The sequence below is a fragment of the Pseudescherichia sp. AS216 genome (assembly GCF_037152055.1).
In the GTDB taxonomy this organism is placed as follows: Bacteria; Pseudomonadota; Gammaproteobacteria; order Enterobacterales; family Enterobacteriaceae; genus Pseudescherichia.
Genome location: NZ_JBBCMV010000005.1, coordinates 57,672 through 173,014 on the forward strand (window position 1 = coordinate 57,672; position 115,343 = coordinate 173,014).

Sequence of the window (115,343 nt, forward strand, 5' to 3'; positions counted from 1 at the left end):
CTGCTCGCTCAGGGGCAGCGCGCCGTAGAGCGGACAGAGCAGCACGTCGCTGCCGACGCGCTGGGCCAGCTGATCCTGTACCCGCTGGATCTCACCGACGCCGGGCAGGAACAGCAGCAGCGAGCCGCGCTCGGCCCGTAACAGCTCGGCGGTCGCCGTGGCAACGGCCTCGTCAAAGCGGACGTGGCTGGGCAGCGGCTGGTAACGACGATCCACAGGGTACGCGCGCCCTTCCGAGGCGACAACCGGCGCGTCCGGCAGCAGTCGCTGGAGACGGTCGTTATCCAGCGTCGCCGACATAATAAGGAGCTTGAGATCGTCTCGCAGCCCCTGCTGCACGTCTAGCAGCAGGGCCAGAGCCAGATCGGCCTCCAGGCTGCGCTCGTGGAACTCATCGAGGATCACCAGGCCAACCCCGGTTAGCTCGGGATCGCGCTGGATCATGCGGGTCAGGATCCCCTCGGTCACGACCTCCAGACGCGTCGCTGCACCCACGCAGGTTTCACCGCGCATCCGGTAGCCTACCGTCTCGCCGGGCTTCTCCCCCAGCAGCTCCGCCAGCCGCTGGGCAACGTTGCGTGCCGCCAAACGACGCGGCTCCAGCAGCAAAATGCGCCCGGCGATATTACCCTCGGCAAGAATTTGCAGCGGCAGCCAGGTTGATTTACCCGCGCCGGTGGGGGCGTTGAGCAGGACCTGTGGCGCGTGGGCAAGCGCAGAGAGCAGTTCGGGCAGTACGGCAGCGACGGGCAGAGAAGACACGCATGGCTCCAGGGGGTTAACTTTCATTTCAACGGCGAGCATTGTAGCATCGCCGTAATTCATTACCGAGTATCGCTTATGTCTGAGCCAAAAAGGCTGTTTTTCGCCGTTGCGCTGCCCGACGAGATCCAGCAGCAGATTATTCACTGGCGGGCGGCCCACTTTGCCCCGGAGGCCGGACGTCCTGTTGAGGCGGCGAATCTTCACGTGACGCTGGCGTTTCTCGGTGAGGTAGGCGCAGAGAAGCAGCGTGCACTGAGCCAGCTTGCCGGACGCATCCGCCAGCCTGGCTTTACCCTGACCCTGGACGATGCCGGACAGTGGCTGCGCTCGCGGGTGGTCTGGCTCGGCACGCGCCAGCCGCCGCGCGGCCTGCTGCAGCTGGCCAACCTGCTGCGCGCCCAGGCTGCCCGCAGCGGCTGCTACCAAAGCCCACAGCCGTTTCATCCTCACGTTACGCTGCTGCGCAACGCCAGCCACGCGGTGGCTATTCCGCCGCCGGGGTTTAGCTGGTCCTTTCCCGTTAACGAATTTGTGCTGTATGAGTCGCAGTTTTCCCGAGGGCGCACCCGCTATACGCCGCTGGAACGCTGGCAGCTTGCTAAATAAGAGGTTCTGATGCAGTTCTCCCCCCCGTTGCAGCCTGCTACCCTGGTGCAGCGCTATAAGCGTTTTCTGGCGGATGTGATTACCCCGGACGGTACGGCCCTGACGCTGCACTGCCCTAATACCGGGGCGATGACCGGCTGCGCCACGCCCGGCGACACCGTCTGGTACTCTACCTCCGACAGTGCTAAGCGTAAGTATCCGCACACCTGGGAGATCACGCAGACGCAAAACGGCACGTTTATTTGTATCAACACATTACGGGCCAACACGCTGGCTAAAGAGGCAATTCTTTCCGGCGTCATTCCTGAGCTGCAGGGCTATAGCGTGCTGAAAAGTGAAGTAAAATACGGCTCCGAAAATAGCAGAATAGACTTTATGTTGCAGGCGGAGGCTCGCCGCAACTGCTATATTGAAGTGAAATCGGTCACGCTTGCCGACAAGGGATACGGCTATTTTCCCGATGCAGTGACTCTTCGCGGCCAGAAGCATCTGCGGGAGTTAATGAGCGTGGCGGCCAGTGGAGATCGGGCGGTGATGCTGTTTACCGTATTGCACTCCGCCATTGAACGTTTCTCGCCGGCGCGCCATATTGATGCAAAATACGCCCAGCTTTTAGAAGAAGCGCAGCGGCAGGGGGTAGAAATTCTGGTTTACAAAGCGGAACTTTCTGCCGAAGAGATAAGTCTTAGATCGCCCTTACCTTATGAAAGCTAAGGATCGGCGACCAGCCAGATAGCATTCTGGTCTACGTGCGCAAATACGCTTTTCCTCACAGGGTTGTCAAGTGTTACGTTTAGATAATTGCTATCCGGAAAAGCATCTGCTATTTATAGCGGCCTGATTTTTCCCCCGAACACGGGGATCGATAGTGCGTGTTAAGGAGAAGCAACATGCAAGAAGGGCAAAACCGTAAAACATCGTCCCTGAGTATTCTCGCCATTGCTGGCGTGGAGCCGTATCAGGAGAAGCCGGGCGAAGAGTATATGAACGAAGCCCAGCTGGCGCACTTCAAGCGTATTCTTGAAGCGTGGCGTAATCAACTCAGGGATGAAGTCGATCGCACCGTCACCCATATGCAGGATGAAGCTGCTAACTTCCCGGATCCGGTTGACAGAGCCGCCCAGGAAGAGGAGTTCAGCCTCGAACTGCGTAACCGTGACCGCGAGCGTAAACTGATTAAAAAGATCGAGAAGACGCTGAAGAAAGTAGAAGACGAAGATTTTGGCTTCTGCGAATCCTGCGGTGTTGAGATTGGCATTCGTCGTCTGGAAGCACGTCCGACAGCCGACCTGTGCATTGACTGCAAAACACTGGCTGAAATCCGCGAAAAACAGATGGCGGGCTAAGCCCGGCGTTTTCGCACCGTTCCCTGTGGCGGGAGTCTCTCCCGCCCTGTTATCTCTCGCCTGCCGACATGCCAGAATCACACTATATTGGGCGCTTTGCGCCATCGCCTTCCGGTGAACTCCATTTTGGTTCGCTGATAGCCGCCCTTGGCAGCTATTTACAGGCCCGCGCCCAGCGTGGCACGTGGCGGGTACGCATTGAGGATATCGATCCGCCCCGGGAGGTGCCCGGCGCGGCCGATACTATCCTGCGCCAGCTCGACCGCTACGGCCTGCACTGGGATGGCGAGGTGCTCTGGCAGTCCCAGCGGCATGACGCCTACCGCGAGGCGCTGAATGATTTACGCCAGCGCGGGCTGAGCTACTACTGCACCTGCACGCGGGCGCGGATTCAGAGCATTGGCGGGGTATATGACGGCCACTGTCGCCTGCGCGGTAACGGCCCGGAGAACGCCGCGCTGCGCCTGTGGCAGCATCAGCCGGTGCTGCACTTTCACGACCGCCTGCGGGGCGACCTCTACGCCGATGAAGCACTGGCGCGAGAGGATTTTATTATCCACCGTCGGGATGGCCTGTTTGCCTATAACCTGGCCGTGGTGGTGGACGATCATTTTCAGGGCGTCACCGAGATCGTGCGCGGCGCGGATCTGATCGCGCCCACGGTGCGGCAGATTTCGCTCTACCAGCAGCTTGGCTGGCAGCCGCCTGGCTACGTTCACCTGCCGCTGGCGATGAACAGCGACGGCAACAAGCTCTCCAAGCAGAATCATGCCCCGTCGCTGCCGGAAGGCGATCCGCGTCCGGTGCTGATCCGCGCTTTACAATTTCTCAATCAGGATGTAACAAGTAACTGGCAGGATTTGCCCACCGGGGCCCTGCTGGCGCGTGCGGTAGAGAAGTGGGATCTGTCACGGGTTCCTGAGACAGCGCAGATCAATCCGGCATTCCTAAATGCCCCACTCTGAGCTATGATTAGCCGCAATTTTTTTGTCGTAAAGACTGATACAACCGAGGTGCACTATTTTTACCCGAGTCGCTAATTTTTGCCGCAAGGTGTTAAGCCGCGAGGAAAGCATGGCCGAGGAGGTCATCGCTGAGCCGCGTATGACGGTTATTCCGCGCGAGCAGCACACAATTTCCCGCAAAGATATCAGTGAAAATGCCCTCAAGGTGCTGTACCGTCTGAACAAAGCGGGCTATGAAGCCTACCTTGTAGGCGGCGGCGTCCGCGATCTGCTGTTAGGCAAAAAACCGAAAGATTTTGACGTCACGACCAACGCCACGCCGGATCAGGTGCGCAAGCTGTTCCGCAACTGCCGCCTGGTGGGCCGTCGTTTCCGTCTCGCACACGTGATGTTTGGTCCAGAGATCATTGAGGTGGCCACCTTCCGTGGTCATCACGAAGATCAGCCTGCCGACCGCACCACCTCCCAGCGCGGCCAGAACGGCATGCTGCTGCGTGACAACATCTTCGGTTCGATTGAAGACGACGCCCAGCGCCGCGACTTCACCATCAACAGCCTCTACTACAGCGTCGCCGATTTTTCCGTGCGCGACTACGTCGGCGGAATGCAGGATCTTGAAGAGGGTGTTATTCGCCTGATCGGTAACCCGGAGACCCGCTATCGGGAAGATCCGGTGCGGATGCTGCGCGCGGTGCGCTTTGCCGCCAAGCTGCATATGCGCATCAGCCCGGAGACCGCCGAGCCGATCGCCCGTCTCGCGACGCTGATCAACGACGTGCCGCCGGCGCGCCTGTTTGAAGAGTCGCTGAAGCTGCTGCAGGCTGGCCACGGTTTTGACACCTATCAGCTGCTGCGCGAGTACAGCCTGTTCCAGCCCCTGTTCCCAACCATCACGCGCTTCTTCACCGAGAAGGGCGATTCGTCGATGGAGCGGATCATCAACCTGGTGCTGAAGAACACCGATACCCGCATTCAGAACGATATGCGCGTCAATCCGGCGTTCCTGTTTGCCGCTATGCTCTGGTATCCACAGCTGGAGACCGCGCAGAAGATCGCCCAGGAGAGCGGCCTGACCTATCATGACGCCTTCGCGTTGGCGATGAACGACGTGCTGGACGAAGCCTGCCGTACGCTGGCGATCCCGAAACGGATCACCACCCTGGTACGCGATATCTGGCAGCTGCAGCTGCGCATGTCCCGTCGCCAGGGCAAACGCGCCTGGAAACTGATGGAGCATCCGAAATTCCGCGCCGCCTACGATCTGCTCGCCCTGCGGGCCGAGATCGAGGGCAACCACGAGCTGCAACGTCTGGTGCAGTGGTGGGGCGAGTTTCAGGTGGCTGCGCCGCCCGCGCAGAAAGGTATGCTTGACGTGCTGGACGATGAGCCAGAGACCCGCCGTCGTCATCGCCGCCCGCGTAAACGCGCCCCGCGTCGCGAAGGCAGTGCATGACACGGGTCTATATCGCCCTTGGCAGTAACCTGGCGTCACCTCTGAGCCAGGTTACTGCAGCAATCGACGCGCTGGGCGCGATCCCCGCTAGCCAGATTGTTGCCGTCTCCGGCTTCTACCGCACGCCGCCGCTGGGTCCGCAGGATCAGCCCGACTACCTTAACGCCGCCGTGGCGCTGGAAACCTCGCTGGCTCCTGAAGCGCTGCTGGATCACACCCAGCGTATCGAGCTGGACCAGGGCCGGGTGCGTAAAGCAGAGCGCTGGGGGCCGCGCACGCTGGATCTCGACATCATGCTGTTCGGCGATGAGACTATCGCCACCCCGCGCCTCACCGTGCCCCACTACGATATGAAAAACCGTGGCTTTATGCTCTGGCCGCTGTTTGAAATCGCGCCCGAACTGCACTTCCCCGACGGCGAGACGCTTGCCAGCGTGCTTGCGCGTCTCGGCGCAGCAAAACCGGCGAGCTGGTAATACCACTCCGCCTCTTAAACCTGCTGAAAATCATTGTCCGCCCTGACGTTACTGATAAAATGCCGGAAAGTTGAAGGCTCCATCAGGAAACGCTATGAAACCAACCACCCTCTCCTGGCTGCAAAAGTGCAAACAGGAACAGAAACGCTTTGCCACCATCACCGCGTATGACTACAGCTTCGCCAGGCTTTTTGCCGAAGAGGGCATTAACGTCATGCTGGTCGGCGACTCGTTAGGGATGACGGTACAAGGTCATGACTCTACCCTGCCGGTAACGGTCGCGGATATCGCCTACCACACCCAGAGCGTACGCCGCGGCGCACCGAACTGCCTGCTGCTCGCCGACCTGCCCTTTATGGCCTACGCTACCCCGGAGCAGGCCTTTGCCAACGCCGCCACGGTGATGCGCGCCGGAGCCAACATGGTCAAAATCGAGGGCGGCCGCTGGCTGGCGGAGACGGTCAACATGCTGACCGAGCGCGCCGTGCCGGTGTGCGGCCACCTGGGGTTAACCCCGCAGTCGGTGAACATCTTCGGCGGCTACAAGGTGCAGGGACGCGGCGACGCGGCCCAGACGCTGTTTGATGACGCCCTGGCGTTAGAGGCGGCTGGCGCACAGCTGCTGGTTCTGGAGTGCGTGCCGGTCGCGCTGGCGAAGCGTATTACCGAGGCGCTGACTATTCCGGTGATTGGCATCGGCGCGGGCAACGTCACCGACGGCCAGATCCTGGTAATGCACGATGCGTTTGGCATCACCGGCGGCCATATCCCTAAATTTGCCAAGAATTTCCTGGCCGGCACGGGCGACATGCGCGCCGCGGTGCGCCAGTACGTGAGCGAAGTCGAAGCGGGGACCTACCCCGGCGAAGAGCACAGTTTTCACTAAGGAGCGTACGCGTGTTGATTATTGAAACCCTGCCGCTGCTGCGCCAGCACATCCGCAGGCTGCGCCGTGAGGGCCAGCGCATTGCGCTGGTGCCGACCATGGGCAACCTGCACGATGGCCATATGCAGCTGGTTGATGAAGCGAAAACCCATGCTGATGTGGTGGTGGTGAGCATCTTTGTTAATCCCATGCAGTTTGATCGCCCTGACGATCTGCAGCGCTACCCGCGCACCCTGCAGGAAGATTGCGAGAAGCTGAACAAGCGTAAGGTGGATTTTGTCTTCGCCCCTGCCGCCGATCAGGTTTACCCCCAGGGCACCGGCGAGCAGACCTACGTTGACGTTCCTGGCCTCTCTACCATGCTTGAGGGCGCAAGCCGTCCGGGTCATTTCCGCGGCGTGGCGACCATCGTCAGCAAGCTGTTTAACCTGGTCCAGCCGGACGTCGCCTGCTTTGGTGAGAAAGACTTCCAGCAGCTGGCGGTGATCCGCAAGATGGTGGCCGACATGGGCTACGACATCGACATCGTTGGCGTGCCGACGGTGCGTGCTAAAGACGGTCTGGCCCTCAGCTCGCGCAACGGCTACCTCACGGCAGAGCAGCGTAAAATCGCTCCGGCCCTGAGCAAAGAGATGAACGCCCTTGCCGCGAAGCTGCGGGCGGGCAATCGCCAGCTGGAAGAGATGATTGCCGAGGCCGGACAGGCGCTGGATGCAGCCGGTTTTCGTACCGATGAGATCCAGATCCGCGATGCCGACACGCTGCTGGCGCTTACCGATGCCAGCCAGCGGGCGGTGATCCTGATGGCGGCATGGCTTGGCCAGGCGCGTCTCATCGACAACGTGACGGTAGCGCTGACACCGCCGCCAGCGGGCTGATGCTTCACCATATTTTACTCCCGGCGGCGCAGGCGGCCGGGCCAACATAAGCACAAAGGTAGACGTTATGATCCGCACTATGCTGCAAGGCAAGCTCCACCGTGTCAAAGTGACTCAGGCAGATCTGCACTATGAAGGTTCCTGCGCTATTGACCAGGATTTCCTTGAGGCGGCTGGTATCCTGGAATACGAAGCCATCGATATTTACAACGTGACCAACGGCAAGCGCTTCTCCACCTATGCGATTGCCGGCGAGCGCGGCTCAAAAATCATCTCGGTCAACGGCGCGGCGGCCCACTGTGCCGACGTAGGTGACATCCTGATCATCGCCACCTACGTGACGATGCCGGACGAGCAGGCCCGCAGCTGGCAGCCGAAGGTCGCCTACTTTGACGGCGACAACGAGATGAGCCGCAAAGCGAAAGCAGTGCCGGTGCAGGTTGCCTGATCCCTACGGCTGGTTGCCGACCAGCCGTGCCATCTCCTCTAACGAATCCGTTCTTAAGATATAGAGTCGTTTCAGTAAGAACGGATTATCCCCCGGCTTCACCTTCCCCTTCACCGTAGTCACCGCCATATGAAAACCGGCATCCTGCGCGGCCTCGATCGCTTTCTCGTTATAGCCCCCAAAGGGATAGGAGAGATAGTTAACGTGCGGGTTAAACTGCGACAGCGCCCGACGCGAGTGGGCAAAATCGAACTCAATGATATGGTAGCTACGGCTGAGCAGAATTGGATGGCGAGCGGCATCAACCCGATGCAGAAAGTGGGTGTGCGACTGGATGTCAAACACGTCCTGAATGCCGCGCAGCTCCGAGATACTCATAAACTGTAATGATGTCGGGTCCCAGCGCTGCGGGTAAGCTTTAATGCGCGATGAGATGGTAAACGACGTCGCCTTAAAGCCGTACTGCTTGAGGATCGGATAGGCATAGCGGCTAATTGACTTCAGGCCATCGTCAAAGGTGATGACCACTGAGCGGGCCGGCAGGTTGAGCCGGTTCTTGAGGTAGCCCTCCAGCTGATACATGGTCAGGGTGGTATAGCCCCGCTCCCGCAGCCAGGTCATCTGGTTGCTGAAGGCTCGCACCGACGTCGTGGTTGAGGTGTGGCGGAAGCGAGTGTTCTCTTCATCGCGCAGAATGTGGTGGTAGGTGAGCACCGGGATACCGTGATCCTCCTGCGCATCCAGGCTGCTGATATAGGCCAGCCGGTCGCCGATGCGGATCTGGAACCAGGTCTGGTTCAGCCCGTCGCGCAGCTTACCGACGATGGGGTAGCGCAGGTTCTCCGCCAGCATGCCGAAAGGCGCGCTTCTGACGTTAGGCCCGCTGTAGAGCGGGGTCGCTTTCCAGGTGATCAGGTTCTGGTTACTGAGAGGCTTATTGAGATCCCCCAGCCGGTCCTGCACCCGTTTTTTACCGCGCACCGGCTCCAGATGGCCTTTGTCGATAAAGGCCTGGCCAAAGCCGAAGCGAAAGGCGCTGTAGTCCCCTTCTCCATTCGTCACCGCAATAATCTGCCCCGCCTGCAAATAGCCGACGTTGATCACCCGGTCGCCAATCTGCGCCCAGACGGCAGCGGCCTCGGTGGTCTGCATATAGCGAGCCGGGGAGTCCTGATCCAACAGGCGGGCGGAGGCGGCGCTGCTCCATACCAGGAGCAGCGCCAGGAGTAGACGCATGAGCATTGGGATTAGCTACGCAGGCCACGTCCACGCTGGATCAGATACCAGCAGAGCAGGTAGAACCCGACGATAAACACCGCCAGCACGCCGACGGTCATCACCAGCGGCACGTCGCTAATACCCAGGAAACCGAAGCGGAAGCCGCTGATCATATAGACAATCGGGTTAAGGTGCGACAGCCCCTGCCAGAACGGCGGCAGCAGAGTCAGGGAGTAGAATACCCCGCCGAGATAGGTGAGCGGCGTCAGCACAAAGGTCGGGATCAGGCTGATATCATCAAAGGTTTTCGCAAAGACCGCATTCAGCAGGCCCGCCAGCGAGAAGAGCACCGCCGTTAGCAGCAGCGTCAAACCGACAAACAGCCATGAATGCACCTGGAACGGCACGAAGAAGAGCGACACCGCCGTGACCAGCACGCCGACGCACAGCCCGCGCGCCACGCCGCCGCCGACGTAGCCAGCAATGATCACGTGGGTAGGCACCGGGGCCACCAGCAGCTCCTCAATGTTACGCTGGAACTTGGCGCTGAAGAACGACGAGGCGACGTTGGCATAGGCGTTGGTGATCACTGCCATCATGATCAGGCCAGGAACGATAAACTGCATGTAGGTGAAGCCATGCATCTCTCCAATCCGCGATCCGATCAGGTTGCCGAAGATGATGAAATAGAGGGTCATGGTGATCACTGGCGGCACCAGGGTCTGGATCCAGATGCGCATAAAGCGCTGGATCTCTTTGTGCCAGATACTTTTTAGCGCGACCCAGTAGAGCTGCATCATGCGTGGTCTCCTTTTTTATTGTGTACCAGCGTGACAAACAGCTCTTCTAAGCGGTTGGCTTTGTTACGCATGCTTAATACCTGAACGCCCTGGGCGCTGAGCTGGCTAAAGACGCTGTTGATCCCCTGCTCGCGCAGCACCTCAACCTCCAGGGTTGAGGTGTCCACCAGCCGGTACTGGTAACCCTCCAGCTTCGGCAGCGGGCTTTTCGCGGCCAGATCGAGGATAAAGGTCTCTGATTTCAGCTTGGCCAGCAGCGACTTCATGGAGGTGTTCTCCACCAGCTCGCCGTGCTGGATAATGCCGATGTTGCGGCAGAGCATCTCCGCCTCTTCCAGGTAGTGGGTAGTGAGGATAATGGTCGTGCCCTGGGCGTTCAAATCTTTCAGGAAGCCCCACATGGAGCGGCGCAGCTCAATGTCCACCCCGGCGGTAGGTTCGTCGAGGATCAGCAGCTTTGGCTCATGCATCAGCGCCCGGGCGATCATCAGGCGGCGTTTCATCCCGCCGGAGAGCATCCGCGCCTTTTCGTTGCGTTTTTCCCACAGATCGAGCTGCTTAAGGTACTTTTCGCTACGGATCAGCGCTTCGGAGCGCTCAACGCCGTAGTAGCCCGCCTGGTTGACAACGATCTGCTGCACGCTTTCAAACGGGTTGAAGTTGAACTCCTGCGGCACCAGGCCAAGCTGGCGCTTGGCGTTCACCACGTCTTTTTGCAGGTCGTAGCCAAAGACGCTCACCCGCCCAGAGGTTTTATTTACCAGCGAACTGACGATGCCGATAGTGGTCGATTTACCCGCACCGTTGGGTCCCAGAAGCGCGTAGAAGTCACCCGCTTCTACTTTTAAATCAATGCCGCGCAGCGCCTGCACGCCGCCCGGATAGGTTTTTTTAAGCTGCTCAAGCTCCAGTGCAATGGTCATGTCGTTTCGCTTACCTTTTTTCTGACACTCTATGTGTGGTTTAAAATTAAATGGAGTTGACCTATATTAGCTCAACGCTATTACTTGGTTACAGGTCGTTAACCGCCATGAAAGATATAGATACACTCATCAGTAACAATGCACTATGGTCAAAAATGCTGGTGGAAGAGGATCCCGGATTTTTCGAGACCCTGTCAAAAGCCCAGAAGCCGCGTTTCCTGTGGATTGGCTGCTCTGACAGCCGCGTTCCCGCCGAACGTTTGACCGGCCTTGAGCCGGGCGAGCTGTTCGTTCACCGTAACGTAGCCAACCTGGTTATCCACACCGATCTGAACTGCCTGTCGGTGGTGCAGTACGCAGTAGACGTGCTGGAAGTTGAGCACATCATCATCTGCGGCCACTACGGCTGCGGCGGCGTACAGGCGGCGGTTGAGAACCCTGAGCTGGGGCTGATCAACAACTGGCTGCTGCACATCCGTGACATCTGGCTCAAGCACAACGCGCTGCTGAGCGAAATGCCGGAAGAGCGTCGCCTCGACACCCTGTGCGAGCTGAACGTGATGGAGCAGGTCTATAACCTGGGCCACTCAACGATCATGCAGTCGGCGTGGAAGCGCGGGCAGAATGTCACTATCCACGGCTGGGCCTACGGTATCCACGACGGCCTGCTGCGCGATCTTGACGTCACTGCCACCAGCCGCGACACCCTTGAACAGGGCTATCGCAAGGGCGTGTCCAATATCGGCCAGAAGCACATTAACCACAAATAAGCGTGCCATAGCGGCACGCGTTTGTCAGGCCCGGTAAGGCGGAATCGCCTCCGGGCTTTTTTATGCCTGCTCTTCCAGCGGCACCACTTTGCCCACGTAGGGCAGATGGCGATAGCGCTGGGCATAGTCGATGCCGTAACCCACGACAAACTCGTCCGGGATCGAGAAGCCAACAAACTCTACCGGCACTTCAACTTCCCGGCGCGACGGTTTATCCAGCAGGGTGCAGATCGCCAGCGACTTCGGCTCGCGCAGGCTGAGGATCTCACGCACTTTAGAAAGCGTGTTTCCGGAATCGATAATATCTTCGACGATCAGCACGTCCTTACCGCGAATGTCTTCGTCCAGATCCTTGAGGATTTTTACATCACGGGTGGTGGACATACCGCTGCCGTAGCTGGAGGCGGTCATGAAATCGACCTCGTGCGGCACCTGTACTTCACGACACAGGTCGGCCATAAACATAAACGAGCCGCGCAGCAGGCCCACCAGCACCATTTCGCTGCCGCTCTCCTGATAGCGTTCGGTGATTTGACGACCCAGTTCACTAATACGCGCTTTGATCTCCGCTTCCGGGATCATCACTTCAACAGTATGTTTCATATGCTAACCGTTTGATTTTGTAACCACTCACTCGATGCGGATAGCGTCTATTCCGACATCAATTCATTAGCGCGCCAGTATACCAGCAAATGCTTTTATTAGGGGCGTGAGTTAAGAAAAGCCAAATATGTGATGACGGTCACACTTGTTAAATCCTATAATTAATTGCTATCAAAATATTAAACATTAAGAAGAGTGTCTTTCTATGGCAGAAACAAAAGCTCGGACGTCGCGCGTGCTCGTGACGTTAACAGCCCTGTTCGCAGCACTATGCGGGCTATTTCTCCTGATCGGTGGGGTCTGGCTGGTCGCCGTTGGCGGCTCCTGGTACTACCCTGTCGCCGGTCTCGTTATGCTCGGCGTCGCCTGGCTGCTGTGGCGCAGCAAGCGTGCAGCGCTCTGGCTCTACGCTGCGCTCCTGCTCGGCACCATGATCTGGGGCGTCTGGGAAGTCGGCTTCGACTTCTGGGCGCTCACCCCGCGCAGCGACATCCTTGTCTTCTTTGGGATCTGGCTGGTGCTGCCGTTTGTCTGGCGTCGCCTGCTCGTACCTGCGAATGGTGCCGTTGCCGCCCTGCTGGTGGCGCTGGTGATCAGCGGCGGGATGCTGACCTGGGCGGGCTTTAACGATCCGCAGGAGATCAACGGCACGCTGAGCGCTGATGCGACGCCTGCTGCACCGATTTCTCAGGTGGCAGACGCCGACTGGCCGGCCTATGGCCGTAACCAGGAGGGGCAGCGCTACTCCCCGCTGAAGCAGATCAACGCCGACAACGTGCATAAGCTGAAAGAGGCCTGGGTATTCCGTACCGGCGATCTGAAGCTGCCAACCGATCCGGGTGAGATCACTAACGAAGTGACGCCAATTAAGGTTGGCGACACCCTGTTCCTCTGCACCGCGCACCAGCGTCTGTTTGCCCTCGACGCCGCGACCGGTAAAGAGAAGTGGCACTTCGATCCGCAGCTGAACACCAATCCTTCGTTCCAGCACGTGACCTGCCGTGGCGTCTCGTATCATGAGGCGAACGCTAACAATGCCAGCCCGGACGTGGTCGCTAACTGCCCGCGCCGCATCATTCTGCCGGTAAACGATGGTCGTCTGTTCGCCGTCAACGCCGACAACGGCAAGCTGTGTGAATCCTTTGCTAACAAAGGTATTCTGAACCTGCAAACCAACATGCCAGTCACTACCCCAGGCATGTACGAGCCGACCTCACCGCCGATCGTTACCGATAAGGTAATTGTTATTGCCGGTGCGGTAACCGATAACTACTCTACCCGTGAACCGTCTGGCGTTATTCGCGGCTTCGACATCAATACCGGGGCGCTGCTGTGGGCCTTCGATCCGGGTGCGAAAGATCCGAACGCCATTCCGGCGGACGAACATCACTTCACGCCGAACTCACCGAACTCCTGGGCACCTGCGGCCTATGATGCCAAGCTGGATATGGTCTACCTGCCGATGGGCGTGACCACGCCAGACATCTGGGGCGGTAACCGTACGCCGGAGCAGGAGCGTTACGCCAGCTCTATCGTGGCGCTGAACGCCACAACCGGTAAGCTGGTATGGAGCTATCAGACCGTACACCACGACCTGTGGGATATGGATATGCCATCCCAGCCGACGCTGGCGGATATTACCGTGAAGGGTCAGACCGTACCGGTGATCTACGCGCCGGCGAAAACCGGTAACATCTTCGTGCTGGATCGCCGTAACGGTCAGCTGGTTGTTCCAGCGCCAGAGAAGCCGGTTCCGCAGGGTGCGGCCAAAGGCGACTACGTTACCAAAACCCAGCCGTTCTCCGACCTGAGCTTCCGTCCGAAGAAAGATCTGAGCGGGGCAGACATGTGGGGCGCCACTATGTTTGACCAGCTGGTGTGCCGCGTGATCTTCCAGAACCTGCGCTACGAAGGCATTTTCACGCCGCCGTCTGAGCAGGGTACGCTGGTGTTCCCGGGTAACCTGGGGATGTTCGAGTGGGGCGGTATCTCTGTCGATCCGCACCGTCAGGTGGCGATTGCCAACCCGATGGCGCTGCCGTTTGTCTCTAAGCTGATGCCGCGTGGTCCGGGTAACCCGATGGAAGAGCCTGAAAATGGCCAGGGTACCGGCTCTGAGTCAGGTATTCAGCCGCAGTACGGCGTGCCGTACGGTGTCACCCTGAACCCGTTCCTGTCGCCGATTGGTCTGCCGTGTAAACAGCCTGCCTGGGGTTACATCTCTGCGCTGGATCTGAAAACCAATGAAGTGGTGTGGAAAAAACGTATTGGTACCCCGCAGGATAGCCTGCCGTTCCCGATGCCGATCCCACTGCCGTTCACTACCGGTATGCCAATGCTGGGCGGCCCAATCTCTACCGCCGGTAACGTGCTGTTCATCGCGGCGACCGCAGACAACTACCTGCGCGCCTACAACATGAGCAATGGTGAGAAGCTGTGGCAGGGCCGTCTGCCAGCGGGTGGCCAGGCGACGCCGATGACCTATGAAGTGAATGGCAAGCAGTACGTTGTCATCTCTGCGGGCGGTCATGGTTCGTTCGGTACCAAGATGGGCGACTATATCGTTGCCTACGCGCTGCCTGACGACGCGAAGTAATAGAGTTAACGCCCGGTGGCGCTATGCTTACCGGGCCTACCGAGGCCGGACCGACGTTTAACGTTATCCGGCCTTTTTTATACCGTGAATCCCATCATCATTCCCGTATCCTCATGCTCCAGCAGATGACAGTGCGCCATATAGGCATGCTCCTTCGGTGCATCATGATCGAACTTCACCAGCACCTCGCTGCGCGCCCCGTAGACGTTTACCGTATCCTTCCAGCCTGACCGATGCGCCGCTGGCGGCTTGCCGTTTTCAGACAGAATGCGGAACTGCGTGCCGTGAATATGGAACGGATGCTGCATCATGTCCCCCTCCCCTGAAATCACCCAGCGCTCATACTGCCCTTTGCTCGCGGCAAACAGCGGGTTATGCATATCAAAGGCTTTACCGTTGATGCGGTTGGCGCTGTGGAAATCAAACTCGCCGCCATGACCGCCGTGGTCCATGTTCATATTCATGTGACCCATCATGTCGCCGTGGTGCATCCCGGTCATGGCCTTGTCGCCGAACTTATCCTTCAGCGCCTGCATGCCCATCATATCGAGCATCGGATCCATCGACAGGTGGAAGGTGCGCTGGGTTAAACCGGTAAGTTCCGGCAGCGCTGGCACGTTAACCAGGGTATCGGGCAGCGTGCCGGAAGCGGTAACCCGCAGCGGCTGAATGCGCAGGACCGGATGCGGCTGGTCAAACGGTGGAAGGGCCATCCCCATCTGGCTGACGGGCAGCGTAACCAGATCGACTGGCTTGCCGTCGCTGATATCCACCAGCACCTCAAAACGCTCCCCGGTAAGCACCGGCAGCGCCGTTACCGCAACCGGCTCGGCGAGATGACCGCCGTCGCTGGCGATAACATACATCCGACGTCCGTCGCTGAGAGCAAAGTTAAGGGTACGCGCATTGCAGCCGTTCAGCAGGCGCAGACGCAGCCAGCCGCGCGGAGCCGCGTGCTGAGGATAGACCGCCCCGTTTGCCAGTAGGGTATCGCCGAACCAGCCCACCGCCGCGCTCATCACGTCGAGCTGGTAATCGATCTGGCCGTCGGCAGCCAGACGTTTGTCCTGCACGATCACCGGCACGTCGTCGATGCCCCACTGCTTCGGCAGACGCAGCATGCGGCTCTCGTTGTCCTCGATCAGTACCAGTCCCGCCAGCCCCATCGCGACCTGATGGCCCGTTTTGCCATGCTGATGGGGATGAAACCAGCAGGTGGCCGCCCGCTGATCGGGCGTGAAGGTCACTTCCCGCGCCCCGCCCGCCGGGATGATCCCCTGCGGCCCGCCGTCTACCTCCCCCGGCACCTCCAGCCCGTGCCAGTGAACGGTGGTCTCCTCCCGCAGTTGGTTACGGATCTCCACCGTCACTGCTTTACCCTGGCGCAGCTGAAGCGCAGGCCCCAGCAGGTTGCCGTTGTAGCCCCAGGTTGTGGCGGTTTTCTCGCCAAAGGTAGAGGAACCCACCTGCACGGTAAGCCTGATGCGGCTTTGAGCGTCGGGAGTGAGCAGATCGGGAATGGGCAGCGTCGTTTGCTCCCCTGTTGCGGCGGCCCGCGCCCACGTCGGCAGTGCACCGATAACGCCAAGCGCGGCGGAATATTTGAGAAAATCACGGCGTTGCATAGTCGAATCCTTATCGTCGGCAAACGGTCTCCTGAGCTTAAACCCTGCCCCTGCGGCAAGGTCAAGCGAAAGGCGAATAATAAAGATCGTCGCCTTACCCCCAAGTATGCTAACGTTTAATTTCCGTGATGTTTTGGTAAGAAGAATGAAGATGTTTTTCAGAACCGTTGTGTTCACCAGCCTGCTGGCGATGTCAGCAAATAGTTATGCGCTCAGCGAATCTGAAGCGGAGGACATGGCCGATCTGACGGCAGTGTTCGTGTTTCTGAAAAACGACTGTGGTTACCAGAATCTACCGAATGGCCAGATCCGCCGGGCGCTGGTGTTTTTTGCCCAGCAGAACCAGTGGGACCTGAGCAACTACGACACCTTTGATATGAAATCCCTCGGCGAAGATAGCTATCGCGATCTCAGCGGCATTGGCATTCCGGTTGCCAAAAAATGCAAAGCGCTGGCCCGGGACTCCCTCAGCCTGCTGGCCTACGTCAAGTAACATAAACCCTCCTCCCCTGCTAAAGTTATAGCCGTGCATCAGCGGCTGTAGTTAGCTATGATGTTGCGCCCATTTTGTGTGGATGTTAACGAAGGAGGATGCATGGCTGATACCCGCCAGTGGCATGAAACGCTGCATGACCAGTTTGGTCAGTACTTTGCCGTTGATAATGTGCTCTACCACGAGAAGACCGACCACCAGGATCTGATCATCTTTGAGAACGCCGCCTTTGGCCGCGTGATGGCGCTGGACGGCGTTGTCCAGACCACCGAGCGTGACGAATTTATCTATCACGAAATGATGACCCACGTTCCGCTGCTGGCCCACGGCCAGGCGAAGCATGTGCTGATCATCGGCGGCGGCGACGGCGCGATGCTGCGCGAAGTGAGTCGGCATAAAAACGTTGAGACCATCACCATGGTCGAGATCGACGAAGGGGTTGTATCATTCTGCCGCCAGTATCTGCCGAACCACAACGCAGGCAGCTACGACGATCCGCGCTTTACGCTGGTGATTGACGACGGCGTCAATTTCGTCAACCAGACCGCGCAAACCTTTGACGTCATTATCTCTGACTGTACCGATCCGGTGGGGCCGGGCGAGAGCCTGTTTACCTCCGACTTCTATGCGGGCTGCAAGCGCTGCCTGAATCCAGGCGGGATCTTCGTTGCCCAGAACGGCGTAAGCTTCCTGCAGCAGGATGAAGCCGTGGGCAGTCACAAAAAGCTGAGCCACTACTTTAGCGATGTGAGTTTCTATCAGGCGGCGGTGCCCACCTACTACGGCGGCATCATGACCTTCGCCTGGGCGACGGACAACGAGATCCTGCGTAACCTCTCTACGGAGATTATCCAGGCGCGCTTCCACAACGCTGCCCTGACCTGCCGCTACTACAATCCGGCTGTCCATACGGCGTCCTTCGCCCTGCCGCAATACCTGCTAGATGCGCTCTCCTCAGGAGGTGATGAAAATTGAAAAAACTGAAACTGCATGGCTTTAACAACCTGACCAAAAGCCTGAGTTTTTGTATCTACGATATCTGTTATGCCAAAACCGCCGAAGAGCGTGACGGCTATATCGCCTATATCGACGAACTCTATAACGCAAACCGTCTGACGGAGATCCTCACCGAAACCTGCTCAATCATCGGCGCGAACATCCTCAACGTTGCCCGCCAGGACTATGAGCCGCAGGGGGCGAGCGTGACGATTCTGGTGAGCGAAGAGCCGGTCGATCCGACCCTGATTGATAAAACCGCGCACCCCGGCCCGCTGCCGGAGACGGTGGTAGCCCACCTCGATAAGAGCCACATCTGCGTGCATACCTATCCAGAGAGCCACCCGGAAGGGGGCCTGTGCACCTTCCGCGCCGACATTGAGGTCTCAACCTGCGGCGTCATCTCCCCGCTGAAGGCGCTGAACTACCTGATCCATCAGCTGGAGTCGGACATCGTCACCGTTGACTACCGCGTGCGCGGTTTTACCCGCGACATCAACGGCATGAAGCACTTCATTGACCATGAGATCAACTCGATTCAGAACTTCCTCTCTGAGGATATGAAGTCGCTGTATGACATGGTGGACGTGAACGTCTATCAGGAGAACATCTTCCATACCAAGATGATGCTGAAAGAGTTCGACCTGAAGCACTATATGTTCCACACCCGTCCCGAAGATCTTACTGCCGAAGAGCGGGAAGCCATTACCGAATCGCTGTGGAAAGAGATGCGCGAGATCTACTACGCGCGCAATATTCCCGCCGTGTAATCTCTTCTGAAGCCGGAGCAGGGACGCTCCGACAATCTTTTTAAATCACGTTACTTCTGCTGAATAAACGTGCGGTACGCGGTGACGACCTGGAGAAAATCCTCAACGCCACACAGCGACAGGCTCTCTTCGTCGTAGTAGCTCATCCCCTCTTCAATCTCATCCCCGGAGAACTCCAGCTGGTTAGCGCGGATGATGACCTCTTCTCCGTCCATCCAGAGCGTGTATTCGTGACCAATTCGCTGCCACTGGCGCTCGCTGCCTTTGACGGTTTTCGCCGCCTGCTCCACTTCATCCAGCAGGGCCAGATTCTCTTTCACCTCTTCGTTAAACCAGTGTCCGACCACTTCGTGGCCCATCGACATGCGCACTTTCACCTGGCCCGTGATGTCGCGTAAAAATTCGTAATCCATGTTTTTTTCCTCACATCCGCAATAGAGTAATTATCGCAGCCGCGGAGAAGAAAAACAGCGTAACGGAGAGAAGGAGAGGAAATAAAAAAACCCCTTCGGGAGACGAAGGGGTTTTATGCTGGCCTAAGGTCTGGCCTGACTTACACGGCGGTCTGGAAGATCACGCCGTCGGCTTTTTCGGTGTACTGACCGAGCTGGTCAAAGTTCAGATAGCGATAGGTATCCACCGCTGTCTTATCGACCTGCGCCATAAAGATCTGGTACTCGTCCGGCGTCGGCAGTTTACCCAGCAGCGACGACACCGCCGCCAGCTCCGCTGATGCCAGGAAGACGTTCGCCCCGGTACCCAGACGGTTCGGGAAGTTACGCGTCGAGGTCGACACCACCGTTGAACCATCGGCTACGCGCGCCTGGTTACCCATGCACAGCGAGCAGCCTGGGATCTCAATACGCGCCCCGCTCTTACCGAAGACGCTGTAGTAGCCCTCTTCCGTCAGCTGAGCGGCATCCATACGGGTTGGCGGCGCGACCCACAGACGGGTCGGCAGCTGGCCCTGATGGCTGTCCAGCAGCTTACCGGCAGCGCGGAAGTGACCGATGTTGGTCATGCACGAGCCGATAAACACTTCGTCAATCTTCTCACCGGCTACGTCAGAGAGCAGACGTGCATCATCCGGATCGTTCGGCGCGCAGAGGATCGGCTCTTTGATATCGGCCAGATCGATCTCGATGACTGCAGCGTACTCGGCATCGGCATCGGCTTCCAGCAGTTGCGGATCTGCCAGCCACTTCTCCATGCCCTGAATGCGGCGCTCGATGGTACGGCGATCGCCGTAGCCTTCCGCAATCATCCACTTCAGCAGCACGATGTTAGAGGTCAGGTACTCGGTGATCGGTGCCTTATCCAGCTTGATGGTACAGCCTGCAGCGGAACGCTCGGCAGAGGCATCAGCCAGTTCAAAGGCCTGCTCTACTTTCAGCTCCGGCAGGCCTTCGATCTCAAGGATGCGGCCAGAGAAGATGTTTTTCTTCCCTTTCTTCTCAACGGTCAGCAGCCCCTGACGGATCGCGTACAGCGGAATAGCATGCACCAGATCGCGCAGGGTAATGCCCGGCTGCATGGTGCCTTTGAAGCGCACCAGCACCGACTCCGGCATATCCAGCGGCATCACGCCGGTCGCGGCGGCAAACGCCACCAGACCAGAGCCTGCCGGGAAGGAGATCCCTACCGGGAAGCGGGTGTGGGAGTCACCGCCGGTGCCGACGGTATCCGGCAGCAGCATACGGTTCAGCCAGGAGTGGATGATGCCATCCCCCGGACGCAGAGAGACGCCGCCACGGTTCATGATGAAGTCTGGCAGCGTATGGTGCGTAGTGACGTCCACCGGCTTCGGATAGGCCGCAGTATGGCAGAAGGACTGCATCACCAGGTCGGCGGAGAAGCCGAGGCAAGCCAGATCTTTCAGTTCATCACGGGTCATTGGACCGGTGGTGTCCTGCGAGCCAACCGAGGTCATTTTCGGTTCGCAGTATTCGCCAGGGCGAACACCGGTCACGCCACAGGCGCGGCCCACCATTTTTTGCGCCAGCGAGAAGCCCTTGTTGCTGGCTTCGACCGGCTTCGCGCTGCGGAAGACGTCGCTGTGCGGCATGCCCAGCGCTTCGCGCGCCTTGGTGGTCAGGCCACGGCCGATAATCAGCGGAATACGGCCCCCGGCGCGTACTTCGTCGATCAGCACGTCGGTTTTCAGCTCAAAGCTGGCCAGCAGTTCGCCGGTCTCGTGGTTGCGCACTTCGCCTTTAAACGGGTAGACGTCAATCACGTCACCCATGTTCAGGTTGTTCACGTCCACTTCGACAGGCAGCGCACCGGCATCTTCCATGGTGTTGAAGAAGATAGGTGCGATTTTGCCGCCCAGCACCAGACCACCGCCGCGCTTGTTCGGCACGAACGGAATGTCGTCGCCCATAAACCACAGCACCGAGTTGGTAGCGGATTTACGCGAGGAGCCGGTACCGACCACGTCACCAACGTAGGCCAGCGGGAAACCTTTTTTGTTCAGCTCTTCAATCTGCTTGATTGGGCCAACGGCACCGGCAACGTCCGGCACAATGCCTTCACGGGCGTTTTTCAGCATCGCCAGCGCGTGCAGCGGGATATCCGGGCGTGACCATGCATCCGGTGCCGGAGAGAGGTCATCGGTGTTGGTTTCACCGGTCACTTTAAAGACGGTAACGGTAATTTTTTCAGCCAGCGGCGGGCGGCTCAGGAACCACTCGGCGTTAGCCCAGGAGAGCATTACCTGCTGCGCGTGGGCGTTGCCCGCTTTTGCTTTCTCTTCTACGTCGTAGAAGTTGTCGAACATCAGCAGCGTATGGGAGAGCGCTTTTGCAGCAATGGGGGCCAGCGCGTCGTTGTCCAGCGCATCAATCAGCGGATGGATGTTGTAACCACCCTGCATGGTGCCCAGCAGCTCAACGGCTTTTTCCGCTGTAATCAGCGGCGAGGTGGCTTCACCTTTTACGATAGCGGCCAGGAAGCCGGCTTTTACATAGGCGGCTTCATCAACGCCCGGCGGAACACGGTTGGACAGCAGATCTAACAGGAACTCTTCTTCACCCGCTGGCGGGGATTTCAGCAGCTCGACCAGTGCGGCCATTTGGGTTGCATCGATAGGCTTGGGTACAATTCCCTGGGCAGCACGTTCGGCTACGTGCTTACGGTATTCTTCTAGCACGACGGTATTTCTCCTCGCTCTCATTGTCATAGTGCGGCGGGCGATCTCTTCATGCTTCTGTAAACAGTAGTTTGTAGGGTAATGCCCGATACCGCATTGGGCAGCATATCAGGATTTAGGGGGGGTGTTAATCTGTTTACAAAAAAGCAACATTAAATATTAGCTGAATCGTTAAGGTTCAACTAATGCCCTTTGTCCTTGCAAGATAAAGGGATTTTTAGCTACCTTTTTTGCTGGCTCTCAGCACCCGCAACATTAATCAAAAAATAAATTCGCTTCTCTCTCATACTCACCTTAAACCTGACCCTGCGATTTCTATGGAAATCGGGAGAGAGAAAATGACCCTGCCCTTCAAATACGCTGCGCTTGCCCTTGTATGCAGCGCCGGGCTCTTTGCCGCCTCGGGCGTACTGTACGTTAAGAGCCGTCCCCCTGAAACGCCTGTCCAGACAGTGCCTGTGACTCCCCAACCCCAGCCGCCGGTAGCGAAGCCCGCGTTTACCTCAGCGCAGATCGATCAGTGGGTCGCGCCGGTGGCGCTCTACCCCGATCCGCTGCTCTCCCAGGTTTTAATGGCGGCTACCTACCCGGCCAACGTCGTGCAGGCCGTGCAGTGGTCGCGGGATAATCCGACTCTAAAAGGCGATGCGGCCATTCAGGCGGTATCAGGTCAGCCCTGGGACCCGAGCGTGAAGTCGCTGGTCGCCATTCCGCAGCTGATGGCATTGATGGGCGAGAACCCAGAGTGGGTGCAAAATCTTGGCGATGCGTTTCTGGCCCAGCCGCAGGATGTCATGGACTCCGTACAGCGCCTACGGCAGCTGGCCCAGCAGACCGGGACGCTAAAATCGACGCCACAGCAGACGGTAAGCAGCACGCCAAAGAGAGCATCCGCACCTGCAACGGTGCAAAGCAGCAATGCGCCCGCGCCAGCCCCAACGGTAATCAAAATTGAACCTGCCGATCCACAGGTGGTTTACGTCCCTAACTACAACCCCGCCACGGTCTACGGCAGTTGGCCAAACACGGCCTACCCGCCGGTCTATCTGCCCCCGCCTCCCGGCCAGCAGTTTGCAGACAGCTTCGTCAAAGGCTTTGGCTATAGCCTGGGCGTGGCCACCACCTATGCCCTGTTCAGCAACATCGACTGGGATGATGACGATCACCACCACGATGACGATCATCACCATGACGACGACTATCACGGCAACGGCTATCAGCATAACGGGGACAACATCAACATCAACGTTAATAACTTTAACCGTATCTCAGGGCAGCATCTGCACGGGCAGAATATGACCTGGCAGCATAACCCGGCGTATCGCGACGGCGTCCCCTACCAGAACGGCGCGGTTGCCCAGCGTTTTCACCCCACTGAGGTGAGCGGCGGACTGAGCGCCACGCAGCAACCGGCTGCCTCACGAGATAACCAGCGCCAGGCAGCCATGGCGCAGTTTGAACAGCGCAGCCACACGCCCACCAGCAGCGTGGCGGGGGTGTCGTCCCGTGAGGCCCAGCGTAAGGCCGCCTCGCAGCAGCTAAACAAGGTTGCCCAGCGGAATAACTATCGCGGCTACGATAGCGATACGCCGCGTCCTACCCAGCAGGCGAAACAGCGGCACGAGACGCGACAGCAGCGACCAACCTCTACGAATCTGCAGCGCGAACAGCGTCTGGCCAGTACCCGCGCCAACGCCTTTAGCGGCAACGACAGCCGCTCGCCCTCGTGGCAGTCGCAGCAGCTGCGGGGCCAGCAGAGCCGCCGCATCAACAGCGGCAACCTTGAACAGCGTGGCGCGGGGCGTGAAGGCCTCTCTGAACAGCGCGAGTTTCGCCGTCGTTAACCGGAGCCAACAATGAAAAAAATCCTGTTAAGTACCCTGCTGCTCTCACTGCCCTTTATGAGCGATGCCCAGCAGCTATTTTCCACTCCTGACGAGGCGGCTAACGCCTTTGCGGCGGCGGTGGCCGATCAAAATGAGGCCCGGCTCGCTGCCGTGCTGGGTGATGACTGGCGACAGTTTTTGCCGCAGGAAGAGGTCGATCCCGAAGCCATTGCCCGCTTTAACCGCGACTGGGCGGTGAAGCATGAGGTCGTCGAGCAGGCGGATGTTGCCCATCTTAACGTTGGGGATGATGGCTGGCAGCTGCCGATCCCCATCGTCAAAATCGCCGCAGGGTGGCATTTCGATATGTCTGCCGCTCAGGAGGAGATCCTCACCCGCGCTATTGGCCGCAACGAGCTGTCGGCGATTGAAGCCATGCATGCCTACGTTAATGCTCAGTATGATTACCGCCAGCGTAAGCAAGTCTATGCCACCAGGCTTATCAGCAGTGAAGGTCAGCAGGACGGTCTCTACTGGCCGGTACAGCCAGGCGAAACGCCCAGCCCGCTGGGTCCGGCATTTAGCCCTGGCGAGCCGGGCGTAGGTTACCACGGCTACCATTTCCGCATTATTCAGAGCGACAGTGCTCAGGGGTTTGCCCTGCTGGCGTGGCCGGTAGAGTGGCAAAAAACCGGGGTAATGAGCTTTATGGTAAATCAGGACGATCGGATCTATCAGGCGGATTTAGGCAAGGAGACGGGTAAGAAAGCGCAGGCGATCAATACGTTTGCCGCCGCTGAGCCCTGGCAGCCTGTGGAACCTTAAGCAGAGTAGGCCCGGTAAGCGTAGCGCCACCGGGCATTGATCGGTTAATGCCTTCATGCCGGGCGGCACTGCGTTTGCCCGGCCTACGATGCTCAGCCCTGATGGGGCATCAGACCAGGGTCGCCTTTCACCGGCGGCTTGCCGCTGTTGAGCACCGCCTCATCGGCCTGAATGCTGCCGGAGTTCTTCGCCCACTCCCCTTCCCCCGTCTGGGTAACCTGCTGATGCTGAGCGTTCAGGTTTTCCCCCATTGCCGCAATATGCGTGCTTTGCGTGCCGCCGCTGTTATCAGCCCAGGGAATAGTGGCATCGTCAGCCATCGCCATACCGGAAACCAGCGCCGTCGCTAATGCGGCAGTTGTCCAAAATAATTTCACCATGCACTCCTTGTATTCGTTGTGAGAGGCCAGCGTAGAACAAATTAGATTTCCGGCCGGTATCAAAATACGAAGGGATATTTCTTTCAAAACAAGGGAGTTTCGGCTTTCATGCGGTTTCTGTAACGCGGAAGAGGGATTAGGCGTAATAAAATCTGTCTTTTCGTGCACTTAGTACATCTTTTGCAATTTACTGACATAAAAAAAGCGGCTCCGTGAGCCGCTTTAATCATACTGCGTCGAAGATTACTTCTTCTTCGCTTTCGCGTTCGGCAGGTCGGTGATGCTACCTTCGAACACTTCTGCCGCCAGACCCACGGATTCGTGCAGGGTCGGGTGCGCATGGATGGTGAGCGCGATATCTTCAGCGTCACAGCCCATTTCGATAGCCAGACCGATCTCACCCAGCAGCTCGCCGCCGTTGGTGCCGACAATCGCACCACCGATCACACGGTGAGTTTCTTTGTCGAAGATCAGTTTGGTCACGCCGTCTGCGCAGTCGGAAGCGATAGCACGGCCAGAAGCAGCCCACGGGAAGGTGGCGGTTTCGTAGCTGATGCCTTTCTCTTTCGCTTCTTTCTCGGTCAGGCCAACCCAGGCAACTTCTGGCTCGGTGTAGGCGATAGACGGGATCACTTTCGGATCGAAGTAGTGTTTCATGCCGGCGATAACTTCAGCGGCAACGTGACCTTCGTGAACCCCTTTGTGCGCCAGCATCGGCTGACCGACGATATCGCCGATAGCAAAGATGTGCGGTACGTTGGTACGCAGCTGCTTGTCAACGCGGATGAAGCCACGGTCGTCCACTTCGACGCCCGCTTTGCCTGCGTCGAGGTTTTTACCGTTCGGCACGCGGCCGATAGCCACCAGCACCGCGTCGTAACGCTGCGCTTCAGCCGGGGCTTTTTTGCCTTCCATGGAAACGTAGATGCCGTCTTCTTTCGCTTCAACGGCGGTCACTTTGGTTTCCAGCATCAGGTTGAACTTCTTGCTGATGCGCTTGGTGAAGACTTTAACGATATCTTTGTCAGCGGCCGGGATAACCTGGTCGAACATCTCAACCACGTCGATCTCTGAACCCAGCGCATGGTAAACGGTACCCATTTCCAGACCGATGATGCCACCGCCCATAACCAGCAGACGCTTCGGCACTTCTTTCAGCTCCAGCGCATCGGTGGAGTCCCACACGCGCGGATCTTCATGCGGAATGAACGGCAGTTCAATCGGACGGGAGCCTGCCGCGATGATCGCGTTGTCGAAGTTGATCACGGTTTTGCCGTTTTCGCCTTCCACTTCCAGGGTGTTCGCGCCGGTGAATTTGCCCAGGCCGTTAACCACTTTCACTTTACGGCCTTTTGCCATGCCCGCCAGACCGCCGGTCAGCTGGTTGATGACTTTTTCTTTCCAGGTACGAATTTTGTCGATGTCGGTTTGCGGCTCGCCAAAAACGATACCGTGCTCGGCCAGCGCTTTCGCTTCTTCGATCACTTTCGCTACGTGCAGCAGCGCTTTCGAAGGGATACAGCCGACGTTCAGGCAAACACCACCGAGGGTGCTGTAACGCTCAACAATGACGGTTTCCAGACCTAAATCCGCTGCGCGAAACGCTGCAGAATAACCTGCCGGGCCTGCCCCAAGTACCACGACCTGAGTTTTGATTTCAGTACTCATCATGACCTCTTAATTATTTCCGGCCGTACAAAGTGCTTGTGCTTTGCATCCGCCGGGACGTTCTATCCGCCCGCAGTTTACAAAATTGTTAACATTTTTGAAACAACAAACGGCAAACGAAGTGTCCTTTGTCCCAGTAACCTCAACAACATAATGAGATTACCAGAAAAAAGCCGACCGTCAGGCCGGCTTTTACGATTACATCACCAGACGGCGGATGTCAGACAGCATGTTGTTGATGATGGTAATGAAACGCGCACCATCAGCACCGTCGATCACGCGGTGGTCGAAGGAGAGAGAGATCGGCATCATCAGACGCGGTACGAACTCTTTCCCGTTCCAGACCGGCTCCATCGCGGACTTAGAGACGCCCAGGATGGCCACTTCCGGCGCGTTAACGATCGGCGCGAAGTGGGTAGTACCCAGGCCGCCGATGCTGGAGATGGTGAAGCAACCGCCCTGCATTTCGCCAGCGGTCAGCTTGCCATCACGCGCTTTCTTGGAGATCACGGTCAGCTCACGAGACAGCTCGGTGATGCTCTTCTTATTCACATCTTTAAAGACCGGAACAACCAGACCGTTCGGAGTATCAACCGCAACGCCGATGTTGATGTATTTCTTCAGCGTCAGGCGCTGTGCATCTTCGGACAGCGAGCTGTTGAAGCGCGGCATCTGCTCCAGGGCAGCGGCAACGGCTTTCATGATGAAGACAACCGGGGTGAATTTCACGTCCAGTTTGCGCTTCTCAGCTTCGGCGTTCTGCTGTTTACGGAACGCTTCCAGATCGGTGATGTCGGTTTTGTCGAAGTGAGTAACGTGTGGGATCATCACCCAGTTACGGCTCAGGTTGGCACCGGAGATTTTCTGGATACGGCCCAGCTCAACTTCTTCAACTTCACCAAACTTGCTGAAGTCCACTTTCGGCCACGGCAGCATGCCTGGCAGACCACCACCGGTTGCGGCAGCAGCAGGTGCAGATTCAGCGCGCTTAACGGCGTCTTTCACGTAAGCCTGAACGTCTTCGCGCAGGATACGGCCTTTACGACCGGTGCCTTTCACTTTCGCCAGGTTCACACCGAACTCGCGCGCCAGGCGGCGGATCAGCGGGGTCGCGTGGACGTAAGCGTCGTTTTCAGCGAACTCAGATTTACCTTCTGCTTTCGCAGCCGGAGCCGCAGCAGGTTTAGCAGCCTGAGCCGGTGCAGCAGCTGGCGCCGGAGCGGCAGCGGCCGGGGCAGCAGCAGGCGCAGCGCCTTCTACTTCGAAGACCATGATCAGGGAGCCGGTTGAGACTTTGTCGCCGGTGCTGATTTTGATCTCTTTAACGGTACCGGCGAACGGTGCCGGAACTTCCATAGAGGCTTTGTCACCTTCAACGGTGATCAGTGACTGCTCAGCGGTGACTTTGTCGCCCACTTTCACCATCACTTCAGTGACTTCAACTTCGTCACCGCCGATGTCCGGCACGTGAACTTCTTTCGCGCCAGCGGCAGCAGCTGGCGCAACAGCAGCCTGCTCTTTCACTTCCGGCTTGGCAGCGGCGGCAGCCGGGGCAGCGCCCGCGACCTCGAAGATCATGATCAGGGAGCCGGTAGAGACTTTGTCACCGGTGTTGATCTTGATCTCTTTAACGGTACCTTCGAACGGTGCCGGGACTTCCATAGAGGCTTTATCACCCTCTACGACAATCAGGGACTGCTCAGCGGTAACGGTATCGCCCACTTTTACCAGGATCTCGGTCACTTCAACTTCGTCACCGCCGATGTCCGGTACGTTCACTTCTTTCGCTGCCGCGGCAGCTGCTGGAGCAGCGGCCGGAGCGGCTTCTTTCTTCTCTTCCTGCGCAGGTGCAGCAGCTGCTGCACCGTCGGCGGAATCGAAAATCATGATCAGTTTACCGGTCTCGGTTTTGTCGCCAACAGAGACTTTGATCTCTTTAACAACGCCAGCCTGAGGAGACGGAACTTCCATAGAGGCTTTATCGCCCTCTACGACGATCAGCGACTGTTCAGCTTCAACTTTGTCGCCCACGTTGACCAGAATCTCGGTGATCTCTACTTCGTCCGACCCGATGTCCGGTACATTGATTTCGATAGCCATTCTCTCTTTACCTCTTATGCCAGACGCGGGTTAACTTTATCTGCATCGATATTGAACTTGGTGATAGCTTCCGCTACCACTTTCTTATCGATGTCGCCACGTTTAGCCAGTTCGCCCAGCGCTGCTACCACCACGTAAGATGCATCCACTTCGAAGTGGTGACGCAGGTTTTCACGGCTGTCAGAGCGACCGAAACCGTCGGTACCCAGTACGCGGTAATCATCAGCCGGTACATAAGTACGAACCTGCTCGGCGAACAGTTTCATATAGTCAGTGGACGCCACTGCCGGTGCATCGTTCATCACCTGAGCGATGTACGGCACGCGCGGGGTTTCCATCGGGTGCAGCATGTTCCAACGCTCACAGTCCTGACCGTCACGAGCAAGCTCGGTGAAGGAGGTAACGCTGTAAACATCAGAGCCAATACCGTAGTCGTTCGCCAGGATCTGCGCTGCTTCACGGACGTGACGCAGGATAGAACCGGAGCCCAGCAGCTGAACTTTACCTTTCGCGCCTTCAACGGTTTCGAGTTTGTAGATACCTTTACGGATACCTTCCTCTGCACCCTGCGGCATAGCCGGCATGTGGTAGTTTTCGTTCAGCGTGGTGATGTAGTAGTAAATGTTCTCTTGCGCTTCGCCGTACATACGCTGCAGACCGTCATGCATGATGACTGCCACTTCGTAAGCATAGGACGGATCGTAGGAGATACAGTTCGGGATAGTCAGCGACTGAATGTGGCTGTGACCATCTTCGTGCTGCAGACCTTCACCGTTCAGCGTCGTACGACCGGAAGTACCACCGATCAGGAAGCCGCGCGCCTGCTGGTCACCTGCTGCCCAGCACAGGTCGCCGATACGCTGGAAACCGAACATGGAGTAGTAGATGTAGAACGGGATCATCGGCAGATCGTTGGTGCTGTAGGAGGTCGCCGCAGCCAGCCAGGAAGAACCTGCGCCCAGCTCGTTGATGCCTTCCTGCAGGATCTGGCCTTTCTCGTCTTCTTTGTAGTAGGCAACCTGCTCACGGTCCTGCGGGGTGTACTGCTGGCCGTTCGGGCTGTAGATACCGATCTGACGGAACAGACCTTCCATACCGAAGGTACGCGCTTCGTCAGCGATGATCGGAACCAGACGATCTTTGATCGACTTGTTCTTCAGCATCACGTTCAGGGCACGAACGAAAGCGATAGTGGTAGAGATCTCTTTGTTCTGCTCTTCCAGCAGCGATTTGAAGTCTTCCAGCGCAGGCAACTCCAGCTTCTCGCTGAATTTAGGCTGGCGGGACGGCAGGTAGCCGTTCAGCTTCTGACGCTGGGCGTGCAGGTAGGTGTGCTCTTCAGACCCTTCCGGGAAGGTGATGTAAGAGAGGTTTTCCACCTGCTCGTCGGTGACTGGAACGCTGAAACGGTCGCGGATATAGCGCACGCCGTCCATGTTCATCTTCTTAACCTGGTGAGCGATGTTTTTACCTTCTGCGGTATCACCCATGCCGTAACCTTTAACGGTGTGGGCCAGGATTACAGTCGCTTTACCTTTGGTTTCCTGCGCTTTTTTCAGTGCAGCGTAGACTTTCTTCGGATCGTGACCACCGCGGTTCAGGGCCCAGATCTGCTCGTCAGTCCAGTCGGCAACCAGCGCTGCGGTCTCCGGGTATTTACCGAAGAAGTGTTCGCGCACGTAAGCGCCATCGCGGGATTTGAAGGTCTGGTAGTCACCGTCAACGGTTTCGTTCATCAGCTGGATCAGTTTACCGCTGGTATCTTTACGCAGCAGCTCATCCCAACGACCGCCCCACATCACTTTGATCACGTTCCAGCCAGCACCTGCGAAGATGCCTTCCAGTTCGTTGATGATCTTGCCGTTGCCGGTTACCGGACCATCCAGACGCTGCAGGTTACAGTTGATGATGAAGCACAGGTTGTCCAGCTTCTCACGGGTCGCGATGGTGATCGCGCCTTTGGATTCTGGCTCATCCATCTCGCCGTCGCCCAGGAAGGCGTAAACGGTCTGCTGAGAGGTATCTTTCAGGCCACGGTGTTCCAGATATTTCAGGAATTTAGCCTGGTAGATGGCACCGATCGGGCCCAGACCCATAGATACGGTCGGGAACTGCCAGAATTCCGGCATCAGTTTCGGGTGCGGGTAAGAGGAGAGGCCGTTGCCATGCACTTCCTGACGGAAGTTGTTCATCTGCTCTTCAGTCAGACGACCTTCCAGGAACGCACGTGCGTAAACGCCCGGAGAGATGTGGCCCTGGAAGTACACCAGGTCGCCGCCGTCTTTCTCGGTGCGCGCGCGGAAGAAGTGGTTAAAGCACACTTCATAAACGGTTGCAGAAGACTGGAAGGAAGCCATGTGGCCGCCCAGCTCCAGATCTTTTTTGGACGCGCGCAGCACGGTCATGATGGCGTTCCAGCGGATTGCAGAACGAATGCGGCGTTCCAGATCCAGATTGCCCGGGTATTCCGGTTCGTCTTCAACGGCAATCGTGTTTACGTAGTTGTTAGCCCCTGCACCTGCAGCTACTTTCACGCCGCCTTTGCGGGCTTCAGAAAGCATCTGTTCAATTAGATACTGAGCGCGCTCAACACCTTCTTCACGGATGACCGATTCGATCGCCTGTTGCCAGTCGCGAGTTTCGATCGGATCCACGTCATTTTGGAGACGTTCTGACATGGGGGTATTCCTTATCTATCTGATTACGTTAATTGTCTGGAACCTGTCCCATTGCACTTTTTGCCCTTCATTCTTCAGGCCGTATCTTTGTTGGCTACGCTCCTCACCCCAGTCACATAGTTCACTATGCTCCTGGGGATTCGATTGCTTGCCGCCGCGATACAACCTGAATTATTTTGGGCAACCAAAAATGCAATAAGACAGGTTCTGCGTGAGTTGCCGCGCGTTTAAAGAACCACGCTTAGTCCTTTCGTTGCTGAAGCCTGCGCATTGAGCGTTCCCGACGGCTCTGCTCACGGCTGCGATCCAGCAATATCTCCTCAATAAATGCCAGGTGGCGGTGCGACGCTTCACGCGCCTGCTCCGGTTCCCTGGCAATAATCGCCTCAAAAACACTGGTGCGATGTTTGCTTACCAGCGGGAGCATCTCCCGGCGGGCATAGAGCAATTCAAAATTCTGGCGAACGTTCTGGGCTAGCATCGGCTCCATGCAGCGTAGCAGATGCAGCAGCACGACATTGTGTGCCGCTTCGGTGACAGCAATTTGATACTGGACCACCGCGCTGGACTCGGCATCAAGATCCCCTGACGTCTGCGCCAGCTCGATGGCGTGGTGCAGCTCGCGGATACGCACCCGATCTTCATCGGTGCCGCGTAGCGCCGCGTAATAGGCGGCAATCCCTTCCAGCGCATGGCGCGTCTCGAGCAGGTCAAATTGGGATTCAGGATGATCGGAGAGCAGTTCGACCAGCGGGTCGCTAAAGCTCTGCCACAGGCTGTTCTGGACAAACGTACCGCCGCCCTGGCGACGAAGCAGCAGGCCCTTGGCTTCAAGACGTTGGATCGCCTCACGGAGCGAAGGACGGGAAACGTCGAACTGTTTAGCCAGCTCGCGTTCAGGTGGAAGTTTTTCACCGGGGCGCAGTGTCCCCTCAAGGATCAAGAACTCCAGTTGCTGCTCAATCACATCGGATAGTTTTGGTTGGCGGATTTTGCTGTAGGCCATTATTCCCTGTCTCTGCCATTAGCCCGGAGTAAATTGGTCTTACCAATTTCATGTTCTTAGCGCTAAAGTAACAAAGTATTCACCTTCTGTCCATACAGGTTTTGATTGAAATCAGGGAACCCTGCACATTTTAACAACATTACAGAAATGACGTTTCAGGAATGTAACTTTGCACAAAAGATACCGTTACCCCTTAAGAGGCAGATTTAACCTCATTGAAACCTTAAAATTACTAATTGAACCGATTCAGTTGCCATTATTTTGCATATTAAATCAAATAAAGCGCTTAATTATTTTAAATAATCGATAGGGTAGTAGCTGGGGGTAGTCGGCGCGAATTTACAAATGTTTGCTTTTCATCCAACCCGCTTCTGGCCCTGCATAAAGCAGGTGCATTCCCGCGCGCTTATCATTATTCTGAGCCTTACGAAAGAGATGGGCCGATATTTCAGATCCTGCTTACGTAAATAAAAAAATACAAAAATGGAATTTTATACGTACACGCACACAACGGCGTACAAAAAATAACCACATATGAGGTTTCATGATGGAAGATCAACAGCACGGTGAAACGCTGAAGCGCGGTCTTAAAAACCGCCATATTCAGCTAATTGCGCTGGGTGGTGCTATCGGGACGGGTCTGTTTCTGGGCAGCGCATCCGTTATTCAGTCCGCAGGGCCGGGGATTATCCTCGGCTATGCCATCGCCGGTTTTATCGCGTTCTTAATTATGCGTCAGCTGGGTGAAATGGTGGTTGAAGAGCCGGTCGCCGGTTCGTTCAGCCACTTTGCCTACAAATACTGGGGCGGGTTTGCTGGCTTTGCCTCCGGCTGGAACTACTGGGTGCTCTACGTGCTGGTCGCGATGGCTGAGCTGACCGCCGTGGGGAAATACATTCAGTTCTGGTGGCCGGAGATCCCCACCTGGGTATCAGCGGCGGCCTTCTTTGTGATCATCAACGCCATTAACCTGACCAACGTCAAAGTGTTCGGGGAGATGGAGTTCTGGTTCGCCATTATTAAAGTTATTGCTGTGGTCGCCATGATCCTCTTCGGCGGCTGGCTGCTGTTTAGCGATAGCGCGGGCCCGCAGGCCACCGTGCGTAACCTCTGGGAACAGGGCGGCTTCCTGCCCCACGGCTTTACCGGGCTGGTGATGATGATGGCGATCATCATGTTCTCCTTCGGTGGCCTGGAGCTGGTGGGGATTACCGCCGCCGAAGCGGATAACCCGGAAGTGAGCATTCCAAAAGCCACTAACCAGGTTATCTACCGGATCCTGATCTTCTACATCGGCTCGCTGGCGGTGCTGCTCTCGCTGCTGCCGTGGACGCGCGTAACCGCCGACACCAGCCCGTTTGTGCTGATCTTCCACGAGCTGGGAGATACCTTTGTTGCTAACGCCCTCAACATCGTGGTCTTAACCGCCGCGCTGTCGGTCTATAACAGCTGCGTCTACTGCAACAGCCGGATGCTGTTTGGCCTGGCGAAGCAGGGCAACGCCCCGAAAGCGCTGGCGAAAGTCGATAAGCGTGGCGTACCGGTGGCGACCATTCTCACCTCTGCCATCTTTACCGCGCTGTGCGTGCTGATTAACTACCTGGCGCCTGGCGAAGCCTTTGGCCTGCTGATGGCGCTGGTGGTCTCCGCGCTGGTAATCAACTGGGCGATGATCAGCCTGGCGCACATGAAGTTCCGCCGCGCCAAAGACAAGCAGGGGGTGAAGACGCGCTTCCCGGCGCTCTTCTACCCGCTGGGGAACTGGATCTGCCTGCTGTTTATGGCGGCGGTACTGGTGATCATGGCGATCACGCCTGGCATGGCGATCTCCGTCTGGCTGATCCCAGTCTGGGTGGCCATCCTTGCCGTAGGTTACTTCATCAAGCAGCAAAAAGCAGGAAAGCCGGTTAAGGCACACTAACCGCACGCTCTGCCCTGCCCCCTAAATCCAGGGAGGCAGGGCAGATGTGAAATGTAAGACGCTTCACAAATTCACTTTCGTAGCCGTTTTGTCCATCTCTGCGCCCCTATCCTGTAACGCAAAAATTCCGTAGCGAGCAAATAATCTCTTCCTATATCAACGGGAGATTTCGCGATGGACAATAACAAGCTGTCAGTGAAAGAGAAGATCGGCTACGGCATGGGCGACGCCGGGTGCAATATCATTTTCGGCGCTATCATGCTGTTCGTTAACTACTTCTATACCGACATATTTGGTCTGGCACCGGCGCTGGTAGGGGTACTTCTGCTCTCTATCCGCGTTATTGATGCGGTAACGGACCCGATTATGGGGGCGCTGGCCGACCGTACCCGCAGTAAATATGGCCGTTTCCGCCCCTGGCTGCTGTGGATCGCCCTGCCCTACGCGCTGTTCAGCATCCTGATGTTTACCACGCCAGAGTGGAGCTACAGTAGCAAGGTTATCTATGCCTTCGTCACCTACTCCCTGCTCTCTCTGACCTATACGGCGATCAATATTCCCTACTGCTCGCTGGGTGGCGTCATCACCAACGATCCGAAAGAGCGCGTGGCGTGTCAGTCCTACCGCTTCGTGATGGTCGGTGTGGCGACCCTGCTGCTGTCGCTCACGCTGCTGCCGATGGCCGACTGGTTTGGTGGGGATAACAAAGCCAAAGGCTACCAGATGGCAATGACCGTGCTGGCGCTGATTGGCACCTGCATGTTCCTGTTCTGCTTCGCAACGGTGCGGGAACGCGTTCGCCCGGCGGTACAAACCAACGATGAGTTGAAAAACGATCTGAAAGATGTCTGGAAAAACGACCAGTGGGTGCGCATTTTGCTGCTGACCCTGTGCAACGTCTGTCCGGGCTTTATCCGCATGGCGGCAACCATGTACTACGTCACCTGGGTGATGAGTCAGAGCACCCACTTTGCCACCCTGTTTATCAGCCTGGGCGTGGTGGGTATGATGCTGGGCAGCATGCTCGCAAAAGTGCTGACCGACCGCTGGTGCAAGCTGAAAGTATTTTTCTGGACCAACATCGCGCTGGCTATCTTCTCCTGCGCGTTCTACTTCTTCGATCCAAAGGCGACTACCACTATCGTGGTGCTCTACTTCCTGCTTAATATCTTGCACCAGATCCCCTCCCCGCTGCACTGGTCCCTGATGGCCGACGTAGACGACTACGGCGAGTGGAAAACCGGTAAGCGCATTACCGGTATTAGCTTCTCTGGCAACATCTTCTTCCTCAAGCTGGGGCTGGCCATTGCCGGCGCGATGGTCGGCTTCCTGCTCTCCTGGTATGGTTATAACGCCAGTGCGAAGGCACAAAGCCCTGATGCTATTAACGGTATCGTCCTGCTGTTCACCGTGATCCCGGGGGTAGGTTATCTGATTACGGCGGGCGTCGTCCGGCTGCTGAAGGTCGATCGCGAAACGATGGCACGGATCCAGGAGGACCTGGAGAAGCGTCGCACTAACTACCGTGAACTGAGCGACTATCAGGAACTGAAAGCCGTAGAGAATAAATAAGGAGCGTCCTATGCAAAACTGGCCAAACCCCTTTATTGAGCAGCGTGCCGACCCGTTTATTCTGCGTCACGGCGATGGGTACTACTTTATCGCCTCCGTGCCGGAGTATGATCGGCTGGAGATCCGCCGCGCCGCTACCCTGGAGGGGCTACGCGACGCCGAGCCGGTGGTGGTATGGCGTAAACCGCAGACCGGCCCGATGAGCCAGCTGATCTGGGCCCCGGAGCTGCATCAGATTGACGGAAAGTGGTACATCTACTTTGCCGCAACCCATACGCACGATCTCGACGCGCTGAATATGTTCCAGCACCGCATGTTTGCGCTGGAGTGTGCCGATGCCGATCCCTTAACCGGGCGCTGGACAGAAAAAGGGCAGGTGCAGACGCCGTTTGATACCTTTGCGCTGGATGCCACGACGTTCAACCACCAGGGCAAACAGTGGTATCTGTGGGCGCAAAAAGCCCCCGATATTGCAGGCAACTCAAACATCTACCTGGCGGAGCTGGAGAACCCGTGGACGCTGAAAGGCGACCCGGTGATGCTAAGCAAGCCGGAGTTTGAGTGGGAGTGCCGGGGGTTTCTGGTCAACGAGGGGCCGGCAGTGATTACTCACGGTGACAGGCTGTTTGTCACCTACTCCGCCAGCGCCACCGATGAGAACTACTGTCTGGGCCTGCTGTGGATCGATATTGCTGCCGATCCAGGCCAGCCGGAAAACTGGCATAAATCACCGCAGCCGGTGTTTACCACCAGCTACGACAACCGGCAGTACGGGCCGGGCCACAACAGCTTTACCAGTACAGCGGACGGTGAAGACGTGCTGGTTTACCATGCGCGTAACTACACCGAGATTGAAGGCGACCCGCTCTACGATCCGAACCGCCATACGCGGCTGAAGCTAATTGAGTGGGATAAAGACGGCATGCCGATTTTTGGCGTTCCGCCTGCGGATACCTTATAGCTAATAGTGCTACGTTGCTTTGTAGGCCCGGCAAGCGAGCGCCGCCGGGCGTTAAAAGCTAGACCAGGGTCCCGTAAATAGTCAGCAGCGCCACCACTACCACCACGGCGAAGGAGGTCTTCTTCGCCATCGATACCGCAGCTTTTGGCGTTTCGACTTTATCGAGATGTGGCTCGCGCGCCAGTGAAAACTGGGCCAGCCGGGTCAGGACATGATACTGCGAGGTGCGCCAGTCGGTGAGCGAGGCAAACCAGGCGGGCAGCGCTTTTTCACCATGGCCAATGAGCGCGTAGACCACGCCCACCAGCCGCACCGGGATCCAGTCCAGCAGGTGCAGAATAGCGTCGATACCGGACTGTAACCGCGCGTGCGGGGTCATGTATCGCGCCAGCCACGACTGCCAGGCGCGCAGAAAGGCGTAGCCCACCAGCAGCACCGGCCCCCATACACCGCCAACAACAAACCAGAACAGCGGTGCCAGGTAGAAGCGGAAGTTAATCCACAGCAGGGCATTTTGCAGCTCGCGCAGGTACTCACGCTCGTCGCACTCCGGCGGCACGCCGTGAATTAGCGTCAGCTCGCTGGCCATAGTATCCCGCGCGTGGCTATCATCTCGCGAGGCCGCCTTCAGATAGGCGTGATAGTGCAGGCGCACCTTACCCGCGCCAATACAGAGCAGGCCGAGCATAATCCACACCACCAGCAGCGGCACGTTGAAAAAGAGTCCGTAGAGCGCACGCAGCAGCAGAAAGGTCACCAGCATCGCCACGGCGGTCAACAGCAGCGTGCGCAGCATCGAGAAGCGCTTTATTCGACGGAACAGCACCTCAAGGCGGTGATCCAGATGCCAGTGCTCACCCAGCTTAAAAAGGCGCTCGGCGATCAACACCAGCAGCATCGTGAATAGCGTCATGTCATCTCCTTATCTGACGAGAGGGCAACCAGAGCGTGAAACTTCGCCCAGTCAAAGGCCGGGCCGGGGTCGGTTTTACGCTCGGGCGCAATGTTGCTGTGTCCGGTCATATTGTCAGCAATGGCGGGGTAAAGCGCAACCAGCGCCTGGGTAATCGCCGCCAGCTGTTGATACTGCGTTTCGGTATAGGGCAGCGTATCCGTCCCTTCCAGCTCAATACCGATGGAAAAATCGTTACAGCGCTCGCGCCCACAATAGCGGGAGACGCCCGCATGCCAGGCGCGCTTATCAAAAGGCACATACTGGACAATTTCGCCGTCGCGGCGGATCAGGCAGTGCGCAGAGACGCGCAGATGGGCAATCTCGGCAAAGAAGGGATGCGCGGTGGCATCCAGCGTGCCCGTAAACAGGGCGTCGATCCACGGCCCACCAAACTCACCGGGGGGCAGGCTAATGTTATGCACAACCAGCAGGGAGGGACACTCATCATCCGGGCGACAGTCATAATGCGGGGAGCGGACCTGCCGCACACCGACCAGCCAGCCCTCGTTTAACTGCATACGGGATCTCCTCAAGTATGGCTCTAATACTCGCTTCAGAGTAGCATGTTTCAATCTTTTGATTCGTTACCCTTTTTGGAGTTTTATCATGCCGCCTCGCCGTTACAACCCCGATAGCCGTCGTGAAGCGCTGCTGGAACGTATAAATCTGGATATCCCCGCCGCCGTGGCGCAGGCCCTGCGTGAAGACCTGGGCGGCGAGGTGGATGCGAACAACGATATTACCGCCCAGTTGCTGGCGGAAGATACGCGCTCGCACGCGGTGGTGATCACCCGTGAAGATGGCATCTTCTGCGGTAAGCGCTGGGTCGAAGAGGTCTTTATTCAGCTGGCAGGCGACGATGTGCAGATCCAATGGCACGTTGCCGACGGGGAGAGCGTTACCGCTAACCAGCCGCTGTTCGAACTGGACGGCACATCTCGCGTGCTGCTGACCGGCGAACGCACGGCGCTGAACTTTGTACAGACGCTCTCCGGCGTGGCGAGCGAGGTCCGCCGCTACGTCGATCTGCTCGCGGGCACCAAAACCCAGCTGCTGGATACCCGCAAAACTTTGCCAGGCCTGCGTACCGCCCTGAAGTATGCGGTGCTGTGCGGAGGCGGGGCTAACCACCGCCTCGGCCTCTCCGATGCATTCCTGATCAAAGAGAACCATATTATCGCCTCCGGCTCGGTGCGTCAGGCGGTAGAGAAAGCCTTCTGGCTGCACCCGGACGTGCCGGTCGAGGTCGAGGTCGAAACGCTCACGGAGCTGGAAGAGGCGCTGAAGGCCGGGGCCGATATCATCATGCTGGATAACTTCACCACCGAGCAGATGCGCGAGGCGGTGCGGATCGTCGACGGGCAGGCACGGCTGGAGGTCTCCGGCAACGTCACCTTTGATACGATCCGCGAGTTTGCTGAAACCGGCGTGGACTATATCTCAGTGGGCGCGCTGACCAAGCACGTACGCGCCCTCGATCTCTCGATGCGTTTCCGTTAGTCCCGGTAATGCCCCGGTGGCGCTGCGCTAACCGGGGCGACGGATTGCGGCCTTGCGCGCAAAAACGTTGTTTACCTCTGCAACGGCGTAAAAAACTCGGGAAGCTGACTTCCTGAACGCCGCTTTGCTCCCTCGTCACACTCTCCCTGGACTGACACACTCCCCACACCAACCAGGGAGCAGATCATGAAACAGTCATTGGAAAAACAGCGGGGGTTTACCTTAATCGAGCTGATGGTGGTTATCGGCATTATTGCCATCCTCAGCGCCATCGGCATTCCCGCCTATCAGAACTACCTGCGCAAAGCGGCCCTCACCGACATGCTGCAAACCTTTATCCCCTACCGTACCGCCATTGAGCTGTGCGCGCTCGATCGCGGCGGTACGGAGAGCTGCGACGGCGGCAGCAACGGTATCCCCTCTCCTGGCACCACGCGCTACGTTTCCGAGATGAGCGTCGAGAACGGCACGGTCACGCTGACCGGGCAGGAGAGCCTGACCGGGCTGAGCGTGACGCTGGTGCCCCAGTGGAGCAGCAGCAGCGGAGTGAGCGGCTGGCAGCGGACTTGCGACGTGCAAAACGACGCGACGTTCCAGCAGGCCTGCGAAGACGTTTTCCGCTTTGACTATCAGTAAGGGGGAAATATGGCTATACCCGCATCGTTCGCTGCACAAAGCCATTTGCCTGCCGTCAGCGAGGGCAGCACCTCCGTGGTTGAACTGCTTAACCAGACGCTTCAGCAGGCACTGGCGCAGCGGGCGTCCGACATCCATTTTGAGCCGGGGGAAGAGCACTACCGCATTCGGTTACGCATTGACGGCGTGCTCCACACGCTTCCCTCTCTGGCACGGGAGAGTGCAAAGACGCTGACGGCACGCCTGAAGGTACTGGGCAGCCTGGATATCGCCGAGCGGCGTCTGCCGCAGGACGGACAGTTCACGGTTACGATCTCCGGCAGGGCGATCTCGTTTCGTATCGCCACGCTGCCCTGCCGCCACGGGGAGAAGATCGTCCTGCGCCTCCTGCACCAGGTGAATCAGCCGCTGGATCTCGCTGCGCTGGGCATGGAGCCGCAGCAGCTGGCTCAGTTTCAGACGGCGCTGGCCAGACCGCAGGGGCTGATGCTGGTCACCGGGCCCACGGGCAGCGGCAAAACCGTGACGCTCTACAGCGCGCTGGCGGCGCGTAACCTGCCCGAGGTCAATATTTGCAGCGTGGAGGATCCGGTAGAGATCCCGTTGGAAGGGCTAAACCAGACGCAGATTAACCCCCGGGCGGGGCTGCACTTCCACAGCGTACTGCGGGCGCTGCTGCGCCAGGATCCAGACATCATCATGGTGGGCGAGATCCGCGATGGCGAAACGGCGGAGATCGCTATTAAAGCCTCCCAGACCGGCCATCTGGTGCTCTCTACCCTGCACACCAGTTCGACCAGCGAAGCGATGGTGAGGATCGCCCAGATGGGCGTCGCGCGCTGGATGATCGCTTCCGCACTCTCGCTGGTGGTGGCGCAGCGGCTGGTGCGTAAGCTCTGCCCGCACTGTCGTCGCCAACATTCGGATGAGGTTATCCTGCCGCCAGGCCTGTGGCCCCGTGCCCTGCCCCACTGGCAGGCCATCGGCTGCGAAGCGTGCTACCACGGCTTCTGCGGGAGGGTAGCCCTCTTTGAGGTGCTGAGCGTCAACCGCGCCCTGCGTCAGGCCATTGCCAGCGGCGAGCTTGCTGAGCGCATTGAGCAGCAGGCGCGCCAGGAGGGTATGCTCACCCTGTTTGAACACGGCTGCCTTGCCGTCGAGCAGGGATTAACCACCCTGGAGGAGCTGCTACGGGTGCTGGGGATGCCCCATGCAGGCTAAACAGCTCTGGCACTGGCGGGGCCTTGATGAGGGCGGTCAGCGCTGCCAGGGGGCCCGCTGGGCGGCAGATCGTCTGGCCGTCGCCGACGCGCTGCAGGCTGAGCAGATCTTTATTCTTGCCCTCAGGCGCAGCGCGGTTCGAACGGCAGCCTGGCGCGGGACGCACCGCTGCGAGGTTGTGCATCAGCTGGCAACGCTGCTCAAGGCGGGCCTGCCTCTGCCCGATGCGCTGCTGATGCTCTCCCGCCAGCACCCGGTACGTCAGTGGCAGGCGCTGCTGCAAACCCTGGCGGAGGATCTGGCCCAGGGCACCGCACTCTCTGCGGCCATGCGCCGCTGGCCGGATGCCTTTCCACCGATCTATATCGCCATGATCCATACCGGTGAGCTGACCGGCGCGCTGGATGAGTGCTGCTTCCAGCTTGCCTCCCAGCAGAAAACTCAGCTAACGCTGGCCGGTAAGGTAAAAAAAGCGCTGCGCTACCCGCTGATCGTTCTGCTCCTGGCCGTAGCGGTAACGCTGGCGATGATTCTGCTGGTGCTGCCCGAATTCGCCGCCATCTACCAAACCTTTAATACGCCGCTGCCAGCACTCACCCGCGGCGTCATGGCGCTCTCAGGGCTAATTACCCGCGCTGGCCCCTGGACGCTGGGGGTGGCCCTGCTGCTTGCCGCCAGCGGATTTGCCGTGCGTAAGCACCTGCCGTGGCTCCGCTATCGGCAGCGGCTGTTACTAGGCATCCCGGTTGTCGGTGGGCTGGTGCGAGGCCAGAAACTTAGCCAGATATTTACCGTGCTGGCCCTCACCCAGCGGGCGGGTATTACTTTCCTACAGGGACTGGAGAGCGTCGAGGCAACCTTAACCTGCCCCCACTGGCGCGAAGCGATCCATCATATCCATCAGGAGATCGCTCTGGGAACGCCCATCTGGGCAGCGCTAAAAAACAGCGGGCAGTTTAGCGCTCTGTGCATTCAGCTGGTGCAAACCGGGGAGGCGTCGGGAGCGCTCGATACCATGCTCGACAACCTTGCTCGTCACCATAGCGAGCTGACGCAGCAGCAGGCGGATAGCCTGGCCACGCTGCTGGAGCCGCTGATGCTGGTGGTGACCGGGGTTATCATCGGAACGCTGATCGTCGCAATGTATTTGCCGATTTTTCATCTGGGGGATGCGATGAGTGGAGTGGGATAACGACAGGAGAGAAGCTGGCGCAGCGAACCGCGCCAGCACAGGCATCAGAGGCTATTGAAAACGCGGTTTTCCTGCTCGGCGACGCGAATAAAGGTAGTGCGCTTGGTCAGTTCTTTCAGGCGGGAAGCCCCGACATAGGTGCAGGCTGAACGCAGGCCGCCAAGGATATCACGCGCGGTATTCTCAACCGGGCCGCGCAGGGCCAGCTTAACGGTTTTCCCTTCCGCAGCGCGGTAGCCCGCAACGCCGCCAACGTGACGGTTCATCGCTGACTCGGAGCTCATGCCGTAGAAGAGCATGAATTTCTCGCCGTTCTCGTCAACGACGGTACCACCGCTCTCTTCATGACCGGCCAGCATGCCGCCCAGCATCACGAAGTCTGCGCCGCCGCCAAAGGCTTTTGCCACGTCGCCCGGCACGGTACAGCCGCCGTCGCTGACGATCTGGCCGCCGAGACCGTGGGCTGCATCGGCACACTCAATCACCGCAGAGAGCTGCGGATAGCCGACGCCGGTTTTCACACGGGTGGTGCAGACGGAGCCTGGGCCGATGCCGACCTTGACGATGTCTGCCCCGGCGAGGATCAGCTCTTCACACATTTCGCCTGTCACTACGTTACCGGCGCAGATGGTTTTATTCGGCCATGCCGCACGCGCTTTAGTCACGAACTGCACGAAGTGCTCGGAGTAACCATTAGCCACGTCAATACAGATAAAGCCCAGCGCCGGGCTGGCGTCGAGGATCTGTTTAGTCTTTTCAAAATCAGCGTCGGAGGTACCGGTTGATACCATCACATGTTTCAGCACGTCGGCGGACTCTGCATTAACAAAGGCTTTCCACTCTTCAACGGAGTAGTGTTTGTGCACGGCTGTCAGGATGTCGAACGACGCCAGCGCTTTCGCCATCGCGAAGGTTCCCACAGTATCCATGTTCGCGGCCATAACAGGAACGCCAGACCAGGTCATGCCAGAGTGCTTAAAGGTATATTCACGTTCTAGCTGGACATCAGAACGACTTTTGAGGGTAGAGCGCTTAGGGCGGATAAGAACGTCTTTAAAGCCTAATTTCAGATCTTCTTCAATACGCATGAACGGATTCCTGGGGTTAATGGCGACTAACGCATACGAGCTAACACACAACTCCAGTGACGCTATCATACGCACTAAATAGGAGTCCGCAAGACTGCGAAATTCTCTTTTTTTACGCTACAATCCTATAAATTTACCTGCCGAATGGGCAGAGTCCGGATTATTGAACGTTTCGTTTTCCGTACAAATTATAACCTTTTGATTTGTGAAAAAATAAATCAAGAGCTCGTGAGCTGGCAGAGCAGTCTGGGATTTTGCGTTATGGGGTATACGGTCGCCTTAACCGGGGGAATAGGCAGCGGGAAAAGTACGATTGCCAACGAATTCCTGAAAAATGGAGTTAGCGTCGTTGATGCTGATGTCATCGCCCGCCAGGTGGTAGAGCCTGGCGCTCCTGCCCTACGCGCAATCGCGGCCCATTTTGGGCCAGAGACGATCCAGCCGGACGGCACGCTCAACCGCCGCCTGCTGCGTGAACGCATCTTCGCCTCGCCAGACGACAAACGCTGGCTTAATGCCCTCCTCCACCCCCTGATCCACGCAGAAACCCAGCGGCAGATTGCTGAGGCGACATCGCCCTACGTGCTCTGGGTGGTACCGCTGCTGGTAGAGAACCAGCTGCACACCAAAGCCGATCGGGTTCTGGTGGTCGACGTCTCCCCGGAGACACAAATTTCCCGCACGATGGCGCGCGATGGCGTTACGCGTGAGCATGCCGAGCATATTCTTGCCGCTCAGGCCACGCGAGAAGCCCGTATTGCCGTCGCGGATGACGTTATTGACAATAATGGCGCACCAGATGCCGTTGCATCGGATGTTGCCCGCCTGCATGAGGCGTACCTACGCTACGCTTCCCAGGTCGTATCACAGGAAAAACCGTAATGCACACCCACGTCCTTTTTGAACACCCGCTCAATGAAAAGATGCGCACCTGGCTGCGCATTGAGTTTTTGCTCCAGCAGCTCAAAGCCCGGCTCCCTGTCAGCGATCACGCTGACGCTTTACACTTTTTTCGTAACGCCGGAGACCTGCTTGATGTGTTCGAACGCGGCGATATCCGCACCGAGCTGCTGAAAGAGCTTGAGCGCCAGCAGCGTAAGCTGAAAGCGTGGGTAGAAGTGCCTGGCGTCGATCAGAGCCGCATTGATGCGGTACGCGACCAGCTTAAGCAGAGCAGCAGCACGCTGATGGCCGCTCCGCGCGTTGGGCAACTGCTGCGTGAAGAGCGGCTGATTGGCCTGGTGCGCCAGCGTCTCTCTATTCCCGGCGGCTGCTGCAGTTTCGATCTGCCGACGCTGCACCTGTGGCTCTATGCGCCTCAGTCCCAGCGTGATGAGCAGGTTGCCGTCTGGCTGGACAGCCTCCAGCCGCTGACCCAGACGCTGACGCTGATCCTCGACCTGATCCGCAACTCTGCCCCCTTCCGTAAGCAGACCAGCCTGAACGGCTTTTACCAGGATAACGGGGACGATGCCGATCTGCTGCGTCTGGAGCTAACGCTTGCTGACCAGCTCTATCCGCAAATCTCCGGGCATAAGAGCCGCTTTGCTATCCGTTTTATGCCGCTGGACAGCGAAAATGGCCACGTGCCCGAGCGTCTCGATTTTGGTCTGGCCTGCTGCTAAGGAGCAATGATGTCTGAAGAAACCGTTGTAAACTGCCCCACCTGCGGCCGGAAAGTGGTCTGGAACGAGACCAGCCCGTTTCGCCCGTTCTGCTCTAAGCGCTGCCAGCTTATTGATTTAGGTGAGTGGGCCGCAGAAGAGAAGCGTATCCCCAGCGAGGGCGATCTCTCCGACAGCGATGGCTGGAGCGAAGAGAAACAGTAACCGCTACCCATCCGCCGAAATAACGCCTGCTGGCGCTTCGCTTAGCAGGCCTACAAACTGGACTAAAACTTACTCGCCGCGTAAGCGGGCGACAATCGGCTGGTTCGCGGGTGGAAAATCGTCCGCGTTCAGCGCCTGCGGCGTTAGCCACTCTCCCGGCTGACCCTCTTTGCCCCACGGCTCCCCTTCCCAGCCCTCGACCAGGTAGAACCATAGGGTGATGTGCAGCTCTGGATACTGATAATCCAGCTTCTCAAACAGCTGCGCGGAGGTGACGGTTATGCCCACCTCCTCGTCCAGCTCGCGCGCCAGCGCCTGCTCCGGGGTTTCGCCAGCCTCAATCTTGCCGCCGGGAAACTCTCTCTTATTGGCCATGTGCGCGTCGGCGGCACGCTGGGTAATAAAGATTTCGCCCTGCGGATTGCGAATGATCCCGGCGGCGATATTCAATACTTTCATCAGGTAGACTCCATAAAAAAGGCGCAGAATCTGCGCCTTTGTTTTTTATTGTGTTGCGTTTAGCTCAGACGGCCGTGGCACTGTTTGTACTTTTTGCCGGAGCCGCATGGGCATGGGTCGTTACGGCCCACTTTACGCTCGCCGGATTGCTCGGCCAGATCGGCGGCGGCCTGCGCGTCGTCGGACTGATGGCTAAGCTGCTGCATCTGGGCCAGGCGCTCTGACTCCTCACGACGCTGCTGCTCCATCTCCTCTACCTCTTCCGGCATCCGCACCTGTACTTTCGACAGGGTGCTGATCACTTCATATTTCAGCGACTCAAGCATAGCGGCGAACATCGCGAAGGACTCGCGCTTGTACTCCTGCTTCGGATCTTTCTGCGCATAGCCACGCAGGTGGATACCCTGACGCAGGTAGTCCATCGCCGCCAGGTGCTCTTTCCACAGGGAGTCGAGCGTTTGCAGCATGACGCCTTTTTCGAAGTGGCGCATCATCTCGACACCCACCACCTCTTCTTTACGCTGATAGACCTCTACGGCGCTCTGCATAATACGTTCGCGCAGCGTCTCTTCATGCAGATCCGGCTCTTTGTCCAGCCACTCGGCAATCGGCAGGTCGAGATCGAAATCGTTCTTCAGACGCTCCTGCAGGCCAGGGATGTCCCACATCTCCTCCAGCGACTGCGGCGGAATGTGCCCGTCGATGGTCGCCTTGAAGACGTCTTCGCGGATGCTGGCGATGGTTTCGCTCACGTCGCTCACGTCCAGCAGTTCGTTACGTTGGGTGTAGATCGCGCGGCGCTGGTCGTTGGCCACGTCATCATATTCCAGCAGCTGTTTACGAATGTCGAAGTTGCGGCTCTCAACCTTACGCTGGGCGTTGGCGATGGCCTTGGTCACCCACGGGTGCTCGATCGCTTCGCCCGGCTTCATCCCCAGCTTACGCATCATGTTGGAGACGCGGTCGGAGGCGAAGATACGCATCAGGGCATCTTCCATTGACAGGTAGAAGCGAGAGGAGCCCGCATCACCCTGACGACCGGAACGGCCGCGCAGCTGGTTATCGATACGGCGGGATTCATGGCGCTCGGTACCGATGATGTGCAGACCGCCAGACGCCAGCACTGCATCATGACGCACCTGCCAGTCTGCTTTGATCTGCGCGATCTGCTCTGCGGTTGGCTCCGGCAGGGCGGCAACCTCTGCCTGCCAGCTGCCGCCGAGCATAATATCGGTACCACGACCAGCCATGTTGGTGGCGATGGTCACCGCTGCCGGGTAGCCCGCCTGGGCGACGATTGCCGCTTCGTTGGCGTGGAACTTGGCGTTCAGAACGTTGTGCTTGATACCTGCTTTGGTCAGCTCGTTAGAGACCACCTCGGATTTCTCGATGGAGATGGTCCCCACCAGCACCGGCTGGCCGTTAGCGGTACGCTCTTTGATATCTTCGATAATAGCCTGAATTTTTTCCGCTTCGGTCATGTAGACCAGGTCCGGCAGATCTTTACGGATCATCGGACGGTTAGTCGGCACCACCACGGTGTCCAGCTTGTAGATAGAGCTGAACTCAAACGCTTCGGTATCAGCGGTACCGGTCATACCTGCCAGCTTCTCATACAGACGGAAGTAGTTCTGGAAGGTGATGGAGGCCAGCGTCTGGTTTTCGTTCTGGATCTCCACGCCCTCTTTGGCCTCAACGGCCTGGTGCAGACCATCGGACCAGCGGCGACCCTGCATAGTACGGCCGGTGTGCTCATCAACGATGATCACCTCGCCGTCCTTGACGATGTAGTCCACGTCACGGGTGAAGAGTACGTGGGCGCGCAGCGCAGCGGTGACGTGGTGCATCAGCATGATATTGTTTGGGGAGTAGAGCGACTCACCCTCGTCCATGATGCCTTCTCGCACCAGCAGCTCTTCAATCAGCACCAGCCCACGCTCGGTCAGGTTCACCTGACGCGCTTTCTCATCCACGGAGAAGTGGCCTTCACCCTGGAAGGTGTCAGAGTCCTCTTTCTCCTGACGGATCAGGTTAGGGATGATTTTGTTGACGCGCTTGTACATGTCGGAGCTGTCTTCCGCCGGGCCGGAGATGATCAGCGGCGTACGCGCTTCGTCGATCAGAATGGAGTCGACCTCATCCACCAGCGCATAGTGCAGCTTACGCTGAACGCGCTCTTCCGGGCTGAACGCCATGTTGTCACGCAGGTAGTCAAAGCCATATTCGTTGTTGGTGCCGTAGGTGATATCGGCAGCATAGGCTTCACGTTTGGCTGGCGCAGGCAGGCCGGACATATTGATACCTACGCTCATGCCAAGGAACTCGAACAGCGGACGGTTGTTTTCGGCGTCGCGCTGGGCAAGGTAGTCGTTGACGGTGACCACGTGCACGCCTTTACCGCTAAGGGCGTTCAGGTAGGCCGGCAGGGTTGCGGTCAGGGTTTTACCTTCACCGGTACGCATCTCGGCGATGCAGCGATCGTTAAGCACCATCCCGCCCAGCAGCTGGACGTCAAAGTGACGCATGCCGAACACGCGCTTGCTCGCTTCACGCACTACGGCGAACGCTTCCGGGATCAGGCTCTCGACGGTCTCGCCTTTTTCCAGACGGGCGCGGAACTCGGCGGTTTTGGCTTTCAGCTCATCATCGCTGAGCTTCTCCATGGCCGGTTCCATGCTGTTGATGAGAGTGACAGCTTTGCGCATCCGGCGCAGGGTACGATCGTTACGGCTACCAAATACTTTTGTTAACAGTTTAATAAGCATAATAAATTCTCAAACGCCCCAAAATGGGCAGATAAATTAAGGTGTTAAAGCGGTTAATTTAGCTGAGGCGTTGAGGTCCGGCGCGGATCCCCTGCACCTGCGCGAGCCAGCTGGCGACGGTAAACGCAGCGTGCGGTTCAGGAGTAGAGACAGCCTTGTGCCGGACAATAACCGGCGGTTTGCCCTCCTGGGTCAGCAGGGCATTAAGCGTATCCAGCAGCGCTAAATGGTGTGCCTGGACGGGCAGCGGCTCTTCGGCAACCGACAGCGCCTGGGGCGCCATTGCAAAGGAGAGGTGACGAATAACGGTGCGAATAGCATGCTGATGCCAGTAGTCGACGGTAAAGGTCGGACGGCGGCTGGCTTCGAGCAGCGCGAGGCTGGTGAAATTGACCGGGCTGGTACGGTTATGGTTGCTGGCGGTTGCCTTCTCAGGCTGGGTGGGGCGCTCCTGCGTACCGGGCGCGGGCAGGCCAAGACTCGCCGCGACCATCCCTAAAAAGAGATGCGGCCAGAAGTAGCGTCTGCCAAATTGTCGCCAGCGCGTCAGTAATCCGCTCACTTGCTCCACCATTAATGGGTTAAACCGACCCGGTTCACATCAACATCCGTTATTTTGCGACCAAATATTACCATTAAAGGCGCTACACGGCAGTAACAATGAGGGGCATAGCCGGGTGAAAATGCTTAAGAAAACAGCGAACGCACCGCTTTTGGCGCTATTTTAAGTCTGTGTTTATGCGTCAGAAGAAAAGAAGAGAAGTGCGAAACCTGGAAACAAAAACGACTGGCGCTCCTGACCGGAGAGAGTGCCAGGTTAACCAGTCGAATTTTTACTAAACGGTCTGGAGGATTATGCCAGTACCGTTGACGGTGCTTTGAATGCCAGAGGCAGTTCAGCGTCGTCCTGGAACGTCGCGTACTCCCAGGCTTCCTGTTTAGCCAGAACCGCCTGCAGCAGCTTATTATTCAGCGCATGACCGGATTTATAAGCGGTAAATGCCCCGATAATGTTGTGACCACACATGAACAGGTCACCAATCGCATCCAGCATTTTGTGACGCACAAACTCGTCTTCAAAACGCAGGCCGTCTTCGTTCAGCACGCGATAGTCATCGACTACGATGGCACAATCGAAGCTGCCACCCAGGCACAGGCCACGGGACTGCAGGTACTCGATATCACGCATAAAGCCGAAGGTACGCGCGCGGCTAATCTGGCGCATAAATGCGTCGGCAGAGAAGTTCATCGCGTAGCGCTGGTTGCTGGCATCAATCGCCGGATGGTTAAAATCGATGGTAAAGTCCAACGAAAAACCATTGTACGGCTTGAATTCAGCCCATTTATCGCCGTCTTCGACACGCACGGTCTCTTTGATGCGAACAAATTTCTTCGCACAGTTCAGCTCTTCGATACCGGCATCAAGCAGCAGGTAAACGAACGGGGCTGCACTACCGTCCATGATTGGGATCTCGGGGGCGTCAACTTCAATCATGATGTTGTCGATACCCAGACCCGCCAGCGCGGCGTTAAGGTGCTCTACGGTAGAAATCCGCACGTCATGCTCGTTGACCAGACAGGTACAGAGCATGGTATCACGCACAGATTTGGCATCTGCCGGAAAATCTACCGGTGGATTCAAGTCAGTGCGACGATAGATGACCCCGGTGTTGGCCGACGCAGGTCGCAGCGTCAGGGTGACTTTCTTGCCGGTATGTAAACCGACGCCAGTCGCCTGAACGATACGTTTAAGTGTCCTTTGTTTGATCATCGTATAATCTCGCCTAGTTACTAATCCAACCGAATTGTACTATACAACCGGCGGGCCAGTTTAGCACAAAGAGCGACAATGCCCAACTTCCAGCTAATTCTTAGTCAGCCTGCTTACGCAAGAACGCCGGAATATCGAGATAATCTGGCTCTTTTGCGGTCTGCGGCGTCGGGTCATTGACGACTTTAGCGGCCGGTTTCTGCTCCTGGCTCAGCGGAGCCATACCGTGCTGCTGATAGCGATCCATCACCGGCTGCTGCTGCTGTTTGTTGGTCACCAGGGTAATTTCAGGACGCTTGTCCATACCGATACCGGTGGCAACAACGGTCACGCGCAGCTCGTCGTTCATCTCTGGATCCAGAGAGGTACCGATAACCACGGTAGCGTTATCCGATGCAAAGGCACGGATGGTGTTACCCACGGTTTCAAACTCATCCAGACGCAGGTCGAAGCCCGCCGTAATGTTGACCAGTACGCCACGCGCGCCGGAGAGGTCGATATCTTCCAGCAGCGGGCTGGAGATAGCCATCTCGGCCGCCTCTTCCGCACGGTCTTCCCCTTTCGCCACGCCGGAGCCCATCATCGCGTAGCCCATTTCGGACATAACGGTGCGCACGTCGGCGAAGTCGACGTTCATCAGGCCCGGACGGGTGATCAGCTCGGCGATGCCCTGGACCGCGCCTTTCAGCACGTCGTTGGCTGCGCCAAAGGCGTCCAGCAGAGAGATACCGCGACCCAGCACCTTCAGCAGCTTGTCGTTCGGGATGGTGATCAGGGAGTCAACGTGCTTAGAGAGCTCGGTGATCCCCTGCTCAGCAAAGGCCATACGCTTCTTGCCTTCAAAGTTGAAAGGCTTGGTCACGACGGCAACGGTCAGAATACCTAAATCTTTGGCCACTTCGGCAACGACCGGAGCAGCACCTGTGCCAGTACCCCCGCCCATACCTGCGGCGATGAATACCATGTCTGCGCCGTCAAGCGCTGCGCGCAGTGCTTCACGGTCCTCTTCGGCGGCATTGCGGCCGACTTCCGGGTTAGCGCCTGCTCCCAGACCTTTGGTGATGCCGCCGCCGATCTGGATGGTCTGCCCCACCGCGGTCTTACGCAACGCCTGGGCGTCGGTATTCACTGCAAAGAATTCAACGCCTTCGATGCGCTCGCGCACCATGTGCTCAACGGCGTTACCGCCGCCGCCACCGACGCCGATGACTTTAATCACCGCGTCGTTGGTCAGTTCCATAGGTTCAAACATAATTTTCTCTCCGATTTTACACATCATCCTTCAAACTGCGTTACGGCTGCAAGAGGGATTCAATGTAAGTACCTGTCGCCTGAGTCCGCTAATTTTGTGCGGTCTCTGAAAATATTAAAACTCTTTTCGCAGCCAGCTGTTCAGACGTTTGATCCACGAGCCGACTGACGCACGTTTTTCCACCTCTGCTTCACCACTTAAATGGGACTCCTTCCCGTAGTGCAGCAGACCTACCGCCGTTGAATAGTACGGCTCCTGGGCATAGTCCGTCAGGCCAGTGATATTCAGCGGCGCACCTATGCGCACCTGTGTATGAAACACGCGTTGCGCACAGGCTGCAAGCCCTTCGATCTGCGCTGCGCCGCCGGTTAATACAATTCCTGCTGCAAGATGGTGCTTAACGCCTTGTTGCCGGAGCTGTTCTTGCAGCTGCAAAATTTCTTCGTTCACCAGATTGAGCAGCTCGGCATAGCGCGGCTCAATCACCTCCGCCAGCGTTTGACGCTGCAGGCTGCGCGGCGGACGTCCGCCCACGCTCGGCACCTCTACGCTTTCGTCTTTACCGACGATAGCGCCCAGGGCACAGCCGTGGCGAACCTTAATGGCTTCGGCATCGCTTGGCGGCGTACCGAAGGCATAGGCGATGTCGCTGGTCACCACGTTCCCCGCATAGGGGATCACTTTGGTATGGCGCAGCGCACCGCCGGTATACACGGCGATGTCCATTGTACCACCACCGATATCGACCACGCAGACACCCAGCTCACGTTCGTCTTCCGTCAACACGGAATAGCTTGACGCCAGTCCGGCAAAAATGAGTTGGTCAACTTTCAGACCACATCGTTCAACGGCTTTGACAATGTTTTTCGCCATATCGTTGTGACATGTGATCAAGTGCACTTTTGCCTGCATCCGCACGCCGGATAACCCTACCGGATTTTTGATCCCTTCCTGGTAGTCAATGGCATACTCCTGCGGGATGACATGCAGAACCCGATGCTCATCGCGCACGCGCACCGACTTGGCGGTGTGCACAACGTTTTCAACATCTTCCTGGGTCACTTCCTCTTCGGAAATGGGCACCATGCCGATCTCATTCTGACAGCTAATATGCTTGCCGGAGAGCGCCAGGTAAACCGACGAAATCTGGCAGTCCGCCATCAGCTCGGCCTGATCGATGGCGCGCTGCACGCACTTCACCACCGACTCTAAATCGTTGACCCCGCCTTTATCCATACCCCGCGACGGGCAACTGCCCACGCCAATGATATTGATCATACCGTCGGGCAGAACTTCCCCTACCAAAGCGGCAACCTTCGCGGTGCCAATCTCCAGTCCTACTACCAGTTTTCTGTCCGTCGCCTTGATCATTATTGCTCTGCCTGTGCCTGATTCTGTTGCTGATTAGGATCCACAATAGGTGCCGGTTTCCAACCGACTGCCGCGCCTGAGTCATAGCGCAGATCGACATAGCTGATCTCTTTGCCGTCGGTTTGCGCCTGCTGCTGCAGAACAGGATAGAGTTCTACAAAGCGTGACAGACGTTTCATCGTCTCCCCCCGGCCCAGGTTGAGCTTGATTCCATTGTTAAGCGTCAACTGCCAGGAGCGACGGGCGGTCATCGCCGCCTCTTTCAATGTAAATTTATCCTTTGCCAGCACCTGCCCCATGTCGCGATAGCCCTGCAACACTTCGCTTTCGCTTCCTTCCGGGCCAAAGAGCAGCGGAAGATTCTGTTCTTTAGCCCGGTCGGTGGGCACGCTGAACGAATTTCCGTCTACGTCCATCATGTGCTGATCATTCCACCGCGCAATCGGGACATATTCAACCAGATGAATCTTCAATTCGTCCGGCCACTGCTTTCTTACGCTGGCCTGCTTGATCCACGGCAGGCGTTCGATCTGGCTCTGGATGATGTTCACATCCTGGGTCATAAAGGTGCCAGGAGCGCCCAGCGCCAGAATCGACTGGCGAATATCATCGTTGCGCGTGTAGTGGCGCTCACCGGTGACCACAAGCTTCGACAGCGGCAAGCGCTGCGCATCGTCCATCCAGCCCAGAATCATCCAGCCGCTCACCAACACGGTGCACAGCACCGCCAGCAGGAAAACAATTCCTGCAAGACGCGTTCCATTATTCCGCCGGGAGGCAATAACCTCCTCCTCTTCGCGGTTTCGCGTGTTTAGCGCAGCCTGCGACATATCAGTCCGCCAACTCCAGAATTCGTACAACTAATTGCGAGAAACTTAATCCAGCCTGGCGAGCCGCCATCGGGACCAGACTGTGGCTGGTCATCCCCGGCGAGGTGTTCGCTTCCAGCAGATAGAAGTGACCATCGCGATCCTGCATGGCATCGATTCGACCCCATCCACGGCAGCCTAATACGGTCCAGGCCTTTAGTACCAGATCGCGTAACTGCGCTTCGCGCTCCGCTTCTATTCCGCTGGGGCAGAAATACTGAGTCTCATCAGAGAGATACTTTGCCTCATAATCATAGAAGGTTCCTGCGGGTTGGATGCGAATTGAGGGTAAAATTTCTTCCCCTAATACTGCAACGGTAAATTCGGGCCCGCTCAGCCACTTCTCAACTAAGACTTCGTCATCGTGCTGAAACGCTAAAGCTAACGCCGCATGCAGCGCACCGGCCTCGTCAACTTTCGACATGCCGACGCTGGAACCTTCGCGGCTGGGCTTAACGATCAGCGGCAGGCCCAGGCTGGCAATGTGCTGGGTTACGCTCTCGTCCAGCCCCTGCTCAAACTCTTTGCGCGTCAGTGCCGCCCACGGGGCGACAGGCAAGCCCGCGCCCTGCCACAGCAGCTTGCTGCGCAGCTTATCCATGGAGATAGCGGACGCCATCACGCCGCTGCCGGTATAGGGCAAGCCGGTCAACTCAAGCAGCCCCTGCAGCGTACCGTCTTCGCCGCCGCGACCGTGCAGGGCAATAAAGACCTTATCGAAGCCCATGCTCTTAAGCTGGGTCACATCGGTGTCACGCGGATCCACCGGATGCGCATCCACGCCGCCTTCGCGCAGGCCAGCCAGCACCGCCGCGCCGGAGTTCAGCGACACGTCGCGCTCGGCGGAGGTGCCGCCCAGCAGGACTGCAACTTTATTAGCCATGGCGCTCTTCCTCCTGCGACTGCTGCGGCTTCAGTTTACCCTCGGCCAGGCTGCGGGCGACTTTACCAATATTGCCTGCACCCTGAACCAGAATGAGATCGTTCCCGGTTAATACCGGAGCCAGCATCGCCGCCACCTGGGTCGCATCGGGAACCAGAATCGGGTCGATTTTCCCCCGGCCACGGATAGTGCGGCACAGGGAGCGGCTATCCGCGCCAGGGATCGGGGTCTCGCCTGCGGCGTAAACGTCCAGCATCAGCAGGGCATCCACCTGGGTCAACACGTTGGCAAAATCATCGTACAGGTCACGGGTACGGGTGAAACGGTGCGGCTGGAAAATCATCACCAGATTTTTATCTGGCCAGCCTGCACGCGCAGCTTTAATGGTGGCATCCACCTCGGTGGGGTGGTGACCGTAGTCATCAACCAGCATGGCGCTGCCCGCTTTGCCGTTTACCTGCTCCAGCGGGAACGCGCCGAGGAAGTCGAAGCGGCGTCCGGTACCCTGGAAGCTCTCTAGCGCCCGCAGGATCGCCTCATCGTCAATCCCCTCTTCCGTGGCTACGGCGACGGCCGCCGCCGCGTTCAGGGCGTTATGGCGGCCCGGTGCGTTCAGCGTGACCTGTAAATTAGGTTTGTCCTGGCGTACCAGCACAAAGTGTCCCTGCGGCCCGGTCTGCTGGTAGCTCTCTACCCGCACGTCCGCGTCGTCGCTAAAGCCGTAGGTGGTGGTCTGACGACCCACGCGCGGCAGCAGCTCGCGGCACACCGGATCGTCCACGCACATCACCGCCCGGCCATAGAACGGCAGGTTATGCAGGAAGTTAATAAAGGTCTGCTTCAGGTTCTCGAAGTCGCCCTGGTAGGTATCCATATGGTCGGCTTCGATATTGGTCACAATGGCGACCATCGGCTGCAGATGCAGGAACGAAGCATCGCTCTCATCCGCTTCGGCAATCAGATAGCGGCTGTGGCCCAGGCGAGCATGTACGCCCGCGGCTTTCACCAGGCCACCGTTAACAAAGGTCGGATCCAGTCCGGCCTCGGCATAGATACTGGAGACCATCGCGGTGGTCGTGGTTTTGCCATGCGTCCCGGCGATGGCGATGCCGTGGCGAAAACGCATCAGCTCCGCCAGCATCTCTGCACGGCGGATCACCGGAATACGCGCCTCGTGCGCGGCAACAATCTCCGGATTATCGGCAGAGATGGCACTGGAGACCACGACTACGCTGGCGTCACGTACGTTTTCCGGACGATGGTTGAAGTAGATGGTCGCGCCAAGGGCGGCCAGCTGCTGCGTAACCGGGTTTGGCGCAAGGTCGGAACCGCTGATCTGATAGCCTTCGTTCGCCAGGACTTCAGCGATGCCGCCCATGCCGGCCCCGCCAATGCCAACGAAGTGAATGTGCCGGACGCGACGCATCTCGGGCACGATTGAACGCAGTTTCGCCAGTTGTTGTGTATTCATTCTCTAAACGCCATAAACTTCTAAAATTCGTGCGACGCAAAAGGCGTCGCGATGGTTAAGCCTGTGCAGCAAGGCTTACGGCTTTTGCTACCCGGTCGGTAGCATCAGGAATGGCTGCGGCGCGTGCGCGCTCGGCCATCCCCAGTAACGTAACGCGATCCCAACTCGCCAGCGTCTCGACGACGGAATCAACGGTAAACTGCGGCTGCTCAAGGATCTTCGCCGCGTGCGCCTGCTCAAGCGGCAGCGCATTCCAGTACTGCTGCCGATCTTTATGCTGGAACGGCACAAACAGCGCTGGCAGCCCGGCGGCGGCGATCTCGCTCACCGTCAGCGCCCCGGAGCGGCAAACCACTACGTCGGCCCAGGCGTAAGCTGCCGCCATATCATCAATAAATTCGGTCACGCGGTGCTGCGGCTGGCCCGCATCGGCATAGGCCTGCTCAACGGTCTGCTGCGCCCCTTTCCCGCTCTGGTGCCAGATCGTCACTGCATCACCCAGCCGGGCAGCCACCTGCGGCAGCGTCTGGTTCAGCACCCGAGCGCCCTGTGAGCCGCCGACCACCAGCACCCGTACCGGCCCTTCACGACCCGAGAGGCGATCCGCCGGCAGCGGCAGCGCCAGCACGTCGGTACGCACCGGGTTACCGACCACGTCGGCCTGCGGAAACGCACCGGGGAAGGCCTGCATCACCTTGGTGGCGATCTTCGCCAGCCATTTGTTGGTCAGCCCGGCAATACCGTTCTGCTCGTGCAGCACCACCGGGATACCCAGCGACCAGGCGGCAAGGCCACCCGGCCCGGAGACGTAGCCCCCCATCCCCAGCACCACGTCCGGTTTAAAGCGCTGCATAATCGTCCGCGCCTGACGCCAGGCGTTAAAGATGCGCAGCGGCGCAAGCAGCAGCGCCTTCAGCCCTTTCCCGCGCAGGCCGGAGATGCGGATAAAGTCGATCTCGATACCGTGTTTTGGCACCAAATCCGCTTCCATACGATCGGCGGTGCCCAGCCAGCGAACCTGCCAGCCCTGGGCCATTAAATGGTGCGCAACCGCCAGGCCGGGGAAAACGTGCCCGCCCGTGCCGCCTGCCATCACCATTAACCGCTTCGGTTGCCCACTCATCGAACACCTCGTGTAAACGCCTGGGCTTTTTCCAGACGCGTCTCATAATCTATACGCAACAGCATCATGATCGCCGTCGACATAATTAACAAGCTGGAACCACCGTAGCTGATCAGCGGCAGCGTCAGACCCTTGGTTGGCAGCATCCCGGCGGCCGCGCCAACGTTGACGAGTGCCTGAAAACTAAACCAAATACCGATCGAACAGGCCAGAAAACCCGAGAAACGGTGGTCGATATCCAGCGCTTTCCGTCCAATAGACATCGCGCGGAAAGCCACGAAGAATACCATCAAAAGCGCCAGTACCACACCGATATAACCCAGTTCTTCGCCGATAATGGAGAAAATGAAGTCGGTATGCGCTTCCGGCAGGTACTCTAGTTTTTGTACCGAGTTGCCCAGCCCCTGCCCCCAGAACTCACCCCGGCCAAACGCCATCAGCGATTGGGTCAGCTGGTAGCCGCTGCCAAAGGGATCTTCCCACGGGTTCCAGAACGAGGTAACGCGGCGGATACGGTAGGGTTCGGCAAGGATCAGCAGGACCACGGCAGAGATACCCATCCCAATGATGGCGATAAACTGCCACAGCTTGGCTCCGGCGAGGAACAGCATGGCCAGGGTAGTCACGAACAGCACAACCACTGTCCCGAGGTCAGGCTGCGCCAGCAGCAGCACCGCCAGCACCAGGATCACGCCCATCGGCTTTAAGAAGCCGCGCAGGTTATTACGCACCTCGTCCACCTTACGCACCAGGTAGTTGGCGAGGTAGCAGAAGAGAGAGAGCTTGGTGAACTCTGCGGGCTGGAAGCGCATCACGCCAAGGTCAATCCAGCGCGATGCCCCGTTAATAGAGCTCCCCACCAGCAGTACCAGCAGCAGCATGACAATAGAGGCGATCAGCATCGCCGAGCTCCAGCGCTGCCAGAACTCCATCGGCAGGCGCAGGGTGATCATCGCCATACAAAACGCGAGGAAGATGTAGAGCGCATCGCGTTTGGCAAAGAAGAAGGGATCGTTGGTCAGGCGCTGCCCTACCGGCATCGATGCGGAGGTCACCATAATAAAGCCTACTGCCGCAAGGCCAAAGGTCAGCCACAGCAGCATCCGGTCGTACATGACCAGGCTATCATCGTCTTTCGGACGCGACCCCATGACCCAGCCTTTAAGCGCCGCAAACAGCCACTCCAGGATACCGAGTCCCGGCAAATGCGGCATGCGTGGCAGCCTCAGGCGAGGAAGTGATAAGCGCATCAGCCTAACTCCTTCGCCAGACGGGTGAACTCATCGCCCCGTTGTTCAAAGTTCTTAAACTGATCGAGACTGGCACAGGCGGGTGACAGCAGCACCATATCGCCAGGCTTAAGCTGCGGGGCAATAAGGCGCATCGCCTGCTCCATGGTCTCGGTTCGTTGGGCAATCTCAGGGCGTAACGCCGCCAGCTCTGCGCCGTCACGGCCAAAGCACCAGAGGCGCACATTATTGCCGTTCAGGTAGCGGCTTAGGGGCGAGAAGTCCGCCGACTTGCCGTCGCCGCCCAGCAGCAGGTGCAGGGTACCCTCAACGTGCAGGCCGTTAAGCGCCGCCTCGGTGCTGCCGACGTTGGTCGCCTTCGAGTCGTTGATCCAGCGCACGCCGTTGTGTTCCAGCGCCAGCTGGAAACGGTGCGCCAGGCCGGTAAAGGTCGTTAACGCCTTCAGGCTGGTGGCACGCGGCAGGCCTGCGGCGTCCGCCAGGGCCAGCGCCGCGAGGGCGTTGGTATAGTTGTGCTGGCCGCTGAGCTTCATCTCTTTGACGTTAAGCACTTTCTCACCCTTCACCCGCAGCCAGGTTTCGCCCTGCTGGCGGTTGAGGTGATAGTCGCCCACGTCGACGCCAAAGCTAATGCAGCGATCGTCCGCGCCGCGAACCGGCATGGTCAGGGCATCGTCGGCATTGACCACGCAGACTTTGGCATTCTCAAAAATACGCAGCTTGGCGGCGCGGTACTGTTGCAGGCCAAACGGATAGCGATCCATGTGATCTTCCGTGACGTTCAAAATCGTTGCCGCCACGGCGTGCAGGCTGGAGGTGGTCTCCAGCTGGAAGCTGGAGAGCTCCAGCACGTACAGCTCACGGTTGCTGTCGAGCAGCATCAGCGCCGGCAAACCAATGTTGCCGCCAACGCCAACGTTAACGCCCGCCGCTTCCGCCATCTCGCCGACCAGCTTGGTAACGGTGCTCTTGCCGTTAGAGCCGGTGATCGCAATCACCGGTGCCTGGGCTTCGCGTACGAACAGTTCGATATCGCCGACAATCTCCACGCCAGCTTCGGCGGCCGCGCTCAGCGACGGGTGCGCCAGTGCGAGACCGGGGCTGGCAACGATCAGATCGGCCGCCAGCAGCCAGTCGTCATTCAGACTACCAAGGTGGCGCTCAACCGACTCCGGCAGCTTATCCAGCCCCGGCGGCGCGCTACGCGTATCCATCACCCGCGGCGTCACGCCACGCGCGAGGAAAAAGTCCACGCAGGATAGCCCGGTTAACCCTAACCCAATGATGACGACCTGTTTACCCTGGTAATCTGCCATGATTAACGCACCTTCAGCGTAGCCAGGCCAATCAGCACCAGCATCAGCGAAATAACCCAGAAGCGCACGATCACGCGCGGCTCCGGCCAGCCTTTCAGTTCATAGTGGTGGTGAATCGGAGCCATCCGGAAGATGCGCTGTCCGCGCAGCTTGAAGGAACCCACCTGCAGGATAACCGACAGGGTCTCCACCACGAATACGCCGCCCATGATCACCAGCAGGAACTCCTGGCGCAGCAGCACAGCGATGATGCCCAATGCGCCACCTAACGCCAGCGAACCGACGTCGCCCATAAAGACCTGCGCCGGATAGGTGTTAAACCAGAGAAAGCCCAGCCCTGCCCCGACGATAGCCGTACAGACAATCACCAGTTCACCGGCGTGACGCAGATAGGGAATATGCAGATAGCTGGCAAAATTCATGTTGCCGGTTGCCCAGGCGACCAGCGCAAAGCCTGACGCTACCAGCACGGTAGGCATAATCGCTAAGCCGTCGAGGCCGTCGGTGAGGTTCACGGCGTTGCCGGTCCCGACGATAACGAAGTAGGCCAGCAGGATATAGAGAACGCCCAGCTGCGGCATGACGTCTTTAAAGAACGGCACTACCAGCTGCGTAGCTGGCGTATCGTTCCCCACCAGATAGAGCGCAAACGACACGCCCAGGGCGATGACCGACATCCAGAAATATTTCCAGCGAGCGATAAGGCCTTTGGTATCTTTGCGCACCACCTTACGGTAGTCGTCAACAAAGCCGATGATGCCGTAGCCCACCAGTACCACCAGCACGCACCAGACGTAGGGGTTGGAGGGGTAAGCCCACAGAAGGACCGACACCACAATGGCGGTGAGGATCATGATCCCCCCCATCGTCGGGGTCCCGCGTTTGCTGAAGTGCGATTCCGGACCGTCGTTACGAACAACCTGGCCAAACGAGAGCTTTTGCAGGCGGGCGATCATGCGCGGCCCCATCCATAAGGAGATGAAGAGCGCGGTCAGCAGGCTGACAATGGCGCGAAACGTCAGATAGGAAAAGACGTTAAAGCCCGAATAATATTTGACCAAATGCTCGGCCAGCCAAACTAACATGTCCCGTTCTCCTGTAATGCGCGTACTACCTCTTCCATGGCAGCACTACGTGAACCTTTTACCAAAATGGTAATAATCTGCTGCTCGGCAATCAGCGCCTTGAGGCGCGCAATCAGCGCAGCTTTATCGTTAAAATGTTCGCCAACGCCGCTGGCGTCGGAGATACCTTTGCTCTGGACGCCCACGCTCAGCACGCGATCGAGGCCGGACGCCTTCGCCGCCTCACCCACCTGCTGATGGCACGCTTCGCTTTCATCGCCCAGCTCGGCCATATCACCCACGACCATCACCCGGTAACCCGGCATCTCGGAGAGCACCTGCGCTGCGGCGGTCATCGAGCCGACGTTAGCGTTGTAGGAGTCATCAAGCAGGAGCTGGTTTTCCGCAAGCGAGATCGGGAACAAGCGTCCCGGCACGGCCTTCAGCTTCGCCAGCCCGGCTTTTACCGCATCCAGCGGGGCACCTACCGCCATCGCCAGCGCCGTAGCGGCCAGCGCGTTCGCAATGTTGTGACGACCCGGCAGCGGCAGTAGCACCTCAACGTTACCGGTCGGGGTTTGCAGCGTGAAGTGGGTCCCCTGCGACGTGACATGCACGTTATTGGCGGTAAAGTCGCTGTTGGCGGCATTCGGTGAGAAGCGCCAGATTTTGCGCCCGCCGATAATGCTCTGCCAGTTCAGCCAGTCATTGTTGTCCGCGTTCATGATCGCCACGCCGTCGAGCGGCAGGCCGGTAAAGATTTCACCCTTCGCCTTCGCCACGCCCGCCAGCGAGCCAAAGCCCTCCAGATGCGCCGCCGCCAGGTTATTGACCAGCGCCGCTTCCGGGCGGGTCAGGCTAACGGTCCAGGCGATTTCACCCTGATGGTTAGCCCCGAGCTCGATCACCGCGTACTGGTGCGCTTTTGTCAGGCGCAGCAGCGTCATCGGCACGCCGATGTCATTATTTAGGTTGCCAGCGGTATAAAGCGTATTACCGCACTCGCCGAGGATGGCGGCGGTCATCTCTTTCACCGAGGTTTTACCCGAGGAGCCGGTGAGTGCGACCACGCGGGTCGGCACCTGCTGGCGCACCCAGGCACCCATTTCACCGAAGGCGAGACGGGTATCTTTCACCACCAGCTGAGGCAGATCGCAGTCGAGCTTGCGGCTGACCAGCAGCGCGCCCGCGCCGCCCGCCTTCGCCTGCTCGGCAAAATCGTGAGCGTCGAAGCGTTCGCCTTTCAGGGCAACAAACAGGCAGCCCGGCGTCAGCTGGCGCGTATCGGTGGTGACGGCATCAATAGTCAGACTCTGGCCGTGCAGCTCGCCGTTGAGGATCTGGGCCAGCTCGTTAAGGGTTACGCTAATCATGCCACCACTCCCAGCAGACGCGCGGCGGTGACGCGGTCGGAATAGTCAAGACGGCGGTTGCCGACAATCTGGTAATCTTCGTGGCCCTTACCGGCCAGCAGCACGACGTCACTCTCTTTCGCCTGCATAATGGCGCTGGTTACCGCTTCGGCGCGGCCTTCGACCACCCGGGCGCGGCCAGCGTCGAGCATGCCGGCAAGAATATCGTTAATGATGGCGCGCGGCTCTTCGGTACGCGGGTTGTCGTCGGTCACGACCGGCACGTCGGCGAACTCTTCGGCAATGGCTCCCATCAGCGGGCGCTTGCCTTTATCGCGATCGCCGCCGCAGCCAAAGACGCACCACAGCGTGCCGGTGCAGTGCAGACGCGCGGCCTGCAGTGCTTTCTCCAGCGCGTCCGGGGTATGGGCGTAATCCACCACCACCGTTGGTTTGCCCGGCGCACTGAAGACTTCCATGCGACCGCATACCGGCTGCAGGTGCGACGCCGTTTTCAGCAGGTCGCTCAGCGGGAAGTCCAGCGCCAGCAGCGTAGCCAGGGCCAGCAGCAGGTTACTGACGTTAAACGCCCCCATCAGGCGGCTTTCAATCTCGCCTTCGCCCCATGAGGAGGTGAAACGCACTGTCGCCCCGCTGTCGTGATAGCTTACCGCCTCGGCCTTCAGCCAGCGGCCGTGACAGTCCGGGTTGATGTGCCCTTCCATGGATACCGCCACGGCGTCCGGCAGGTTAGCCAGCCAGCGGCGGCCCACTTCGTCATCGGCGTTAACAATCGCCTGACCGTAGTGGTGCGCGGAGAAGAGCAGCCATTTTGCCGATTCGTAACCCGCCATATCCCCGTGGTAGTCGAGGTGATCGCGGCTCAGGTTCGTAAAGACCGACGCCCGAAACTTCAGGGCGGCCACGCGGTGCTGCACCAGACCGTGGGAGGAGACCTCCATCGCGGCAAAGGTTGCCCCCTGCTCTGCCAGATCGGCCATCACATGCTGAACGTCAATGGCGGAGCCGGTGGTGTTTTCGGTTGGGATCACCTTGCCCAGCAGGCCGTTGCCCACCGTGCCCATCACCGCGCTGGTTTCACCCAGCAGCTGAGCCCACTGCGCCAGCAGCTGGGTGGTAGTAGTCTTGCCGTTAGTACCGGTGACGCCGACCAGGCTTAAACGCTCAGCAGGCTCGTTGTAGAAACGTCCGGCCAGCGCGGAGAGGCGCTCGTTAAGCTGGCTGAGATAGATAACCGGCACGCCGTGAACCTCGCGGATCTCACCATCGGCGGCCTCGCCTTTGGCTTCCGCAATGATGGCCGCCACGCCCTGCGCTATCGCTTGCGGGATATACCGACGCCCGTCCGCCTGGTGGCCCACTACCGCCACAAAGAGATCGCCCGCTGCCGCCACGCGACTGTCGAGTGTCATTTCCCGCAAAGCTCGCGCGGGCAGATTCGATACCCACGGAGCGAGAAGGTCGCGCAAATTACGATCTGCCACCTGTTCCCTCGCCTTCATTAATCACAAATTCACTTTTTTCGCCCGTTGCTAACGCGTCCGGCTCGATGTTCATGGTACGCAGTACGCCGCCCATGATGGCCCCGAAGACCGGTGCGGAAACGGCACCACCGTAGTATTTACCTGCCTGCGGATCGTTAATGACCACCACCAGCGCAAAACGCGGCTGGCTGGCTGGCGCAACGCCCGCGGTATAAGCAATGTATTTGTTGATATAGCGCCCGTCCGGCCCGACCTTTTTCGCCGTACCGGTTTTAATGGCGATGCGATAGCCTTTGATGGCCGCTTTCACGCCACCGCCGCCGGGCAGCGCCACGCTCTCCATCATGTGCACCACGGTACGGACGATAGATTCCGGGAAGATGCGCTCGCCCGGTACGGGAGGATCAACTTTGGTGATCGACAGCGGACGGTAGATGCCGTAGCTGCCAATCGTTGCGTAGACTCGCGCTAACTGTAACGGGGTTACCATTAGCCCATAGCCGAAAGAGAAGGTGGCCCTCTCTATGTCAGACCACCGTTGTTTTTGAGGATATAAGCCACTGCGTTCTCCGACCAACCCCAAATTGGTCGCTTTTCCCAATCCAAAACGCGAGTAAGTTTCTACCAGCGCTGAGGAGGGCATCGCTAACGCCAGCTTTGAAACACCGACGTTACTCGACTTCTGTAGTACCCCGGTCAGGGTCAATTCGCTGTAGCGCGCCACGTCTTTGATCTCGTGGCCGTTAATACGGTATGGCACGGTATTTAAGACGGTGTTCTCTCTGACCACGCCGCGCTGCAGAGCGGTCATTACCACCATCGGCTTCACGGTAGAGCCGGGTTCGAACACGTCGGTAATGGTACGGTTACGCATTACGTCTTTCTGCGTACCGCTGAGGTTGTTCGGGTTATAGGAGGGGCTGTTCGCCATCGCCAGCACTTCGCCGGTGTTAACGTCTACCAGCACCGCACTGCCGGACTCCGCCTTGTTGAAGGCCACGGCGTTATTCAGCTCGCGATAGACCAGCGCCTGGAGGCGCTCGTCAATGCTCAGGGCGAGGTTGTGCGCCGCCTGGCTGTCAGTAGAGGAGATATCCTCAATGACGCGGCCATAGCGGTCTTTACGCACGATGCGCTCGCCGGGCTGGCCGGTGAGCCACTTATCGAAGCTCTTCTCAACGCCTTCAATGCCCTGGCTGTCAACGTTGGTAAAGCCTATAAGGTGAGCGGTTACTTCGCCGGAGGGGTAGTAACGACGCGACTCTTCCCGCAGGTGAATGCCGGGTAGCTTCAGCTTTTTAATGTAATCGCCAATGTCCGGGTTCACCTGGCGCGCCAGATAGATAAAGCGGCCTTTCGGGTTGGCATTTACGCGGGCAGCCAGCTGATCGAGCGGGAGATGCAGCGCATCCGCCAGCGCTTTCCAGCGGTTATCGAGCGTAATGCCGCCGGCGTCATGGAGCTCTTTCGGATCGGCCCAGATTGCCTTCACCGGCACGCTCACCGCCAGCGGACGGCCGGAGCGGTCGGTGATCAGGCCGCGAGAGGTAGAGACCTCCTGCACGCGCAGCGAGCGCAGATCGCCCTGGCGCACCAGCATATCCGGGTTGATGACCTGTAACCATGCGACGCGCCCCAGCAGAAACGCCAGCGCCAGTAAAATACATCCGCAAAGCAACGCAAAACGCCAACTCACAAAGTTGGCCTGCTCTTCCTGACGTTTTGGTTTAAGCGTCTTCACCGCTGCTTTCATGCGTCGCGTAAGTCCTTATTTTTGTACTACTATGTTTTCTTGTGAGGGATCAACATGCTGCAACTGCAGCTTCTCGGTAGCGACGCGCTCAACGCGGCTGTGATCGCCGAGGGCATTCTCTTCAAGGATCAGGTTACGCCACTCGATATCCAGCGCATCACGCTCCAGCACCAGCTGTTCACGCTGCGCCGTCAGCAGACGGGTATGGTGCGCGGTCGTGACGACCGTTACCGCCGTCACGATAATGCAGATGAACAGGCAGAGCGGCAGTTTCCCGAAACGCAAAAGATCGTCTGCGATCACGCCAGGCAAGGCATGGCGCTCGGTGTTACCTAACGACCCTTTTACTTTACTGAGCGTCTCTGCCACCCTGCTGATCATGCGTTCGTCCTCTCTGCGATACGCAGTACTGAACTCCGGGCGCGTGGATTCTCAGCCACCTCCTCTTCGCCCGGCATTAACTTGCCTAAGGCGCGCAGATAGCGGCCGCCCAGCTTGTTGAGCTGGGCTTCGGTCATCGGTAACCCGGCGGGAACCTGCGGCCCCCGGCTCTGCTCACGCATAAAGCGTTTTACAATGCGGTCTTCCAGCGAGTGGAAGCTGATAATCGACAGCCGTCCCCCTGGGGCCAGCACGTCGAGCGAGTTTTTTAGCGCCTGCTCTATCTCTTCCAGCTCACTGTTCACCCAGATGCGTACCGCCTGGAAGGTGCGAGTGGCGGGATGTTTATGCTTATCCTTCACCGGCATTGCCGCGGCAATTACTGAGGCCAGCTCTTTGGTGCGGGTCATCGGCTCAATGCGGTTACGCTCGACGATGGCGCGGGCAATACGTTTGCCAAAACGCTCTTCGCCAAAGGTTTTAATCACCCAGGCGATGTCGGCTTCGTCAGCGGTTTGTAACCATTCGGCGGCAGACTGGCCGCGGGTGGGATCCATGCGCATGTCCAGCGGACCGTCGCGCATAAACGAGAAGCCACGTTCAGGATCGTCAAGCTGTGGGGAGGAGACGCCAAGATCGAGCAGAATACCGTCGATTTTACCGGCGAGATCGCGCTCGCGCACGTAGTCCGCCAGCCCGGAAAAAGGACCGTGTATAATGGTAAAGCGGGGATCGTCAATGGTTTTGGCGATAGCAATCGCCTCAGGATCGCGATCGATCGCCAGCAGTCGCCCCTCCGCCCCCAGCTGGGAGAGGATCAGGCGCGAGTGGCCACCGCGACCAAAAGTTCCATCTATGTAGATGCCGTCAGGACGAATGTTCAGGCCGTTTACGGCCTCGTCCAGCAGTACCGTTGTATGTTTAAAATTTTCCATCATCGTTATAGAGACAAATCCTGCAATCGCTCTGAAAGCGGTTCAGAGCCTGACTGCTCAGCGTCGATATCTTCCTTGACCCGTTGATACCAGGTCGTTTCATCCCACAGCTCAAACTTGTTGAACTGCCCGACCAGCATCACTTCTTTGTTCAGTCCGGCATGGTGCCGTAAAACGGGGGCAATCAGTAAGCGCCCCGCGCTATCCATCTGACACTCACTGGCATGTCCCAGCAGTAAACGCTGCACGCGTCGCTCTGCGGGATTCATGCTCGACAGACGCGATAATTTTTGCTCAATAATTTCCCATTCCGGGAGAGGATAAAGGAGCAGGCAGGCGTGATGGATGTCTATGGTACAGACCATCTGACCGGCAGCATGCTCGACAAGTTGTTCCCGGTAGCGAACAGGCACGGACAACCGACCTTTACTGTCGAGATTAACTAACGTTGCCCCACGGAACATGCCAGTTTCACCTCAAAATCAACCTTTCACCACTTTATCCCACAAATCCCCACCGAGGGAGTTTACGGAGCGGAGGAAAAGCTTGTCAAGCCAGCACTGACGCTAACGTGTCTGAAACAACCACGATTAATTGTGAACAGCAGGCCCGCACAAAATGTGCTCAACATGCGCTGCAAATTAACGTCATGAATATTTGCAAAAAAAATAGTGCCTCCGCATGCACCACTTAAAGACCTCGGCCACGATACGGATTAAATATAAAGTGTCAGTTTGCGACGCGGGCGGCATTTTAAGCCATATTGTCAATGGTTAACAGCGACAGTTGCAGGCGGAGCGACGTCAGGTGGATTGGGAGGAGTAGAAGTGAATGGTCATACTAAAGAAAAGGTCATTAATTCAACAACCCTTGGTTAGATGTAACAAAACAATACAAAATTAATGCACCGTTACCTCTTTCCTCTCTAAAAAAGAGCCTTTTTAAAATAAGGCGGAATTTAAAATATAGCGGCCTACGGATTTTAAGGATTAATCCGAACGTTAATTTACGTTAATACACCAACGGCTGTCATATTAAAGAGGACGCTGACGGTAAAAGGCAGCTTTCGCTGCCCTTAAGCAAGATCAGATGCGGTTTAGCACGCCGCGGCGGTAGAGGTTGCGCCGGATGCGGCTCAGACCAGGCTTCGGCTTACGCGGCTCGTCGAGGCTGGCAAGGACGATCTCCAGCACGCGCTCTGCGACATCGCGATGGCGCTGGGCCACGGCCAGTACCGGGCACTGCAGGAAGTCGAGCAGCTCGTGATCGCCAAAGGTGGCGATAGCCAGATTAGCAGGCAGATGACCATCGCGGCGCAGCGTCACGTCCATCACCCCCTGTAACAGAGCAAAGGAGGTGGTAAACAGCGCCTGCGGCATTGGGTTAGTCTCCAGCCACTTATCGAACAGCTGCGCCGCGGCTTCCCGCTCGTAGCTATTGGCATAGAGAAAGCTGACCTCACGCGGATCGTCTTTCCAGGCGGTACGGAAACCCTGCTCGCGTAAAAAGCTGACCGACAGCTCCGGCAGCGCGCCCAGATAGAGCACGTTTTCTGCGGGGAAGGTACGCAGCTCCGCCGCCAGCATCTCGGCATCGTCCTGATCCGCACCCACCACGCTGGTGAAGTGCTCCCGATCTAAAGCCCGGTCCAGGGCCACGATAGGGAAGGAGTCATTGGCCCAGCGCTGGTAGAAGGGGTGCTCCGGTGGAAGTGACGTCGACACAATAATGGCATCAACCTGGCGCTGCAGGAGATGCTCAATGCAGCGCATCTCGTTATCCGGCTGGTCTTCCGAACAAGCAATCAAGAGCTGGTAACCGCGCTGGCGCGCCTGCCGCTCAAGGTAGTTAGCAATGCGGGTATAGCTGGTGTTTTCCAGATCGGGGATCACCAGCCCAATCGATCGCGTGCGTCCTGCCCGCAGCCCGGCGGCTACCGCATTCGGATGGTAATTATGCTCGCGTACGACGGCCATGACTTTTTCAACGGTTTTATCGCTGACGCGGTACTGCTTCGCTTTGCCGTTAATCACATAGCTTGCTGTGGTACGTGAGACGCCGGCAAGCCGGGCGATTTCATCCAGTTTCACAATTGCCTCTCAAAGAAAAAAGGATACTCCATAACCTTTTTTGGAATATAGGTTTAATCCATCACATCTAAACGCAGAATAGTCACTGCGGCAACCGCTTTCGATCAGCCTTCCGGCTGTTTTCGCAAAAAAAAGCCCGACGGGATCCGCCGGGCTGCTCATTTTGCCGTTGCCTTCAACCTAACGCATGATTTTATCGCCGCGCGACAGACCCACCACGCCGGAGCGGGCAACCTCGACGATTTTCGCCACGTCGCGGATAGAGGCCAGAAACGCATCCAGCTTATCGCTGGTACCGGCAAGCTGGACCGTATAGATCGAGGGGGTGACGTCAATGATCTGGCCGCGGAAGATCTCCGCGTTACGCTTCACCTCTTCCCGGCCATAGCCGCTGGCCTGGATCTTCACCAGCATGATCTCGCGTTCAACGTGTGCGCCCTGCCCCAGCTCGCTGACGCGCAGCACGTCCACCAGCTTATGCAGCTGCTTCTCGATCTGCTCCAGCACTTTGGCATCGCCCACCGTCTGGATGGTCATGCGCGAGAGAGTTGGGTCATCGGTCGGGGCTACGGTCAGGCTCTCGATGTTGTAACCGCGCTGGGAGAAAAGGCCGATCACGCGCGATAGCGCACCTGATTCGTTCTCCAGTAACACAGATAATATCCGGCGCATAATCAGGTTCTCTCCGTTTTGCTTAACCACATCTCATCCATGCCGCCCCCACGGATCTGCATGGGATACACGTGCTCACTGCCGTCGACGGTGACATCGACAAACACCAGCCGGCCATTTTTCACCTGCGCCAGGGCCTCGCTCAGCTTCGCTTCCAGCTCATCGGGGCGGGTAATGCGGATACCCACGTGGCCGTAGGCTTCGGCCAGGCGGGCAAAGTCCGGCAGGGATTGCATATAGGACTGTGAGTGGCGACCGGAGTAGATCATATCCTGCCACTGCTTCACCATCCCGAGATAGCGGTTATTAAGGTTAAGCACCAGCACCGGCAGCTCATATTGCAGCGCCGTGGACAGCTCCTGAATGTTCATCTGGATACTGCCATCGCCGGTTACGCAGACCACCGTCTCCTCCGGCAGGGCCATTTTCACCCCCAACGCGGCGGGCAGGCCAAAGCCCATCGTGCCGAGGCCGCCGGAGTTGATCCAGCGCCGTGGCTTATCGAAAGGATAATAGAGGGCAGCAAACATCTGGTGCTGACCGACGTCAGAGGTGACGTAGGCATCGCCATCGGTCAGGCGCCAGATAGCTTCAATCACCGCCTGCGGCTTGATGCTCTCGCTCTGGGTGTCGTACTTCAGACACTGACGGGCGCGCCAGCCATCAATCGTCAGCCACCAGTCGCGAATGTCATCGAGGGGCTGCACGCTCTCTTCCTGGGCCAGCAGCTCCAGCATCTGCTCCAGCACCAGCCGGGCATCACCCACGATGGGGACATCCGCCGCTACCGTTTTCGAGATCGAGGTCGGATCGATATCAATGTGCAGCACCGTGGCGTTCGGGCAGTACTTCATCAGATTGTTAGTGGTGCGATCGTCGAAACGCACGCCGACGGCAAAGATCACGTCGGAGTGGTGCATCGTCATGTTGGCTTCATAGGTGCCGTGCATTCCCAGCATCCCGAGCGCCTGACGATGGGTGGACGGAAATGCGCCTAATCCCATTAATGACGAGACGACCGGCAGGTTCAGCTTCTCGGCCAGCTCGCGCAGCTGTTTGTCACAGGCGGAGTTGATCGCCCCACCCCCAACGTAAACCACCGGCTTTTTCGCCGCGATCAGCGTCTGCAGTGCGCGCTTGATCTGCCCCTTGTGGCCCTGGGTGGTGGGATTGTAGGAGCGCATGCTCACTGACTCCGGCCAGACGTAGGGGAGCTTATTTGCCGGGCTCATAATGTCTTTCGGCAGATCGACCACCACCGGACCAGGACGGCCGGTAGAAGCTAGCCAGAACGCCTTTTTCAGCACGCCGGGGATATCTTCCGCCTGTTTAACCAGGAAGCTGTGTTTTACCACCGGGCGGGAGATCCCCACCATATCGCATTCTTGAAAAGCGTCGTAGCCAATCAGCGAGGTAGCAACCTGTCCGGAGAGCACCACCAATGGAATAGAGTCCATGTAGGCGGTAGCAATGCCGGTGATGGCATTGGTTGCGCCAGGCCCGGAGGTCACCAGCACCACGCCCACTTCGCCCGTAGCGCGTGCTAGCCCATCCGCCATATGAACCGCTGCCTGCTCGTGCCGCACCAGCACATGCTCAATCCCGCCTACCGTATGCAGGGCGTCGTAGATATCAAGGACGGCCCCTCCAGGGTAACCAAAGACCTGCTTTACCCCCTGATCGATGAGCGATCGGACGACCATCTCGGCTCCAGACAACATCTCCATGACTTGCCTCCAGGCATTTGTTCATTGTCAGTTACCTTAACCGTTGATTCCGGGGCAGGCAATTAGCAAACGATTAGCGTCGCGACGGCAAAAAAGAGGAAGCGGGAGGTGAATAAAAAGTTATTGGTGGATTCAACTACGATAGGGAAAGCTGATGATGGTTCATCATTTAAAACGGGCGACGTACAGCGATTCATCCATTTTTCACCTGCTGGCAAAGCGCAGGCAAATAGCAGATTAGTCAAAAATAGCGTAGATGAGGCCATGTGCAGCATAAACCGGATAGAAGCTATCCGGTTTTATTAATAGCTATACGCGGCGGCAAACGTCAATGAGTAACTCTTCCATCCACTGATGGCCTTTGTCACGCCCGGCGGCCTCGTGCCATGACAGAAAACAGGTCCGGCTATTACGCTTTAACGGCAGCGGCATAATTTGTAACTCCAGGCTGTCGGCAAATTTTTCGCTTAGCCAGCGCGGGGCAATACAGACCAGATGGGTTTGCGAGACGACATTAAGTACGCTAACCAGCGCCATGCCCTGATAGGCAATACGGCTCTGTTTATCCGGCGTGTCATACCATGGCTGACTAAAAGAGGCATAGCGTTCAAGGGAAACCACCGCATGCTCTTCAATATATATATCAGTCTCTTTTAACGGCAGATGGATCCGCGGATGATTTTTGCTGGCTACCAGCACCATTTCATCATTAAAAAGCGGCAGGCAAGAGAACTCAGGACGCTTAAACTCCTCATAGCCAACAACAAATCCCGTTTCCTGATAGCGCAGCTGATGTTCAATGTTTTTATCGAGCGCCGAGCTAAAAACTAAATGTATATTTGGTGCCTCTTTTTCAATCCGGTTGTAGATCGTTGACGTCAGATAGGTATCCAACGGACTGCAGATACAAATATGGAAAATGCGCTCGCTTTTTAGTGGGTCAAAGCCCGAGCCAGGGAGTTCATTCTGAATAAGCTGCAGCGCCTGGTGAACCGAGCCGAAGAGCTGATAGGCCCGGGCCGTAGGCTTGATGCCGCGGCCATAGCGGGAGAAGAGATCGTCGTTAAACAGCACCTTAAGCCGGGCTACCGCATTACTCACCGCTGGCTGTGACATGCCAAGATTACGCGCGGCGCGGGTGATATTTTGCTCCTGCATCACCGCATCAAAAACGGTTAATAAATTCAGATCGACCTGCCGGAGCTTTGATTTCATATCATAAGGTACCGAGAGATATTCACTGTTGGCTTCTGACATTTTTGACTCCACTGTCATGCTAAACTCCTTTTGCCGGCAAGCGTAGCGCTTGGCTATAAATATGATTTGTTAAACATATAAATAAGCAAAAGCAGTATCGTATAATTTAAGAAAAAATACAGGGCAATTTTGGACACCTTCGCGAGAAAAACGTACGCGATAAAAGCGAAAGTCACGCCGTGCTTTTTTATTGCACAACGCATAACCTTGACGCTATGGGGACAATGTAAACATAAACATCATGAATAACCAAAGCAATATATACTTAAAAGCAAATTCAGATAAACTAAATTCGACTAATTAATTATTGGTAAAATGAATATTAATTGTTCCAGTATTGTGAATAAATATATTAAAAAGAGATTATAAAAACATTTAAACCAGCCAAATCAATCAAATAAACCCGCTTTTATAAATGTGACAATATATATATTTCTGTAAATAAAATATGTCTACTGGAAAACAACCGAGACCGCAGGTAATCAACAAATGTAAATGTTCGAGCAGGCTCTCCTGAATAGCACAATAATCTACCGCACCGATCCCACGCGCAGCGTTTTTTCCGCCTCTGCTGTTGACATCAATGGCCATATCCAGTACCACTTAAAGCATATCGATTTCATCTGGAGCCTGACGCATGATTCGCAACGTTCGTATCGCCGGTCTACTACTACTAAACGCATCCTCATTGCGCGGTGGACTGGTGGGCGACAAACAGAGTTAAGTCAGCTTCCGGTTAAAACAGAGAACCCGCGCCAATGCGCGGGTTTTTTTATGCTCGTAGCACAAGGCGACTTCCGACAGACAAGGACCTAAACCATGAGCCAGCAGCACGTTACCATTTTCGATACCACCTTACGCGACGGTGAACAGGCGTTACAGGCAAGCCTGAGTGTAAAAGAGAAGCTGCAGATTGCACTGGCGCTTGAGCGTATGGGCGTGGACGTGATGGAGGTAGGCTTTCCGGTCTCTTCCCCAGGCGATTTTGAGTCTGTCCAGACCATCGCCCGCCAGGTGAAAAACAGCCGCGTCTGCGCCCTGGCGCGCTGCGTCGAGAAAGATATCGACGTGGCGGCAGAGTCGCTGAAGGTCGCCGAGGCCTTCCGCATCCATACCTTTATTGCTACCTCGCCGATGCATATCGCTACCAAGCTGCGCAGCACCCTGGACGAGGTGATCGAGCGCGCGATCTATATGATTAAGCGCGCACGTAACTATACCGACGACGTCGAGTTCTCCTGTGAAGATGCGGGCCGTACCCCGATTGCCGATCTGGCGCGAGTGGTTGAAGCGGCGATTAACGCCGGGGCGAAAACTATCAATATCCCTGATACCGTCGGCTACACCATGCCCTTTGAGTTTGCCAATATCATTACCGGCCTGTATGAGCACGTACCTAACATCGATCAGGCCATTATCTCTGTCCACACCCATGACGATTTAGGCCTCGCCGTCGGCAACGCCATTGCCGCAGTCCATGCCGGTGCGCGCCAGGTTGAAGGTGCGATGAACGGTATTGGCGAACGTGCCGGTAACTGCTCGCTGGAAGAGGTGATCATGGCGATTAAGGTGCGCAAGGACATCATGAACCTGCAAACCCGCATCAATCACCAGGAGATCTGGCGCACCAGCCAGGTGGTTAGCCAGATCTGCAACATGCCGATCCCGGCGAACAAGGCGATTGTTGGCACCGGCGCGTTTGCTCACTCCTCGGGTATTCACCAGGACGGCGTGCTGAAAAATCGTGAAAACTACGAAATCATGACCCCAGAGTCTATCGGCCTGAACCAGGTGCAGCTGAACCTGACCTCCCGCTCCGGCCGCGCGGCAGTGAAACACCGCATGGATGAGATGGGTTATAAAGAGAGCGACTACAGCCTGGATAACCTGTACGACGCCTTCCTGAAGCTGGCGGATAAGAAGGGCCAGGTCTTTGATTACGATCTGGAGGCGCTGGCCTTTATCAACAAGCAGCAGGAGGAACCAGAGCATTTCCGTCTGGACTACTTCAGCGTGCAGTCCGGCTCCAACGATATCGCCACTGCCTCCGTGAAGCTGGCCTGCGGTGATGACGTGAAAGCCGAAGCGGCTAACGGCAACGGCCCGGTTGACGCGGTCTATCAGGCGATCAATCGCATCACCGACTACAACATCGAGCTGGTGAAATATGGTCTGAGCGCCAAGGGCCACGGTAAAGATGCCCTGGGCCAGGTGGATATCGTCGTCAACTATAACGGCCGCCGTTTCCACGGCATGGGCCTGACCACCGATATCGTGGAGTCCTCTGCCCGCGCCATGGTGCACGTGCTGAATAATATCTGGCGCGCCAATGAAGTTGAAAAAGAGCTGCAGCGCAAAGCGATAAAAGAAAACAACCAGGAAACCGTGTGATGTCTAAAAATTATCATATTGCAGTTTTGCCGGGCGACGGCATTGGCCCGGAAGTGATGGCGCAAGCCTTGAAAGTACTGGAAGCTATTCGGGCGCGTTTCTCCCTGCGCATTACCACCAGCCACTACGACGTAGGCGGTATTGCAATTGACCGCCACGGTAATCCGCTGCCGCAGGCGACCGTGGCTGGCTGCGAGCAGGCCGATGCGATCCTGTTCGGCTCGGTCGGCGGCCCGAAGTGGGAGCACCTGCCCCCGGCCCAGCAGCCAGAGCGCGGCGCGCTGCTGCCGCTGCGTAAGCACTTTAAGCTGTTCAGCAACCTGCGTCCGGCGAAGCTGTACCAGGGGCTGGAAGCCTTCTGCCCGCTGCGGGCAGACATTGCCGCCAACGGTTTTGATATTCTCTGCGTGCGCGAGCTGACCGGCGGGATCTACTTTGGCCAGCCGAAGGGCCGTGAAGGCAGCGGCCAGCATGAAAAAGCGTTTGATACCGAGGTCTATCACCGCTTCGAGATCGAGCGCATCGCCCGCATCGCCTTTGAGTCTGCGCGCAAGCGCCGGAATAAAGTGACCTCTATCGATAAGGCCAACGTGCTGCAAACCTCTCTGCTGTGGCGTGAGATCGTAAACGACATTGCAAAAGAGTACCCGGACGTTGAGCTGGCGCATATGTACATCGACAACGCCACCATGCAGCTGATCAAGGATCCGTCCCAGTTCGACGTCCTGCTCTGCTCTAACCTGTTTGGCGACATCCTCTCTGACGAGTGCGCGATGATCACCGGCTCGATGGGGATGCTGCCCTCGGCCAGCCTCAACGAGCAGGGCTTTGGCCTGTATGAGCCCGCAGGCGGCTCGGCGCCGGACATCGCCGGGAAAAACATTGCCAACCCGATTGCCCAGATCCTCTCTCTGGCCCTGCTGCTGCGCTATAGCCTGAACGCCAATGATGCGGCGGATGCCATTGAAGCCGCTATTAACCGCGCGCTGGAAGAGGGTGTGCGTACCGGAGACCTGGCCCGCGGCAGCGCGGCGGTGAGTACTGATGAGATGGGCGACATTATTGCCCGCTACGTAGCGGAAGGGGTGTAATCATGGCTAAGAGTTTGTATGAGAAGTTGTTTGACGCCCACGTGGTCTATGAAGCGCCAAACGAAACCCCGCTGCTCTATATCGACAGGCATCTGGTGCATGAGGTGACCTCTCCGCAGGCGTTTGATGGCCTGCGTGCGCATCATCGCCCGGTGCGCCAGCCGGGTAAAACCTTCGCCACCATGGATCACAATGTCTCTACCCAGACGAAAGATATCAACGCCTCAGGCGAGATGGCGCGCATTCAGATGCAGGAGCTGATCAAGAACTGCAATGAGTTTGGCGTAGAGCTGTACGATCTGAATCACCCCTACCAGGGCATCGTCCACGTGATGGGGCCGGAGCAAGGCATTACCCTGCCGGGGATGACCATCGTCTGCGGCGACTCCCATACCGCCACCCACGGTGCCTTCGGCGCACTGGCCTTCGGGATCGGCACCTCGGAAGTTGAGCACGTATTGGCGACCCAGACCCTGAAGCAGGGCCGCGCCAAAACCATGAAAATTGAAGTTCAGGGCCAGGCCGCACCGGGTATCACAGCAAAAGATATCGTGCTGGCGATCATCGGCAAGACAGGCAGCGCGGGCGGTACCGGCCACGTGGTCGAGTTCTGCGGCGAAGCTATTCAGGCACTGAGCATGGAGGGTCGGATGACCCTGTGCAACATGGCCATCGAGATGGGTGCCAAAGCGGGTATTGTCGCCCCTGACGAGACCACCTTTAACTATGTGCGAGGCCGTCTGCACGCGCCGAAGGGCAACGATTTCGATGAGGCGGTGGCCTACTGGAAGACGCTGAAAACTGACGAAGGCGCAACCTTTGACACCGTGGTCACGTTGCAGGCGGCAGAGATCGCCCCGCAGATCACATGGGGAACTAACCCAGGTCAGGTTATCGCCGTCGGCGAAAACATTCCCGATCCGGCTTCGTTTGCCGATCCGGTTGAACGTGCCAGCGCGGAGAAGGCGCTGGCCTATATGGGCCTGAAGCCGGGCATTCCGCTGACCGAGGTGAACATCGACAAGGTGTTTATTGGCTCCTGTACCAACTCGCGTATTGAAGACCTGCGCGCGGCGGCAGAGATCGCCAAAGGGCGCAAGGTTGCACCAGGCGTTCAGGCGCTGGTCGTGCCTGGCTCAGGCCCGGTGAAAGCCCAGGCGGAAGCGGAAGGCCTGGACAAGATCTTTATCGAGGCGGGCTTTGAGTGGCGCTTGCCGGGCTGCTCTATGTGCCTGGCGATGAACAACGATCGTCTGAATCCGGGCGAGCGCTGCGCCTCAACCAGCAACCGTAACTTTGAAGGTCGCCAGGGACGTGGAGGACGCACCCACCTGGTCAGCCCGGCCATGGCTGCTGCCGCCGCCGTCACCGGCCACTTCGCCGATATTCGCAGCATCAAATAAGGAGACCACCATGGCAGAGAAATTTATCCAGCATACCGGCCTGGTCGTCCCTTTGGACGCCGCCAACGTTGATACCGATGCGATCATTCCGAAGCAGTTTTTACAGAAGGTGACGCGTACCGGCTTCGGCGCACATCTGTTTAACGACTGGCGTTTCCTCGACGACAAAGGCGAGCAGCCTAACCCGGAGTTCGTGCTGAACTTTCCGCAGTACAGAGGGGCTTCAATCCTGCTGGCGCGGGAGAACTTTGGCTGTGGCTCCTCGCGCGAGCATGCGCCCTGGGCCCTGACCGACTACGGTTTTAAAGTGGTTATTGCGCCGAGCTTCGCCGATATCTTCTACGGCAACAGCTTTAACAACCAGCTGCTGCCGGTCACGCTGAGCGACGACGAGGTAGATGAGCTGTTTAGCCTGGTGCAGAGCAATCCCGGCATCTCCTTCGTCGTAGACCTGGAGGCGCAGAAGGTCGTCGCCGGGGAGAAATCCTACAGCTTCAATATCGACGCATTCCGCCGTCACTGCATGTTAAACGGGCTGGACAGCATTGGCCTGACGCTGCAACACGAAGAGGCTATCTCTGCTTACGAACAGCGGCAGCCCGCCTTTATGAACTAATTTGCTAGCGTTTTGAGACCTTCTAAGCGGCGGGGAGCGATCCCCGCCGCTTTTTTATCTATTGAATTCCTTAGCTTTCCTAAATTAATTAATGCTCGTTATAAAATAGTGTTGACGCGCATAGCCGATCGCGCCTATCATTTGTCTATCGATCGTTAACTAATTAACGACCCCAGACAAAAATCAAGCTTAAGGAACACCACCATGAAATCGATTAAAACGCTTATTGCCGCCGTTGCCCTCTCTACCCTCTCATTTGGTGCGTTTGCTCAGAGCGTAACTGCCAGCGGTACCACTATTGATGATGCCGAAGCAAAAATCGCCGCTCAGGCAGAGCAGGCCGGTGCTTCTTCCTATAAAATCACCGAAGCCAACGTCAACAACACCGTGCATATGACGGCTGAGCTGTATAAATAAGTGCTGTATTGCCCGGCGGCATTACGCCTGCCGGGCCTACACATCCTTCACCCGCATTGTCAGCCCCAGCGTCAGCAGTGATATCCCCGCGATAGCCCAGTAAACCACCCCATGGCCATAGCTTTGCGCCAGCGCCCCTTGAATGACCCCTGCTAAAATCACTCCGGTAGAGATACTGTTGGTAAACAGCGTGGTGGCCGATCCTGCCCGTCCCGGCATCAGATCCTGAAACCAGAGCATGCCGATCCCGGCAACAATTCCGATAAAGACCGCATTAAAGAGCTGTAAGAGCAGGAGCGCGTGTTGGCTATGAAAGAAGAGCAGCCCGATGTAGAACAGCACTCCCGCCGCTACCGCCAGGGTCATCATCCGCCGCTTGCCGATGCGTTTAACGTAGTAACCGGCCAGGATCATCGCCGGGATCTCTAGCCCGGCGGCGGTGCCCATCAGGATCCCCGCCAGCCGATCGGGCAGGCCGAGATCCCCGCTGATCCACAGCGGCATATCGATGATGTACATGGTATTGCAGGTCCACATCAGCGTGGAGGCGACAAACAGCTTGCGCACGTTGCCGTCGCGCCAGCCGCTTATCTGCGTGACCGCCACATCCGCTGGCTGCTCCACCCGTGCCACCGACGGCAGGATCAGCGCTATCAGCGCCAGGCTGATGATAAAGATCCCGGCGGCGATAGTGAACATGGCGGTAAAGCCGTAGTTCAGCGCCAGCATAAAGGCCAGCGGCGGACCGATCACCCATGCCAGCGAGAGCTGGGCGCGCATCACGGAGCTGAACATCACCACCTCACGGGCGGAGCTGTCGGCATACTCGCGGGCAAGGGCAAAGAGCTGCGGCATGGCGGTATTAGCCAGCGAAGCCAGCAGCACGCCGCAGGTGATAAGCGTTAAGTAGTGGCGGTTAAAGGCGAACAGCAGCGCGTTGCCCACCGCCATCACACAGCAAAACATGATCAGCTTGCGGCGATCGCCCTGGCTATCGGACCGTTTCGCCAGCCACAGGCTGACGAGGATCCCGGCGATGGCGTTGACGGTGTAGAACAGCCCTACCCAGAACGGCTCGGCCCCCACCTCGCGGCTGAGAAAAAGGCTGAGCGTCGGCGCCTGTAATGCTCCGGCGATACCCATCATAAATGCAACGATCATAAACGCGGCATAGACCCCGTTTAGCCGCCTTCCCATTGTCATCAGCCAGAGCATAAGCATCCTTTTAGCGTGTGAGAAAAGAAAAAAGCCAGCAGGATCATAGCTGCTGGCGTGGCGATAAGCACCAATACTCAGTCACACAGGATGAAAGCAGTTGGGCACCGCTTTCATCTGCAAGGATTATTGGCTTAATATAGGGAAAAATAAATTGCTGACTTTTTGCCGGGAGTTCCCCTTTTATGTCCTCTGGTCGTCTGCAACAACAGTTTATCCGCCTCTGGCAGTGCTGCAACGGCGCCTCGCGGGAGACGACGCTGAACGAGCTGGCGGAGCAGCTAAGCTGTTCCCGCCGCCATATGCGCACCCTGCTTAACGCCATGCAGCAGCGCGGCTGGCTGACATGGGAGGCGGAGGCCGGTCGCGGCAAACGCTCGCGCCTCTCCTTTCTCTATACTGGCCTCGCGCTCCAGCAGCAGCGGGCAGAGGATCTGCTGGATCAGGATCGCATCGATCAGCTGGTACAGCTGGTGGGCGATAAAAGCGCCGTACGACAAATGCTGGTTTCGCACCTTGGCAGAAGCTTTCGTCAGGGACGGCATATTCTGCGCGTGCTCTACTACCGGCCATTACGCAACCTGCTGCCCGGCACGGCCCTGCGCCGCTCGGAAACCCACATTGCCCGCCAGATCTTCAGCGCGCTCACGCGGATAAATGAGGAAAACGGGGAACTGGAGCCGGATATCGCCCACCACTGGAAATGTCTCTCCCCGCTTCACTGGCGTTTTTATCTGCGTCCCGGCATTCACTTTCACCACGGTCGCGAGCTGGAGATGAGCGACGTCATCACCTCCCTGCAACGGGTTAATGCCCTGCCGCTCTACTCGCATATCACCGGGATCGTCTCACCTACCTCCTGGACGCTGGATATTCATCTCTCCCAGCCCGACAGCTGGCTACCGTGGCTGCTGGGTCACGTACAGTCAATGATCCTGCCCCGGGAGTGGCCGACCATGGAGAACTTTGCCAGCCTGCCGGTGGGCACCGGGCCGTACGCGGTCACGCTTAATAACAGCAACCAGCTGAAAATCCACGCTTTTGATGACTACTTTGGCTTTCGGGCGCTGATTGATGAGGTGAACGTCTGGGTGCTGCCCGACGTCAACGACGATTTAAGCGCGGGCCTGACGCTGGAGGGGCCCGGTGGCGAGGAGAAAGCCGTTGAGAGCCGCCTTGAAGAGGGGTGCTACTACCTGCTGTTTGATGCCCGCACTGGTCGCGGGGCCAGCCAGCAGGTGCGAGAGTGGGTGAGCCAGATCCTCTCTCCAGCAAGCCTGCTGTTTCACGCCGAGGAGCATCACCAGCGCTACTGGTTCCCGGCCTATGGCCTGCTGCCGCGCTGGCATCATACCCGGCCGGGCGGCAGCGAGAAGCCTGCCGGACTGGAGTCGCTGACCCTGACCTACTACCGGGAACACATCGAACACCGGGTGCTGGCCCAGACCATGAGCGCCCTGCTGGCGGCGCATCAGGTGACGCTGCACATTCAGGAGGTGGACTACGAGGAGTGGCACAGCGGCGACGCGGTGAGCGATATCTGGCTCAACAGCGCTAACTTTACTCTGCCGCTGGATTTCTCACTCTTTACCCACCTCTATGAGGTGCCGCTGCTGCAGAAGTGTATTCCGCGCGACTGGCAGGCAGATGCCACGCAGTGGCGAGCGGGCGAGATGAACTTAGCCGCCTGGTGCCAGCAGCTGCTGGCGGGCAAGGCGATTGTGCCGCTGATCCATCACTGGCTGATGATCCAGGGGCAGCGCAGCATGCGCGGCCTGCGGATGAACACCCTCGGCTGGTTTGATTTTAAATCGGCATGGTTTGCGCCCCCAGATCCTTAGCGCTTTCAGAATGCTGACATAATCACTACAATAAGGCCGTGCTCAACGGGGTGCTGCGCGATGCGTGTGCTGAGAAAATACCCGTCGAACCTGATCCGGATAACGCCGGCGAAGGGATTTGAGGCTGCTACTCAAAATCCTTTGCCACTCTCTTTCTATTGAGGTGCAAAGTGTTAAAAAAATGTCTGCCGCTGCTGCTACTCGTGGCCGCCCCCGTTTTTGCCGCCCCGGCTTCTGATAAACCCGTTCTCACCGTCTACACCTACGACTCGTTCGCCGCCGACTGGGGGCCAGGTCCTGCGGTAAAAAAAGCCTTTGAAGCCGACTGTCACTGTGAGCTGAAGATGGTGGCGCTGGAGGATGGCGTCTCGCTGCTCAACCGTCTGCGCATGGAGGGCAAAAACAGCAAGGCCGACGTGGTGCTGGGCCTCGACAATAACCTGCTGGAGGCCGCCAGCCAGACCGGGCTGTTTGCCAAAAGCGGCGTGGCGGCCGACGCCGTTAACGTCCCCGGCGGCTGGAAAAACGACACCTTTGTGCCCTTCGACTACGGCTACTTCGCTTTCGTCTATGACAAAAACAAGCTGAAGAATCCGCCGAAGAGCCTGAAAGAGCTGGTAGAGAGCGACCAGAAGTGGCGGGTAATCTATCAGGATCCGCGCACCAGCACCCCAGGGCTGGGCCTGCTGCTGTGGATGCAAAAAGTCTACGGCGATAAAGCACCTGAGGCGTGGCAGAAGCTGGCGGCAAAAACCGTCACTGTCACCAAAGGCTGGAGCGAAGCCTACGGCCTGTTCCTGAAGGGCGAGAGCGATCTGGTTCTGAGCTACACTACCTCTCCGGCCTATCATCTGATCGAAGAGAAAAAGGATAACTACGCGGCGGCGGACTTTAGTGAAGGCCACTACCTGCAGGTAGAGGTCGCTGCCCGCACCGCAGCCAGCAAGCAGCCCGCGCTGGCAGAGAAGTTCCTCAAATTTATGGTCAGCCCGGCGTTCCAGAACGCCATCCCGACCGGCAACTGGATGTACCCGGTGAGCAAAGTAACGCTCCCCGCTGGCTTTGACTCGCTGACGAAGCCGAAGACCACCCTGGAGTTCACGCCGCAGCAGGTCTTCTCCCAACGCGCTGAGTGGATTAACACGTGGCTTCGCGCGACCAGCCGCTAATTCCCGGCTGGCTGCTGCCCGGCGCTGCCGCTGCCACCCTGCTGGTAGCGGTGGCGCTGGCGGCGTTTCTTGCCCTCTGGCTCAACGCGCCGACCACCGACGTCTCGGCGCTGTGGCACGACAGTTACCTGCGCCACGTCGTGGCCTTCTCCTTTGGCCAGGCGTTTCTCTCTGCCCTGCTCTCGGTGACGCCCGCTATTTTCCTGGGCCGCGCCCTCTATCGCCGTCGCTTTCCCGGGCGGCTGATGCTGCTCCGCCTCTGCGCAATGACCCTGATCCTGCCGGTGCTGGTGGCGGTCTTTGGCATCCTCACCGTCTACGGTCGACAGGGCTGGCTGGCGTCGCTGTGTGACTCGCTCGGCCTGCCGTGGGGGTTCTCACCCTACGGGCTGAGCGGCATTCTGCTGGCGCACATCTTTTTTAACCTGCCGATGGCGACCCGCCTGCTGCTGCAAGCCCTGGAGCAGATCCCCGGCGAGCAGCGTCAGCTTGCCGCCCAGTTGGGGATGCGCGGTTTCGCCTTCTTCCGCTTCGTCGAGTGGCCGTGGCTGCGGCGGCAGATCCCCCCGGTGGCGGCGCTGATCTTTATGCTCTGCTTCGCCAGCTTCGCTACCGTGCTGTCGCTGGGCGGCGGCCCCAGGGCGACCACCATTGAACTGGCGATCTACCAGGCCCTGAATTTCGACTACGATCCCGGCCGCGCCGCGCTGCTGGGACTATTGCAGATGATCTGCTGCCTGGCGCTGGTGCTGCTTAGCCAGCGTCTGAGCAAGGCCATTCCGGTGGGCAGTAACCAAATCCAGGGCTGGCGCGATCCGCAGGACAGCTGGCGCGCTCGGCTGGGGGATGGCCTGCTGATTGGCCTGGCGCTGCTCCTGCTCCTGCCGCCCTTGCTGGCAGTGATCGTCGAGGGGATAAACCGTAACCTGCCCGAGGTGCTGGCCCAGCCGGTGCTGTGGCAGGCGGTGTGGACCTCTCTGCGCATTGCCCTGCTGGCCGGTCTGCTCTGTGTGATCCTCACTATGATGCTGCTCTGGAGCAGCCGCGAGCTGCGGGCGCGCGGACAGCTGCGCCGGGGACAGGCGCTGGAGCTGAGCGGGATGCTGATCCTCGCCATGCCCGGCATCGTGCTGGCAACCGGCTTCTTTCTGCTGCTCAACAACTCTGTGGGTCTGCCTACTTCGGCGGATGGGATCGTGATCTTTACCAACGCCTTAATGGCTATCCCCTACGCCCAGAAGGTGCTCGATAACCCGATGCGGGACATCACCGCCCGCTACGGCCTGCTGTGTGAGTCGTTGGGCATGCGCGGCTTTTCACGCCTGCGGGTGGTAGAGCTGCGGGCGCTGCGGCGGCCGCTGGCCCAGGCGCTGGCCTTCGCCTGCGTGCTCTCTATCGGCGACTTTGGGGTGGTAGCGCTGTTTGGCAACGATGACTTCCGCACGCTCCCCTTCTATCTTTACCAGCAGATTGGCTCCTACCGCAGCCAGGACGGCGCGGTGACGGCGCTGATCCTGCTGACGCTCTGCTTTGTTCTGTTTACCGTTATTGAAAAACTTCCGGGCCGCCATGCTAAAACTCACTGATGTCACCTGGCTCTATCAGCATCTGCCGATGCGCTTTACTCTCGCCGTCGAGGCGGGAGAGCAGATTGCCGTGCTGGGACCCAGCGGCGCGGGGAAAAGCACGCTGCTCAACCTCATCGCCGGTTTTATCCAGCCGGTGAGCGGCACGATTTTAATTGGCGAGCGGGAGCATACCGCTACGCCGCCGTCGCGCCGTCCGGTATCCATGCTGTTTCAGGAAAACAACCTGTTCACCCACCTGACGGTGTGGCAGAACATCGGCCTCGGCCTGCATCCTGGCCTGAAGCTCAATGCCGATCAGCAGCAGAAACTGGCGGAGATTGCCGCTCAGATGGGGCTTGAGACGCTGCTCGATCGGCTGCCGGACCAGCTCTCTGGCGGGCAGCGGCAGCGGGTGGCGCTGGCGCGCTGTCTGGTGCGGGAGCAGCCCATCCTGCTGCTGGATGAGCCGTTTTCGGCGCTCGATCCGGCCCTGCGTCAGGAGATGCTGGCCCTGGTGCAGAGCGTCTGCAAGCGACAAAACATCACCCTGCTGATGGTCTCCCACAGCATTGAGGATGCCGCACGCATTGCCAGCCGGGCGCTGGTGGTGGCTGAGGGACGCATCGCGTGGGATGGCGCAACCGATGAGCTGGTCAGCGGTCGCGCCCCGGTCTCGGCGCTGCTGGGAATTGAACGTCAGTGACCGCTGACGATCTTACCCAGGATCGTTAAATAGGTGGGCATCAGCGGATGACAGGCCACCGCTACGCAGGCGATAACCGCCACGCCAAGCAGCAGGGGAGCCACCCACAGCAGCCGCCCGCGCGGCAGGTATTTTGTCAGCCGATCGCTGCCGGACCTGCCGCTGCGCCACAGTCGCCAGCAGAGCCATACCGCAATCCAGAGCAGCAGCGCCGCACCCAGCAGCAGCCACTTAAACGCCCCGCTCTGCTCATCAGCAGGAATATCGATCGCCGCCCCGGCGAGAATGCCCGGTAAAAAGTAGAACGGCGGCCAGAGTAGGCAGCCGATAACGTTAGGCAGCAAAAACTTGCTGACGGGCAGATCGAGCATCCCGGCAACCATCGGCACCAGCGGACGGGTTGGCCCAACAAAGCGGCCGACAAGGATGGTAAACATGCTGTGCTGGTGCAGGGCGTGCTCGGTCTTATCGAGCAGCGCCTTGTTCTTTTTCATAAACGACCAGCGGTGCAGCGGCTTCTTAAAACGCCACCCGAGCCAGAAGGAGATCCAGTCTCCCAGCAGGCAGCCGACAATGCCCGCCAGCCAGGCATACCAAAAGTTCACCTCGCCGCTGCCGATCAGCGCCCCCAGCCCGGCCATCATCACCGTGCCGGGCAGGATCAGGCCCACCAGCGCCAGCGACTCCAGAAAAGCTACGAGGGCGATCGCAATGAGCGTATAGGTCGCTGATTGAGTAATAAAATGTTCCAGAAATGCCTGCATACGCGGTCCGTTTTAGTGACGAAGCAGGGATTCTCCAGAGCCGGTAACGCCTCGTCAAGCTCACAATTGTCTGATTAGTTTACTGTCTGTATCAGAGGTCGGCGGCGGCATTTCGTTTCTTTACGTTATTCGCACCCGGCGCGGAACTCGCTCGGGCTGGCTCCGGTACATTTTTTGAACACGCGAGAGAAGTAGAGCTGGTCCTCAAAACCGACGTTGCGCCCCACGCTGGCGATAGGCATTCGCGTCGTGCTGAGCAGCAGCTTGGCCTGGCTGATGCGCTGATCCTCCCGCCAGCTGAGCACGCTCACCCCCAGCTGCTGGCGGAAGAGGTGCGACAGCCGCGACGGCGACAGACAGACGTGCTGCGCCACACCGGCGATATCGAAATGGTTGTCCGCCAGGTGATCGCTGATGTACTGGCAGGCGTCACGCACCCGATTATCCAGCGGCGGATGCAGCGATTCGTTGATCGCGTCCATCCGTCGCAGCAGCACCTGCTCCAGCAGGTTGATCGCCAGCAGTTCGCCATAGCGCCCGCTGCTCTGCCCGGCGCTGATAATCTGCGCAAACAGCTCGCTAAAGCGTGCCTGGTGCACCTCGTCAGGACGGAAATAGCCGGTCTGGGCAAAAAGGGTTGGCCAGGCCAGCCACTCATGCCAGTAGGCCCGCGGACGGAAGTAGACCCACTGGTGATACCACTCCCGCGCCTCAGGGTGACGTCCATAGTGGTGCACCTCGCCAGGGGGGAAAAGCAGGATGTCGCCGGGGCGGCAGACAAACTGGCGGCCATTGTTATTGACAATCCCCTCTCCCCGCACCGTCAGGTTGAGAATATAGCCTTTCATCCCCAGCGGGCGATCGACAAAGAAATCGAGGTAGCCGTCGGCCTCAATGGGCGTCAGACCCGCCACGAGATGGGCATTAAACGAATAGCCAGGCAGCAGAGGATCGGTTTGTAATTCAGCCATAAACAGCGCGCTCCAGGTAGTGGTCAAGGAAACCATTTGTCCATATTGGGTTTTATTTCACCACGCGGTGGCTCTGGTGAACCAGATATAAAAACCGCAGCGTGACAACCCCGCCAGATAAAAGCACTTTCCCCGTTTTGACTAATCTACACCGATAAAAAGGGGTAACAAAAGTGTCTATAAACCCGGCAGAAATGTCCACATTGAATATTTGCAGTGAATCACACTTTCAGCTGCCATAGCATTTTTATCCATAAGATTAGCGGATCCTGCCTGACGCTTTTTGCCCCCTGTCTCTAATGTTTCTCCATACGGTTATTTTGGATGGAGTAAGACGATGGCAATTGCAATTGGCCTCGATTTTGGTAGCGACTCGGTACGCGCCCTGGCAGTAGACTGCGAGCACGGCACAGAGATCGCCACCAGCGTGGAGTGGTATCCGCGCTGGCAGGAGGGGCGTTATTGCGACGCTCCGCGGAATCAGTTTCGCCATCACCCACGCGACTATATCGAGTCGATGGAAGCGGCAATCAAAAGCGTGCTGGCCCAGCTAAGCCCTGACCAGCGCGAACAGATCAGCGGTATCGGCGTGGACAGCACCGGCTCGACGCCAGCCCCGATCGACGCCGAGGGGCGCGTGCTGGCGCTGCGTCCGGAGTTTGCCGACAACCCCAACGCCATGTTCGTGCTGTGGAAAGATCACACGGCGGTTGAGGAAGCCGAGGCCATCACCCGCCTCTGTCACCAGCCGGGCAAAACCGACTACTCACGCTATATCGGCGGGATCTACTCCAGCGAGTGGTTCTGGGCCAAGATCCTGCACGTCACCCGTGAGGATGCCGCCGTCGCCCAGGCCGCCACCTCGTGGATTGAGCTATGCGATTGGGTCCCCGCCCTGCTCTCCAACACCGTCCGTCCGCAGGATATCCGCCGCGGACGCTGCAGCGCTGGACACAAATCCCTCTGGCACGAAAGCTGGGGTGGCTTGCCTCCGGCCAGCTTCTTTGACGAACTGGATCCGATCATTAATAAGCATCTGGCCTGGCCGATGTTTACCGAAACCTGGACCGCCGATCTGCCTGTGGGCAACCTGAGCCCGGAGTGGGCGCAGCGTCTGGGCCTGTCGGAGAAGGTGGTGATTGCCGGAGGCGCATTCGACTGCCATATGGGCGCAGTGGGCGCAGGGGCGCAGCCGAACACGCTGGTCAAAGTGATTGGCACCTCAACCTGCGACATCCTGATTGCCGATAAGCCCAGCGTCGGCGACCGAGCGGTAAAAGGCATCTGCGGCCAGGTTGACGGCAGCGTGGTGCCGGACTTTATCGGCCTTGAAGCCGGACAATCGGCCTTCGGCGATATCTATGCCTGGTTTGGCCGCATTCTCGGCTGGCCGCTTGAGCAGCTTGCGCTCCAGCATCCAGAGCTGAAAACCCAGATCCAGGCGAGCCAGAAACAGCTGCTGCCTGCCCTGACCCAGGCCTGGGCGGATAACCCTTCCCTCGATCACCTCCCGGTGATCCTCGACTGGTTTAACGGTCGCCGCACCCCTAACGCTAACCAGCGCCTGAAGGGGGTAATCACTGACCTTAACCTTGCTACCGACGCGCCGCTGCTGTTTGGCGGGCTGATCGCCGCTACCGCCTTCGGCGCGCGCGCCATTATGGAGTGCTTTACCGAACAGGGGATCGCGGTCAACAACGTGATGGCCCTTGGCGGTATCGCCCGTAAAAACCGGGTGATCATGCAAGCCTGCTGCGACGTGCTCAACCGTCCGCTGCAGATCGTCGCCTCCGATCAGTGCTGCGCTTTAGGCGCGGCCATCTTCGCCGCCGTAGCCGCAGGGGATCATGCTGATATCCCGACCGCGCAGCGCCATATGGCCAGCGCCGTCGAAAATACGCTCCAGCCTGCTCCGGCTCAGGCGCAACGCTTTGAACAGCTCTATCGCCGCTACCAGCACTGGGCGGCCAGCGCCGAACAACACTATCTCCCTTCAGCCGCGCCAGCGTCGCAGGCCGCTCTGACTCATTAAGGACACGATAATGACTATTTTTGATAACTACGAAGTATGGTTTGTGATTGGCAGCCAGCATCTCTATGGCCCGGAGACCCTACGCCAGGTCACGCAGCACGCTGAGCAGGTAGTGAACGCGCTGAACAGCGAAGCCAAACTGCCCTGCAAGCTGGTGCTGAAGCCGCTCGGCACCTCGCCGGATGAGATCACCGCTATCTGCCGCGACGCCAACTACGACGACAAGTGTGCGGGCCTGGTGGTATGGCTGCACACCTTCTCCCCGGCCAAAATGTGGATCAACGGCCTGACCATCCTTAACAAGCCGCTGCTGCAGTTCCATACCCAGTTCAACGCCTCCCTGCCGTGGGACAGCATCGACATGGACTTTATGAACCTGAACCAGACCGCGCACGGCGGCCGCGAGTTCGGCTTCATTGGCGCGCGGATGCGTCAGCAGCACAGCGTGGTGACCGGCCACTGGCAGGATCAAAAAGCCCAGCAGCGCATCGGGGCGTGGATGCGTCATGCGGTCTCCAAACAGGATACCCGCCATCTGAAAGTGTGCCGTTTCGGCGACAACATGCGTGAAGTTGCCGTCACCGACGGCGATAAAGTGGCAGCGCAGATCAAGTTCGGCTTCTCGGTCAATACCTGGGCGGTGGGCGATCTGGTGCAGGTGGTAAATGACATCAGCGAAGGCGATATCAGCGCGCTGGTGGACGAGTATGAGAGCAGCTACCGCCTGACCGCTGCCGCGCAAGTTAACGGTGATAAACGCCAGAACGTGATTGACGCGGCCCGTATCGAGCTGGGCATGAAGCGCTTCCTTGAACAAGGCGGCTTCCACGCCTTCACCACTACCTTTGAAGATCTGCACGGCCTGAAACAGCTTCCGGGCCTCGCCGTGCAGCGTCTGATGCAGCAGGGCTACGGCTTTGCGGGCGAAGGCGACTGGAAAACCGCCGCCCTGCTTCGCATCATGAAGGTGATGTCGACCGGTCTACAGGGCGGCACCTCCTTTATGGAGGACTACACCTACCACTTTGAGGACGGCAACGATCTGGTGCTCGGCTCCCATATGCTGGAAGTGTGTCCAACCATCGCTCTGGATGAGAAACCGATCCTCGACGTGCAGTACCTCGGCATCGGCGGCAAAGCCGATCCGGCCCGCCTGATCTTCTCCACTAAAACCGGCCCGGCGATCAACGCCAGCCTGATCGATCTCGGGGATCGTTTCCGCCTGCTGGTGAACTGCGTTGATTCCGTTGAGACCCCGCACCAGCTGCCGAAGCTGCCGGTCGCCAACGCGCTGTGGAAAGCCCAGCCGGATCTCGCCACCGCCTCTGAGGCGTGGATCGTTGCCGGGGGTGCACACCACACCGTCTTCAGCCACGCGCTGGATCTCAGCGATATGCGCCAGTTCGCCGAGCTGCACGACATTGAGCTGGCGGTGATCGACAACGACACCCGCCTGCCAGCGTTCAAAGATGCGCTGCGCTGGAACGAAGTCTATTACGGCTCTAAACGTTAAGTTCGTAACGCCCGGTGGCGCTGCGCTTACCGGGCCTACGTGGAGATAACTATGCTTGAAGATCTCAAACGTCAGGTGCTGGAAGCCAACCTGGCGCTACCGAAACATAATCTGGTCACCCTGACCTGGGGCAACGTCAGCGCTGTCGATCGCGAACGCGGTGTGTTTGTCATCAAGCCCTCTGGCGTCGACTACAGCGTAATGACGGCAGAGGATATGGTGGTGGTGAGCATCGAAACTGGCGAGGTGGTCGAGGGGACGAAAAAACCCTCGTCCGATACGCCGACCCACCGCCTGCTCTACCAGGCTTTCCCCTCCATCGGCGGGATTGTGCATACCCATTCGCGCCACGCGACCATCTGGGCGCAGGCGGGACAGTCCATTCCGGCAACCGGCACGACCCACGCTGACTACTTCTACGGCCCCATCCCCTGCACCCGCAAGATGACCGATGCCGAGATCAACGGCGAGTATGAGTGGGAGACCGGTCAGGTGATCGTCGAAACCTTTACTACCCAGGGGATCGATGCTGCCCAGATGCCTGGCGTGCTGGTGCACTCCCACGGTCCCTTTGCCTGGGGCAAAAATGCTGACGACGCGGTACATAACGCCATCGTGCTGGAAGAGGTCGCCTACATGGGGATCTTCTGCCGCCAGCTCACCCCGGATCTGCCAGCCATGCAGCAGACGCTGCTGGATAAGCACTATCTACGCAAACACGGGGCGAAGGCCTATTACGGACAGTAAGACTGTATAAAAACCCAGCTAAAACAGTGAAACCAGGCTATAATAATGCCTGGTTTTATTTTATGAGAAGAGAGCGTGGCGCAGGCGCAAGAAGGCTTTTTACTGACCCGACACTGGCGGGATACCCCGCAAGGCACCGAGATCGCGTTCTGGCTGGCAACCGATAACGGTCCGCTGCGGGTGGTGCTGCCCGTTCAGGAGTCGGTAGCGTTTATCCCCTCGGCGCAGGTGCCTCAGGCGCAGCGGATCCTGGCGGGCGAAAGCCACTACCGCCTGACGCCGCTTGAGCTGAAAGACTTCAGTCGCCAGCCGGTGCACGGCCTCTACTGTCGCGCCCATCGTCAGCTAATGCGCTATGAGAAGCTGCTCCGCGAGGGCGGCGTAACGCTTTACGAAGCCGACATCCGCCCGCCCGAACGTTTCTTAATGGAGCGCTTTATCACGGCTCCGGTGTGGGTCAGCGGCGAGGCACGCGACGGCGAGCTGGTGAATACTCGCCTGAAGCCCAGCCCGCACTACCGCCCGCCGCTGAAGTGGGTGTCGCTGGATATCGAAACCACCCGCCACGGCGAGCTGTACTGCATTGGGCTGGAAGGGTGTGGCCAGCGCACGGTCTATATGCTCGGGCCGGAAAACGGTGACGCCACGGGCCTCGACTTCCATCTGGAGTACGTTGCCAGCCGTCGGCAGCTGTTGGAGAAGCTCAACGCCTGGTTTGCCGCCCACGATCCCGACGTGTTGATCGGCTGGAACGTAGTGCAGTTCGATCTGCGCGTGTTACAGAAGCACGCCGAGCGCTACGGCGTTCCGCTGCGGCTGGGGCGCGGCAACAGCGAGCTGGAGTGGCGCGAGCACGGCTTTAAGAACGGCGTCTTCTTTGCACAGATGGCGGGCCGGCTGATTATCGACGGCATCGATGCCCTGAAGTCCGCCTTCTGGAACTTCCCGTCATTCTCTCTCGAAGCGGTGGCCCGGGAGCTGCTCGGGGAAGGCAAGTCGATCGATAACCCGTGGGACCGCATGGACGAGATTGAGCGACGCTTTAACGAAGATAAGCCTGCCCTTGCCACCTACAACCTGAAAGACTGCGAGCTGGTGACGCGCATCTTCCATAAGACCGCCATCATGCCCTTCCTGCTGGAGCGCGCCTCGGTCAACGGCCTGCCTGCCGATCGCCACGGCGGGTCGGTCGCGGCCTTCAGCCATCTCTATTTTCCCCGCATGCATCGGGCGGGCTACGTGGCCCCAAATCTCGGTGACGTGCCGCCACAGGCCAGCCCCGGCGGCTATGTGATGGACTCCACTCCCGGCCTGTATGACTCGGTGCTGGTGCTGGACTACAAGAGCCTCTATCCGTCGATCATCCGCACCTTTCTGATCGATCCGGTGGGGCTGATAGAGGGCATGGCGCAGCCGGACGAAGCCCACAGCATTGAGGGCTTTCTCGGGGCGTGGTTCTCCCGCGAGAAGCACTGCCTGCCAGAGATTGTCGGCCAGATCTGGCACGGCCGTGACGAGGCCAAACGTCAGGGTAACAAGCCGCTTTCGCAGGCGCTGAAGATCATCATGAACGCCTTCTACGGCGTGTTGGGCACCAGCGCCTGCCGCTTCTTCGATCCCCGGCTGGCGTCGTCGATCACCATGCGCGGGCATGAGATCATGCTTCAGACTAAAACGCTGATCGAGTCCCAGGGCTTTGAAGTGATCTACGGCGACACGGACTCGACCTTCGTCTGGCTGAAGCACGCCCATAGCGAAGAGCAGGCCGCCCGCATCGGCCAGACGCTGGTTGCGCTGGTCAATGACTGGTGGCGGGAGCATCTCGCCAGCAAGGGGTTAGTTAGCGCGCTGGAGCTGGAGTTTGAGACCCACTTCAGCCGCTTCCTGATGCCAACCATTCGCGGGGCGGATACCGGCAGCAAGAAGCGCTACGCCGGGCTGATTCAGGAGGGTGACAGCCAGCGCATGGTCTTTAAGGGTCTGGAGACGGTACGTACCGACTGGACCCCGCTGGCGCAGACGTTCCAGCAGGCGCTCTACCTGCGCATTTTTCGCCGCGAGCCGTATCAGGATTACATTCGCGAAACCATCGCCCAACTGATGGCGGGCGAGCTGGATAGCCAGCTGGTGTATCGCAAGCGCCTGCGGCGTCCGCTGGCGGAGTATCAGCGCAACGTGCCGCCGCACGTGCGGGCGGCGAGGCTGGCGGATGAGCAGAACCAGAAGCGCGGCCGGGCGTTGCAGTATCAGAAACGCGGCACCATCAAGTATGTCTGGACCATCCACGGCCCCGAGCCAGTCGACTACCAGCAGTCGCCGCTGGACTACGATCACTACTTAACTAAACAGCTACAGCCGGTGGCGGAGGGCATCCTGCCGTTTATGGAGGATGACTTTGCTACACTGGTTACGGGGCAGATGGGGCTATTTTAATGCGGTTCGAATGGTGACGAAGACGTGACGAACGCATTGCCATCCAGTACCATAGCGCCCTTTCCAATCCCTGGCCCCAATTTTTTGACGCGCTGTCGCTCTCTGACGGTGGTCTAACTATTGCCTGCAATTTGAGATATAGAGCCGAATAACTATGCCTTTTACACTTGGTCAACGCTGGATCAGCGATACAGAAAGCGAACTCGGACTGGGAACCGTTGTGGCGATGGATGCGCGTACCGTTACGCTGCTCTTCTCCTCAACCGGAGAGAACCGTCTCTACTCCCGCAGTGACTCCCCGGTTACTCGCGTAATGTTTAATCCAGGCGATACGGTGACCAGCCACGAAGGCTGGCAGCTCACCATTGATGACGTAAAAGAGCAAAACGGTCTGCTGACCTACACCGGCACGCGCCTCGATACCGGCGAAACCGACGTGGCGCTGCGTGAAGTGCTGCTCGACAGCAAGCTGGTGTTCAGCAAGCCGCAGGACCGCCTGTTTGCCGGGCAGATCGACCGTATGGATCGCTTCTCCCTGCGCTACCGCGCACGTAAATACCAGAGCGAGCAGTACCGGATGCCGTGGAGCGGCCTGCGCGGCCAGCGCACCAGCCTGATCCCTCACCAGCTGCACATTGCCCACGATGTGGGTCGTCGCCATGCGCCGCGCGTGCTGCTGGCGGATGAGGTAGGCCTGGGTAAAACCATCGAAGCAGGGATGATCCTGCACCAGCAGCTGCTGGCCGGTGCGGCAGAGCGCGTGCTGGTGGTGGTGCCGGAAACCCTGCAACACCAGTGGCTGGTAGAGATGCTGCGTCGCTTCAACCTGCGCTTCGCGCTGTTTGATGACGAGCGTTACGCGGAAGCCCAGCACGAAGCCGATAACCCGTTTGAGACCGAACAGCTGGTGATCTGCTCCCTGGACTTCGTTCGCCGCAGCAAGCAACGCCTGGAGCACCTGTGCGACGCCGAGTGGGATATGCTGGTGGTCGATGAAGCGCACCACCTGGTGTGGAGCGAAGAGGCACCGAGCCGCGAGTACATGGCGATTGAACAGCTGGCCGAGCGCGTGCCGGGCGTCCTGCTGCTGACCGCGACGCCGGAGCAGCTGGGTCTGGAGAGCCACTTCGCCCGTCTGCGCCTGCTGGATCCCAACCGCTTCCATGACTTTGAGCAGTTTGTGGAAGAGCAGCAGAACTACCGCCCGGTAGCCGATGCCGTGGCCATGCTGCTGGCGGGCAAGCATCTGAGCGACAGCGAGCTGAACACCCTGAGCGAGCTGATTGGCGAGCAGGACATTGAACCGCTGCTGCAAACCGCCAACAGCGATCGCGACGGCGCAGAGGCGGCCCGTCAGGAGCTGGTCTCCATGCTGATGGATCGCCACGGCACCAGCCGCGTCCTGTTCCGTAACACCCGTAATGGCGTGAAGGGCTTCCCGAAACGTGAGCTGCACACCATCAAGCTGCCGCTGCCGACCCAGTACCAGACGGCCATCAAGGTCTCTGGCATCATGGGGGCGCGCAAAAGCGCCGAAGAGCGCGCCCGCGACATGCTCTACCCGGAGCAGATCTATCAGGAGTTCGAGGGCGACACCGGCACATGGTGGAACTTTGATCCGCGCGTTGAGTGGCTGATGGGCTACCTGACCAGCCACCGTTCGCAGAAGGTGCTGGTCATCTGCGCCAAGGCGGCCACCGCCCTCCAGCTGGAGCAGGTGCTGCGCGAGCGTGAAGGCATCCGTGCCGCCGTGTTCCACGAAGGCATGTCCATCGTTGAGCGCGACCGGGCCGCAGCCTGGTTTGGCGAAGAGGACAGCGGCGCACAGGTGCTGCTCTGCTCTGAGATTGGCTCCGAGGGGCGTAACTTCCAGTTCGCCAGCCACCTGGTGATGTTCGATCTGCCGTTTAACCCGGATCTGCTGGAGCAGCGTATTGGCCGTCTGGACCGTATCGGCCAGGCGCATGATATCCAGATCCACGTGCCCTATCTGGAAAAAACCGCTCAGTCGGTGCTGGTGCGCTGGTTCCACGAAGGCCTCGACGCTTTTGAGCACACCTGCCCTACCGGTCGCACTATCTACGATCAGGTTCACAGCGATCTGATTGGCTATCTCGCCGCGCCGGAAGAGACCGACGGCTTCGATGAGCTGATCAAAACCTGCCGCGAGCAGCATGAGGCGCTGAAGGCTCAGCTGGAGCAGGGCCGCGATCGCCTGCTGGAGATCCACTCCAACGGCGGTGAAAAAGCGCAGGCGCTGGCAGAGAGCATTGAAGAGCAGGATGACGATACCGGACTGATCAGCTTTGCCATGAACCTGTTTGATATCGTGGGCGTCAACCAGGACGATCGCGGTGAGAACATGATCGTGCTGACCCCGTCCGATCACATGCTGGTTCCGGATTTCCCGGGCCTGCCGGAAGATGGTTGCACCATCACCTTTGAGCGCGACGTAGCTCTGTCGCGGGAAGATGCCCAGTTTGTTACCTGGGAGCATCCGCTGATCCGCAACGGTCTGGATCTGATCCTCTCCGGCGATACCGGTAGCAGCACCATTTCGCTGCTGAAAAACAAGGCGCTGCCGGTGGGCACCCTGCTGCTTGAGCTAATCTACGTCGTCGAGGCGCAGGCACCGAAGCAGCTTCAGCTTAACCGCTTCCTGCCTGCCACGCCGGTGCGTATGCTGCTGGATAAAAACGGCAATAACCTTGCCGCCCAGGTGGAGTTCGAAACCTTCAACCGCCAGCTGAGCGCGGTCAACCGCCACACCGGCAGCAAGCTGGTGAACGCGGTGCAGCAGGACGTGCACGCGATCCTGCAGCTGGGTGAAGCACAGATCGAGAGCGCGGCGAAGGCGCTGATTGCGGCGGCGCGTCAGGAGGCAGATGAACGTCTCTCGGCAGAGCTGTCACGCCTGGAAGCGCTGAAGGCGGTGAACCCGAACATCCGTGATGATGAGCTGGCCGCCATTGAGAGCAACCGTCAGCAGGTGCTCGATAGCCTTGCTCAGGCGGGCTGGCGTCTCGATGCCCTGCGTCTTATTGTCGTTACGCACCAGTAACAGGAACCCGTTATGTTGATGGAGCCCTACAATCCGCCGCAGTCGCCCTGGCTGGTCGTGTTATACCAGGACGAGCACATTATGGTGGTTAACAAGCCGAGCGGCCTGCTCTCCGTGCCAGGAAGGCTGGACGAGCACAAAGACAGCGTGATGACGCGCATTCAGCGCGACTATCCGTTGGCCGAGTCGGTGCATCGTCTGGATATGGCCACCAGCGGCGTTATCGTAGTGGCTCTGACCAAAGCCGCGGAGCGGGAGCTTAAGCGCCAGTTCCGCGATCGCGAGCCGAAGAAGCAGTACGTGGCCCGCGTGTGGGGACATCCGGAGAAGGCAGAGGGTCTGATCGATCTGCCGCTGATTTGCGACTGGCCGAACCGCCCGAAGCAGATGGTGTGCCATGAGACCGGGAAAGCGGCGCAGACCGAGTATGAGGTGCTGGAGTACGCGACGGATAACACCGCTCGTGTGCAGCTGAAGCCGATTACCGGGCGCTCGCACCAGCTGCGCGTGCATATGCTGGCGTTGGGCCATCCGATCCTCGGCGACCGCTTCTATGCCACGCCCGAGGCGCTGGCAATGGCGCCCCGTCTGCAACTTCACGCCGAGATGTTAACCATTACGCACCCAGCGTACGGCACCAGCATGACGTTTAAAGCGCCTGCCGATTTCTAGCAGGCGCGAGCCGGAGGGCGGGCGTTACTTTAGCCCGCTCACCAGCGTCTTGCGGCTCTCTTCCAGAGAGATAACACGGCTACATACCGCCTTGCCGAACTGCTCAAAGTCCGCTTCCTGATTCTTCCACTCGCTTTGAATGGCCGTTTGCAGGCCGCCGAGGCTGCCCATTACGCTCTGTAACGGATTACCGCCGCCTTTGAGTACCGCCTGAGCACCCATCTCGTTAATGCTGTCCTGCAGGATGCCGCCCATCGCCTGGTTCACCAGCTGCTGACCGTTGGCGCGTACCTCATCAATCGCCTTATAGTGAAACGCGAGGCCATCGCTGCGATGCTCCAGAATGCGGTTCATCTGCTCTTTCAGCTGCGCGTCGAGCTTGGTTAAGCGCCCGCGCATGTTGCTGCTTTGACCCACTTCCTTGGCGATGATCTTATCCAGCGCCACGCGGCCCTTTTCAACGCGGCTGCGCGCGCCCTCGTCGATCCACGGCAATGCGTTACGCAGATCGGCCTGGTAATCTTTCGCCTGCTCGCGCTGGGCCGCGCTGAGGCTATACTGCTTGCCGTTGAACATGACGTTGCCGTCTGGCGTCATCACCAGATTGCCGTTTTCGCCCACCACCTGCACGGTCTGCGGGTTGACGATCACATCGTCACGCGGGTTCACGCTACATTTGTATTCTGCCTGGGCAGTAAAGGCGGTTGCCGCCAGTGCCGCAGCCAGCAGCGCTTTACGCATCATAAAAACTCCTGTCCTGTAGAGACAAAACGGGCCGGCAATCGCCAGCCCCGATAGTGACTTAGTCCCACCAGACGTCGAAAAGTTCGCTGATGCGCACATCTTCAAAGCCGCGGCCTTCCAGCCAGCTACGCACGGTAGCCTGATGCTCCTCGGTACACTTGCCAATCTCCTGCTTGCAGATCAGCCCTTCCCAGACCCGGTAGCCGCTGCCGTCAAACGCCAGCTTGTTTGGCTCAATCACCTCGTTGATGAAGGCATCAACCGTCTGGTCGATCTGCTCCTCAGAGGTGCCCTCCGGGAAGCGCCAGGCGACGGAGAAGCCCAGCTCCTGGAATTCATCGATATGTAACTTCTTACGCAGACGACGGCTACGGTTCGTTGCCATTATTTTACCCTCTCGAACATTAAGTCCCATACGCCGTGGCCAAGACGATGACCACGCTGTTCAAATTTGGTTACCGGGCGCGTCTCCGGGCGCGGTACATAGTCGCCGCTCTCAGAGCGGTTTTGATATCCGTCGATAGCGGACATCACTTCCAGCATGTGCTCGGCGTAGGCTTCCCAGTCGGTCGCCATATGGAAAACGCCGCCCAGCTTCAGCTTGCCCTTCACCAGTTCGGCAAACGGCGTCTGCACGATACGGCGTTTATTATGGCGCGCTTTATGCCATGGGTCAGGGAAAAAGAGCTGCACCATGTTTAGCGAGTTGTCCGGGATCATCTTATGCAGCACTTCCACCGCGTCGTGACACATCACGCGCAGGTTCTCCACGCCCTCTTCGTGGGCATGAGCGAGGCATGCCCCCACGCCCGGAGAGTGGACTTCAATGCCGAGGAAGTTCTGATCTGGCCTGGCCTTCGCCATCGCCACCAGCGAGGTGCCCATACCAAAGCCAATCTCCAGGGTCACCGGCGCATCACGGCCAAACAGCGCGGTGAAATCCAGCGGCTGCTCGCTAAACTCAACGCCCATCACCGGCCAAAAGTTATCCAGCGCGTGCTGCTGCCCCTTGGTCAGACGGCCCTGGCGGCGGACGAAGCTGCGAATACGGCGCAGCGGGCGACCGTTTTCATCAAATTCGGGTGAAATGACGTCGTTGTTCATAGGTGTTTAGTCTGCTTGTGAGAGTGTTCGGGAAACGGGCATTATCCAAAGTTAATAGCCGGATGCAAGCACCGGAAAGTTCCGGTTTACAGCCCGGTGCCGCTGTGCTGCAATCTGGCCCCTTAATCATGCAATTCGGAACTCCTGCTTTGACCATGCACGCGTCTCAGTTTTCAGCCCAGGTGCTGGAGTGGTACGACAAATACGGGCGTAAAACCCTGCCCTGGCAAATTGAAAAAACGCCCTACAAAGTATGGCTCTCTGAGGTGATGTTGCAACAAACGCAGGTGGCGACGGTTATCCCCTACTTTGAGCGCTTTATGGCGCGTTTCCCAACCGTCACCGATCTGGCCCATGCGCCTATCGACGAGGTGCTGCATCTGTGGACCGGACTGGGCTACTACGCCCGGGCGCGCAACCTGCACAAGGCCGCGCAGCAGGTCGCTGACCAGCACGGCGGCGTGTTCCCTGATACCTTTGAGGAGGTTGCCGCTCTGCCGGGCGTCGGCCGCTCGACGGCGGGGGCGGTGCTCTCCCTTGCGCTCGGCAAACACTTTCCTATCCTTGATGGTAACGTGAAGCGCGTGCTGGCCCGCTGCTATGCCGTTGACGGCTGGCCGGGCCGCAAAGAGGTGGAGAAGCGCCTGTGGGAGATCAGCGAACAGGTCACGCCTGCCGAGGGCGTAGCGCAGTTTAACCAGGCGATGATGGATCTTGGCGCAACGGTTTGCACCCGTTCGAAACCGAAGTGTACGCTCTGCCCGCTGAATAATGGCTGTATCGCGTATGCCAACGAGAGCTGGGCGCAGTACCCAGGCAAAAAGCCGAAGCAGACGCTGCCGGAGCGCACCGGTTTCCTGCTGCTGATGCAGCACGGCGAGACGGTCTGGCTTGATCGCCGACCGCCGTCTGGCCTGTGGGGTGGCCTCTACTGCTTCCCGCAGTTCAGTGATGAAGCGGCCCTGCGCGACTGGCTGGCGCAGCGGCAGATTCAGGCCGATACTCTTACCGAGCTCAACGGATTTCGCCATACATTCAGCCATTTCCATCTGGATATTGTGCCAATGTGGCTTCCCGTGTCCTCCTTCACGTCATGCATGGATGAGGGAACAGGTCTCTGGTATAACTTAGCCCAGCCGCCGTCGGTGGGCCTGGCCGCGCCGGTAGAGCGCCTGTTACAACAATTACGCGCGGGCGCACCCGTTTAGCGCCGCGACATCACGAGGAATGACCATGAGCAGAACCATTTTTTGTACCTTCCTGGGCCGCGAAGCGGAAGGCCAGGACTTCCAGCTCTATCCGGGCGATCTGGGCAAGCGGATCTACAATGAGATCTCCAAAGAGGCCTGGTCCCAGTGGCAGCAGAAGCAGACCATGCTGATTAATGAGAAGAAGCTCAACATGATGAACGTGGAGCATCGCAAGCAGCTGGAAGAGGAGATGGTGAACTTCCTGTTCGAAGGGAAAGACGTACACATCGAAGGCTATAAGCCACAAGATTAAGGGCCTCGGCCCTTTTTTTGGAAAGAATAACGACTTAACACAACATACATCCAGGAATGATGAAAAAATATTTAGCGCTAGCCCTTATTGCGCCGTTGCTCATCTCGTGTTCCAGTTCCAATAAAAAGGGCGATAGCTATAACGAGGCCTGGGTAAAGGACACCAACGGTTTTGATATCCTGATGGGTCAGTTTGCCCATAACATCGAAAACATCTGGGGTTTTAACGAAGTTCTGATTGCCGGACCCAAGGACTACGTAAAGTATACCGACCAGTATCAGACCCGCAGCCACATCAACTTTGATGCCGGGACGATCACCATCGAGACCATTGCCGGTACCGAGCCGGCGGCGCATCTGCGCAAGGCGATCATCAAAACCCTGCTGATGGGCGACGATCCCGGCTCTATCGATCTCTACTCCGACGTTGATGATATCCAGATCTCTAAACAACCCTTCCTCTATGGCCAGGTGGTGGATAACAACGGCGAGGCGATCCGCTGGCAGTGGCGCGCCGAGAAATATGCCGACTACCTGCTGCAAAACCAGATGAAGAGCCGCACCAACGGCCTGAAGATTATCTACAGCGTGACCATTCACCTGGTGGCTAACCATCTCGATAAGCGTGCGCATAAGTACGTGGGCATGGTGCGTCAGTCGGCACGCAAGTATGGCGTAGATGAGTCGCTGATCCTCGCGATTATGCAGACCGAATCCTCGTTCAACCCCTATGCGGTCAGCCGCTCTGACGCGCTGGGCCTGATGCAGGTGGTGCAGCACAGCGCCGGGAAAGATGTCTTCCGGGCGCAGGGACGTTCCGGCATGCCGGACCGCAGCTTCCTGTTCGATCCCGCCAGCAATATCGATACCGGTACCGCCTATCTGGCGATGCTGAACAATATCTACCTCGCTGGCATCAGCAACCCGACCTCACGCCGCTACGCGGTGATCACCGCCTATAACGGCGGCGCGGGCAGCGTGCTGCGGGTCTTCTCTAACGATAAGGTGCAGGCGGCGAACATCATTAACACCATGTCGCCGGGCGACGTCTATGAGACGCTCACCACCCGTCACCCGTCGGCGGAGTCGCGCCGCTACCTCTACAAGGTGAATACGGCGCAGAAAGGGTATCGCGGGGGCAGGATTTAAGCCGCAATGAAACGCCGGGTGGCGCTGCGCTTACCCGGCCTACGCGTGCTGCATGACGTATCCGTATAAACGCTTTATGCCGTCGGGGTCGGTTTCACTGTAGACCCCTTGCAGCTCTGGCGAGAAGCCCGGCAGCAGGTTGCCCCCCTCCTCCAGCGCCAGGAAGTAGCGCTGCACTGCCCCACCCCAGATCTCACCCGGCACCACGCAGAGCACCCCCGGTGGATAGGGCAGCGCCCCCTCGGCGGCAATGCGCCCTTCCGCCTCGCTGATGCGCACCAGCTCGACGTTGCCGCGAATAAACTCGCTGTTGGCATCCTGCGGGTTCATCGCTACCGGCGGCAGACTCTGCTGGCGGAACATTGCCTTCTGCAGATCCTTCACGCCAAAGCTGACGTAGAGATCGTGCATCTCCTGACACAGCTCGCGCAGGGTATAGTCGCGGTAGCGCACCGGATACTTATTGAAGATGGTCGGCAGCACGTCCGCCAGCGGCGTATCATCCTCAATATGCTGCTCAAACTGACCCAGCATCGCGACCAGCTGGTTGAGTTTCTCCTCGCTTTCGGCAGGGGTCAGCAGGAAGAGGATCGAGTTGAGATCGCACTTCTCCGGCACGATGCCGTTCTCACGCAGATAGTGCGCCAGAATCGTGGCCGGGATACCAAACTCGCTGTACTCGCCGGTTTCCGCATCAATGCCCGGCGTGGTGAGCAGCAGCTTGCAGGGGTCAACAAAGTACTGCTCACGCGCATAGCCCTCAAAGCCGTGCCACGCCGCGCCCGGCTCAAAGCTGAAGAAGCGGCGCTCGCTGGCAATGGCGTGGGTGGGGTGATCCTGCCACGGTCGCCCCGCCACCTCCGGCGGCACGAAGGGTTTGATCATCTTGCAGTTAGCGATGATCGCTTTGCGCGCCTCAATGCCTACCGCCACGCACTCGGCCCACAGACGACGGCCGCTCTCCCCTTCGTGAATTTTGGCGTTTACGTCGAGGGCAGCGAACAGCGGATAGAACGGGCTGGTCGAAGCGTGAAGCATAAAGGCGTTGTTCAGCCGCTTGTGGGGGCAGAAGCGCGCCTGGCCACGCAGGTGGTTATCCTTCTTATGGATCTGCGAAGTCTGGGAGAAACCGGCCTGCTGCTTGTGCACCGACTGGGTCACAAAGATCCCCGGATCGTTCTCGTTAAGTTCGAGCAGCAGCGGCGAGCAGTCCGCCATCATCGGGATAAACTGCTCGTAGCCCACCCACGCGGAGTCAAACAGCACGTAGTCGCACAGCGCGCCGATCTTATCGATCACCTGCCGGGCGTTATAGATCGTGCCGTCGTAGGTGCCGAGCTGGATCACAGCCAGGCGGAACGGGCGTGGCGCATCGGCCTTTTCCGGCGCCACGGCGCGGATCTGCTCGCGCAGGTACGTTTCATCAAAGCAGTGGGCGTCGATCCCGCCGATAAAGCCGAACGGGTTGCGCGCTGCCTCCAGGTAGACCGGCGTAGCCCCCGCCTGAATAAGCGCTCCGTGATGGTTCGACTTATGGTTATTGCGATCGAATAGCACCAGATCGCCGCGCGTGAGCAGTGCGTTTGTCACCACCTTATTCGCCGCCGACGTGCCGTTGAGCACGAAGTAGGTTTTATCTGCGTTAAAGACTTTGGCGGCAAATTTCTGCGCGTGCTTGGCGGAGCCTTCGTGGATCAGCAGATCCCCCAGCTTGACGTCGGCGTTGCACATATCAGCGCGAAAGACGTTTTCGCCAAAGAAGTCAAAGAACTGGCGACCCGCCGGATGCTTCTTAAAGAACGCGCCATGCTGATGTCCCGGACAGGCAAAGGTGCTGTTATCCATCGCCACGTACTGGCTCAGGGTGTCAAAAAACGGCGGCAGCAGGTTCTCTTCATACCGGCAGGCGGCCGCTTCCAGCTCCAGCATCGCCTGCTCTTTGCCGTTAATCACCGCATCGACGCCCGCAGGCGTCTCTGCCTGCTCATCGGCAAACATAAACACCGGCAGATTGAAGCCCGTGCGCTTGAGCAGTGCAAGGATGCCGCTATGGCTATCCGCCCGCGTAATGACGACTGCCGCCACATCGGTAAAGTCCGTGTTGTCCAGCGTCACCACTTCCCGATGCGTGGAAAGCGTAGAGACCAGCTCGCGGCTGGCGGCAATTTTCATTGTTTTCATAAGCTATGGGTAACCGTTAGCCTCACCGCATGGTGAGAAAAGTAGAGATCGGGAACGTAGGGGTTAAGGATCGCATAAGTATGCGATGGGTCCGGCGAGCAAATTGATGTGTCATCTGGCAGCCCCCCGCATTAAGAACACCGAATTTCAAGAAGCGGCATAAGGAGAAATTTCGCGCAATAATGTCACTTTTAATCTACCCATGCAACCCACAATGAGTGCGTAAACAGAGGGGTTTTCCGGCATACTATGCAGTTAGGTAAATCGATACTTCAGGAGAAACAGCGTGCTAACCGGACCCTTTATAAATGCCGCCGCCGTGCTGATTGGCGGGACGATTGGTGCTGTTCTGAGCCAGCGGTTGCCGGAGCGAGTGCGTACCTCTATGCCCGCTATCTTTGGCCTCTGCTCGCTGGGGATTGGTATTCTGCTGGTGGTGAAGTGCGTTAACCTGCCGGTGATGGTGCTGGCGACGCTGCTCGGCACGCTGATTGGCGAGATATGCTACGTTGAGCGCGGGATCGGCGGTGCGGTGAACGGCCTGCGTCGGCTGATGCAGCGCGGCGGCAAGCAGGACGCCCCTGCCCCCCATGAAACCTTTATCCAGAGCCTGGTAGCGATCATCATCCTGTTCTGTGCCAGCGGCACCGGGATTTTCGGCGCGATGCGCGAGGGGATGACCGGTGATGCCAGCATCCTGATCGCTAAAGCTTTTCTCGATTTCTTTACCGCGGTGATTTTTGCTACCTCGCTGGGCATTGCAGTCGCGGCGATCTCTGTGCCAATGCTGCTGATCCAGCTCAGCCTGGGTGCCTGCGCCACGCTGGTGATGCCTCTGACCACGCCCGCAATGATGGGCGACTTCACCGCCGTCGGCGGGATCCTGCTGCTGGCTACCGGGCTGCGGATCTGCGGCATCAAGATGTTTGCCGTCGCCAATATGCTGCCCGCGCTGGTGATCGCCATGCCGATCTCCGCCGCCTGGAGCGCATTTTTTGCCTGAAAACGGGTGCAGGAGCGGCAAAGTGGTGATAGATTGTGCAGTCTGCAACGATTTAAATAAATTTCGTTGACGACACGAGGCGAATCGGTTTTAATGCGCCCCGTTGCCCGGATAGCTCAGTCGGTAGAGCAGGGGATTGAAAATCCCCGTGTCCTTGGTTCGATTCCGAGTCCGGGCACCACTATTCAGAAGAACCCGCCTAAAAGGCGGGTTTTTTGCTTTTGTCAGGCCGCAGCCTTCATCAAACTTCGCTCAGGCACTCATCGCATCCCTGTGACCCGCCCTGTAGGCCAGCGCAAGCGCTGTTAACCGCGTTCATCGTTAGTACAAGTACCTCTATTTAAAAACATTGCCCTAAAGATGTTTTTTTGCTTTAAGTATTCCTAAAAATCTCTAGGTATCCTAGAAAATGGGGTATATAAAAAGCGTGAAGTAAAACTTCTATCACATGCCCAATGAATAATAAAATATGACTCTAAAAATTCCATTATCCGAAATGATTTAGTGCTAAAAAACGTCATTCCGGTCATAGATCCATTGCAGCAAAAAAACCTTCAACTAGCTGGGTTTATAAACAATTCAAGAGGCTCATCTTTCCTAGGGAAGCATTGCAAAAGCCAAATGACACATCCCTTTTAAATAATTACAACTCAAGAAGCCCCCCTATCTCTTTTCATTGATTAGGTTAAGCCCACAAAACACCCAAATAGCTATTCCATCGAAATACAAAAGAGCCATTAAATTTGTGAAGCCGCTCATGCAAGTTATATAATGAATATGCTAAACGCACCTAAATCCAGTAGAAATAATTTAATTATAAATATGCCATTCAAGTCCTTATACAAAACAAAGCTTTAATTTTCTTTCATTATTGCAGGCCTGACATAACAGCCGCGGAATTGATAATCGCCATATTCCTCACGCAGTTCAGAGTCAACTTCGACAAAGATTCGGTCATATAGATGATTGATCGGCTCGTTATCTTGAGCTTTGACAAAACATATGCCTTGCCCGCACGAAACTGCTACTGTAGAAAAACGAAAATTTACTTGCCAGACGGCTACTAGGTTTGGATCAAGATGATATTTCATACTCCCTCCTCAGCTTATTAAAATGGTCAGAACAGGCGTTCAAATCGGCAAAAAAGTATGATAGTGCTAACATTTTTTGAAATATGAATTAATCCTCCTTTACCAGGAAATAGTCAGCCACTTCATCTTTCCGTCAAGCCAATATCATGCCTTTCATTTTTTATGACATAAAGAAAGAAAAGCGCATAGCGCAATACTTTTATGGGATTTTGTGTTATGAGCAAGCCATTAAACATCTCCATTAATAAGCCGTTTTTTGTAGTAAGCAAAGCAGAACATGCGCAGGCATTAAAAAGGGAAGGAGCACTAGCGTTAACTTCATATTTTCCTCACTATCATCGGGACCATACATCATAAAATTGTAGCGATTATATTTGCGTAGTACGCTTATAAATGAGTGTATTTTTTAGCTAACCCCATCTCAAAAAAAGTGGGGTAGACTGCTGTCAACATCATTAAAAAGGAGAAAAGATGAACCAGCCAACAGCGTTACAACCACAGCCACTGGAGTGGGGACACGGTCCACGCACCTTTGAGGTCTTTCTGGAACCCACCTGCCCTTTCTCAGTAAAAGCCTTTAACAAGCTGGACGCGCTGCTCAGGCATGTCGGGGAAGATAAGGTCACGGTAAAAATTCGCCTGCAGTCGCAGCCGTGGCATATCTACTCTGGATTAATTGTCCGCTATATCCTTGCCGCTTCAACGCTGCCGAACGGCAGAGAAGCCGCGCATAAAGTCATGCAGGCCATAGCGGATCGTCGGGAAGAGTTTGAGTTTACCGATCACTGTCGCGGCCCTAACCTGGATGTTACGCCAAAGCAGATGTTAGAGCGTCTCAGAGAGTACAGTGGGGTTGACGCCCGCGAGCCTTTTGACCGCGCCGATTTACAAAACATGATTAAGTGGCACTGCAAGTATGCCCGCCAGAACGGTGTCCATGTCTCGCCGACCTTTATGGTCAACGGGCTGGTGCAGGCCGATCTGGGCAGCGGTGACGAGGTGGGTGTCTGGGCCGAGCGCATCCTTGCCTGACGCACAGTTGTACGCCTAACGCCTGCTACACTGCTTATCACATCAATGAAAGGGGAATCGCTATGTCAGAGAATAACTATCAGCCACCTAAAGTCTGGGCGTGGGATAAATCCGGCGGCGGCGCGTTTGCCAATATCAACCGCCCGATCTCTGGTCCGACGCACGAAAAAACGCTGCCGGTGGGCAAACACCCGCTGCAGCTCTACTCCCTCGGCACACCGAACGGTCAGAAGGTCACTATTCTGCTGGAGGAGCTGCTGGAAAAAGGCGTCAGCGAGGCGGAGTATGATGCCTGGCTGATTCGCATCGGCGAGGGCGATCAGTTCTCAAGCGGTTTCGTTGAGGTCAACCCCAACTCGAAAATCCCGGCACTGCGCGACCATAGCACCACGCCGCCGACCCGTGTTTTTGAGTCCGGTTCTATTCTGCTCTACCTGGCTGAGAAGTTCGGCTATTTCCTGCCAACCGATCCGGCAGGCCGTGCCGAAACGCTGAACTGGCTCTTCTGGCTGCAGGGTTCAGCTCCGTTCCTCGGTGGCGGTTTCGGCCATTTCTATAGCTATGCGCCGGTAAAAATTGAGTACGCCATCAACCGCTTTACGATGGAGGCCAAGCGCCAGCTCGACGTGCTCGACAAGCAGCTTGCCGAACACAGGTTTGTGGCGGGGGATGAATATACCATTGCCGATATCGCCATCTGGCCGTGGTACGGCAACGTCGTGCTTGGCAATGTTTACGACGCGGCAGAGTTTCTCGACGCAGGCAGCTATAAAAACGTGCTGCGCTGGGCGAAGGAGGTTGCTGAACGTCCCGGCGTACAGCGCGGCCGCATCGTTAACCGTGTTAACGGGCCGCTCAACGAGCAGCTGCACGAGCGCCACGACGCCAGCGACTTTGCGAATAACACGCAAGATAAACGCCAGGCCTAACGCTTTCCGACCGGGCATTTCCCGCCCGGTCGCTTTTTGAAATCGATTACGTTTCCTCTTTTTTACCTGCTGTATTTACAACAAAAAAATAACTAGTAAGAATAGTTTTTATTTACACCTAATCGGCCGGTATGTCTGAACTCGCGCTTAAGCAGCAGATCCAGAATCTGAAGAAGCACAACGCCCGTCTGGTGCGGCTGGCGCGTGACGCCCGCAGCAAACTCAGCGCGGCGCTGGACGGTACCGGCCTCTGTCTGTGGCAGCTGGACGTGCCCAGCGGCAAGCTGATCATCTATAACCGTCGCTGGGGATCGATGCTGGGCTACCAGCCGAAAGAGCTCAACGCCCGCTTTGAGGTCTGGAAAGAGCATTTGCATCCGGACGACAGAGAGCGGGTGCTGGATGCCTTTTACGGTCATCTGTACGGGAAAACCCCTTTCTACGAAGCGCTGCACCGCATGCAGCATAAAAACGGCACCGTGACCTGGGTACTTGATCGGGGGCGCGTCAGCGAGTGGGATGATAGCGGCCAGCCGCTGAAGGTCACCGGTACACATATCGATATGACCAAAGAGAAGCAGTACGAGGAGCAGCTCGCCCTGCTGGCGAACCACGATCCACTCACCGGTCTTGCCAACCGTCATGCCCTGATTCAGCATTTCGAGGCGTTAAAGATGGCGGGGGCGCTCTGCGTGGCGTTTATCGATCTCGATGATTTTAAAAACGTGAATGATACTTTTGGCCACCGTAGCGGCGACGAGCTGCTGATACAGCTTAGCCAGCGTCTGCGTGAGACCTGCCCGCCGGGAACGATCGTTGGGCGGCTTGGCGGGGATGAGTTTGTGCTGCTGCTGCCCTTTATGCTGAGTGATATGCAGGTTAGCGATGCCGCTCGCGACTGTTTGCAGGTGGCCCTGACGCCGTTTGAGTTGAACAACGGCACGGCGAACGTCGGTGCCTCTATCGGTATTGAGCAGGTGTTACCGCAGGACGATTTTGTCAATGCGCTGGTGCGTGCCGACCAGGCGATGTATCAGATCAAGCATGCCGGTAAAAACGGTGCAGCACTGGGTGCCACACCGCTAACTGACTTTTTTAATGGCGCTTAGAACGCGACCCACTCATCATCTGTAGGGCCAGCAACGGCCGCACGGCGTAAGGCAGGCGTGTTGGTGCCCACGGCTTCGCTCTTCTGCTCATTGGCGGAGAGACGGAACCGCTGTACCGAACGCTGTAGCTCTTCGGTCTGACGCTCAAGCGCTGCCGCTGCTGCAGAGACCTCTTCAACCAGCGAGGCGTTTTGCTGCGTAACGCTATCCATCTGGGTAATCGCGACGCCAACCTGGGAGATGCCTTTGCTCTGCTCGGCGGAGGCGTTAGCAATTTGCTTCATGATGGTGGTCACTTCCGTCACCGCGCGCAGAATGCCTTCCATGGTTGTACCGGCGTCGTTAACCAGCTGCGCCCCTTTATCGACCCGGCTAACGGAATCAGCGATCAGCGACTCGATCTGTTTCGCCGCATCGGCGCTGCGGCTGGCAAGGTTACGTACCTCACCGGCCACGACGGCGAAACCACGTCCCTGCTCGCCCGCGCGTGCCGCTTCTACCGCCGCGTTGAGCGCCAGGATATTGGTCTGGAAAGCGATACTGTTAATCACCGTGGTGATCTCAGCGATCTTTTTCGAGCTATCGGAGATGCCGGTCATAGTGCCGATCACCGCCTCGACCAGCTCGCCGCCTTTACTCGCTCGCGTTGAGGCAACGTCAGCAAGTTCGCTGGCCTGGCGCGCGTTGTCCGCATTCAGCTTCACCGTCGCGGTCAGCTGCTCCATGCTGGCTGCCGTCTCTTCCAGGGCCGCCGCCTGCTCTTCGGTACGGGAAGAGAGATCGTTATTGCCGCTGGAGATTTCGGTCGCGCCGCGCCAGATGTTGTCGCTGCCCTGGCGGATAGTGCTGACCGCTTCACGCAGGCTATCCTGCATTGCACGCAGCAGCGGTACCAGCTGGCCGACACAGTTACGGCCAAGATCCTGCACCGGCTGGCTGAGATCGCCCTGAGCGATGATGCGGAAATGTTCCCGGATGATGGCCAGCGGTTTTACCAGCATGTTCACCAGATAGCGATCGGTAAACAGCAGGATCAGTAGGCCGAGGATCACCGCGGTCAGGATCAGGATGCGGGTGACGCTGGTCTGCCCGTCAACCATCACGCGCGTCTCGTCCAGACGTGCGCTGGCGGCGTTATTAAAGGCTTCTGCCGATGCGCCAAAGGCGCGGCTCAGCGCAGGAGTTACGTTATTTGCCTGCTGGCGATAAGCGTCCAGCGAGCCCTGTTGTGCCAGCTGAACCTGCGGCGTTACGCCCTGATCCAGCAGCGCCTGCCAGTTGGCAATGGCCTGGGCAGAGACCTTCTCATCCATAGGGCCTGGCGAGATGGCTTTCAGCGCATCCAGCTTGCTTTTCATGTTGTCCAGCGCCAGCTCGACCTGGCTGAAGTCCGCGTTGCCGCCGGCGGCTTTTGTCTCCAGCGTGCGGGAGAGGCGGGTCACTACGCGAAAGTATTGATCGTTGCCCTGGCTGAGCAGCGTCATCTGGTTAACCAGCTGACGATCAATCTCATTGCCTTCCGCCACCTTTGAGAGCGAAAAGACGCTATACAGTCCGACGCCGGACCACATCAGGCAAAAGACGCCGAGGATAACCAGCATCACCAAACGAATGGTGAAGTTTTGCAGCATGCGCATAATTAATTCCTTGCCGATAAGGGGGATACTTCTTGTCGCAAGCGACTTAGCAGAGTTATCGGCATATAAATTACAATATGTAGAGTAATGCGTAATTTTTTTGATCAAAAAACGCGCCATGGGTTGTCTTGCTTACAACAAGGCATGGCGAACCATAATAGTGCGCACCCTGCATTTATGCCTATAATTTTAGAAGAAAAAATAGATCATTAAGAATTATCTTAAACTCAAGTTACTGAAAAGTAAGCACAAAAAATGTCAGGCTTCAGGGTTGTTCATAAAAGCACTTTTTACCCTGATCTGCTTCCACACTAACAGTAATAAAATATCATTTACTAATAACTTAAAAATTTAAAAGCCTTTTAAAATATTAAATAGCGCATATCAAAAAACGCCAAAAATATTTGTTGCGTAATTTACCGCATACCTATTCTGCTTATTTACGCTAAGCCTTGTGGAGTTAACCTGACTATTTATCTAATACGTTAAGAAAAGGAGGATCTCACCATCAAGCCGCGCCCCTGCTCGCTTCGCACCTCCAGGAGAGGGACTGACAGAGCACCACAATCTGTTTACGCCGAAGATACTCGTAGAAAAGAGACTATTTGCCTCACTGGAAAACGTTGCTGGCGCAGCAGAATGCGATCACGGAATGCGGTATTTTAGCAGTGCTAAACAGTTCCTTAACTTTACTATTTCGTGGGTAACATCTGATTAATTCTATGATGACGCGCGGTTATCGTTTAAGAGCAACCGAGGGAGGAACCGGCAGCTCAGCGAGTCAGAGCGTAAAATGGGAAAGTTACGCACCAGGATGTAGGTAAGTTGATCGTCCTGATGCACAGCAACCCACTCTAGCGGGCGGAGGTTAATCCATGCCAGGATGAGCGTGCCCCGCGATGCAGGCGGCAATCCCATATTTTTTGAGGGAAAATTTCATAATGCGCCAGCGATCTCCATTGTCGTTTCCATTCAAGATGTTAAATCTTATAGGGGATCATTTTTCCGTCTTTCAGCGTATATGCATCATTATCGGTGGTAAAAATAACGGTGCCTTCAACGGTATTATCAACACTAAAAACAAAGTTTTTTTCGATGCACTTTTTCTTGGTTTTCATATCGCTAAAGCAGAACAGATCGAATGCGTCTTCTTTATAGCCATCCCCAAAATCCCAGAATAAGATGGAGTACAGTCCGTACGGGCCGGGTCGGGGAAAGCCATATTTCGCCTTTAGCTCATCGGCATGCGCCAGCCACCACGCAATTTTGCCTCTATCCGTCAGAGGAAAGTTACGCACCAAGATATAGGCAAATTCATCGTGCTGATGCACGGCAACCAGTTATACCGGGCGAAGGTTAATCCATGCCAGTAAGAGCACCGCCATAATGCAAGCGACAATCCCGCATTTCTTGAGAGACAATTTCATAACGTGCCAGCGATCTCCATTATCGTTTCCATTCAAGATGTTAAATGTTATAGGGGACGATTTTTCCGTCTTTCTGCGTATATTTATCAACATCAGTAGTAAAAACAACGGTGCCGTCACGCGTATTATTAACCCTAAAAAGAACGTTTTTTTCGATACAGTTTTTCCTGGTTTTCATATCGCTAAAGCATAAAAGATCAAAATCATCGTCCTTGTAACCTTCTCCGAAATCCCAGAAAGAGATGGAGTACAGTCCGTATGGGCCGGGCCGGGGTATGGCGTACTTTGCCTTTATCTCCTCGGCGTGCTCCAGCCACCACGCAATTTTGCCTTTATCAGTCAGGGGGAAGTTATGCACAAGAACATAAGTAAATTCATTGTGCTGATGCACGGCAACCAGCTCTACCGAGCGGAGGTTTATCCATGTCAGCAACAGCGCTCCCGCTATGCAAGCGACAATCCCGCATTTTTTGAGAGACAATTTCATAACGTGCCAGCGATCTCCATTGTCGTTTCCATTCAAGATGTTAAATCTTATAGGGGACGATTTTTCCGTTTTTCAGCGTATATTTATCAAGATCAGTAGTAAAAACAACGGTGCCGTCACGCGTATTATTAACCATAAAAACAAAGTTTTTATCAACGCAGTTTTTCTTGGTTTTCATATCGTTAAAGCATAAAAGATCAAAATCATCTTCCTTATAGCCGTCCCTGAAATCCCAGAAAGAGATGGAGTACAGACCGTATTCGTCGGGCCGGGGAAAAGCGTATTTCACTTTCAACGCATCGGCATGAGCCAACCACCATGCAATTTTGCCCTTATCGGTCAGGGGGAAGTTATGCACTAAGATGTCAGCAAAATTATTATCCTGATGCACAGTAACCACCTCTACCGGGCGGAGATTAAGCCATGCCAGCAACAGCACTCCCGCGATACAAGCGACAATCCCGCATTTTTTAAAAGATAATTTCATAGCGTGCCAGCGATCTCCATTGTGGTTTCCATCTCGGTAATAAAGGGTCTGTGAGCCATGGCACTGTACCGCTGCAGGACAAACCACAGACGGAAAAAACGCCACTGGCGAAACTCCCAATTCAAAATATCAACATCATCGAGTCCAAAGTGATCCTGAATGCGATAATGGACTGAGGCTTTCCAACTTGTGGCACTAAAAACCAGAGAAGTAATCGTGATGTGTGTGGCCCAAGTGTCATGTACGGTGATTCCCAGTCCGTTAGCCCTATCCTCAAGACGATCGAATTTCGGTAAACGTCCATGCAAAATGTTAGTTGTAATGAATGACTTTGAAGAGGCCAAAAAAGTTTTATTTGGCTTGTTAATATTGGCATCTAAGGCACTTTTTATCCTTGTTAGCGTGTTATTCTCTGAGCTGTCCTGAGTGATTTGCTCCCTAAGCGCCTGATTCAACAGCGGTGAACGGAAGACCTGCCCGTGACCGTTTTGCAGATGATCAATCATCTCATTTATCACATAGCGATACGGCCCATACAGCGAAAACGGCATATGGGAGAGCGAACGCATCTCATTAAACATACGTCGAATACACTCCTCACGGCTCAACATTACTCGTTTCGGTAACGGTTGATAGAGGGGAACGTGAACGCTATTCCCTGGAAGCTGTTGCAGAGTATAGGGGTCTACCAGGGTTGAAACATCGGTGAGTCCATAGTACGTCATCAGGCGATGGGCGTTGAGATCGCCGTAACGCATATCGGGGGCCTGATAATCATCCATTTTATTCTGTGTTTCATACACCACACAGGGAAAATGCTGCACCTGCGATGCAGCAGGCGTATCTACTACTCTGTCGTCCATGAATTGTTCACCCCTTCCTATGACATGTAATAGGTCTTATTAACCATATGAATATAAAGGTTATTATAGAGATTTAGGACGAGGATTTTTTGACATAAGTTGCTTAAATTTCACTTAAGCAACTTAGATGTGGCGCGTCTGGCTGGAGACACGGTGAGGGTGGATTGCTGGGTCAGCCACCAGAGCGGTTACTCTACGGGGAAGGTTGTTACCTGATTGGGATCGACATCCGGACGCTGATACTCAGGCCACACCAGCGCGACCAGCGTCGGGTAGGCCTCAAGGCTAAATTCCCGAAAGCACTGGCGTAAATTGAGCACGTCCAGATCGGCATGGGAAACCTTCTCACCGTTAAGACAGCGTTTTTTTATATTGTCATAATAACGATACACCGCCGAATTGAGATCGCTACAGCGGCGCTGCGCTTCAAATAAGCCCGGCGTGCGGTTCAGATCCGCCATGTTCATTCGCTTAATAGTGGCGTGGAGAAAATCAATATATTCATGGTTTATGCGCCAGTACCAGACGGGGGTAATGGCATTCATCAGCATAGAAAAATGATCTTCCCCCTCCTCTTTTGTTAAGGGTTCGGGGCCGTAATCGGGACTTATCTCTGCCTCTGGCGAGCTTTCATTGAACCCACGCATCATTAAAAGTACGCCACCGGTAAGCAGCAGCAGGGCAATAACAGAATAAAAGATACTGTTCATCAGCGGGCTCCATTTTTTTTGATTTTAAAATTGCTCCATGATATTGTCAACGACACTCACGCCCTAACCTTCTCCACCTCGTTGAAATAACAGGATATTATCGATGCTGCCCGAGAACCTTGTCCCGGCACGTTTTCACGTTTGCACGGAGAAAACAGACGCGGGAGAAGCAGAAAAAGATGTCAATTTAGCCCAGGGGAAAACAACGCTCGCAGATTATGAAAGCGATATATTAACTAACGTGAACCCTACCCGGCAATCACGTAATATGTTGCTGGAAGAGCGTGACCGTCATATAAAAGACAGGCTATACCGGGTGGTAAAAATTGAATGCTTTCGTCGGTTGCTAAACGATCTCCAGGGCGCAGGCGACATCGACCCACAGCTTTTAAGTCAAATAATCGCAAAAAAAACCAGTGAGATTAATGATGCTGGAAATGAAATTTGGCTTAATCTCATCACCCACGAAAAAGATATGCCTATGTTTTATACGCTACAGGACGATTCGCGTGGATAAAGAAATTAAGAATAACAATGTCTATTTGACTTTAGATGAGACAAAAACGGATGAATTTATCTTAAAGCAAAATCTGGATGCGTTAATTCAAAATAAAAATGAGACGATTCAGCGTATTGCCAGAGAGTCAGTCTCTATCCCGGCGGCATTGATAAAGCTGAAGTGGCAGAACCGCCGTGAGATCTATGCCCTACAGGTTAAAGAGGAGATCTACGGCGCGGCAATCAATGAAATTATCGCCCTCTGTCCCGACCTGGAGGAAAAGATCATGACAACGCTGGAAACAAACTACCAGCACATCCTGGAGCGTGAAGCCGCCACGCTACGGCTCACTCGCAAACTTGCTGATGGCGAGTATCGCACCGGCAACGT

General features: G+C 57.5%; 104 protein-coding genes, 1 tRNA gene, 1 pseudogene and 1 riboswitch (2 of these 107 cut by a window edge). Of the genes and pseudogenes, 53 read left to right on the forward strand and 53 right to left on the reverse strand.

The window, feature by feature from the left end:
• Positions 1–762, reverse strand: partial view of an ATP-dependent helicase HrpB gene (hrpB, locus tag WFN61_RS15245; protein WP_337038902.1) — the 5' end (the start) only. It extends 1,668 nt beyond the left edge of the window; only the first 762 of its 2,430 coding nucleotides appear in the window; the start codon lies at positions 760–762; its stop codon lies off the left edge, out of view.
• Between the two features lie 78 nt (positions 763–840).
• Here hrpB and thpR point away from each other — a divergent pair, with 78 nt between their 5' ends.
• The 9 genes from thpR to panD all read left to right on the forward strand — a co-directional run bounded on the left by thpR (position 841) and on the right by panD (position 7,823).
• The gene (gene thpR, locus WFN61_RS15250; protein ID WP_312235370.1) at positions 841–1,371 is read left to right on the forward strand and encodes an RNA 2',3'-cyclic phosphodiesterase; all 531 of its coding nucleotides are present in this window, start codon (positions 841–843) and stop codon (positions 1,369–1,371) included.
• A 9-nt stretch (positions 1,372–1,380) separates the two neighbouring features.
• Positions 1,381–2,085 (forward strand): DNA/RNA nuclease SfsA, encoded by a 705-nt coding sequence (gene sfsA / locus WFN61_RS15255; protein WP_144817684.1) that lies wholly within the window; start codon positions 1,381–1,383, stop codon positions 2,083–2,085.
• A gap of 176 nt (positions 2,086–2,261) precedes the next feature.
• Entirely contained in the window at positions 2,262–2,717 is a 456-nt protein-coding gene (gene dksA, locus WFN61_RS15260) for an RNA polymerase-binding protein DksA (protein ID WP_007373199.1), read from the forward strand.
• Positions 2,718–2,785: 68 nt separating this feature from the next.
• Positions 2,786–3,682: a tRNA glutamyl-Q(34) synthetase GluQRS gene (gene gluQRS / locus WFN61_RS15265; protein WP_144817683.1), complete on the forward strand. Its 897-nt coding sequence runs from the start codon at positions 2,786–2,788 to the stop codon at positions 3,680–3,682.
• 55 nt (positions 3,683–3,737) lie between these two features.
• Entirely contained in the window at positions 3,738–5,135 is a 1,398-nt protein-coding gene (pcnB, locus tag WFN61_RS15270) for a polynucleotide adenylyltransferase PcnB (RefSeq protein WP_186370570.1), read from the forward strand.
• Positions 5,132–5,611: a 2-amino-4-hydroxy-6-hydroxymethyldihydropteridine diphosphokinase gene (gene folK, locus WFN61_RS15275; protein ID WP_337038903.1), complete on the forward strand. Its 480-nt coding sequence runs from the start codon at positions 5,132–5,134 to the stop codon at positions 5,609–5,611. The genes pcnB and folK overlap by 4 nt, the downstream gene beginning before the upstream one ends.
• 94 nt (positions 5,612–5,705) lie before the next feature.
• Positions 5,706–6,497, forward strand: a complete 792-nt coding sequence (gene panB, locus WFN61_RS15280) for a 3-methyl-2-oxobutanoate hydroxymethyltransferase (protein WP_312282428.1) — start codon at positions 5,706–5,708, stop codon at positions 6,495–6,497.
• Positions 6,498–6,508: 11 nt separating this feature from the next.
• On the forward strand, positions 6,509–7,375 hold the full coding sequence (gene panC / locus WFN61_RS15285; protein WP_144817679.1) for a pantoate--beta-alanine ligase: 867 nt from the start codon (positions 6,509–6,511) through the stop codon (positions 7,373–7,375).
• A gap of 67 nt (positions 7,376–7,442) precedes the next feature.
• A complete protein-coding gene (gene panD, locus WFN61_RS15290) occupies positions 7,443–7,823 on the forward strand; it encodes an aspartate 1-decarboxylase (RefSeq protein WP_144817678.1) in 381 nt (126 codons plus the stop codon).
• Positions 7,824–7,826: 3 nt separating this feature from the next.
• Here panD and WFN61_RS15295 read toward each other — a convergent pair whose 3' ends face one another.
• From WFN61_RS15295 to WFN61_RS15305, 3 genes are read right to left on the reverse strand one after another with little or no spacing between them, the layout of a single operon-like run.
• Positions 7,827–9,071, reverse strand: coding sequence for a polysaccharide deacetylase family protein (locus WFN61_RS15295; protein ID WP_257759093.1), 1,245 nt, complete (start codon positions 9,069–9,071; stop codon positions 7,827–7,829).
• Positions 9,071–9,841, reverse strand: a complete 771-nt coding sequence (locus WFN61_RS15300) for an ABC transporter permease (RefSeq protein ID WP_144817676.1) — start codon at positions 9,839–9,841, stop codon at positions 9,071–9,073. The genes WFN61_RS15295 and WFN61_RS15300 overlap by 1 nt, the downstream gene beginning before the upstream one ends.
• Positions 9,838–10,764 (reverse strand): ABC transporter ATP-binding protein, encoded by a 927-nt coding sequence (locus WFN61_RS15305; RefSeq protein WP_222889619.1) that lies wholly within the window; start codon positions 10,762–10,764, stop codon positions 9,838–9,840. Before WFN61_RS15305 ends, WFN61_RS15300 begins: the two co-directional genes overlap by 4 nt.
• 107 nt (positions 10,765–10,871) lie before the next feature.
• Here WFN61_RS15305 and can point away from each other — a divergent pair, with 107 nt between their 5' ends.
• The gene (can, locus tag WFN61_RS15310; RefSeq protein ID WP_042390559.1) at positions 10,872–11,534 is read left to right on the forward strand and encodes a carbonate dehydratase; all 663 of its coding nucleotides are present in this window, start codon (positions 10,872–10,874) and stop codon (positions 11,532–11,534) included.
• Positions 11,535–11,594: 60 nt separating this feature from the next.
• Here the strand turns inward: can and hpt are convergent, their stop codons facing one another.
• On the reverse strand, positions 11,595–12,137 hold the full coding sequence (hpt, locus tag WFN61_RS15315; protein WP_042390558.1) for a hypoxanthine phosphoribosyltransferase: 543 nt from the start codon (positions 12,135–12,137) through the stop codon (positions 11,595–11,597).
• 205 nt (positions 12,138–12,342) lie between these two features.
• Here hpt and WFN61_RS15320 point away from each other — a divergent pair, with 205 nt between their 5' ends.
• Positions 12,343–14,733, forward strand: coding sequence for a glucose/quinate/shikimate family membrane-bound PQQ-dependent dehydrogenase (locus WFN61_RS15320; protein ID WP_312273051.1), 2,391 nt, complete (start codon positions 12,343–12,345; stop codon positions 14,731–14,733).
• 77 nt (positions 14,734–14,810) lie between these two features.
• Here the strand turns inward: WFN61_RS15320 and cueO are convergent, their stop codons facing one another.
• The gene (gene cueO, locus WFN61_RS15325) at positions 14,811–16,358 is read right to left on the reverse strand and encodes a multicopper oxidase CueO (RefSeq protein WP_312282430.1); all 1,548 of its coding nucleotides are present in this window, start codon (positions 16,356–16,358) and stop codon (positions 14,811–14,813) included.
• Positions 16,359–16,503: 145 nt separating this feature from the next.
• Here cueO and WFN61_RS15330 point away from each other — a divergent pair, with 145 nt between their 5' ends.
• The 3 genes from WFN61_RS15330 (at position 16,504) to speD (ending at position 18,617) form a co-directional block, all read left to right on the forward strand.
• On the forward strand, positions 16,504–16,851 hold the full coding sequence (locus WFN61_RS15330) for a YacC family pilotin-like protein (protein WP_103820681.1): 348 nt from the start codon (positions 16,504–16,506) through the stop codon (positions 16,849–16,851).
• 102 nt (positions 16,852–16,953) lie between these two features.
• A complete protein-coding gene (speE, locus tag WFN61_RS15335; RefSeq protein WP_144817671.1) occupies positions 16,954–17,826 on the forward strand; it encodes a polyamine aminopropyltransferase in 873 nt (290 codons plus the stop codon).
• On the forward strand, positions 17,823–18,617 hold the full coding sequence (speD, locus tag WFN61_RS15340) for an adenosylmethionine decarboxylase (RefSeq protein WP_312235808.1): 795 nt from the start codon (positions 17,823–17,825) through the stop codon (positions 18,615–18,617). The genes speE and speD overlap by 4 nt, the downstream gene beginning before the upstream one ends.
• Positions 18,618–18,667: 50 nt before the next feature.
• Here speD and yacL read toward each other — a convergent pair whose 3' ends face one another.
• Entirely contained in the window at positions 18,668–19,030 is a 363-nt protein-coding gene (gene yacL / locus WFN61_RS15345) for a protein YacL (RefSeq protein ID WP_144817669.1), read from the reverse strand.
• 140 nt (positions 19,031–19,170) lie between these two features.
• The gene (gene acnB, locus WFN61_RS15350) at positions 19,171–21,768 is read right to left on the reverse strand and encodes a bifunctional aconitate hydratase 2/2-methylisocitrate dehydratase (RefSeq protein WP_312778409.1); all 2,598 of its coding nucleotides are present in this window, start codon (positions 21,766–21,768) and stop codon (positions 19,171–19,173) included.
• 338 nt (positions 21,769–22,106) lie between these two features.
• On the opposite strand from acnB, the gene WFN61_RS15355 reads away from it, so the two are divergent.
• Both WFN61_RS15355 and WFN61_RS15360 read left to right on the forward strand, forming a co-directional pair.
• Entirely contained in the window at positions 22,107–23,612 is a 1,506-nt protein-coding gene (locus WFN61_RS15355; protein WP_337038904.1) for a DUF3300 domain-containing protein, read from the forward strand.
• A 12-nt stretch (positions 23,613–23,624) separates the two neighbouring features.
• Positions 23,625–24,419: a DUF2950 family protein gene (locus tag WFN61_RS15360; protein ID WP_337038905.1), complete on the forward strand. Its 795-nt coding sequence runs from the start codon at positions 23,625–23,627 to the stop codon at positions 24,417–24,419.
• A 92-nt stretch (positions 24,420–24,511) separates the two neighbouring features.
• Here WFN61_RS15360 and WFN61_RS15365 read toward each other — a convergent pair whose 3' ends face one another.
• The 5 genes from WFN61_RS15365 to pdhR form a co-directional block, all read right to left on the reverse strand.
• A complete protein-coding gene (locus WFN61_RS15365; RefSeq protein WP_144817718.1) occupies positions 24,512–24,796 on the reverse strand; it encodes a hypothetical protein in 285 nt (94 codons plus the stop codon).
• A gap of 246 nt (positions 24,797–25,042) precedes the next feature.
• Positions 25,043–26,467 carry a dihydrolipoyl dehydrogenase gene (gene lpdA, locus WFN61_RS15370; protein ID WP_144817717.1) on the reverse strand — a complete coding sequence of 475 codons (1,425 nt, stop codon included), beginning with the start codon at positions 26,465–26,467 and terminating at the stop codon, positions 25,043–25,045.
• Between the two features lie 198 nt (positions 26,468–26,665).
• On the reverse strand, positions 26,666–28,567 hold the full coding sequence (gene aceF / locus WFN61_RS15375) for a pyruvate dehydrogenase complex dihydrolipoyllysine-residue acetyltransferase (RefSeq protein WP_257759045.1): 1,902 nt from the start codon (positions 28,565–28,567) through the stop codon (positions 26,666–26,668).
• A gap of 14 nt (positions 28,568–28,581) precedes the next feature.
• Positions 28,582–31,245 (reverse strand): pyruvate dehydrogenase (acetyl-transferring), homodimeric type, encoded by a 2,664-nt coding sequence (gene aceE, locus WFN61_RS15380; RefSeq protein WP_144817664.1) that lies wholly within the window; start codon positions 31,243–31,245, stop codon positions 28,582–28,584.
• Positions 31,246–31,486: 241 nt separating this feature from the next.
• Positions 31,487–32,251, reverse strand: coding sequence for a pyruvate dehydrogenase complex transcriptional repressor PdhR (pdhR, locus tag WFN61_RS15385; RefSeq protein ID WP_042390535.1), 765 nt, complete (start codon positions 32,249–32,251; stop codon positions 31,487–31,489).
• A 544-nt stretch (positions 32,252–32,795) separates the two neighbouring features.
• Between pdhR and aroP the strand changes: the two genes are divergently transcribed.
• The 3 genes from aroP to WFN61_RS15400 all read left to right on the forward strand — a co-directional run bounded on the left by aroP (position 32,796) and on the right by WFN61_RS15400 (position 36,705).
• A complete protein-coding gene (gene aroP / locus WFN61_RS15390; RefSeq protein WP_337038906.1) occupies positions 32,796–34,172 on the forward strand; it encodes an aromatic amino acid transporter AroP in 1,377 nt (458 codons plus the stop codon).
• Positions 34,173–34,346: 174 nt separating this feature from the next.
• Positions 34,347–35,744: an MFS transporter gene (locus WFN61_RS15395; RefSeq protein WP_337038907.1), complete on the forward strand. Its 1,398-nt coding sequence runs from the start codon at positions 34,347–34,349 to the stop codon at positions 35,742–35,744.
• A 10-nt stretch (positions 35,745–35,754) separates the two neighbouring features.
• Positions 35,755–36,705: a glycoside hydrolase family 43 protein gene (locus tag WFN61_RS15400; protein ID WP_144817661.1), complete on the forward strand. Its 951-nt coding sequence runs from the start codon at positions 35,755–35,757 to the stop codon at positions 36,703–36,705.
• A gap of 58 nt (positions 36,706–36,763) precedes the next feature.
• Here WFN61_RS15400 and ampE read toward each other — a convergent pair whose 3' ends face one another.
• Complete coding sequence (gene ampE, locus WFN61_RS15405) at positions 36,764–37,618, reverse strand: beta-lactamase regulator AmpE (RefSeq protein ID WP_144817660.1); 855 nt, start codon at positions 37,616–37,618, stop codon at positions 36,764–36,766.
• Entirely contained in the window at positions 37,615–38,178 is a 564-nt protein-coding gene (gene ampD / locus WFN61_RS15410; protein ID WP_144817659.1) for a 1,6-anhydro-N-acetylmuramyl-L-alanine amidase AmpD, read from the reverse strand. Before ampD ends, ampE begins: the two co-directional genes overlap by 4 nt.
• Positions 38,179–38,266: 88 nt before the next feature.
• On the opposite strand from ampD, the gene nadC reads away from it, so the two are divergent.
• The 4 genes and pseudogenes from nadC to hofC all read left to right on the forward strand — a co-directional run bounded on the left by nadC (position 38,267) and on the right by hofC (position 42,209).
• Positions 38,267–39,160, forward strand: coding sequence for a carboxylating nicotinate-nucleotide diphosphorylase (nadC, locus tag WFN61_RS15415; protein ID WP_144817658.1), 894 nt, complete (start codon positions 38,267–38,269; stop codon positions 39,158–39,160).
• Between the two features lie 198 nt (positions 39,161–39,358).
• Complete coding sequence (gene ppdD, locus WFN61_RS15420; protein WP_312235023.1) at positions 39,359–39,796, forward strand: prepilin peptidase-dependent pilin; 438 nt, start codon at positions 39,359–39,361, stop codon at positions 39,794–39,796.
• Positions 39,797–39,832: 36 nt separating this feature from the next.
• Positions 39,833–41,017, forward strand: a pseudogene (gene gspE / locus WFN61_RS15425) (type II secretion system protein GspE); the annotation flags it as partial.
• Positions 41,007–42,209: a protein transport protein HofC gene (gene hofC, locus WFN61_RS15430; RefSeq protein WP_337038908.1), complete on the forward strand. Its 1,203-nt coding sequence runs from the start codon at positions 41,007–41,009 to the stop codon at positions 42,207–42,209. The pseudogene gspE and the gene hofC, both read left to right, overlap by 11 nt.
• Before the next feature lie 44 nt (positions 42,210–42,253).
• On the opposite strand, the gene WFN61_RS15435 is transcribed toward hofC, so the two are convergent.
• The gene (locus WFN61_RS15435) at positions 42,254–43,297 is read right to left on the reverse strand and encodes a GMP reductase (RefSeq protein ID WP_222889601.1); all 1,044 of its coding nucleotides are present in this window, start codon (positions 43,295–43,297) and stop codon (positions 42,254–42,256) included.
• A gap of 261 nt (positions 43,298–43,558) precedes the next feature.
• Between WFN61_RS15435 and coaE the strand changes: the two genes are divergently transcribed.
• The 3 genes from coaE to yacG are packed head-to-tail and all read left to right on the forward strand — an operon-like array spanning position 43,559 to position 45,126.
• Complete coding sequence (gene coaE, locus WFN61_RS15440) at positions 43,559–44,179, forward strand: dephospho-CoA kinase (RefSeq protein WP_312274660.1); 621 nt, start codon at positions 43,559–43,561, stop codon at positions 44,177–44,179.
• Positions 44,179–44,922: a cell division protein ZapD gene (gene zapD, locus WFN61_RS15445; protein ID WP_144817653.1), complete on the forward strand. Its 744-nt coding sequence runs from the start codon at positions 44,179–44,181 to the stop codon at positions 44,920–44,922. The genes coaE and zapD overlap by 1 nt, the downstream gene beginning before the upstream one ends.
• Positions 44,923–44,931: 9 nt before the next feature.
• Complete coding sequence (gene yacG, locus WFN61_RS15450) at positions 44,932–45,126, forward strand: DNA gyrase inhibitor YacG (protein WP_144817652.1); 195 nt, start codon at positions 44,932–44,934, stop codon at positions 45,124–45,126.
• A gap of 69 nt (positions 45,127–45,195) precedes the next feature.
• On the opposite strand, the gene mutT is transcribed toward yacG, so the two are convergent.
• The 22 genes from mutT to ilvI all read right to left on the reverse strand — a co-directional run bounded on the left by mutT (position 45,196) and on the right by ilvI (position 71,135).
• Entirely contained in the window at positions 45,196–45,585 is a 390-nt protein-coding gene (gene mutT, locus WFN61_RS15455) for an 8-oxo-dGTP diphosphatase MutT (protein WP_238083101.1), read from the reverse strand.
• Positions 45,586–45,644: 59 nt separating this feature from the next.
• Positions 45,645–48,350 carry a preprotein translocase subunit SecA gene (gene secA, locus WFN61_RS15460; RefSeq protein WP_144817650.1) on the reverse strand — a complete coding sequence of 902 codons (2,706 nt, stop codon included), beginning with the start codon at positions 48,348–48,350 and terminating at the stop codon, positions 45,645–45,647.
• A gap of 58 nt (positions 48,351–48,408) precedes the next feature.
• The gene (gene secM, locus WFN61_RS15465; RefSeq protein ID WP_312175442.1) at positions 48,409–48,912 is read right to left on the reverse strand and encodes a secA translation cis-regulator SecM; all 504 of its coding nucleotides are present in this window, start codon (positions 48,910–48,912) and stop codon (positions 48,409–48,411) included.
• A gap of 291 nt (positions 48,913–49,203) precedes the next feature.
• Entirely contained in the window at positions 49,204–50,121 is a 918-nt protein-coding gene (gene lpxC, locus WFN61_RS15470; RefSeq protein WP_144817648.1) for a UDP-3-O-acyl-N-acetylglucosamine deacetylase, read from the reverse strand.
• A gap of 100 nt (positions 50,122–50,221) precedes the next feature.
• On the reverse strand, positions 50,222–51,373 hold the full coding sequence (gene ftsZ / locus WFN61_RS15475) for a cell division protein FtsZ (RefSeq protein WP_042390697.1): 1,152 nt from the start codon (positions 51,371–51,373) through the stop codon (positions 50,222–50,224).
• A gap of 114 nt (positions 51,374–51,487) precedes the next feature.
• A complete protein-coding gene (gene ftsA, locus WFN61_RS15480; protein WP_144817647.1) occupies positions 51,488–52,744 on the reverse strand; it encodes a cell division protein FtsA in 1,257 nt (418 codons plus the stop codon).
• A complete protein-coding gene (gene ftsQ, locus WFN61_RS15485) occupies positions 52,744–53,574 on the reverse strand; it encodes a cell division protein FtsQ (RefSeq protein ID WP_144817646.1) in 831 nt (276 codons plus the stop codon). The genes ftsA and ftsQ overlap by 1 nt, the downstream gene beginning before the upstream one ends.
• A gap of 1 nt (position 53,575) precedes the next feature.
• Complete coding sequence (locus tag WFN61_RS15490; RefSeq protein ID WP_257759038.1) at positions 53,576–54,496, reverse strand: D-alanine--D-alanine ligase; 921 nt, start codon at positions 54,494–54,496, stop codon at positions 53,576–53,578.
• Positions 54,489–55,967, reverse strand: a complete 1,479-nt coding sequence (gene murC, locus WFN61_RS15495) for a UDP-N-acetylmuramate--L-alanine ligase (protein ID WP_144817644.1) — start codon at positions 55,965–55,967, stop codon at positions 54,489–54,491. The genes WFN61_RS15490 and murC overlap by 8 nt, the downstream gene beginning before the upstream one ends.
• 55 nt (positions 55,968–56,022) lie before the next feature.
• Entirely contained in the window at positions 56,023–57,090 is a 1,068-nt protein-coding gene (gene murG, locus WFN61_RS15500; RefSeq protein ID WP_144817643.1) for an undecaprenyldiphospho-muramoylpentapeptide beta-N-acetylglucosaminyltransferase, read from the reverse strand.
• The gene (gene ftsW, locus WFN61_RS15505) at positions 57,087–58,340 is read right to left on the reverse strand and encodes a cell division protein FtsW (RefSeq protein ID WP_042390452.1); all 1,254 of its coding nucleotides are present in this window, start codon (positions 58,338–58,340) and stop codon (positions 57,087–57,089) included. Before ftsW ends, murG begins: the two co-directional genes overlap by 4 nt.
• Positions 58,340–59,656 carry a UDP-N-acetylmuramoyl-L-alanine--D-glutamate ligase gene (murD, locus tag WFN61_RS15510; RefSeq protein ID WP_222889593.1) on the reverse strand — a complete coding sequence of 439 codons (1,317 nt, stop codon included), beginning with the start codon at positions 59,654–59,656 and terminating at the stop codon, positions 58,340–58,342. The genes ftsW and murD overlap by 1 nt, the downstream gene beginning before the upstream one ends.
• A 2-nt stretch (positions 59,657–59,658) precedes the next feature.
• Complete coding sequence (gene mraY, locus WFN61_RS15515) at positions 59,659–60,741, reverse strand: phospho-N-acetylmuramoyl-pentapeptide-transferase (RefSeq protein ID WP_222889592.1); 1,083 nt, start codon at positions 60,739–60,741, stop codon at positions 59,659–59,661.
• Entirely contained in the window at positions 60,735–62,093 is a 1,359-nt protein-coding gene (murF, locus tag WFN61_RS15520; protein ID WP_337038909.1) for a UDP-N-acetylmuramoyl-tripeptide--D-alanyl-D-alanine ligase, read from the reverse strand. The genes mraY and murF overlap by 7 nt, the downstream gene beginning before the upstream one ends.
• Entirely contained in the window at positions 62,090–63,577 is a 1,488-nt protein-coding gene (gene murE, locus WFN61_RS15525; protein WP_312175431.1) for a UDP-N-acetylmuramoyl-L-alanyl-D-glutamate--2,6-diaminopimelate ligase, read from the reverse strand. The genes murF and murE overlap by 4 nt, the downstream gene beginning before the upstream one ends.
• Positions 63,564–65,330: a peptidoglycan glycosyltransferase FtsI gene (gene ftsI, locus WFN61_RS15530; protein WP_144817638.1), complete on the reverse strand. Its 1,767-nt coding sequence runs from the start codon at positions 65,328–65,330 to the stop codon at positions 63,564–63,566. Before ftsI ends, murE begins: the two co-directional genes overlap by 14 nt.
• A 15-nt stretch (positions 65,331–65,345) precedes the next feature.
• Positions 65,346–65,711: a cell division protein FtsL gene (ftsL, locus tag WFN61_RS15535; protein WP_042390442.1), complete on the reverse strand. Its 366-nt coding sequence runs from the start codon at positions 65,709–65,711 to the stop codon at positions 65,346–65,348.
• Positions 65,708–66,649: a 16S rRNA (cytosine(1402)-N(4))-methyltransferase RsmH gene (rsmH, locus tag WFN61_RS15540; protein WP_042390440.1), complete on the reverse strand. Its 942-nt coding sequence runs from the start codon at positions 66,647–66,649 to the stop codon at positions 65,708–65,710. Before rsmH ends, ftsL begins: the two co-directional genes overlap by 4 nt.
• 2 nt (positions 66,650–66,651) lie before the next feature.
• Positions 66,652–67,110, reverse strand: coding sequence for a division/cell wall cluster transcriptional repressor MraZ (gene mraZ, locus WFN61_RS15545; RefSeq protein ID WP_042390438.1), 459 nt, complete (start codon positions 67,108–67,110; stop codon positions 66,652–66,654).
• Between the two features lie 621 nt (positions 67,111–67,731).
• The gene (gene cra, locus WFN61_RS15550) at positions 67,732–68,736 is read right to left on the reverse strand and encodes a catabolite repressor/activator (protein ID WP_154057913.1); all 1,005 of its coding nucleotides are present in this window, start codon (positions 68,734–68,736) and stop codon (positions 67,732–67,734) included.
• Positions 68,737–68,916: 180 nt separating this feature from the next.
• Complete coding sequence (gene ilvN / locus WFN61_RS15555; protein WP_103820721.1) at positions 68,917–69,408, reverse strand: acetolactate synthase small subunit; 492 nt, start codon at positions 69,406–69,408, stop codon at positions 68,917–68,919.
• A gap of 2 nt (positions 69,409–69,410) precedes the next feature.
• Positions 69,411–71,135, reverse strand: coding sequence for an acetolactate synthase 3 large subunit (ilvI, locus tag WFN61_RS15560; protein WP_312633371.1), 1,725 nt, complete (start codon positions 71,133–71,135; stop codon positions 69,411–69,413).
• A 108-nt stretch (positions 71,136–71,243) separates the two neighbouring features.
• Here ilvI and WFN61_RS15565 point away from each other — a divergent pair, with 108 nt between their 5' ends.
• Entirely contained in the window at positions 71,244–71,441 is a 198-nt protein-coding gene (locus tag WFN61_RS15565; RefSeq protein ID WP_312175421.1) for a hypothetical protein, read from the forward strand.
• 3 nt (positions 71,442–71,444) lie between these two features.
• On the opposite strand, the gene leuO is transcribed toward WFN61_RS15565, so the two are convergent.
• A complete protein-coding gene (gene leuO, locus WFN61_RS15570) occupies positions 71,445–72,410 on the reverse strand; it encodes a transcriptional regulator LeuO (RefSeq protein WP_144817636.1) in 966 nt (321 codons plus the stop codon).
• 619 nt (positions 72,411–73,029) lie between these two features.
• Here leuO and leuL point away from each other — a divergent pair.
• The 6 genes from leuL to WFN61_RS15595 all read left to right on the forward strand — a co-directional run bounded on the left by leuL (position 73,030) and on the right by WFN61_RS15595 (position 78,310).
• Entirely contained in the window at positions 73,030–73,116 is an 87-nt protein-coding gene (gene leuL, locus WFN61_RS20985; protein WP_103820724.1) for a leu operon leader peptide, read from the forward strand.
• A 95-nt stretch (positions 73,117–73,211) separates the two neighbouring features.
• Complete coding sequence (gene leuA / locus WFN61_RS15575) at positions 73,212–74,783, forward strand: 2-isopropylmalate synthase (protein ID WP_257759034.1); 1,572 nt, start codon at positions 73,212–73,214, stop codon at positions 74,781–74,783.
• Positions 74,783–75,874, forward strand: a complete 1,092-nt coding sequence (gene leuB, locus WFN61_RS15580; protein WP_042390427.1) for a 3-isopropylmalate dehydrogenase — start codon at positions 74,783–74,785, stop codon at positions 75,872–75,874. The genes leuA and leuB overlap by 1 nt, the downstream gene beginning before the upstream one ends.
• A gap of 2 nt (positions 75,875–75,876) precedes the next feature.
• On the forward strand, positions 75,877–77,277 hold the full coding sequence (gene leuC, locus WFN61_RS15585; RefSeq protein WP_144817633.1) for a 3-isopropylmalate dehydratase large subunit: 1,401 nt from the start codon (positions 75,877–75,879) through the stop codon (positions 77,275–77,277).
• 10 nt (positions 77,278–77,287) lie between these two features.
• Positions 77,288–77,893, forward strand: a complete 606-nt coding sequence (leuD, locus tag WFN61_RS15590) for a 3-isopropylmalate dehydratase small subunit (RefSeq protein WP_144817632.1) — start codon at positions 77,288–77,290, stop codon at positions 77,891–77,893.
• 204 nt (positions 77,894–78,097) lie between these two features.
• Positions 78,098–78,310 (forward strand): YdgH/BhsA/McbA-like domain containing protein, encoded by a 213-nt coding sequence (locus WFN61_RS15595; protein WP_312272548.1) that lies wholly within the window; start codon positions 78,098–78,100, stop codon positions 78,308–78,310.
• Between the two features lie 36 nt (positions 78,311–78,346).
• Here the strand turns inward: WFN61_RS15595 and WFN61_RS15600 are convergent, their stop codons facing one another.
• Positions 78,347–79,525, reverse strand: a complete 1,179-nt coding sequence (locus WFN61_RS15600; RefSeq protein ID WP_312632719.1) for a sugar efflux transporter — start codon at positions 79,523–79,525, stop codon at positions 78,347–78,349.
• Between the two features lie 185 nt (positions 79,526–79,710).
• Between WFN61_RS15600 and sgrR the strand changes: the two genes are divergently transcribed.
• From sgrR to thiQ, 4 genes are all read left to right on the forward strand, one after another.
• Positions 79,711–81,366 (forward strand): HTH-type transcriptional regulator SgrR, encoded by a 1,656-nt coding sequence (gene sgrR / locus WFN61_RS15605; protein ID WP_337038910.1) that lies wholly within the window; start codon positions 79,711–79,713, stop codon positions 81,364–81,366.
• Between the two features lie 36 nt (positions 81,367–81,402).
• Positions 81,403–81,501, forward strand: a riboswitch (TPP riboswitch).
• Positions 81,502–81,536: 35 nt separating this feature from the next.
• Positions 81,537–82,535, forward strand: a complete 999-nt coding sequence (gene thiB, locus WFN61_RS15610) for a thiamine ABC transporter substrate binding subunit (RefSeq protein ID WP_337038911.1) — start codon at positions 81,537–81,539, stop codon at positions 82,533–82,535.
• Positions 82,511–84,121 carry a thiamine/thiamine pyrophosphate ABC transporter permease ThiP gene (gene thiP / locus WFN61_RS15615; RefSeq protein WP_337038912.1) on the forward strand — a complete coding sequence of 537 codons (1,611 nt, stop codon included), beginning with the start codon at positions 82,511–82,513 and terminating at the stop codon, positions 84,119–84,121. The genes thiB and thiP overlap by 25 nt, the downstream gene beginning before the upstream one ends.
• Positions 84,105–84,806, forward strand: coding sequence for a thiamine ABC transporter ATP-binding protein ThiQ (thiQ, locus tag WFN61_RS15620; protein WP_337038913.1), 702 nt, complete (start codon positions 84,105–84,107; stop codon positions 84,804–84,806). The genes thiP and thiQ overlap by 17 nt, the downstream gene beginning before the upstream one ends.
• Here the strand turns inward: thiQ and WFN61_RS15625 are convergent.
• Together WFN61_RS15625 and araC are read right to left on the reverse strand one after the other, a co-directional pair.
• Entirely contained in the window at positions 84,800–85,570 is a 771-nt protein-coding gene (locus WFN61_RS15625) for a DedA family protein (RefSeq protein WP_337038914.1), read from the reverse strand. The two genes, thiQ and WFN61_RS15625, sit on opposite strands and share 7 nt — an antisense overlap.
• A 125-nt stretch (positions 85,571–85,695) precedes the next feature.
• Positions 85,696–86,541 carry an arabinose operon transcriptional regulator AraC gene (gene araC / locus WFN61_RS15630; protein ID WP_144817624.1) on the reverse strand — a complete coding sequence of 282 codons (846 nt, stop codon included), beginning with the start codon at positions 86,539–86,541 and terminating at the stop codon, positions 85,696–85,698.
• Positions 86,542–86,878: 337 nt separating this feature from the next.
• Between araC and araB the strand changes: the two genes are divergently transcribed.
• From araB to rluA, 6 genes are all read left to right on the forward strand, one after another.
• Positions 86,879–88,573, forward strand: coding sequence for a ribulokinase (gene araB / locus WFN61_RS15635; protein WP_144817623.1), 1,695 nt, complete (start codon positions 86,879–86,881; stop codon positions 88,571–88,573).
• Positions 88,574–88,583: 10 nt separating this feature from the next.
• Positions 88,584–90,086: an L-arabinose isomerase gene (araA, locus tag WFN61_RS15640; protein WP_238083058.1), complete on the forward strand. Its 1,503-nt coding sequence runs from the start codon at positions 88,584–88,586 to the stop codon at positions 90,084–90,086.
• A 51-nt stretch (positions 90,087–90,137) separates the two neighbouring features.
• On the forward strand, positions 90,138–90,833 hold the full coding sequence (araD, locus tag WFN61_RS15645) for an L-ribulose-5-phosphate 4-epimerase (protein WP_144817621.1): 696 nt from the start codon (positions 90,138–90,140) through the stop codon (positions 90,831–90,833).
• 75 nt (positions 90,834–90,908) lie between these two features.
• Positions 90,909–93,266: a DNA polymerase II gene (gene polB, locus WFN61_RS15650; RefSeq protein ID WP_257759023.1), complete on the forward strand. Its 2,358-nt coding sequence runs from the start codon at positions 90,909–90,911 to the stop codon at positions 93,264–93,266.
• Positions 93,267–93,420: 154 nt separating this feature from the next.
• Entirely contained in the window at positions 93,421–96,327 is a 2,907-nt protein-coding gene (gene rapA, locus WFN61_RS15655) for an RNA polymerase-associated protein RapA (protein ID WP_144817619.1), read from the forward strand.
• Positions 96,328–96,339: 12 nt separating this feature from the next.
• A complete protein-coding gene (gene rluA / locus WFN61_RS15660; protein WP_144817618.1) occupies positions 96,340–96,999 on the forward strand; it encodes a bifunctional tRNA pseudouridine(32) synthase/23S rRNA pseudouridine(746) synthase RluA in 660 nt (219 codons plus the stop codon).
• Positions 97,000–97,023: 24 nt separating this feature from the next.
• Here rluA and WFN61_RS15665 read toward each other — a convergent pair whose 3' ends face one another.
• The 3 genes from WFN61_RS15665 to trmB are packed head-to-tail and all read right to left on the reverse strand — an operon-like array spanning position 97,024 to position 98,847.
• The gene (locus tag WFN61_RS15665) at positions 97,024–97,743 is read right to left on the reverse strand and encodes a DUF2884 domain-containing protein (RefSeq protein WP_144817617.1); all 720 of its coding nucleotides are present in this window, start codon (positions 97,741–97,743) and stop codon (positions 97,024–97,026) included.
• Between the two features lie 58 nt (positions 97,744–97,801).
• Positions 97,802–98,128, reverse strand: coding sequence for a YggL family protein (locus WFN61_RS15670; RefSeq protein WP_337038915.1), 327 nt, complete (start codon positions 98,126–98,128; stop codon positions 97,802–97,804).
• A complete protein-coding gene (gene trmB / locus WFN61_RS15675) occupies positions 98,128–98,847 on the reverse strand; it encodes a tRNA (guanosine(46)-N7)-methyltransferase TrmB (protein ID WP_144817616.1) in 720 nt (239 codons plus the stop codon). The genes WFN61_RS15670 and trmB overlap by 1 nt, the downstream gene beginning before the upstream one ends.
• A gap of 155 nt (positions 98,848–99,002) precedes the next feature.
• Between trmB and mutY the strand changes: the two genes are divergently transcribed.
• The 3 genes from mutY to mltC are packed head-to-tail and all read left to right on the forward strand — an operon-like array spanning position 99,003 to position 101,498.
• Positions 99,003–100,055: an A/G-specific adenine glycosylase gene (gene mutY, locus WFN61_RS15680; protein WP_257759091.1), complete on the forward strand. Its 1,053-nt coding sequence runs from the start codon at positions 99,003–99,005 to the stop codon at positions 100,053–100,055.
• 25 nt (positions 100,056–100,080) lie between these two features.
• The gene (locus tag WFN61_RS15685) at positions 100,081–100,350 is read left to right on the forward strand and encodes an oxidative damage protection protein (protein WP_312927951.1); all 270 of its coding nucleotides are present in this window, start codon (positions 100,081–100,083) and stop codon (positions 100,348–100,350) included.
• Positions 100,351–100,409: 59 nt separating this feature from the next.
• Entirely contained in the window at positions 100,410–101,498 is a 1,089-nt protein-coding gene (mltC, locus tag WFN61_RS15690; RefSeq protein WP_337038916.1) for a membrane-bound lytic murein transglycosylase MltC, read from the forward strand.
• Positions 101,499–101,537: 39 nt separating this feature from the next.
• On the opposite strand, the gene WFN61_RS15695 is transcribed toward mltC, so the two are convergent.
• Positions 101,538–103,679, reverse strand: coding sequence for an ornithine decarboxylase (locus tag WFN61_RS15695; protein ID WP_337038917.1), 2,142 nt, complete (start codon positions 103,677–103,679; stop codon positions 101,538–101,540).
• A gap of 286 nt (positions 103,680–103,965) precedes the next feature.
• On the opposite strand from WFN61_RS15695, the gene WFN61_RS15700 reads away from it, so the two are divergent.
• Both WFN61_RS15700 and WFN61_RS15705 read left to right on the forward strand, forming a co-directional pair.
• Entirely contained in the window at positions 103,966–104,682 is a 717-nt protein-coding gene (locus WFN61_RS15700; protein WP_144817613.1) for a DUF554 domain-containing protein, read from the forward strand.
• Positions 104,683–104,787: 105 nt separating this feature from the next.
• Positions 104,788–104,863 (forward strand) — tRNA-Phe (locus WFN61_RS15705).
• Positions 104,864–105,536: 673 nt separating this feature from the next.
• Here the strand turns inward: WFN61_RS15705 and WFN61_RS15710 are convergent.
• The gene (locus WFN61_RS15710; protein WP_144817612.1) at positions 105,537–105,773 is read right to left on the reverse strand and encodes a hypothetical protein; all 237 of its coding nucleotides are present in this window, start codon (positions 105,771–105,773) and stop codon (positions 105,537–105,539) included.
• Between the two features lie 471 nt (positions 105,774–106,244).
• Between WFN61_RS15710 and WFN61_RS15715 the strand changes: the two genes are divergently transcribed.
• The 3 genes from WFN61_RS15715 (at position 106,245) to WFN61_RS15725 (ending at position 108,843) form a co-directional block, all read left to right on the forward strand.
• The gene (locus WFN61_RS15715) at positions 106,245–106,805 is read left to right on the forward strand and encodes a DsbA family protein (protein ID WP_144817611.1); all 561 of its coding nucleotides are present in this window, start codon (positions 106,245–106,247) and stop codon (positions 106,803–106,805) included.
• Positions 106,806–106,867: 62 nt separating this feature from the next.
• On the forward strand, positions 106,868–107,734 hold the full coding sequence (gene yghU / locus WFN61_RS15720; RefSeq protein ID WP_144817610.1) for a glutathione-dependent disulfide-bond oxidoreductase: 867 nt from the start codon (positions 106,868–106,870) through the stop codon (positions 107,732–107,734).
• A 131-nt stretch (positions 107,735–107,865) separates the two neighbouring features.
• Complete coding sequence (locus WFN61_RS15725; protein ID WP_337038918.1) at positions 107,866–108,843, forward strand: sensor domain-containing diguanylate cyclase; 978 nt, start codon at positions 107,866–107,868, stop codon at positions 108,841–108,843.
• Here WFN61_RS15725 and WFN61_RS15730 read toward each other — a convergent pair.
• From WFN61_RS15730 to WFN61_RS15755, 6 genes are all read right to left on the reverse strand, one after another.
• A complete protein-coding gene (locus WFN61_RS15730) occupies positions 108,840–110,480 on the reverse strand; it encodes a methyl-accepting chemotaxis protein (protein ID WP_144817608.1) in 1,641 nt (546 codons plus the stop codon). The genes WFN61_RS15725 and WFN61_RS15730 overlap by 4 nt on opposite strands.
• Before the next feature lie 980 nt (positions 110,481–111,460).
• Complete coding sequence (locus WFN61_RS15735) at positions 111,461–111,811, reverse strand: DUF943 family protein (RefSeq protein WP_337038919.1); 351 nt, start codon at positions 111,809–111,811, stop codon at positions 111,461–111,463.
• Positions 111,812–111,947: 136 nt separating this feature from the next.
• Positions 111,948–112,394, reverse strand: a complete 447-nt coding sequence (locus WFN61_RS15740) for a DUF943 family protein (protein ID WP_337038920.1) — start codon at positions 112,392–112,394, stop codon at positions 111,948–111,950.
• Positions 112,395–112,434: 40 nt separating this feature from the next.
• On the reverse strand, positions 112,435–112,881 hold the full coding sequence (locus WFN61_RS15745; RefSeq protein WP_312632709.1) for a DUF943 family protein: 447 nt from the start codon (positions 112,879–112,881) through the stop codon (positions 112,435–112,437).
• Positions 112,878–113,744 carry a YPO3983 family protein gene (locus tag WFN61_RS15750; RefSeq protein ID WP_337038921.1) on the reverse strand — a complete coding sequence of 289 codons (867 nt, stop codon included), beginning with the start codon at positions 113,742–113,744 and terminating at the stop codon, positions 112,878–112,880. Before WFN61_RS15750 ends, WFN61_RS15745 begins: the two co-directional genes overlap by 4 nt.
• Positions 113,745–113,932: 188 nt before the next feature.
• Positions 113,933–114,454, reverse strand: coding sequence for an ESA_00282 family adhesion-associated protein (locus WFN61_RS15755; protein ID WP_144817606.1), 522 nt, complete (start codon positions 114,452–114,454; stop codon positions 113,933–113,935).
• 103 nt (positions 114,455–114,557) lie between these two features.
• Here WFN61_RS15755 and WFN61_RS15760 point away from each other — a divergent pair, with 103 nt between their 5' ends.
• Positions 114,558–114,971 (forward strand): hypothetical protein, encoded by a 414-nt coding sequence (locus tag WFN61_RS15760; protein WP_222889565.1) that lies wholly within the window; start codon positions 114,558–114,560, stop codon positions 114,969–114,971.
• Positions 114,964–115,343, forward strand: partial view of a cytoplasmic protein gene (locus tag WFN61_RS15765; RefSeq protein ID WP_257759009.1) — the 5' portion only. The gene runs 70 nt beyond the window's last position; only the first 380 of its 450 coding nucleotides appear in the window; the start codon lies at positions 114,964–114,966; the stop codon falls past the right edge of the window. The genes WFN61_RS15760 and WFN61_RS15765 overlap by 8 nt, the downstream gene beginning before the upstream one ends.

Coding starts and splice junctions, on each gene's coding strand:
- thpR (WP_312235370.1), top strand. CDS start 841: ATGTCTGAGCCAAAAAGGCTGTTTTTCGCCGTTGCGCTGCCCGACGAG.
- sfsA (WP_144817684.1), top strand. CDS start 1,381: ATGCAGTTCTCCCCCCCGTTGCAGCCTGCTACCCTGGTGCAGCGCTAT.
- dksA (WP_007373199.1), top strand. CDS start 2,262: ATGCAAGAAGGGCAAAACCGTAAAACATCGTCCCTGAGTATTCTCGCC.
- gluQRS (WP_144817683.1), top strand. CDS start 2,786: ATGCCAGAATCACACTATATTGGGCGCTTTGCGCCATCGCCTTCCGGT.
- folK (WP_337038903.1), top strand. CDS start 5,132: ATGACACGGGTCTATATCGCCCTTGGCAGTAACCTGGCGTCACCTCTG.
- panB (WP_312282428.1), top strand. CDS start 5,706: ATGAAACCAACCACCCTCTCCTGGCTGCAAAAGTGCAAACAGGAACAG.
- panD (WP_144817678.1), top strand. CDS start 7,443: ATGATCCGCACTATGCTGCAAGGCAAGCTCCACCGTGTCAAAGTGACT.
- WFN61_RS15300 (WP_144817676.1), bottom strand. CDS start 9,841: ATGATGCAGCTCTACTGGGTCGCGCTAAAAAGTATCTGGCACAAAGAG.
- WFN61_RS15305 (WP_222889619.1), bottom strand. CDS start 10,764: ATGACCATTGCACTGGAGCTTGAGCAGCTTAAAAAAACCTATCCGGGC.
- can (WP_042390559.1), top strand. CDS start 10,872: ATGAAAGATATAGATACACTCATCAGTAACAATGCACTATGGTCAAAA.
- hpt (WP_042390558.1), bottom strand. CDS start 12,137: ATGAAACATACTGTTGAAGTGATGATCCCGGAAGCGGAGATCAAAGCG.
- WFN61_RS15320 (WP_312273051.1), top strand. CDS start 12,343: ATGGCAGAAACAAAAGCTCGGACGTCGCGCGTGCTCGTGACGTTAACA.
- cueO (WP_312282430.1), bottom strand. CDS start 16,358: ATGCAACGCCGTGATTTTCTCAAATATTCCGCCGCGCTTGGCGTTATC.
- WFN61_RS15330 (WP_103820681.1), top strand. CDS start 16,504: ATGAAGATGTTTTTCAGAACCGTTGTGTTCACCAGCCTGCTGGCGATG.
- speE (WP_144817671.1), top strand. CDS start 16,954: ATGGCTGATACCCGCCAGTGGCATGAAACGCTGCATGACCAGTTTGGT.
- yacL (WP_144817669.1), bottom strand. CDS start 19,030: ATGGATTACGAATTTTTACGCGACATCACGGGCCAGGTGAAAGTGCGC.
- WFN61_RS15355 (WP_337038904.1), top strand. CDS start 22,107: ATGACCCTGCCCTTCAAATACGCTGCGCTTGCCCTTGTATGCAGCGCC.
- WFN61_RS15360 (WP_337038905.1), top strand. CDS start 23,625: ATGAAAAAAATCCTGTTAAGTACCCTGCTGCTCTCACTGCCCTTTATG.
- lpdA (WP_144817717.1), bottom strand. CDS start 26,467: ATGAGTACTGAAATCAAAACTCAGGTCGTGGTACTTGGGGCAGGCCCG.
- aceF (WP_257759045.1), bottom strand. CDS start 28,567: ATGGCTATCGAAATCAATGTACCGGACATCGGGTCGGACGAAGTAGAG.
- aceE (WP_144817664.1), bottom strand. CDS start 31,245: ATGTCAGAACGTCTCCAAAATGACGTGGATCCGATCGAAACTCGCGAC.
- pdhR (WP_042390535.1), bottom strand. CDS start 32,251: ATGGCCTACAGCAAAATCCGCCAACCAAAACTATCCGATGTGATTGAG.
- aroP (WP_337038906.1), top strand. CDS start 32,796: ATGATGGAAGATCAACAGCACGGTGAAACGCTGAAGCGCGGTCTTAAA.
- WFN61_RS15395 (WP_337038907.1), top strand. CDS start 34,347: ATGGACAATAACAAGCTGTCAGTGAAAGAGAAGATCGGCTACGGCATG.
- WFN61_RS15400 (WP_144817661.1), top strand. CDS start 35,755: ATGCAAAACTGGCCAAACCCCTTTATTGAGCAGCGTGCCGACCCGTTT.
- ampE (WP_144817660.1), bottom strand. CDS start 37,618: ATGACGCTATTCACGATGCTGCTGGTGTTGATCGCCGAGCGCCTTTTT.
- ampD (WP_144817659.1), bottom strand. CDS start 38,178: ATGCAGTTAAACGAGGGCTGGCTGGTCGGTGTGCGGCAGGTCCGCTCC.
- nadC (WP_144817658.1), top strand. CDS start 38,267: ATGCCGCCTCGCCGTTACAACCCCGATAGCCGTCGTGAAGCGCTGCTG.
- hofC (WP_337038908.1), top strand. CDS start 41,007: ATGCAGGCTAAACAGCTCTGGCACTGGCGGGGCCTTGATGAGGGCGGT.
- WFN61_RS15435 (WP_222889601.1), bottom strand. CDS start 43,297: ATGCGTATTGAAGAAGATCTGAAATTAGGCTTTAAAGACGTTCTTATC.
- coaE (WP_312274660.1), top strand. CDS start 43,559: ATGGGGTATACGGTCGCCTTAACCGGGGGAATAGGCAGCGGGAAAAGT.
- zapD (WP_144817653.1), top strand. CDS start 44,179: ATGCACACCCACGTCCTTTTTGAACACCCGCTCAATGAAAAGATGCGC.
- yacG (WP_144817652.1), top strand. CDS start 44,932: ATGTCTGAAGAAACCGTTGTAAACTGCCCCACCTGCGGCCGGAAAGTG.
- mutT (WP_238083101.1), bottom strand. CDS start 45,585: ATGAAAGTATTGAATATCGCCGCCGGGATCATTCGCAATCCGCAGGGC.
- secA (WP_144817650.1), bottom strand. CDS start 48,350: ATGCTTATTAAACTGTTAACAAAAGTATTTGGTAGCCGTAACGATCGT.
- lpxC (WP_144817648.1), bottom strand. CDS start 50,121: ATGATCAAACAAAGGACACTTAAACGTATCGTTCAGGCGACTGGCGTC.
- ftsZ (WP_042390697.1), bottom strand. CDS start 51,373: ATGTTTGAACCTATGGAACTGACCAACGACGCGGTGATTAAAGTCATC.
- ftsA (WP_144817647.1), bottom strand. CDS start 52,744: ATGATCAAGGCGACGGACAGAAAACTGGTAGTAGGACTGGAGATTGGC.
- ftsQ (WP_144817646.1), bottom strand. CDS start 53,574: ATGTCGCAGGCTGCGCTAAACACGCGAAACCGCGAAGAGGAGGAGGTT.
- WFN61_RS15490 (WP_257759038.1), bottom strand. CDS start 54,496: ATGGCTAATAAAGTTGCAGTCCTGCTGGGCGGCACCTCCGCCGAGCGC.
- murC (WP_144817644.1), bottom strand. CDS start 55,967: ATGAATACACAACAACTGGCGAAACTGCGTTCAATCGTGCCCGAGATG.
- murG (WP_144817643.1), bottom strand. CDS start 57,090: ATGAGTGGGCAACCGAAGCGGTTAATGGTGATGGCAGGCGGCACGGGC.
- ftsW (WP_042390452.1), bottom strand. CDS start 58,340: ATGCGCTTATCACTTCCTCGCCTGAGGCTGCCACGCATGCCGCATTTG.
- murD (WP_222889593.1), bottom strand. CDS start 59,656: ATGGCAGATTACCAGGGTAAACAGGTCGTCATCATTGGGTTAGGGTTA.
- mraY (WP_222889592.1), bottom strand. CDS start 60,741: ATGTTAGTTTGGCTGGCCGAGCATTTGGTCAAATATTATTCGGGCTTT.
- murF (WP_337038909.1), bottom strand. CDS start 62,093: ATGATTAGCGTAACCCTTAACGAGCTGGCCCAGATCCTCAACGGCGAG.
- ftsI (WP_144817638.1), bottom strand. CDS start 65,330: ATGAAAGCAGCGGTGAAGACGCTTAAACCAAAACGTCAGGAAGAGCAG.
- ftsL (WP_042390442.1), bottom strand. CDS start 65,711: ATGATCAGCAGGGTGGCAGAGACGCTCAGTAAAGTAAAAGGGTCGTTA.
- rsmH (WP_042390440.1), bottom strand. CDS start 66,649: ATGATGGAAAATTTTAAACATACAACGGTACTGCTGGACGAGGCCGTA.
- mraZ (WP_042390438.1), bottom strand. CDS start 67,110: ATGTTCCGTGGGGCAACGTTAGTTAATCTCGACAGTAAAGGTCGGTTG.
- ilvN (WP_103820721.1), bottom strand. CDS start 69,408: ATGCGCCGGATATTATCTGTGTTACTGGAGAACGAATCAGGTGCGCTA.
- ilvI (WP_312633371.1), bottom strand. CDS start 71,135: ATGGAGATGTTGTCTGGAGCCGAGATGGTCGTCCGATCGCTCATCGAT.
- leuO (WP_144817636.1), bottom strand. CDS start 72,410: ATGACAGTGGAGTCAAAAATGTCAGAAGCCAACAGTGAATATCTCTCG.
- leuL (WP_103820724.1), top strand. CDS start 73,030: ATGATTCGCAACGTTCGTATCGCCGGTCTACTACTACTAAACGCATCC.
- leuA (WP_257759034.1), top strand. CDS start 73,212: ATGAGCCAGCAGCACGTTACCATTTTCGATACCACCTTACGCGACGGT.
- leuB (WP_042390427.1), top strand. CDS start 74,783: ATGTCTAAAAATTATCATATTGCAGTTTTGCCGGGCGACGGCATTGGC.
- leuC (WP_144817633.1), top strand. CDS start 75,877: ATGGCTAAGAGTTTGTATGAGAAGTTGTTTGACGCCCACGTGGTCTAT.
- leuD (WP_144817632.1), top strand. CDS start 77,288: ATGGCAGAGAAATTTATCCAGCATACCGGCCTGGTCGTCCCTTTGGAC.
- WFN61_RS15595 (WP_312272548.1), top strand. CDS start 78,098: ATGAAATCGATTAAAACGCTTATTGCCGCCGTTGCCCTCTCTACCCTC.
- WFN61_RS15600 (WP_312632719.1), bottom strand. CDS start 79,525: ATGCTCTGGCTGATGACAATGGGAAGGCGGCTAAACGGGGTCTATGCC.
- sgrR (WP_337038910.1), top strand. CDS start 79,711: ATGTCCTCTGGTCGTCTGCAACAACAGTTTATCCGCCTCTGGCAGTGC.
- thiQ (WP_337038913.1), top strand. CDS start 84,105: ATGCTAAAACTCACTGATGTCACCTGGCTCTATCAGCATCTGCCGATG.
- WFN61_RS15625 (WP_337038914.1), bottom strand. CDS start 85,570: ATGCAGGCATTTCTGGAACATTTTATTACTCAATCAGCGACCTATACG.
- araC (WP_144817624.1), bottom strand. CDS start 86,541: ATGGCTGAATTACAAACCGATCCTCTGCTGCCTGGCTATTCGTTTAAT.
- araB (WP_144817623.1), top strand. CDS start 86,879: ATGGCAATTGCAATTGGCCTCGATTTTGGTAGCGACTCGGTACGCGCC.
- araA (WP_238083058.1), top strand. CDS start 88,584: ATGACTATTTTTGATAACTACGAAGTATGGTTTGTGATTGGCAGCCAG.
- araD (WP_144817621.1), top strand. CDS start 90,138: ATGCTTGAAGATCTCAAACGTCAGGTGCTGGAAGCCAACCTGGCGCTA.
- rapA (WP_144817619.1), top strand. CDS start 93,421: ATGCCTTTTACACTTGGTCAACGCTGGATCAGCGATACAGAAAGCGAA.
- rluA (WP_144817618.1), top strand. CDS start 96,340: ATGTTGATGGAGCCCTACAATCCGCCGCAGTCGCCCTGGCTGGTCGTG.
- WFN61_RS15665 (WP_144817617.1), bottom strand. CDS start 97,743: ATGATGCGTAAAGCGCTGCTGGCTGCGGCACTGGCGGCAACCGCCTTT.
- WFN61_RS15670 (WP_337038915.1), bottom strand. CDS start 98,128: ATGGCAACGAACCGTAGCCGTCGTCTGCGTAAGAAGTTACATATCGAT.
- trmB (WP_144817616.1), bottom strand. CDS start 98,847: ATGAACAACGACGTCATTTCACCCGAATTTGATGAAAACGGTCGCCCG.
- mutY (WP_257759091.1), top strand. CDS start 99,003: ATGCACGCGTCTCAGTTTTCAGCCCAGGTGCTGGAGTGGTACGACAAA.
- WFN61_RS15685 (WP_312927951.1), top strand. CDS start 100,081: ATGAGCAGAACCATTTTTTGTACCTTCCTGGGCCGCGAAGCGGAAGGC.
- mltC (WP_337038916.1), top strand. CDS start 100,410: ATGAAAAAATATTTAGCGCTAGCCCTTATTGCGCCGTTGCTCATCTCG.
- WFN61_RS15695 (WP_337038917.1), bottom strand. CDS start 103,679: ATGAAAACAATGAAAATTGCCGCCAGCCGCGAGCTGGTCTCTACGCTT.
- WFN61_RS15710 (WP_144817612.1), bottom strand. CDS start 105,773: ATGAAATATCATCTTGATCCAAACCTAGTAGCCGTCTGGCAAGTAAAT.
- WFN61_RS15715 (WP_144817611.1), top strand. CDS start 106,245: ATGAACCAGCCAACAGCGTTACAACCACAGCCACTGGAGTGGGGACAC.
- yghU (WP_144817610.1), top strand. CDS start 106,868: ATGTCAGAGAATAACTATCAGCCACCTAAAGTCTGGGCGTGGGATAAA.
- WFN61_RS15725 (WP_337038918.1), top strand. CDS start 107,866: ATGTCTGAACTCGCGCTTAAGCAGCAGATCCAGAATCTGAAGAAGCAC.
- WFN61_RS15730 (WP_144817608.1), bottom strand. CDS start 110,480: ATGCGCATGCTGCAAAACTTCACCATTCGTTTGGTGATGCTGGTTATC.
- WFN61_RS15740 (WP_337038920.1), bottom strand. CDS start 112,394: ATGAAATTGTCTCTCAAAAAATGCGGGATTGTCGCTTGCATAGCGGGA.
- WFN61_RS15745 (WP_312632709.1), bottom strand. CDS start 112,881: ATGAAATTATCTTTTAAAAAATGCGGGATTGTCGCTTGTATCGCGGGA.
- WFN61_RS15750 (WP_337038921.1), bottom strand. CDS start 113,744: ATGGACGACAGAGTAGTAGATACGCCTGCTGCATCGCAGGTGCAGCAT.
- WFN61_RS15755 (WP_144817606.1), bottom strand. CDS start 114,454: ATGAACAGTATCTTTTATTCTGTTATTGCCCTGCTGCTGCTTACCGGT.
- WFN61_RS15760 (WP_222889565.1), top strand. CDS start 114,558: ATGCTGCCCGAGAACCTTGTCCCGGCACGTTTTCACGTTTGCACGGAG.